Below are 83,770 nucleotides of genomic sequence, written 5' to 3'. Positions count from 1 at the left end.
CCGGCGCGGGGGTTGTGCGTACCCCGGGGCCGCCTGGCCCTGCTTGGCCGGCTCCCGCGCCGCCCGCCGGGCGGGGGGGGGGGGGCGCCGCCCCCCCCCCCCCCCCACCCCTGCGCTCAGCCCCCGTCGGTGTTCTTCGGCGGGTTGGCCTTGACCCAGTCCGCCATGGTGTCGGCCGACATGGCCTGGTACATCGCCAGCGCCTTCTCCCGGTCCGACACCACCACCGACTCGCCGTTGATGGTGTCGCTGCCCGAGTTCGGGCTGGTCAGGAACGTGAGGTTCTGCCCGCGCAGGTTGCGGAACTGCACCGCCATGTCCGTCACCGAGAAGCCCTGGTCGACGGTCACCGCGGCGGTCACCGACTTGAGGAAGTCGTTGAGCTTCTTCGGGTTCGCCAGGGTGCCGGTGCTCGCCGCCTTGTCCATCAGCGCCCGCAGGAACTCCTGCTGGTGCCGCATCCGGGCGAAGTCGCCGTCCGGGAACTGCTTGCGCTGCCGGATCCAGTCCAGCGCCTCCGCGCCGTCCATGTGGTTGGTGCCCTTGGTGAAGGTCCGGTACGGCTTGTGGATCGAGGTGATCGTCCGCTCCACCTTCAGGTCCACCCCGCCGAGGGCGTCGGTGACCTCCTTGAACCCGCCGAAGTCGATAGCCATCACGTGGTCGATCCGGACGTCGGTGAAGCACTCCACGGTGCGGACCGCCAGCGGCAGGCCGCCGAACGCGAACGCCGCGTTGATCTTCGCGCGCTGGCCGGAGCCGCAGTCCGCTCCGGCGCTCTGCGGGATCGGCACGTACAGGTCACGCGGGATGGAGACCAGGTACGCCGACTGGTGGTCGGCCGGGATGTGCATGACGATGACCGTGTCGGCCCGCCACTGGCTCTTGGTGTCGACAGGCGCGTCCGGGTCCCGGGAGTCGCTGCCGACCAGCAGGATGTTCAACGCGCCGTCGACGGGCTTCGCCGGCCGACCTCCGGTGATCTCCGCGAACGGGTCGGTGCGGGCCAGATCGTTGTTGAGGTTGCGCGCGTACAGCCAGGCGCCCAGGCCGCCGAGCAGCGCCAACACCAGCACCGCGACCCCGGCCACCAGGCCGATCCGCCCCCAGCGCGGCCGGGGGCCACGCCGTCCCGGCCCGCCGGCGCCACCGGGCCGGCCAGGTCCCGTCGGCCCTCCCGGGCCGCCCGGGCCGGGCTGCTGCTCGTCGTGCGACGGATACCAGCGCGCCTCGGCGGGACGCGCGCGTCCGGAGGCGCCCCGGTCGGGGCCGGGCACCGAAGCGCGCCCGGTGCTGCGGTGCAGGTGCGGGTGAGGAACGCCGGCAGAGGTCGCTGACATGTAACTCAGGGTACGTAGCGGGAGCCACTACCGCCCTCAGGCGACACTCAGCGACCGGTGTTCCGCCGTGACCTGGTTACCCTAGCCGCGCCCGGAAGTACTCGATCGTGCGTCGCAGGCCGTCTTCGGGCGCCACGGTCGGCTCGTATCCGAGCAGTTCACGGGCGAGGGTCAGATCGGGGCGCCGCATCTCCGGGTCGTCCGAGCTGCGGGTGATGTACGTCACCTGCGAGCTGCTGTCGGAGAGCGACACGATCAACTCGGCGAGTTGCCGCATGGACAGCTCGTGCTCCGTGCCGCAGTTGACCGGGCCGGTCTCGGTCGAGTCGAGCAGCAGCAGGATGCCCCGCACCAGGTCCTCGACGAAGCAGATCGACCGGGTCTGGTTGCCGGTGCCGTGCACGGTGATCGGCTCGCCGCGCAGCGCCTGGGAGATGAAGGTGGGGATGGCCCGGCCGTCGTCCGGGCGCATCCGCGGGCCGTACGTGTTGAAGATCCGCACGATCGCCGCGTCCAGCCCGCGGTAGCGGTGGTACGCCATCGTCGCGGCCTCGGAGAAGCGCTTCGCCTCGTCGTAGACGCTGCGAACGCCGATCGGGTTGACGTTGCCCCAGTAGGTCTCGCGCTGCGGGTGCTCCTTCGGGTCCCCGTACGCCTCGGAGGTGGAGGCCATCAGGAACCGGGCGCCGTCGGCGACCGCGCGCTCCAGCAGGTGCAGGGTGCCCACCGAGCCGACCCGGAGGATCTCCACCGGCAGTTGCGCGAAGTCGGTGGGGCTGGCCGGCGAGGCCATGTGCAGGATCGCGTCGAACCGCTCGGCGAGGGCCGGGTGGTGCGTCGGCAGGCCGTCGGAGATGTCCGCCTCGACCAGGGTGAAGGTTGGCCGGTCGAGCAGGTGGGCGACGTTCTCCTTGGAACCGGTGACGAAGTTGTCCAGCGCCACCACCGTGCAGCCCCGGGCGATCAGGGAGTCGACCAGGTGCGACGGGACGAAACCGGCGCCGCCGGTGACGAGAACGCGGTGACCGGGACCGAAGCGCTCAGCAACCTTCATGCCGGTCAGCCTACCGACCCCCGTTTACCGCGAGAGGCCCCCTGTCGACGCGTAGCGTCGACAGGGGGCCCCGTGTCGAGGGTCAGTGGGCGCCCGAACCGGTGAGGGCGCGCACCTCCAGCTCCGCGTACTTCTCCTCGTCGTGCTCCTTGGAGATGAGGGTGCCGATCCACCCGCACAGGAAGCCGAACGGGATGGACAGGATGCCCGGGTTGGACAGCGGGAACCACTGCCAGTCGTGGTCCGGGAACATCGACGTCGCCGCGCCCGAGACCACAGGTGAGAAGAACACCAGCACCACTGCCGAGAGCAGACCGCCGTAGATCGCCCAGACCGCTCCGGAGGTGTTGAACCGCCGCCAGAACAGGCTGTAGAGGATCGCCGGCAGGTTGCCCGAGGCGGCGACCGCGAAGGCCAGCGCCACGAGGAACGCCACGTTGAGGTTCTGCGCGAAGATCGACAGGAGGATGGAGATCGCGCCGATCACCAGGGCGGAGATCCGGGCGACCCGTACCTCCTGGCGCTCCGACGTTTCGCCCTTCTTCAGGACGTTCGCGTAGAAGTCGTGCGCCAGGCTGGACGAGGAGGCCAGGGTCAACCCGGCGACCACGGCCAGGATGGTGGCGAAGGCAACCGCCGCGATGATCGCCAGCAGGGCCGCGCCGCCCAGGTCGCCGCCGAAGAACTCCAGGCCGAGCGCCTCGGCGAGCTGCGGTGCGGCAGTGTTGCCGGCCTTGTCCTGCGCAGTGATGGCCTCACTGCCCACCAGTGCCGCCGCACCGAAGCCGAGGGCCAGGGTGAGCAGGTAGAAGGTGCCGATGATGCCGATGGCCCAGAGCACGCTCTTGCGGGCCGCCTTGGCGGTCGGCACGGTGTAGAAGCGGATCAGGATGTGCGGCAGACCGGCCGTGCCGAGCACCAGGGCGATGCCGAGCGAGAGCAGGTCCATCTTGTTGTAGAAGGTCTGCGTCGCGTTGCCGGCGACCTCCACGCCGTAGCGCAGGCCCGGCCCCAGGAGCTTGTCGCCCTTGCCGGACGACGAGGCGGCGGCACCGAGCAGCTCGGACAGGTTGAAGTGGAACTTGGCCAGCACCAGCACGGTCATCAGCAGCGCGCCGGTCATCAGCAGGAACGCCTTGACGATCTGCACGTACGTGGTGCCCTTCATGCCACCCACGGTCACGTAGATGATCATCAGGGCGCCGACCATGATGATGGTCGCCACCTTGGCGGTGGCCGCGTCCATGCCGAGGAAGGTCGTTCCCGGCTTGATGCCGAGCAGCAGAGCCACCAGCGCGCCGGCGCCCACCATCTGGGCCAGCAGGTAGAAGATCGACACCGTGATGGTGGAGACCGCCGCCGCCGTCCGCACCGGGCGCTGCCGCATCCGGAAGGCCAGCACGTCGGCCATCGTGTACCGGCCGGAGTTGCGCAGCAGCTCCGCGACCAGCAGGAGGGCGACCAGCCAGGCGACCAGGAAGCCGATCGAGTAGAGGAAGCCGTCGTAGCCGTAGAGGGCGATGATGCCGGCGATGCCGAGGAACGAGGCGGCGGACATGTAGTCGCCGCCGATAGCCATGCCGTTCTGGAAGCCGGAGAAGGAACGACCGCCCGCGTAGAAGTCGGTGGCCGTCTTGGTCTGCCGGCTGGCCCAGATGGTGATGCCCAGGGTCACCGCCACGAAGACCAGGAACAGCGTGATCGTCAGGTTGCGGGCCGTGTGGTTGGGGGCCTCGGCCGCGAGGATCAGGTCAGCCGCGTGGACCGTTGTCATGGGTCACCTCCCCGATCTCGGCACGGATCCGGTCGGCGACCGGGTCGATCTTCCGGTCCGCGTACCGGGAGTAGAGCCAGGCGATCACGAACGTCGAGACGAACTGGAGCAGGCCGAAGACCAGCGCAACGTTGATGTTGCTGCCGAACAGCTTCGTGCCCATGAAGTCCCGGGCGTAGGCGCAGAGAATGACGTAGAGCGCGTACCACAGGAAGAACGCGACGGTCATCGGGAAGACGAAGCCGCGCAGCGCGCGCCGCAGCCCGGCGAACTCGTCCGACCGTTGCACGGCCAGGTACTTGTCCGGCTGGGAAGCGGTAGGCGCGGGTGTGTCCGTGGACATCTGTGGATCACCACCTTCACAGGCGTCGGGGGTAGTTTCCGCGCACCGTAGAGAGCACGCTCCCGAACGGGGAAGGCCGAGATCGACGCCGGTCGTCGAGTGCGCCGAGCGGTTGGCTGGCTGCGCCGAGTGACCCAGGTCACTCCGGTGACCGGTCGGTTCGCGGGCCGCCCAGGTCAGCCCGGCAGCTCGTGGTAGCGACCCCGGTAATGCAGCAGCGGTGCGGCCTCCTCGGCCAGGTCGACCGCCTCGATGGTGGCCTCCACCAGCAGGCCCCAGCCGTACTCCCGGGCGGTGTCCAGGCGACAGCCCACCCAGCCGCCGGCGTCGCTCGGCACCGGCCCGTACGGCGTCTCGGTCCACGTGCCGGTGGCGAACAGCCCTCCCGGGGCGGGGAAGAGGCCGGCGAACCGGTCGGCGAGCTGGCGGTGCGCCGGTCCGAGCGGCGCTACCGCGAAACGGCCCGCCTCCTCGACAGCGGCCCAGAGGTCGGACTCCGCGTCGATCAACCCGAGCAGCCGATCCGGCTCCCCCTCGGCGATCAGGGTGGACGAGACGGTCAGGCCCGCCGGACCGGGCGCCGTCCAGAGGGTCACCGGCGCCGCAAGCCGACCCCGCAGCCGGCGGACCGGCGACCGCTGCCCGGTCGGCACCGCGAACGGGTCGGTGTGGTGGATCTCGGCACCCGGCTCATGATTCACGTGAAACATTGTGCCGCCCCGGACCCGCGCCCAACCCAGGAAGCGCTCGTGCAGGTCGGCGGGTCGTCCGTTGAGCCGGGCGAGTTGATCGCCCGCCTCCACCATCAGGGTGCCCAGGTGGACCAGCAGCGCGGTGCGGTCGTGCCGGTAGTCCGCGAGCAGCGCCAGCCGCGCCGGCTGGCACGGCCAGAGCGCGCCGCAGCCCCGACACCGCCACAGCGGCCGCATCGGCACGTGCGGCCGGCTCACCGCGCACCGCCGGCGGTAGGCGTCGGGCGCCCCGGGCCGCGCGGTCGCTCGGCCGCCGGGGGGTAACGCTCGAATAAGCGTGATGCCTGTGAGTCATCAAAATGACTCAGAGGCATCACGCTCGTTGGCATGGCACGCTCCCCGGCCCGACTCGCCGCGCCGCCGCGTGCCGGCTGGATCGCGCCCGGCACGGCCGTCGACGCCATGATCCTCAGCGGATACGACCACCGCGCCCCGTTCCCAGCGAGGACTGACCCGAGCATGAGGAATCCCTCCCGGTCGACGAGGGCCGCCCCGATCGGGGGATGACCGGGGCGGCCCGACGCAGGACCGACCGCCGGGACGTCGCCTCCACCGGCCGGGCCGCGCGTTCTCCACCCTGGACTCCCGGCTGTGGGCAGGGGAGTATTCCAGGGCTTACTACGCAGCGCGGTCACGTACTTACCGGGAAGGTAAGGATGAACATCGAGATGTGGGTACGGGCGTTGAAGGCCGCCCGGGCTGGTGCCGAGGTCTCCCAGGAAGCGCTGGCGACCGTCATCAGGTGGAGTCCGTCCACGGTGGCCGCCATCGAGACCGGCCGCCGCCGGCCAACGATGGAGTTCGCGGTCGCCGCGGACGAGGCTCTCGCCACCGGGGGCCTCCTCGCCGAACTCCTCAGGGCCGCCGACCAGGATCGCGGTCCGTCCTGGTTCGCACAGTGGCGCGAATACGAGCAGCGAGCCCTGCGCTTGCGAGCCTTCGAGGCATGCCTGGTTCCCGGACTGCTCCAGACCGAGGCGTATGCCCGCGCCGTCATCTCGGCCGGTGGGCTACATGCGCCGAACATGGTCGACGAGCTTGTTGCGGTCCGGCTGGAACGTCAGAAGCTGCTGGTCCGGGAAGTGCCGCCGCACTGCGTCTTCCTGGTGGACGAAACGGGCCTTCGTCGCCCCGTCGGTGGTCCTGCGGTGCTCGACGCCCAGCTCGGTCGACTACAGGAAGTGGCAGACCTGCCATTCGTCCGGCTGCACGTCATTCCGCTGGCGGTGGGCGAGCATGTAGGCCTCGGTGGTGGCTTCGTGCTCGCCGATCTGCCGGACAGGGAAAGGGCGCTCTACCTGGAGAATGCCGTTCGGGGACACGTCATGGACGACCCCGAAATGATCGCCTTGATCGATCGCAAGTGGGATAGCCTGCTCGGCGAAGCACTCTCCACCGGCGCCTCGCTGGATCTGATCCGGAAGCTGAAGGTGACGCAATGACGATGAGCGAGCCAGCCTGGCGCACGTCGACCCGGTCGACCGACTCTGGCGGCAACTGCGTCGAGGTGGCGGACAATCTGCCCGGTGTCGTGCTGGTGCGGGACAGCAAGGATCGCTCCGGTCCGACGCTCACCTTCGCTCCGGCCGCGTGGCGTGACTTCGTCGCCCAGGCCGCTCTGACCGCCCAGGGCGCCGGCCGGAACGCCGGTTAACGACGTGGGGTGACAGTGGCCAGCAGTTCCGGCTGACGGCGGTCCAGCACGTCGCCGGCCAGGTACGCGCCGAGCAACGCCGCGCCCAGCCCGTACGCCGCGCCGACCGGCAGGGCCAGCCAGAGCCAGGCGCTGCCGAGCAGCGCGGCAGCCACCACCATCGGCACCCCGATGACCGTCGTGATGATCATGGACAGCAGGGTGAGCAGGCCCTTCGCCACGCCCGCGCCGCTGTTCATCGCGAACGGGTTGCTCGTCTCCGGCAGCGAATACGCCGCGAGCACCGAGACGAAACTGTTCACCGCCAGCCCCGCGCCGTAGGTGGCGGCCAGGCTGCCCAGCATCAGCCCGATCCATCCCGGTCGACCAAGGAGTGCCGACAGCACCACCGCGACGACAGCCAGCATCGGCAGGACGTACAACGAGAATGCGGTCATCCGCGCGCGCAGCTCGACCCGACCGGGCACGCCGGCCACGACGTTCGCCGCGTACGCGTTGCCGTCGAAGCCGAACTGGTTGGCCAGGGTGACCGAGGCGAGTACGCCGACGAAGAGCATCGAGACGGTGACCACGACGGGGGAGCTGTCGCCGACAGCCGCCGTGAACCCCGCGCCGTCCTCGGCCGCGAAGTCCCCGCCCGTGACGTTGATCAACACGGGTACGAAGATGCCGACCACCGCGATCGTGATCAGGTTGGCCCGGCGACGGGCGTCCCGCCACCAGTAACGGGCCTCCCGGGCGACCAGCGCGCCGAACCGGTCCCGCCGGACCCAGCCTGCGGCCCGGGGAAACAGCTGGGCGACCGCCCCACCTGTGACACCGCGCTGCGCGGGGGCCTTGCCGGTGCTCGCCGTGCCCACCATCGCCGACTCCAGCGAGCGGGACCACCAGGCCAGCAGGGCGACGATCGCCGCCACCGTGATCAGCAGCTTGAGCGGGGCGGCCCACACCCGCCCCTGCGCCACGTCGATGCCGACGGTCCACGGGGCTCCGAACGGCGTCCACCCGAGCACCGTCGCGGCACCGGTCAGCCGGGTCCAGTCCGTCTCGCGCAGCGCCGCCAGGCCGACGATCTGCAACGGCCCGAGCAGCGCGGCGGCCACCGCCAGCAGCACGGCCGCCAGGTCCCGCACCCGGCGGGACCGCAACATGCTGGCGAAAGCGCTGGTCACCGCCCGGCTGGCGGCCACACAGAGCAACAACCCGGCGAGTACGCCGACCACTGCCACCAGGCCGGCGGACCAGCCGCCCAACGCCCAGGCGGTCAGCACCAGCCCCAGCACGGCGACCGACATCGCCAGCACCGGCACGCTGACCAGCGCGGCGGCGAACAGGCCGGTGACCAACGTGCGGCGCGGCAGCGGCAGCAGCGCGAACCGGGCCGGGTCCAGCGTCTCGTCCACGCCGAAGAAGACCAGGGGCAGCAGCAGCCAACCGAGCACCAGCAGGCCACCGCCGGCGGCAGCGATCAGCACCGCGTACCTGCCGTTGTCGGCCAGGCCCGGCGCGGCGAAGAGGAAGAAACCGCTGGCCGCGAACCACAGCCCGACCAGCGCGCCACCGATGAACAGCGCGACCCGCCAGCCCTGACCCCGGAAGTTGTTGCCCATCACCCGCAGCTTGAGGCGCACGAAGTGGCGGGCGGAGACCGTCCGCGCCGGACCGGCGGGCGCGGCGGCGACGTTCACCGGGAGAGCCATGACAGCTCGTCACCGGTCGCGGTGCGCCCGCCGACCACCTCGACGAAGACCTGCTCCAGCGAGCGGCCGCCGCGGACGTCCGCGATCGTGCCGACCCGCTTGATGGTGCCCTGGGCGAGGATCGCCACGTGCGAGCACAGCCGCTCGACGACCTCCATGACGTGACTGGAGAAGATGACCGTGCCCCCGCCGGCCGCGTAGCGGGTGAGGATGTCGCGGATCAGCGCCGCCGACACCGGGTCGACCGCCTCGAACGGCTCGTCCAGCACCAGCACCCGGGGGCCGTGCAGCAGCGCGCAGGCCAGGCCGATCTTCTTCTTCATGCCCGCCGAGTAGTCGACCACCAGCGTCCGGCCGGCGTCGCCGAGCGCCAACACGTCGAGCAGCTCCGCGGCCCGCTGGTCGACCACCGCCGGATCCATCCCCCGCAACAGCCCGTGGTACGCCAGCAGCTCCGCACCGGTCAGCCGGTCGAACAGGCGTACCCCGTCGGGCATCACGCCGAGCAGCCGCTTGGCCGCGACCGGATCGCGCCACACGTCCTGGCCGAGCACCCACGCCGAACCGGCGTCCGGCCGCAACAGCCCGACCGCCATCGACAGCGTGGTGGTCTTGCCGGCGCCGTTCGGGCCGAGCAGTCCGTAGAAGGAGCCGGCCGGTACGTCCAGGTCGACGCCCGCCACCGCGATCGTGCCGTCGAACCGCTTCGCCAGGCCACGCAGCGCGAGCGCGGGGTGCTCACCAGTCATGGGCCCGACGTTATCCGCCGACCGCCAGTTCCGCCGTCCGGCCGCGGATGGACCCGGGGTCATCCCCGAGGCGGAGTTCGTAGTCTTCCCTCGACTTCTGAAGTAGTGTTGAAGTCGTGTCCATGCCCGTGGAGTCCGTGCCGTTCTCGGAGCTGCTGCGGCAGCCAGCCGAGACAGCCGAGCGGCTGTCCCGCGCCCGCGCGGTGCGGCTGCGCCGCCGCGATGCCGCTGACCTCGTGTTGATGTCCGCCGATCGGGCGGCGGCTGAGGGTGAGGTGGTGGACCTGACCGCCCGGCTGCTGGCCAGCGTCGTGCGCCGGGACCCCACCCTGGTGCGTGAGGCACTGCCGACCGTGTTGCCGTGGGTGCGGTTGCTGCCCCCCGATGACCGTGAGCAGATGGCCAACGAATTCGTCGAGACGGCGGAGGCCGCCGCGGCGGTGGGAAACACCGCCGCCGTGTCCCAGTTGCTCGCCGAGTGGCGGCACACAGCCGAGATCCACGCGGACCCCGACCTGCACCGGGTCCTGGCCGCCCCCAGTTCCGGCGACTTCGGGGCGGTGCCCCGCCCGGACGCAGAGTGAGCGCCAAGCGAGGCGATCGGGCAGCGCCGCCACCCCGCCCCGGTGGCTACGTCCTGCGATTCGCCACGAACGACGCGGCCAAGGGCTGGGAGGAACTGTGTCGCCAGGCCGCGGCCAACACCCGCGCCGCCTTCGACGCCATCGAATCCGACCCCTGCCCCTCCCCGCCGACCAGCAGGCAGCACCCGCTGAAGGGCTCTCTCTCCACTGCGGCGCACAACGGGAAGACACTGCCGCAGTGGCAGTACGAGGTCACCGCTGGCGGCCGCATCTGGTATCTCCCCGACCACGACACCCGCACCTGCTGGGTCAAACACGCTGGCACGGGTCACCCCAGGGCAACCGACTGAGCCTGGGCTGCGCTCACAGGCGCAACGCTTCGGGGGTGTGCAGGCGCAGCATGGTGGCGGCGACGTCGGCCGGTGCGCGTCGGCGGGTCGCCATGGACACCGCGACCATCACGGTGAACGCCAGCGGCACCGTCCAGGCGGCCGGCTGCTCGGTGAGCGTGGCGGGCCAACCCGACAGCGGCGGGCCGAGCACCGTGACCAGCACCGCCCCGATCGCCGCCCCGCCGCCGGCCAGCACACCGGCGGCGGCGCCCAGGTCGGTCAGCCCTCGCCACCAGATGCCGAGCACCAGCAGCGGGCAGAAGCTCGACGCGGCGACCGCGAAGGCCAACCCGACCACCTGGGACACGTCCAACCCGGAGACGTGCAGGGCCAGCGCCGTTGGCACACCCCCGGCGATGATGGTCGCCAGGCGGAAGCCGCGCACCGAGCCCCGGCCGAGCACGTCCGTCGAGATCACCCCGGCGACGCTGGTCAGCAGCCCCGACGAGGTGGAGAGGAAAGCCGCGAACGCTCCCGCCGCGACCAGCGCGGCGAGCAGCCGCCCGACCAGCCCGTTCCCGAGGGCGGCGCCGGGCAGCAATACCACCACCGCGTCGGTCTGCCCACTGATGAGCAGCTGTGGTGTGTAGATCCGGCCCAACACCCCGTACAGGGTGGGCAGCAGATAGAAGGCACCAACCAGCGCCAGGACCACAAGCGTCGTCCGCCGCGCCGCCGCGCCGTCGGGATTGGTGTAGAAGCGGACCAGCACGTGCGGCAGGCCCATGGTGCCGAGGAACGTGGCCAGGATCAGGGAGTACGTCGCGAACAGGCCCCGGTCGTCGTCGCCGGCCGCGCTGGGCAGCAACCAGTCCCCCGCGTCGGTGGCCACCCCGGACACCTCCGGCACCGGGTCACCGGCGGCGAAGGACAGCTCGTCGCCGGGGCGTACCTCTCGGATGTCGCCGTCGGCCAGTGTGAGGGTCGCGCGGTGCTCGACCACGACCGTGGTCGCGGCCCGGAACGTCGGCCCGTCGGGCGGGGTCACCGCCGGGCGGCCGTCGGCCTGCCACTGCAACGCCAGGAAGATCACCGGTACGGCGAGAGCTGTCAACTTGAGCCAGTACTGGAACGCCTGCACGAAGGTGATCGCCCGCATGCCGCCGAGCGCCACGTTCGCGGTGACCACGGCGGCCACCAGAAGGGCACCGACGGGGTACGGGGAGCCGGCCACCGTGGCCAGGGTGAGCCCGGCGCCCTGCAACTGCGGCACCAGGTAGAGCCAACCGATGAAGATCACGAAAGCCGTGGCGAGGATGCGCAGGCGACGGGACCCCAGCCGCAGCTCGCAGAAGTCGGGCAGCGTGAACGCGCCGGAGCGGCGCAGCGGTGCGGCCACGAACATCAGCAGGGCCAGGTAGCCGGCGGCGAACCCGACCGGATACCAGAGGACGTCCACGCCGTACTTGAGGACCAGGCCGGCGACGCCGAGGAAACTCGCTGCCGACAGGTACTCCCCGCCGATGGCTGCGGCGTTCCAGGTCGGACTGATCGCCCGGGACGCGACCAGGAAGTCGGAAGTGGTCCGCGCCAGCCGCAGCCCGTAGAAACCGATCCCGACGGTGACCAGGGTGACCGCGACGATGGCCGGAACCACGTAGTCGTTGCCCACGTCAGCGCTCCGGCCGCTGCACCAGGTCGGTGAAGTCCTGCTCGTTGCGCTCGGCCAGCCGCACGTACGCCCAACCCACCGCGATCAGGAACGGGAACGAGACCAACCCGAGCAGCAGCCAGGGCAGGTTGACGCCGACCACTGTGGTCCGGCCGAGCGACGGTGCGATGGCGAACAGCCAGGGCAGCCCGCCCAGCCCGATGACGACCACCAGTGACAGCCGCAACGCCAGCGCGAGCTGGGCGCGGACCAGGCCGCGAACCAGCGCCTCGCCGACCTGGGTCTGCTGGGCCAACTCGGCGCGGGTCCGCTCGGAGCGGGTGTCCCGCCGGGTGATGTCGGCCAACACGATCCGGGCCCGCCGGGGCGGCGGTACCGCACCGCCCGACCCGACGTCAGACAGTTGCTCGGCCACCCCGGCAGTCTTGCCCGCCCAGCGCGATTGTCAAGCGTTCGCGCTCACCAGCGCACCTCGGCGACACAGTTCGTCGTGCTGCTGGTCACCTGTGTCGCGTCCAGGACCGACCGGGCCCGTTCCCGGCCGAGGTTCGTCGCCCAGAAGCCGTCGTCGGGCAGCTCGAAGGCGATCTCCCGAAGCGCGCACGTCCGCATCGGCTCGGGCAGCCGGGCCAGGGCCGGTACGGCGTCGGCCGACAGCCCGGAGAGGTAGGTGAGATCGACGCGGCCGGTTTCGAGGTACCTGTCGACGTTCCGGTCCGCGATCAGCCGATCCGGGTTGACCAGCGCCAACCCCAGCAGCGCCAGCACCGCGGTACCGATCACCAAGCGAGGCAGCCAGTCGGCCCGTAGCCGCGCCACGGCCACGCCGACCAGAACGAAGAGCACCCCGAGCGACAGCTCCACGGTCGCCACGAAGAGCCGCAGCCGGGTGGCGCCGTACGCGTCGGCGTAGACCTGCATGCGGTAGAGCGACGAGGCGACGACGACCAGGCTGAGTGCCGTGAGCACACCGAGCAGAGTCCGGACGAGCAGCCGGTCGGCACGGGTCGCCTTCGGTGCCCGGCGGGCCGCGACGGCGATCACCAGCAGGGTGAGCGCGGTGACGGCGAGCAGTTGCCAGAACCCGCTCCGGGCGTACTCGGCGTAGGTGAGGCCGGCCGTGCGCAGCACGTGCCCCGCGCCGCCGAAGAACACTGTCAACTGCACCAGTACGAAGGCGGCGAACAGGGCGTCGAGCAGCACCAACGGCAGGGCCCATTCCAGCCGGTGCACCGGCCGGCCCGGCTTCGCCCGCAGGCTGTTCAGGTCGGGCGGCCGGCTGACCAGGTACGCGCCGCCGAGCAGGCCCAGGCCGATCAGCCCGAGGCGTACCAACCAGCCGACCACGCTGCCCGGCGAGATGTCCGGCAAGAGGCCCGCCAGCAGGTCGGCGAAGACCGCGTCGGCGGAGGAGAACAGCAGGCCGAACAGGGTCAGCAGACCTACCGAGATCGCCAGGCTGGCCACGATCCGCCCGATCCCGGGCCCGGACGAGCGGGTGCGGTGCAGCCCTCGTACCGCCCAGGGGAGCGCTCGGACCGTCGCGGCCGGCGGCAACGTCGCGGCCAGCAGCATCCCGAACGGGGTCCGGCCACCGGTCACCGCGAGCGTCGCGGTCACCGCGGCGGCGAGCAGGCAGAGCACGAAGAGCCAGCCGGCGGCCCGGACCGTGCCGACGGCGACCAGCGCGACAGTCGCGGCGGCCCAGGCGACCTGCGCCGCCCGCCCCGGTGCCCCCGTGGCACCGGGACGGACGGTGGTCGCGGCCCCCGGCGGAACCGGTGCCGGGGTCGAACCCGGCACAGCGGTTGGCGCCGCCGGAGCGGTCGGAGTCGGTGCAGCGGTTGGAGCCGGTGCTGCGGTTGGAGCGGGCGCTTCGGGTGAAGCCGGCGCTGCGGTTGGAGCCGGCGTAGCGGTTGGACCCGCCGGAGCGGTTGGCGCGGCGGCGACGGGAGTCGGCGCGGCCGCGGCCGGCGCGTCGGGCAACGGTGTCGGCGCTGGGGCCGATGCGCCGGGCGGCGGTCCCGGTCGGGCATCCGGTGCGGTGGACGCGGTGCGCCCGGTCGGGTCGGTTGCAGAGGACGACGTGCCGGACCGGACGACACCGGCGGTGGCGAGCGCGGCGGTGGCCGCCAACGCGGCGACCAGCCAGCCCAGTCCCGGCCGGACCACAGTCAGTGCCGAGGCGCCGACGACCGCCGCTGCCGTCAACACGCCCAGGAGCAGCGGATGGGCGGCACCGGTCGGACCCGGCCACCGCTGCGCGAGCAGCGACGGTGGCCGTGGGGCAACGGACTGGGACGGCCAGGGCTGCGGTGGCCACGGTTGGGGCCGGCCGGCCGTCGGCGGAGGCGTCGGGCCGGGGCCGAACCAGGGCTGGCCGGGCTGAGCGGCCTGGCCGGGGTGCGCGGGCTGAGCGGGCTGGGTGGCCTGGCCGGGCGGGGTGGGCTGCGGTCCGGTCGGTCTGTCGGCCGGTGCGGACGTGCTGCCGGGGCTGGTCATGCGGCCTCTTCTCGGTGTGGCCCGTTGCTCGGGATGGTGACCCGGATGCGACAACCGGGCTGGGAGTTCCTGGCGGCTCCGGCCGGATCGAGAACCCCGATCTGACCGCCGTGCAGTTCGACTACCCAGCGGGCGATGGCCAGGCCCAGGCCGGTCCCACCGCCGGCCGCCCGGTCGCCGCGGGTGAACCGCTCGAACACGCGGGAACGCTCGGCCGTCGGAATGCCCTGCCCCTCGTCGCTCACCTCGAAGTGGAGTTGGCCGGCGTGTTCCTCGGCGCTCACCCGCACGGTGCCGCCGGGTGGGCTGTGCCGTGCCGCGTTGTCCAGGAGGTTCGCGAACACCTGGTGCAGCCGCCACGGGTCCGCGCGCACGGTCAGTGGCACCGCCAGCTCGCGGAGCTGGAAGTTCACGTCGAGTCCCGCTCCGGCGGCGCTGGCGGTGGCGTGTTCCACCGCCTCGTCCAGGAAGTCCCCCACGTCGATGCGGACCCGGCGCAGCGGCACCACCCCGGCGTCGAGACGGGACAGGTCGAGCAGGTCGGCGACGAGGTGGCCGAGCCGTTCGGTCTGGGACAGCGCCGCGCGCAGGGCCGCGGGCTCCGGCTCGGCGACCCCGTCCACCATGTTCTCCAGTACGCCCTGCAACGCGGTGATCGGCGTACGCAGCTCGTGGGAGACGTTGGCGATCAGCTCGCGCCGGCGCTGGTCCGCCGCGTGCAGGTCCTCGGCCATCTTGTTGAACGCCTGGGCCAGCTCACCCACCTCGTCGCGGGAGGTGGCGCGCACCCGACGGGTGTAGTCGCCGCGGGCCATCGCCCCGGCGGCCGCCGTCATCTCGCGCAGCGGCGAGGTCATCCCGTGGGCGAGCACCTGCGAGGTGACCAGCGCGATGCAGATGACGGTGATCGAGGTGCCTGGCGGGAGCCAACCGATGCCGTACCAGAAGTAGCCGATGGCCACCGCCCAGGAGGCGACCAGCAGGACGCCGAGCTTCATCTTGATCGAGCGGACCGGGTCCAGCGGGCGAGGCAGCGCACGGTCCAGCCAGTCCACCACTCGGTGGTTGGTCACGCGGGCACCTCCAGGGCGTACCCGACGCCGTGCACGGTCCGGATGAGATCGGCGCCGAGCTTGCGCCGCAGGGCCTTGACGTGGCTGTCCACGGTGCGGGTGCCGGTGCCTTCGGCCCAGCCCCACACGTCGGCGAGCAGCCGTTCCCGGGGCAGCACCGTGCGGGGCCGTCCGGCGAGGTGGATCAGGAGGTCGAACTCGGTAGGTGTGAGGTGCACGTCCGCGCCGGAGCGCCGAACCCGCCGCTCGGCCTCGTTGATTTCGATGTCGCCGAGCCGGATGGCGGGTGGCGCGGGCGTCGCGGCACGTTCCATCCGGCGCAGCAGCACGTGTACGCGGGCGGCCAGCTCGCGCATCGAGAACGGCTTGGTGAGGTAGTCGTCCGCGCCGACAGCGAGCCCGACCAGGAGATCGGTCTCGTCGTCGCGGGCCGTGAGCATCAGCACCGGCACCGGCCGGACGGCCTGGATCCGGCGGCACACCTCCAGGCCGTCGAAGCCGGGCAGCATCACGTCGAGGACGACGAGGTCGGGCTGCCCGGCCCGGAACCGCTCGACCGCGCTGGGGCCGTCCGTGGCGATCTCCACGGCGAAACCTTCGGCGCGGAGTCGGGCGGCGACCGACTCGGCGATGGTGCGTTCGTCCTCGACGACCAGGACGCGGCGTTCCTTCATGGGGTCTGACTGTAGGGAGCCACCGTGGAGATCAGTGGGTGGCATTGTGAATAACCTGTGGAGAACGGTTCACCCCTGTGGATAACCCGGGGGTCACGAGGGCTGGCCTCGACGAACCCCCGAGCCTCCGTGTGGACGAACCGAGCGAGCCGTGGCGGCGGCCCGTGCGCGGTTACTCCAGACCGACGCGTACCGGGCGGGCCGAGGCGGAGCCGAGCCAGGTGTGCGGGTTGCCGTACCAGCACCAGCCCAGCTTCGGCGCACCCTGGCTGATCCACAGCGCCGGCACCCGCTTGTCGCCGCACCGCGAGCCGACCAGCGAGAAGCACCTGTTGCTGGCCAGCGCCTCCGGGTGGAGCGTGATGAAGGCGAGCCCCTCGTCGATGGTGAGCGGCAGCCGGTCCTGTGCGGTCATGCCCTCCATCGCCGCGGCCGGCGCGAGGTTGCGGAACTCCTCGCCCCGGTCGACGTCGAAGAGCAGGTACGCCGGCCCGACGGGCACCTCCAGTTCCTTGATCGGGTCGAAGCGCGGCAGGTCGTCCTCGGCATAGTGCCGGTCGAGGAAGCCGGGCTTGCGCTTGCCGGCCAGGGTGGTGAGTGCGAGCCGGGGCTCCACCCCGATCAGGTCCCGCGTAATGACCAGCAGGAACGGCACCCGGGCGTCGGTGGGCGCGCTCAGGCCGGCGGCGCCGTCGACCGCGCGGGCGCGCAGCGGCGCGACCAGGTCGCGGAAGGCGCTCTCGGGCATCCCGGCCAGGGCCGGATAGCCCAGTCGCACCAGCTGGTCGAGTTGGGTGTCGAACTCGGTCTCGGCGTCGAACGGAGTTTCGTGCACGGCGGCCTCCCGGGTTGTCGTATCGGCTATCGTACAACGTACGGGAGGGTCGGGAGCATTCCCGCCTCAGCGACTCCAGTCCTGCTTCGCGGCCCTGACCAGCTTGTCCTTCAACTCCCGGGTGTGCCGCCGGCTCACCGGCAGCTCGGTGGAGTCGACCACCACCACGTACCCGGAGTTCACCAGGCGCAGCTCCGCGATCAACTTCAACTGCACCAGGTACGACCGGTGCACCCGGACGAAACCGGCATCGGCCCACCGCTCGGCGAGCGTGGCCAGCGAGACCCGCACCAGGTGCGACCCCTCGGCGGTGTGCAGCCGGGCGTAGTCGCCCTGCGCCTCCACCCAGCGCACCGCCGAGCGGGGCAGCATCCGGGTGGTGCCGGCCAACTCGATCGGGATGGTCGGGTCCTCCTCGGCGCGGGCCAGCGCCGCCGGATGCGACGGCACCACCCGTGAGCCGATCACCCGGCGCAGGGACTCGGCCAGCCGTTCGGCGCGTACCGGTTTGCGCACGTAGTCCGTCGCGCCCAGGTCGAACGCGTCCACCGCCCCGTCGTCGTACGCGGTGACGAACACGATCGCCGGCGGCCGGGCGAACCGGCGCAGCACCCGGGCCAACTCCATGCCGTCCAGGCCGGGCATCCGGATGTCCAGGAAGACCACGTCCACGTCACCGTCGCGCAGCAGCCGCAGCGCCTCGGTGGCGTCCCCGGCGGTGTGCAGGCGGGCCACCCGGGGGTCGGCCCGCAGGTGGTACGCCAACTCGTCGAGCGCGGGCGGCTCGTCGTCCACCGCCAGCACCCGCAGGAAGCCGGTGGTCACGAGCCGGCCCGTACGCCCGGGTGGAACTTCGGCACCCGCATGCTCACCCGGGTGCCCGAACCCAGCCCGGTCTCGACGACCAGACCGAACCGGTCCCCGAAGACCGACCGCAGTCGCTCGTCGACGTTGGAGAGGCCGACGTGCTGGCCCGGGTCGTCTCCCGGATCGCCGGTGCTGCGGGCCAGCTCGGCGATGCCGGCGGTCAGCGTGGTCGGGTCCATTCCCACCCCGTCGTCCTCCACCGTGATGTGGCATTCGGCGCCCGCGTCCCGGGCCTCGATGCTCACCATGCCCGTGCCCGGCTTGCGGGACAACCCGTGCCGGACGGCGTTCTCCACCAGCGGCTGAAGGCAGAGGAACGGGAGCGTCACCGGCAGCACCTCCGGGGCGATCTGCAACCGCACCTGCAGCCGGTCGCCGAACCGGGCCCGCTCGATCGTCAGGTACCTGTCGATCGAGCGCAGCTCCTCGGCGAGGGTGGTGAACTCCCCGTGCGCCCGGAACGAGTACCTGGTGAACTCCGCGAACTCCAGGATCAACTCCCGGGCCCGCTCCGGATCGGTGCGGACGAACGAGCCGATCGCGGTCAACGCGTTGTAGATGAAGTGCGGGCTGATCTGCGCCCGCAACGCCCGGACCTCCGCCCTCGCCAGCCGCTCCCGTGACGAGTCCAGCTCGGCCAGGGCGAGCTGGTTGCCCGCCCAGTGCGCCGTCTCCAGGGTGGCCTGGACCAGTCCCGGCGCCGGCGCGCTGTCGGCGATCGCCACCAGCGCGCCGACCACCCGCGCGTCCGCGCCGTGCAGGGGCGCGACCACCGCACCGCGGATCGGGCAGTCGACCCGGTCGCACCGCAGGTCGGACTCCCCGAGCACCGTCGAGCGCCCGGTGGCCACCGACCGCTGGGCCGCCGCGAGCAGTTGCTCACCGTGGTGCGTGCCGCGCCCGTCGAGGGCGAGCACCTCGTCGGCGTCCGTGAGCGCCAGTCCGACCGCGCCCACCAGGGCCCGCAGATGGCGTACGGCTTTCGTCGCGCCGGCCGCGCTCAGTCCCGCCCGCAGCGGCTCGGCGGCCAGGCCGGCGGTGTGCAGCACCTCGTAGGTGGCCCGTTGTGTGGCGGTGGCGATGCCGCGCCGGGCGCGCAACCGCAGCACCGCCAGCAGAGCCGCGGTCAACGCGGTGACCAGCGAGACGACGCCGACGACGGCGGAGAGGTTGCCACCCACGCAGCGATCCTGACGGCTCGCCGCCCTTAGCGCTAGTACGCGCCCTTGCGGGCGAGCACCACGCCGACGGTGCGCCAGAGGATGCTCAGGTCGTACGCCAGCGACCAGTTGTCGACGTAGTAGAGGTCCAGCCGGACGGCCTCGTCCCAGGAGAGGTCGGAGCGGCCGGAGACCTGCCAGAGACCGGTCATGCCGGGGCGGACCAGCAGGCGGCGGCGCACGTCGCCCAGGAAGTCACCGTCGTCGGCCGGCAGTGGGCGGGGCCCGACCAGCGACATCTCACCCCAGAGCACGTTGATCAACTGCGGCAGCTCGTCCAGCGACGAGGCCCGCAGGAAGCGACCCACCGGGAAGACCCGGGGATCCTGCTTCATCTTGAACAGCATGCCGTCGGTCTCGTTCTGGTCGGTCAGGCTGGCCAGTCGGTCCTCGGCGTCGACGTACATGGTCCGGAACTTCCACACCCGGAAGGTGCGCCCCTCGTGCCCCACCCGGGGCTGGCGGAAGAACACCGGCCCGGGGTCGGAGATGCGGATCGCGACGGCGACGGCGACGAAGAGGGGGATCAGCAGCAGCAGGCCCAGGCCGGCGGCGACCCGGTCCATCAGGTTCTTGGCCAGCAGCGCCGGCCCGGAGAGGGTCGGCTCCTCGACGTGCAGCAGCGGCAGACCCTCGATCGGCCGGATGTGCACCCGAGGGCCGGCGATGTCGGTCAACTGCGGTGCGACCACCAGGTCGACGCCGGAGCCCTCCAACTGCCAGGCCAGCCGGCGCAGCTCGCCCGGCTCGGCGCTGGCCGACCCGCAGACGGCGATGGTGTCCCCACCGACCTCGCGGACCAGGGCCAGCACGTCGCGCCCGGCGTGCACCGGCACCGGCGTCGGCATCCCCCGCGCCGCCGCGTACCCGTCGGTGATGTGGATGGCGACCGGGACCAGCCCGGCGTTCGGGCTGCGGGTGACCGCCGCGTACACCTCCAGGCACTCCGGCAGGGTGCCGACCAGCACCATCCGGTGCGCGGCCTGACCGGCCCGCCGGCGGATGTAGTGCAGCGCCCAGCGGGCCACGAAGCGGCCCCACAGGATCAGCAGGAGCGCCCCGAGCAGTGCCGTGCCTACCGTCCACCGGGACAGCGCGGTCTTGGTGGCGAACGCGAGGAAGGAGACGCTGGCCGCGACCGTGACGGCGGCCCGGATGACCCGCTTGAACTCGTCCGGCCCGAGCCCCAGGTAGCGCCGGTCGTACGCCCGGTTGCTCCAGAGGATGACCACCCAGCCCAGCGGCAGCAGCAGGTAGGAGACGGTGTGGAACCAGGTCGGGTCCTGGTTGGTGCCGGAGAAACCGGAGGCGGCCTGGTCGAAGAGCTGGATCGCGATCCAGCTGGCGAACGCCGCTGCGCCGAAGTCGAGCAGCAGCAGGATGGCGGTGTAGGGACGGTGCCAGCGGGAGACACGGCGTCGCGCCCTGGCCCAAGCCGACCGGGGGACGCCGTTGTGGGACGGCGGCGTCGGCGGCTGGATCTCGAAGCTGTCGACGTGCCGCACGAGTCTGCTCCGGCCTTCGTTGGATACCGGGCGCTGGAGGCTTGCCGTCACCTCACCCATGTCCTCCCGCATGACACGGGCCGCTCACTCGGCGTGAGGGCCCGGGTCGCCCACCGTCCCAGTCTCCCACGCGGGCTCCGACCGGTCGTCGCCCCGAAGGAGATTGGCGACCGATGGTGCCGGCGGGATCTGGCCGGCTCCGCACCATTTCAGAAGCCGGGGACCGGGCCACTATACCGATGGATGTGCGTGTGGCGAGAACGGTGGACGGGAGCTTCGGCGCACTCTGGCCGATTCCGCTCCGTAGTCGCCGAGTGGAATTACTCACCGTACAAGGCGGGACAACCGTCGGTCAGCCAGCGGCTTGCCGCCCGTCTGGCACGTCGCGCAGTACTGGAGGCTCGAGTCGGCGAACGACACCTCCCGCACGGTGTCCCCGCAGACCGGGCAGGGCAGCCCGGTGCGGGCGTGCACCTTCAACCCGGACCGCTTCTCACCCTTCAGCTCGGCGGCACGCTGGCCGAGGGACCGCTCGACCGCGTCACCGAGCACCTGGCGGGTCGCCGCGTGCAGGGTGGCGAGCTGGGCGTCGGTGAGCCGGTCGGTGATCGCGAACGGCGACAGCTTCGCGGCGTGCAGGATCTCGTCCGAGTACGCGTTGCCCACCCCGGACAGCACCGACTGGTCGGTCAGCACCCCCTTGACCTGCCCACGCCGACTGCGCAGCCGCTCGGCGAAGGTGGGCAGGTCGGCGGCGAGCGCGTCCGGGCCCAGCTTGGCCACCCCGGGCACCGTCGCCGGGTCGGTGACCAGGTACGCGGCCAGCTTCTTCTGGGTGCCGGCCTCGGTGAGGTCGAAGCCGGAGCCGTCGTCGAGGCGGACGCGTACCGCGATCGGGCCCTTGCCGGGTCGCAGCGGCGTCGTCGATCCAAACGCCTCCCGGTAGTGCAGCCAACCCGCCCGGGCCAGGTGGACCACGAGGTGCAGATCACCCTCGACGACCACGTCGAGGAACTTGCCGTGCCGTCGGGCGTCGACCACCGCCCGACCGGCGACCGCGGCGGGTGCCGGGTCGTACGTCTTCAGGGCGCTGATCGCGGCGATCTCCAGCCGGTCGACACGCCGCCCCACCGCGCGCTGCCGCAGGTAACCTGCGAGCGCCTCAACCTCCGGTAGTTCGGGCACCAACCAACGGTAGCCTTCTTTCCCGTGAGAATCGTGGTGGCGCACAACCGGTACCGGGAAGCTCAGCCCTCCGGCGAGAACACGATGGTCGACTCGGAGATCGCTCAGCTCACCGCTGCCGGCGTCGAGGTGCTGCCCTTCATCCGCAGCTCGGACGAGATCCCGTCGATGTCGAAGGCCGCCAAGGCGCTGCTGCCGATCTCGCCGATCTGGGCGCCGCGTGCCCAGCAGGACCTCAGCCGGCTGCTCACGGAGCACCGCCCGGACGTGCTGCACCTGCACAATCCGTACCCCCTGATCTCGCCGTGGGTGGTGCGGACCGCGCACCGGCACGGTGTGCCGGTGGTGCAGACGGTGCACAACTACCGGCAGGTCTGCTCGTCGGGGATCTACTTCCGCGACGGGGTGATCTGCCAGGACTGCAAGGGTCGGGCGCTGGGCGTGCCGGCGATCAGGCACCGGTGCTACCGCGACTCGACGGCGCAGAGCGCACTGATGGCGACCACACTGGCCGTGCACCGGGGCACCTGGCGCTCGGTGGACCGGTTCATCGCGCTCACCACGGCCATCGCCGACCACCTCCGCGATTACGGCATTCCGGACGATCGGATCGTCGTGAAGCCGAATGCCGTACCCGATCCGGGCCGGCCGACCCCACTGGGTGACGGCTTCCTCTACATGGCCCGGCTCTCGCCCGAGAAGGGTGTCGACCTGCTGCTGGACGCCTGGCGTCGGCATCCGGTGGGCACCCTGGGCACGCTGCGCGTGGCAGGTGACGGCGAGCTGCGCCCGCTGGTGGAGGCCGCGGTCGCCGAGCGACCCGACGTGGTCTACCTCGGTCAGCTCGACCGCGCAGGGGTACGCGCCGCGGTCGAGGCGAGCGCCGTGGTGATCGCGGCCTCGATGTGGCACGACGTGCTGCCGACCGTGATCATCGAGGCGCTGGCGAGTGGCCGGCCGGTGCTCGGCACCGCGTTGGGCGGCATCCCGTACCTCGTCGGAGCGGACGCCCCGCACGAGCCCGCCGGCACCGGCCCGGCCGAGACCGCCTCGGCGGTCGCCGGCGGAGGCGGTGGGCCGGTCATGCCGGCCGGGATCGGCCTCGGCGAGGCCGGCTGGGTGGTGGCTCCGGAGCCGGCCGCGCTGGCGGCGGCCCTGCCGGTGGCCCGTGCCGGCGCGTCCGGGTTGGCGCTGGCCGCCCGCGCCCGCTACGAGCGGACCTTCCACCCCGACGTGGTCACCAAGCAGCTCATCGACATCTACGCGGGGATGGCCCACGCCGTAACGCCGTAACGCCGTAACGCCGTAACTCCGGAGCGCGGGAGCGCGGGAGCGCGGGAGCGCCGAAATCCGGGAGGAGAGCACCTACTGTTCGCTCCCTTTGCTCTGCTTCAGCGGAGGAAACACCCGGTGTCCGGATATCGGACGCCACGTGTTTCCTGGGCTGAAGCAGAGCAAAGGACGATTCGAACAGCCTTGGCGCCGGTCTGGGAGCGGCGCGGGCGGGGCATCAGCGCAGCGAGGCGCGGGCGGAGAAGGCGATGCTGGCCAGCAGGAAGCCGCCGTTGACGATCGTGAACGCCACCAGCACCCAGAGGACCAGCGCGGGGGCCACGGCCAGCACCACTGCGGCCACGAAGACCACCGCGCCATAGTCGCGGACCAGCTTGGCCAGGCGTACCGGCAGCGAGGTCGAGGTGACCATGCTGGCCGCGTTCGGGCCGGACTGCATCACCGACGTGACCAGGTTGACCATCCAGGTGCCGGCGAAGGTCGCCACGAGCCAGGTAGGCGTCGACGTCTCCTGCGCCACGGCGGTGGCGGCCAGCGCGGCCACCAGGGCGATCTGCGCCGCCACGTCGCAGAGGATGTCGATCCGTGCGCCGGCCGGGCTGCCCTGGCCGGTCACCCGGGCGAGCTGCCCGTCGGCGCAGTCCAGGGAGTACGCGACCTGCCAGCCGATCAGGGCGAGCAGGCCGACTACCCAGGCCGGTACGTCCCCGTCGGCGACCGGCCCGGCGAGCGCCACAACGGTGACCGAGGTGGCCAGCCCGAGCACCAGGTTGGTGAGGGTGAGCGCGGTCGGGCGCAGCCCGAGGCGTTGCGCGACCAACGCGAAGACGGCCCCGAGCCACTGGCTGATCGACTCGCTGAACAGGCCGCCACCCCGGTTCACCCGGTGGAAGTCGGCGACGGTGGGACGGGGGTCAGCCAAGCTGGTCGCGGATTGCACCGGCGTAGTCTGCCAGCCGCTCCCGCGTCTCGGTAGGCGACAGGGCCAGGTGCTCGAGGATCGTGTACCGGTCCGGTCGGGTACGCGGCGCGAACTGCACCGCCTCGATGAACTGGTCGTCGGTGAGCCCCACCTCGGCGGGCAGTCGGGGCAGACCGTGCCGGGCGAGGCAGGCCGACATCTCCCCGAAGCGGCGCAGGTCTCCGCGCAGCCAGGTGCAGAACAGCGCGCCCAGCCCGGCCAGCTCACCGTGCGAGGCGGTGCCGGGGAAGAGCGAGTCGACGGCGTGCATGATCTCGTGGCAGCCGCCGCTGGACGGACGGCTGGTGCCGCAGACCGCCATGGCCAGACCGCTGGAGATCAACGCCTCGGCCAGCACGGTGACGAAGGCGTCGTCGGTCATGTCGCCGGGGTGGTTGAGCACCGCTTCGGCGCCCGCCCGGGCCAGCGAGGCGGCCAGGCCGTCGACCGGTTCGCCGCGTACCCGCCGGGACAGCTCCCAGTCGGCCAGTGCGCTGATGTTGCTGATCACGTCGCCGATGCCGGCCCGGTTGTGCCGGTCCGGGCCGCTCTCCACGAAGTCCAGGTCGACGATCACCGCGATGGGGATGTGTACCCCGTAGGAGCCCTTGATCCCGTCGGTGATCAGGCTGGCCACCGGGGAGCCGATCCCGTCGTTGGCGAGGCTGGTCGCCACCGACACCATCGGCAGCCCGCGCCGGGTGGCCGCGTACTTGGCCACGTCGATGGTCTTGCCGCCGCCGATGCCGACCACCGCGTCGTACGACCGGGCGCGGAGTTTGCCGCCCAGGTCGTCGGCGGCGTCGAGGGTCGCCCCGGCGACGGTGAACACGTCGGCCGAGCGCAGCGACGGTCGGATCAGCTCCGCGATCTGGGCGCCCTGACCCGGGCCGACCACCACCGCGACGTCGCCGCCGGCGGAGATCCGCCCGTCGGCGAGGATCGCGGCCAGGTCGGCGACCGCCCCGCGCCGCACGTCGATGTGCAGCGGGGTGAGGACGCTCCGAGCTAGTAGCGGCACGCGATCTCCCGCGCGCGGGCCAGGTCGGCGTGGTTGTCGACCTCGACCCAGGGGACGTCGCCGATGGGCGCCGCCCGCACCTCGCCGCCACGGTCGGCGAACTCCTGGTAGCCGTCCTCGTAGTAGAGGTTCGGGTCCCGCCGCCAGGTCGCCTCCAGGGCGTCGGCCAGGGCGTCGGCGACCTGCGGCTCGATAAGCGTCGCGCCGATGTACTCCCCGTACGCCTCGCCCGGGTCCATGATCTTGGTGATCCGGGTGAGCTGGCCGGCGGCGTCGAAGGTGGTCTTCATCTCCTCCTCGGCCAGCGGCTTGAGGGTGTCCACCGCGAGCAGGATGCCCGGGCCGCGCTCGGCCAGCAGCGTCTTCTCGATGCTCACCGGGTGCACGGTGTCCCCGTTGACCAGCAGCACCCCGCGCGCGAAGTACTCCCGGGCCAGCCAGAGGGAGTAGGCGTTGTTCCACTCCTCGGCCTTGTCGTTGTGCACCAGGGTGAGCGTGACCCCGTACTTCTTCTCCAGGTCGGCCTGCCGCTCGCGGACCGCGTCCGCCGCGTAGCCGACCACGATCACGATGTCGGTGAGCCCGACCTCGGCCAGGTTGCCCAGCGCGATGTCCAGGATCGTCGTCTCGCCGTCCACCGGCACCAACGCCTTGGGCAGGGTGTCGGTGTACGGGCGCAGCCGTCGTCCCGCGCCGGCCGCGAGCACCATTCCGATCATCGCGACATCCTCCCTCGTCCTGCTCCCCGTCACCGGTGGAGGATAGCGCCGGGCGGCCGTGCCGCTCCGGCCAACCGGGTCAGCCGGTTCAGCCGGGCAGCGCGGCCAGGTCGGCGAGCATGGTCAGCCGCTCCTCGGCGTCGAGCGCGTCGTACGGGCCGGCCGCCCGGCGGTCGGTCTCCAGCTCGATGGCCAGCCGCTCGGGGCCGGGAGGCAGGGCGGCGACGCTTGACGCGGTGTGCCCGGCGGCCGTCCAGGCGGCGGCGTGCGCGTCGGCCCGGTGGTAACGCAGCGTGCCGAGCCGGTTGAGCAGCAGGACGCCGGGCGGGGTGCCGTCCGGCTCGTGCGGGGGCGCCAGCGCCGCGAACGCTGACCCGTTCCGGTCGCCGTCGGCGTCGGCCAGCACCAGGGCGTACGTCAGCAGCCGGCCGAGCGCCGCCACCAGCCGCGTGACCCGTTCGTCGTGCCCGGCCCACAGTTCCTCGGTGACCTCGGCGTGCACCTGGTACAGCTCGGTGAGGAACGCGGCCCCCCGCTCGGTGGCGGAGAGGGATCCGTCCGGACGGCGGTGGAGCATGCCGTACGCCACCTGCTTGTCGACCGCCCGGCGGACCGCGACCGGGTCGGCGTAGCGGGTGATCGCCGCGAAACCCGGCCCGTCAACGGTGCCGCCCGGCGCGGCGAGCCGGGTGCGCAGGTCCACCAGGAAGCCGTTCGCCGTCGGCCCGCCGTACCGCTGGCTCAACTCGGCGCCGCCACCGTCGCGGCCGGCCAGCATGCCGGCGCGGAACGCCCGGTCCACGGCCGGGGCGAGCAGCCCGGCGATCCGGTACGGCGCCAGCTCGACGGTGTTCACCGATCGATCGACCGCAGGGTGGCGAAGCCCTCCTCCGCGATCTCCTCGCCCGGTTCCAGGTGGCCGCCGACGACGTCCCAGCAGTTGGGAAACAGGCGCCGGTGGGGTGAGCGGCGCTGGAAGAAGATTCGGCCGTCGTGGTCGACGATCAGCGCGCCGGCGCAGCGCAGGGGCTCGGTGGACACGCTTCGACAGTAGCGAGCGGCCCGGCATCGCGACGATGCCCGGTCTTGTCCCGGAAACATCCACCGACGACCATGTGCGTACCGAATGCCACCGTCCCAAAGGGGTGATGTGTGATGCAGGTACGGGAAGCGATGTCCAGCCAGGTCCTCGTCGTCGGTCCGGAGCACACGCTGCGTCAGGCGGCCCGGATGATGTCGGCCCGCGGTGTCGGGTCGGCGGTCGTGATCGACCCCGAGTCCGAGGGAATCGGGATCATGACCGAACGCGATGTGTTGAAGGCCATCGGCGCGGGCCTCGACTGCGACACCGAACGCACCGGCGCCCACCTGACCTGGGACGTGGTCTACGCGGGGCCGGAGTGGACGGTCGCCGAGGCCGCCGCCGCGATGGCCCGCGGCGGCTTCCGGCACCTGGTGGTGCTCGACGGCCGGGAGGTGGCCGGGGTGATCTCGGTCCGGGACATCATGCGGGTCTGGGCCGAGAGCCAGGTGGCCGCCACGACCTGACCCCGCGAGGTGTGCCAGGCCGGATCGACGGGTAAGGATCCCTCGCGGGCGCGGAGATTCCGTGTCCCGTGGGGGAGGGCCCGATGCGTGACGCGGAGCGCCTGGTCGAGCAGCAGTACGCGATGCTTCTGCGGCGGGACGTGGCCCGACTGCCGGACCTGTACGCCCCGGAGGCGTTCTACGCCATGCCGGGTGTCACGGTCCGCCCGATCGAGCTGCCCGCGCTGCTGCGCACCTGGACGGGTGCCTTCGGAGATCTGCGGGTCGATCCGCTGGGCTCGGTGCGCACGTCCGGCGGCGCGGCAGTGGAGCTGCGCCTCAGCGGCACCCACACCGGCACGCTGCACACGCCGTACGGCACCGTCGCTCCGACCGGCCGGTCGGTGAGCTGGGAGGTTGCCGACATCGTCCGGGCACGCCGGGGCCGGATCGTCGCGTGGCGCTCCTACTTCGACTGGAGCCAGCTCCTCGACGCGCTCGGCGTGCAGTTGGAGGGCCTTTCCCGCGCGCCGCAGCACGACTCGCTCGCACTTCCGGTCTGATCTGACGGCGACCGGCCGACCCGGGTCACCCGTCCCGGTGGCTCAGGATGCGGACATCGCCGTGCCGTCCGCGCGTCGCCCGCCGCCGCCCGTACGCTCAATATCCATGACCGCCGAGCAGCTGATCTCCTTTGCCCGTGGGGCACCCTCGCTGGACATCGTCGATGTCGAGGGGCTCAAGGCCGCCGCCGTACGCGCCTTCGACGCCGACCCCGCGGGGGTCACGGCGTACGGCACCTCCGTCGGTTACCTTCCGCTGCGAAAGTGGATCGCCGAGAAGCACGGGGTCGAAGCCAACCAGGTGCTGGTCACCAACGGCTCGCTCCAGGCCGACGCCTTCCTCTTCGACCACCTGGTCCGTCCCGGCGACGCGGTGGTGGTGGAGCGTCCGACGTACGACCGCACGCTGCTCAACCTCCAGCGGATGGGCAGCGAGCTGCACGGCATCTCGGTCCAGCCCGACGGTCTGGACACCGCCGAGCTGCGCAAGCTGCTGGAGTCCGGGGTCCGCCCCCGGCTGGCCCACGTCATCCCGAACTACCAGAACCCGGCCGGCATGACCCTGTCGCTGGAGAAGCGCCGCGAACTGCTCGACCTGGCGGCCGAGTACGAGTTCACGATCTTCGAGGACGACCCGTACGCGGACATCCGCTTCCGCGGCGAGGCGCTGCCGTCGATGCTCTCGCTGGACACCCGCAACGTGGTCGTGCACGCGTCGAGCTTCACCAAGACCGTCTGCCCGGGCGTGCGGGTCGGCTATCTGGTCGGTCCGGCGGATCTGATCGCCGACATCGCCAAGAACGCGACGAGCCTCTACATCTCGCCCGGCATGGTGTCGCAGGCGATCGTGCACCAGTTCTGCGTCTCCGGCGACATCGACCGCTCGATCGAGACCGTCCGGTCGGCGCTGGGCGAACGCGCCCGGGTGCTGGCCGAGTCGCTGCGCCAGCACCTGCCGCAGGCCCGGTTCGTGGAGCCCGACGGCGGCTACTTCCTGTGGGTGGAGTTCCCCGAGGACGTGTTTGTCGATCAGCTCGCCCCGGCTGCGGCCGAGCGCGGTGTCGCAGTGGTCAAGGGCAGCGACTTCGTTCTCGACGGTGGGCGGCACGCCCTGCGGCTGGCCTTCTCGGCCGTGACGGCCGACAAGATCGACGAGGGTGTCCGCCGGCTGGCGTCGGCTGTCGAAGCCATTCGGAGCTGATTTTCTGTCGGGTTCCCGACAGAACGACGATGCCGGCCGTCCCGGGACTCCCCAGCGGGCGGCCGGCGGCTCACAATGCTGCGAGCGTCACCCGTCAGGTGCAGCGAGGGTCACCCCGCCGCCACCTCGGGCCACGCGTGCAGCACAACCCCCGCCCCCACGGGCGCCGGGTGGGCCGTGTCGTCCTTCACCCCCCGATGCGGCCCGGCCCGCCCGGCGCCGCACCCGCGACCGCCGTCACACCTGCCGGTGGCGACCATCGGCGTAGCCTGCAAGCCGCAGGCGAGCGCGGGGAGGTGTCGCGATGACGGATCGGGCAGAGCAGGGCCGGACGGCCCCGCTGAACACGTCCCGGGTGCTGCGACCCCGGGCCTGGCCGTCCCCGGTCCGGGCGGTGACCAGGATGCTCAACGCCGACGGATCGCCGCCCACTCCGGCCCCCACCGGCACCGGCCGCAGCGGGGTGGTCGACTGCGCGCTCTACATCGACGGCAAGCGGCAGCCCGGCGACTGGACCTACTCGGAGGCGCTGGAGGCGGCACGCCGCGAGGAGCACGGCTTCGTCTGGATCGGGCTGCACCAGCCGGAGCTGGCCGAGATGACCGCCATCGCCGAGACGTACGGCCTGCACGAGCTGGCCGTCGAGGACGCGGTGAAGGCCGAGCAGCGACCCAAGCTGGAGCGGTTCAACGACGTCAGCTTCCTGGTCCTGCGCACCGCCCGCTACTGCGAGCACACCGAGCTGACCGAGACCTCCGAGGTCGTCGAGACCGGCCAGGTGATGCTCTTCATCGGCCCGAACTTCCTGATCAGTGTCCGGCACGGGGACGCCTGCCGGCTCTCCCCGGTCCGCGCCGACCTGGAGACCAAGCAGGAGTTGCTGCTCCAGGGCCCATGGGCGGTGGCGTACGGCGTGACCGACCGGGTGGTCGACCTCTATCTGGAGGTGGCCGAGCAGCTCGAGGACGACCTGGATCAGTTGGAGGCCGAGGTCTTCGACCGCAACAGCCACGGCCGGATCCAGCGGATCTACCAGATGAAGCGGGAGCTGGTGGAGTTCAAGCGTGCCGTGGTCCCGTTGCAGCGGCCGCTGATGAACCTGACCTCCCAGGTCAACCGCGACGTGCCCAAGGAGATCCGCAAGTACTTCCGGGACGTGCAGGACCACCTGAGCCGCACCGTCGAGCAGGTGAACTCGTACGACGACCTGCTGAACTCGATCCTTCAGGCGCGGCTGGCCCAGGTCACCGTCGACCAGAACAACGACATGCGCAAGATCGCCGCGTGGGCGGCCATCGCCGCGGTCTGGACCTCCATCGCCGGCGTCGAGGGCATGAACTTCGACAACATGCCTGAGCTGAAGATGACGTACGGCTATCCGGTGGCCCTGGCCCTGATGCTCGGTGTCTCCCTGGCCCTCTACCGCTGGTTCCGCCGCAACGGCTGGCTCTGACCCGCGACAGCGCGGGCCGGCGTCGAACGGCTCTGACCCGCCAAAACGCCGGCAAGAACCGCCGAAGCGCCGGCGAGCGGGGTGAACCCGCGTCGCCGGCGCTCGCTGCGTTGCTGTGCCGGGGGTCAGCGGCGGCCGTTGGTGCGGGCGGTGTCCTTGCCCAGGGCCTTGGTGAGGTCGTCGGTCGGGCGCCCGGAGACGTCAGTGGCTCCCTCGGCGACCGACGGGACCTTGTTGGTCGGGCGGACACTGCTCGGCTTGGCCGTGCCGGTGGTGCTGGCGCTGTCGCCGCCGGCCACCGCCGAGCTGCCGGCGCCGGTCATCCCGGCCATGGCGGAACCGTCGGTCCCCTTGGTCGCGGTCGGCGCGGCCGGCGTACGCACCTCGATCGAGTCGACCTCGTCGCGCATCGGCTCCAGGGTGCGGGTCGGGTCGTACTCGGCCCACTCCTGCTGCTCCCGGCGGCGACGCAGGGCGACAGCACCGGCCAGGCCCGCGATGGCGCCCGCGGCCAGCAGGCCGGTCATCATCGAGCCGCGACGGCGCGACTGCTTCTTCTTACCGGTGATCCGCATGGTCTTCGACTTGGCCTTCCTGGTCAGCGGCCCTGCCTGCGTGGCGCCGTCCCGGGCCGCCGCCGCCAGCGGTGCCAGCGTGGTGAGTGTGGTTCCCCAGCCGGTCGACGCGCGGTCGCGCACCTTCACCGCGGCCGGCCCGACATAGCCCCGGGCCACCTGGACCCGCGGACCGACAGTCGCGCCCGCGCCCTTGGCGGCGTGGTTGGCTGCCTGCATCAGGTGGCTGATGCTCTGGTTCAGCTCTGCCTTGGCGAGCTGGCCCTGGGACTGACGCCGCCCGATTCCAAACACGGTCCTACCTCCTGGGAGTTGTTCCTTCGTCATCCTCCACCTTCGGATGCCTCCGCGATGCCAGATCGGGCACATGGGAGGATCCGCATGGAACTGACCAACGAGTGAGGAGTACCCGTGGCCGAGGCTGTCTACGCCACCCTGCACACCAACGCTGGCCCGATCCGGCTGGAGCTCTTCGAAAACCACGCTCCGAAGACGGTCCGCAACTTCATCGACCTGGCCGAGGGCAACCGGGAATACACCGACCCGCGCACCGGTCAGCCGGGCAGTGGGCCGTACTACGACGGCACCATCTCGCACCGCGTGATCAGCGGTTTCATGGTTCAGATGGGCGACCCGACCGGCACCGGTCGGGGCGGGCCGGGCTACAAGTTCGCCGACGAGTTCCACCCGGAGCTGCGCTTCGACCGGCCGTACCTGCTGGCGATGGCGAACGCCGGACCGGGCACCAACGGTTCGCAGTTCTTCATCACGGTGTCCCCGACCCCGCACCTCAACAACCGGCACACCATCTTCGGTCAGGTCGCCGACGAGGAGTCGGTGAAGGTCGTCGACTCGATCGCCAACACCCCGACCGGCCCGAGCGACCGTCCGCTGCAGGACGTCGTCATCGAGCGGGTCGAGATCGAGCGGTCTGCCGCCTGACGAACCCGCGAGGTACCTTTGCTCGCATGATTGAGCGCTCCGGAGCACCGCGCCGGCCAGCGTCGGTGAGCCGCGCGGTGGCGGACGGAGGACCGGCCCGGTGAGCGAGTCCCCGCCGACCACCCCGGTCTGCTACCGGCACCCTGGCCGGGAGACCTACGTCCGGTGCACCCGCTGCGACCGGCCGATCTGTCCGGACTGCATGCGGGAGGCGTCCGTCGGGCACCAGTGCCCGGAGTGCGTCAACGAGGGCCGTCGCACCGTCCGGCCGGCACGTACCGCCTTCGGTGGTGGTACGGCCGGCCGGCACGGCTACGTCACCAAGGGCATCATCGCCCTGAACGTGCTGGTCATGCTGCTGTCCATCGCCTCCGACCGGGGTGGGGACGCCGCGCTCGGCGGCTCCGGCTTCGGCGGGCTGATGGGCGGCGGGACCCCGCTCACCAACTGGGGTTCGGTGCTCGGGTTGGCGGTCCTCCCCGACGGCACGCTCGGCGGCATCGCCGAGGGTCAGTGGTATCGGCTGATCACCGCGATGTTCCTGCACTACGGCGTCATCCACCTGCTCCTCAACATGTGGGCGCTGTGGGTGCTCGGCCGGTCGCTGGAGGCCAACCTCGGGCCGCTGCGCTTCGGCGCGCTCTATCTGGTCGCGGGCCTCGGCGGCAACGTGGCCGCCTATCTGTTCAGCGCCCAGAACTCGGCGACGGCCGGCGCGTCCACTGCCGTCTTCGGCCTCTTCGCCGCGCTGATCATCATCGAGCGCAAGCTCGGCCGGGACATCTCCCAGGTGATCCCCATCCTGGTGATCAACCTGGTGTTCACGTTGACCGTGCCGGGCATCTCCATCCCCGGGCACCTCGGCGGCCTGGTGGTCGGCGGCGCGATGGCGGCGGTGCTCGCGTACGCGCCGCGTGGTCGGCGCACGCTGGTGCAGGCCGTGGGCGGCGCGATCATCCTGCTGATCCTGCTCGGCCTGGTCCTGTTCCGCACCGCGCAACTGCTGAGCTGACGCTCAGGGGTGTCGGCGGGCGGCGCGCAGTTCGGCGGCCACCTCCTCGGGGGTGGCGCCGAGGTCGTACCTGCCGAACAGGTGCAGCGACTCGCCCGCGTCGATCTCCAGGACCTCGCCGGTCAGCCCCCACCGCTGCCGGCGGTCCACGGTGATCGCCTCGACCGTCGGCCACGGCAGCAGCCGCCGGCCGGCGAAGCCGTGGATGACGGTGAGCCCCGCCGGATCGACGGTCAGGCGGACCGGCGCGACCAGGTCCCGTACCGCCCAGGCGGCCAGTGCGGCGGCGGCCACACCGGCCACGACCAGCCGGATCGGGTCGCCGTCGGCGAAGAGCAGACCGAGGGCGACCAGCAGGACCGCGCCGGCCAGCTTGGCCACCGGCAGGTTCGTCGGCACCCGCCACTGCCGCACCGGGGAGATCTCGTCCACCCGCCCAGCATGCCAGCGGTCGGCGGATGCCGGGAGTAGCGGCACCTCGGCCCGTGGGCGGACGAGGGTTCCACGGACGACGTAGGATCGGGGCAGCCCAAGTTACCGGGGAGTAAACATGAGTGACGCGGTCATCGTCGGCGCGGTACGCACCCCGGTCGGGCGGCGCAAGGGCAGCCTCGCCGGTGTCCACCCGGTCGACCTGTCGGCGCACGTGCTGCGCGCCCTCGCCGAGCGCACCGGCCTGGACCCGGCGCAGGTCGATGACGTCTTCTGGGGCTGCGTGTCCCAGGTCGGCGAGCAGTCCTGGAACATCGCCCGCAACGCGGTGCTCGCCGCCGGCTGGCCCGAGACGGTGCCCGGCACCACGCTGGACCGGCAGTGCGGCTCCAGCCAGCAGGCCCTGCACTTCGCCGCCGCGACAGTCCTCTCCGGCCAGGCCGACCTGGTGGTCGCCGGCGGTGTGGAGTCGATGACCCGGGTGCCGATGGGCTCCAGTGTGGCCGGCGGCATGCCGTTCAGCGACCAGCTCCGCGCCCGCTACCGGGGTGTCGAGGGCTTCGCCGACGACGCGCCGCTGCCGTTCAACCAGGGCGTCGGGGCCGAGCTGATCGCCCGCCGGTGGCGCCTCTCGCGTACGCAGCTCGACGAGTTCGCGCTCGCCAGCCACGAGAAGGCCGCCGCCGCGCAGGACGCCGGGGCGTTCGACCCCGAGCTGACACCGGTGCCGCTCGCCGATGGTGGCAAGTTCACCGCCGACGAGGGCATCCGTCGGGACACCTCGCTGGACAAGCTCGGTGAACTGGCCACCCCGTTCCGCGCCGACGGCGTGGTCACCGCCGGGTCCGCGTCCCAGATCTCCGACGGCGCCGCCGCGCTCGCGGTGACCACGTCCGACTGGGCGAGCCGGCACGGTCTGCGCCCGCTGGCCCGCATCCACACCGCGGTGGTCGCGGCCGACGACCCGGTCACCATGCTCACCGCGCCCATCCCGGCCACCGCGAAGGCGCTGCGCCGCGCGGGGCTGGGCATCGAGGAGATCGGGGTGTACGAGGTGAACGAGGCGTTCGCCCCGGTGCCGCTGGCCTGGCTGGCGGAGACCGAGGCGGACCCGGAGCGGCTCAACCCGCGCGGTGGCGCGATCGCCCTCGGGCACCCGCTCGGTGGCTCCGGCGCCCGGATCATGACCACGATGCTCCAGCACATGCGGGACAACGGGCTCCGCTACGGCCTGCAGACCATGTGCGAGGGCGGCGGCATGGCCAACGCCACGATCGTCGAGCTGGTCTGACCCGCCGCCGGCCGGAACCGTCGCGCCGGTCTGACCCGGCGGTTCGGCCGCCAGCCCGAGGAGCACCGCGGAAATGGTCTCGCCCCGGTCAGGCACGCCGCCTAGGGTGCCCATCGTGACGACGATCGCCGACGAGCGCGCCCCCGACTGGTCCAGCGTGCAGTGGCAGCAGGAGGCCCGAACCTGGGTCGACGAGCAACTCGGCAACGCCGGTCGCCGGGCCACCGGGCCTGTCGAGCCCCGAGTCCGGCCGTGGTCGCTGGTCTGGCGGGTACCGACCGACGGTGGGCCGGTCTGGTTCAAGGCCAACAACCGGGGCACGGTCCACGAGGCGGTCCTCATCGCGATGCTGGCCGGGCTGACGCCCGAGCGGGTGCTGACCCCGATCGCCGTGGACCGGGAGCGGGGCTGGTCGCTGCTTCCGGACGGCGGCGAGTCACTGCGTGACGTGCTGGGCCGCGACCCCGACCTGGCGCACTGGGAACGGGCGTTGCCCGGGTACGCGGCCCTTCAACTCGCCACCACACCGCACGCCGACGAGCTGGTCGCCCTCGGCGTACCGGACCACCGCCCGGAGGTGCTGCCCGGACTGCTCGCCGAACTGCTCGACGATCGCGATTCGCTGCGCGTCGGCGCGGAGGGCGGGCTCGCCGTCGAAACGTACGAGCGGCTGCGGGCGGAGGTTCCGGCGTACGCGCAGCGGTGTCGCCGGCTCGCGGACATCGGCATCCCGGCGACCGTGCAGCACGACGACCTGCACGACGGGAACGTCTTCGCCGGGCCGGCCGGGTACCGCTACTTCGACTGGGGCGACGCCTCGGTGGCGCACCCGTTCGGCACGCTGCTGGTGACCCTGCGCTCCATCCGGTACGCCAGCGCGTTGTCGGCGGACGACGCCAGCCTCGCCCGGCTGCGCGACGTCTACCTGGAGTCGTGGACCGACCGCTACGACCGCCGTACCCTCGTCGAGGCCGCCGACCTGGCCATGAACCTGGGCGCGGTGAGCCGGTCGCTCTCCTGGCGGCGGGCCCTGGACACGGCCGACCCGGCCCGGGCGGAGTACGCCGAGGCGGTGCCCGGATGGCTCGCCGAACTTTTCGCCGCCTCCCCTCTCGCGCCCGAAGGCTGACCGACATCCGTCCCGGTCGGAAGTCGGACAGGCGGTGCGACGCGCCGCGTGGAACTTCCAAAAGTCCGACGTGACCCACGTCACCGGTGCGGGGACGTCGTTGGGCAGGTCATGGACGTCTTCTCTCGAACGTTCCTCCCGGCCGCCACCGAGGCCGGCCTGGCCGTACAGACGGTGAGCCGGCACATGCCGGTCTTCCGCCGCTGCGTGGGCTCGGGTGACGCCACCATCCTGGTCACCCGGTGCAGCCGCCCCGACCGTCCGGTCACCGGCGACTACCTGTTGCTGCTCACCCACCGCCGACTGGTGGTGACCCAGCAGACGAGGCTCCTGCACCGGCTGCGCCTGCACCTCAACACCGAGCTGCGCGAGCTGAGCAACGTCACCTGGAGCCCGGACCCCCGGCTGGGGTCGGTCGAGCTGGCCGCCACCGCGATCGACGGGATCCGCGAGCGGTTCCTCATCCGCACCAGCCACCCGAAGCAGGTGTGGCAGCTCGACGCGCTGCTCAACCACGCGTTCCGGACCCGCCTGCGGGCACCCCGCGAGCGGATCGTCGCCACCATCGGTGACGCGCCGGCCGCCGTCCGACCCAGCGCGTTCCGCCCCGCCGTGGCGCGCTGACGCCCGGCGGGCCGGTCGCCGTTCACGTCTCCTTTACCGAACTCGAACACGCACCGATCGCGCCGAACCGACCGGGTCGGCAATCATGGGCCGGTGACAGTCGAACCGCCGCACCGCGGGCTCGTCCTCGTGGTCGAGGACGAGCCGGCCATCGCCGACCTGGTCCGGCTCTACCTCACCCGCGACGGGTTCGGCGTCCACCTCGAACGCGACGGCGAGGCCGGCCTGAGCGCCGCCCGCCGGCTGCGGCCGGTCGCCTGCGTCCTGGACATCGCCCTGCCCGGTCTCCCCGGCACCGAGATCTGCCGCCGGTTGCGCGAGGCCGGTGACTGGACGCCCGTCATCTTCCTCACCGCCCGCGACGACGAGGTGGACCGGATCGTCGGCCTGGAGCTGGGCGCCGACGACTACGTGACGAAGCCGTTCAGTCCGCGCGAGCTGGTCGCCCGGGTCCGCGCGGTGCTGCGCCGCACCGCCGGTGGCCCCGAGGGCGCGGAACGACAGCGCATCGTCGGCCCGGTGACCCTCGACCCGGCCCGGCGGACGGTCACCGCCGGCGGCGTACCGGTGCAGCTCACCTCCACCGAGTTCGACCTGCTGGCGCATCTCATGGCCCGGCCGGGCCGGGTCTTCACCCGGGAGGAGCTGCTGGCCGGCGTCTGGGGTTACGCCGCGCACGCCGGGACCCGCACGGTGGACGTGCACGTCGCGCAGGTGCGGGCGAAGCTCGGCCCGGCCAGCGTCATCCGTACCCACCGGGGCGTGGGGTACGCGGTCGATGCCTGAGCAGCCGGTGCGCGCCGAGTCGCCGACCATGGCACTGCCGGTGGTCGGCGCCCGCCCGCCGGCCGCACCCCGGCGCAGCCGTCTCGGCCGCACGCTTACCGCCCGCGCGGTGCTGGTCACCTGCGCGGTGGCACTGGTGTCGGTGCTCGTCACGGCAATCGTCGCGGTGCCACTGGCGATCCGCGGCGCGGAGCGACGCGACCAGCAGGCGCTCGCCGCGCAGGCCCGACTCGCCGCCGAGGTGCTGCGCACCCGGCTGGACCGGGGTCGCACCGTCGACGAGGAGCGGCTCATCCAGCAACTGCGCGACCAGGGCATCGACGCGTACCTGATCCGGCGCGGGACCGTCGACCGGTCGGGCCTGCCGCCGCGCGTGGTGCAGCGGATCGGGCAGGGCCGCAACGTGTCGGCCCGCCGCCCGGTCAATGGCCACCGCGCCCTGGTGGAGGGCCGGGCGCTGCCGGGCGGCAACGGGGTGGTGCTGTCCCGCGCCTCGTCGAACGGGTTGTGGGCGCAGGTGCTGCTCAGCCTCTGGTTGCCGCTGCTGGCCGGGTTGGCCGCCGGCGTGGTGGCCGGTCTCCTGCTGGCCCGCCGACTGGCCCGACCGATCCGCGTCGCGGCCACCGCCGCCGCCCGACTGCGGGCCGGAGACCGCGCCGTCCGGGTGCCTGTCGAACCGCCGGACGAGGTCGCCGACCTGGCCGAGGCGCTGAACGGGTTGGCGGCGGCCCTGACCACCAGCGAGGGCCGGCAGCGTGAGTTCCTGCTCTCCGTCTCGCACGAGCTGCGGACCCCGCTGACCGCGATCCGGGGGTACGCCGAGGCGCTGGCCGACGGCGTCATCGACGCGGACGGCACCGCCGACACCGGCCGGACCATGCTGGTCGAGGCCCAGCACCTGGACCGCCTGATCGGCGACCTGCTGGCGTTGGCCCGGCTGGAGGCCGCCGACTTTCCGCTGGAGCCGGTGCCTGTCGACCTGACCCGGCTGGCCGCCGACGCCGAGCCGACCTGGTCGGGTCGGTGCGCCGCGGTGGGTGTGTCGTTCCGCGTGGAGGCGCCCGCTCAGCCGGTGTCCGCGTACACCGATCCGGGTCGCATCCGACAGGTGCTGGACGGGTTGCTGGAGAACGCGCTGCGGGTCGTACCCCCGGGGGCGCCCGTGGTGCTCGCGGTCCGGCCGGTCGGTGCGGACCCGGCGGCCGGCGGTGTGCTGGAGGTCCGCGACGGCGGGCCCGGCTTCACCGACGACGACCTGGCGGTGGCGTTCGAGCGGGGGGCGTTGCACGAGCGCTACCGGGGGGTGCGCAAGGTGGGCAGCGGGCTGGGCCTGGCACTCGCCGCCGGGCTGGTCCGGCGGCTGGGCGGCGAGATCGTCGCGGGCCACGCGCCCGAGGGCGGCGCCGCCTTCACGGTCCGGCTGCCCGGTGATCCTTACCTGACCCGAACATCGGCCTGACGGTCCGCTCGTCCGCGCGGGGAAGGCTGAGGGCTCCACGGACGAGAGGGAGAGTCATGCCACGTTGGGGATTCGTCACCGGCACCACGGCACTGCTCGCGGCGGTCGCGCTCGGGGTCAGCGGCTGCGGCGCGGCCGAGGTGGCCAGCCAGCCCGCGCGGGACGCCGCGGTCGAGGTCGCCGCCGCGATGGGTGTGGAGGGCCAGGCGCTTACCGCGATGGGCTTCGACGCCACCGACCTGGACGTGCAGACCGTCGCCGCCCCGGCCACTCCGACGCCGGGCGCCTCCCCGACGGCTCGCGACAAGGACCGGCAGAAGCGCGGCGAGGAGTGGCGCAAGCGCCACCAGGCCCGCGTGCAGCTGCGCAAGAACACCCTGCACGGCGAGGCGGTGGTGCAGACCAAGGACAACGGTACGCAGACCGTGGCCGTGCAGCGCGGCGAGGTGACCGCCATCGACGGCGACTCGATGACCGTCAAGTCCACCGACGGGTTCACGATGACCTGGACCTTCGGCGACGACCTGCGGGTCGTCGAGCGACGCGCGACGGTGCAGCCGAGCGAGGTCAAGGTCGGCGCGAAGCTCGGCGTCGCCGGTGCCAAGGACGGCGACAAGGGCGTCGCCCGGCTCATCCTCATCCCGCGCGACAAGTGAGCGACGGGCCCCCGGGTGTACGCCCGGGGGCCCGTCCCTGCGCGGCTGCGCCCGAGCGGCAGGCGATCAGCGGCCGGGCGGCAGGGCGTAGCCCACGTACCCGCGGAACTCCAACCGCCAGCCGGCCGGGACCAGCTTGGCGCAGGCCGGCTGACTGCCGGTGCAGACGATCGCGTCCATCGAGGCCGGGTCGGCCGGCGGCCGCTCGGGCAGGACCGACTGCAACGACACCAGGTCCGGCGAGCCACCGTCCGGCTGGCGCAGCAGCAGCCACCACGGGTACTCCCAGTTGTCGTTCTGCTCCACCAGCCCGATCCGCCGCGCGCCGCTGTCGCGGACCGCTGTCGCGGCCCATTGGAACTCGTCGGCCCACTGTGGCCGGCGCAGGAACCGGGTGTCCCAGTCCGAGGTGGTGAAGACCGAGCCGGAGCCGACGAGCCGGCGCGGGAAGCCGTACGACAGCGCCAGCACCCCGGCCAGCGCCGAGGTGGCCAACACGGCGACGGTCGCCACGGTGGCCACGGACCGCCGCCGTGCCGGCACTGAGGGCTCCGGGTTCGTGTGGCGGCGCAGGAGCGCGTCCAGCCACAGGCCGGCGAGCGGCACGGCGAGGACCAGGGCGTAGAGCAGCAGCCGGTTGCCCCACGGCTGCCACTTGAGCATCGACGTGTGCAGCAGCACGGTGGTCAGCACCACCACGGCGTACGAGCGCAGCGGCCCCACCGGCCCGAGGTCGAGCCGACGCGGGCGGACGAGCGCGACGAGCGTGCCGAGCACCGCGAGTGCCCCGGCGATCGGGAACGCCACCCGGTCCTCGTCCGGGTACCAGGCGGGCACCGGAAAGACCTCCCGACCGAAGGTGATCGCCCGGTCCTGGGGGTCGACACCCAGCACGTCCGCGCCCTCGATGATCGCGTCCGCGCTGGCGCTGCGCAGCGGCGCCAGCGGCGTGTCGAACGCCGTGTGCCCGATCCGCAGGGCGTTGACCAGGATCGACGCCGGATCGTGCCGTTCCATCGGGATCGACTCCCGCAGCCGTGGGGGGCCCAGCGGATTCCCGAACTCGGCGGTCACCCGGGTCAGGAACGGGCCGACCACCAGCGCCGCCACCACCAGGATCAGCGCCGAGCCACCGACGACGCGAACCACCGAACCGATCGACCGAACGCGACCGGCGGCCGGCGCGCGACCGGCGGCCGGCGCGCGACCGGCGGCCGGTGCCCGGTCGGCGGCCGGTGCGCGGTCAGCCAGGGCCAGCCGGAGCTGGGCCAGGCCCCACAGCAGCAGCAGCGGGCCCACCGCGAGCAGGCCACTGGTCTTGGTCACCGCCGTCAACCCGGTGGCCGCGCCCAGGCCGAGCAGCGTGCCCCAACCGGTCCGCCGACGCAGCCCGTCCAGGGCGAGGGTCGCCGCGCACGCCACCCACGCCGCGCAGACCAGGTCGGTCTGCGTACTGGTCGCCTGTAGTACCACCATCGGCGTGGTGGCCAGCACGAATGCGGTGATCAACTGAGCCCGCCGGCCGCCGCCGAGCTGCGCGGTGATCCGCGCGACCACCAGCAGGCAGAGCACCCCGGCGGCCCACTGCACCAGGTTGTGCAGCGCGTCGGAGCCGGTGAGCAGGCGCAGGTGCAGGAGCAGGTACTCCGCGCCGGGTGGGATGGTCACCTGCCGGTGGATGGCGGTGGGCCAGAAGTCCAGGTCACCCTGGGCCACCCAGTGTTCGACCTTGGGCAGGTGGTAGGTCTGCGAGTCGAAGTTGTTCGGCTCGGCCAGCAGCGCGACAAGCAACTCCAGCAGCACCAGCCCGCCGATGCCACCGCCGAGCAGTCGCTCGCCCCGACTCGCCGTACGCCAGATCTCGGCTGCTCTGCGCAGGCCGGCGCGTACCTCACCGGTCCGGACCGGCGTGGCGTCGCGCCCGCCGGACGGGCCACGGTCGGCGAGCGGGACGGACGTCTCCGGGCCCGCGCCGGCGGTCACCGCCGCGCCGACCGGCACCCGCCGGGCCGTCGCGGCCGGCATCTCGGCGGGCACCTCGGCGGGCGGAGTGTCCCGGTGCCAGCGCAGGCCCACCGCCGTCGCGGTGGCGAGCAGGAAGAGCAGCCAGGCGGCGACGAACGCCGGCCGGGTCAGCGCGTGCAGCGCGCCGAGCACCTCGACGACGAGCACCGCGTACGCCCCGGCGACCACTGCCGCGCGCACCACGGCGAGCCGTGACGGCCCCACCGCGTCGGCCCCGCGGGGCTTCGTCGCGACCGTGAGCAGGAGCAACGAGGCGGCGGGGAGCACCGCGAGCAGGGAGCCGGCAGCCGACATGGCCGGAAGTAAACACCATCTGGCTGAATCGTCGCGCCGGTTGTCCGACGGTGGCGGCAACCGTCGGCCTGACCAGTCGGGCTAGGCTATGCCCGACGTGTCGTCGCCCCCGTGGAGATTCCCGTGAAGCTCTCGATCCTCATGCCTGTCTACAACGAGGAAGAACGCATCGCAGACGCCCTCAAGCAGGCGTTGGCGGTTGACTACCCCTGCGAGATCGAGTTGGTCGTTGTCGACGACGGCAGCCGGGACGGCACCGGCGAGGTCCTCGGTCGCGTTGACGACGCCCGCCTGCGGGTCATCACCCACCCGCGCAACGCGGGCAAGGGCGCGGCCATCAAGACGGCGGTGGACAGCGCGGAGGGCGACTTCATGGTCATCCTCGACGCCGACCTCGAGTACGACCCGCAGGACATCCCGAAGCTGCTCGACCCGGTGCTCGACGGGCGGGCCACGGTGGTCTACGGCAATCGCACCTTCGGCAGCCACAGCGCCTACAGCTTCTGGTACGTGATGGGCAACAAGGGCGTCACAATGGCGGCGAACGTGCTGTTCAACTCGTACATCGGCGACCTGGAGACCTGCTTCAAGCTGATGCCGGTGGAGCTCTACCGGTCGCTGGAGGTGCGCTCGCGGGGCTTCGGCATGGAGGCCGAGGTGACCGGCAAGCTGCTGCGCCGCAAGATCCGCCCGTACGAGGTGCCGATCAGCTACCGGGCGCGGGGCCGCGAAGAGGGCAAGAAGATCACCTGGAAGGACGGCGTCGAGGCGATCTGGATCCTCGGTCGCGAGCGCGCTCGCCGCCGTCCCGCCGTGTCATCCGCGCGCTGATCCCAGGAACGCGCCGATCATCCGCCGCAGACCTGCGGCGTCCAGGCCGTGCCAGCGGGCGTGGTCGGCGGCATCGCCGTAGCGCCGCAGATCGGTCCGGCCCACCCCGAGCGTGAGCAGCCGGTGCGGCACGTCCGCCAGGGCGTGCCCGGCGACCGCGCTCGACGTCCCCGCCAGGTACGGCTCGACCAGCACCACGTCCGTCCCGGCCAGCGCCCGCAGCCCGGCCGTGTCGAAGGGCCGGGGGGTGTGGGTGTACGCGACCGTCACGTCCATTCCCTCGGTCGCGTCGAGCGTGGTGTCGAGCATCGGCCCGACGGCAACCACGAGAGGTGCGTCCGGCCCGCCCCGCCGCAGCACCCGTAGTCGGTCGGCGTCCGGATACGCCTCGGCGTTGCGCTGCTCGGTGAGCCGCAGGTAGACCGGATCGTCGCCCGCCGCGGCGTCCCGGAGCAGCGGCGCGACCTCGTCCGGGTGACCGGGCACCCGCACGGTCCAGCTGTCGCCGAGCGAGTCGAACAGCGCCACGTCACCTGGTGACTGGTGCGTGCGGCCCTCCTCTGCGGCGTCGTACGAGGCGCCGATGCTGACCAGCACCGCGCTCACGCCCTGGTGGTCCAGATCCAACTTGATCTGCTCGTACGCCCGGTCGACGAGGAACGTCGCGTACGAGTGCACGATCGGGCGCAGCCCGGTCAGAGCGAGGCCGCCGGCCACGCCGATCATCAGTTGCTCCCGGATGCCGACGTTGAGCACCCGGTCCGGGTGCCGCCGGCCCGCCGGGGCGAACTGGCTGACCGAGATGTCGGCCAGCACGAGGGCGGTGCGAGGGTCCTCGTCGAGCAGGGCAGTGGTGGTGTCGATGAAGGCGGTACGCATGACTGTCATCCCTTGCTCTCGACGCGGGCGACCACCAGGTGCGGCTGTCCCGGCCGGTGCCCGGTCAGCGCCGCGTACAGGGCGGTGTGGTCCCGGCCGTCGACCGTGTCGGCGGTCCACCCGTTGACGGTGAACCGACCGGCGATGCCACCCGCCCAGCCGTGGGTCGCCGACGAGTTGTCCACCACGATCGCGGTGAGGCTGTCCAGACCGGTCGCGCCCGCGTACGCGATGGCCTCGTGGTTGGACCCCTCGTCCAACTCGGCGTCGCCGAGCAGCACGTACACCCGGGGGGCGAGCAGGCCCTGCGCGCGCAGGCCGAGGGCGGTGCCGACGCCCAACCCCAGCCCGTGGCCGAGCGAGCCGGAGCTGATTTCCACGCCTGGCACCAGCACCCGGTCCGGGTGGTGGCCGAGCCGGCTGTCCGGCCCGCCCAGGTCGTCGAGCCAGGCTTCCGGGATGAACCCGTGTGCGGCGAGCACCGCGTAGTACGCGGCCGGCCCGTGCCCCTTGGAGAGCAGGAACCGGTCCCGGTCCGGGTCGTCGACGGTGTCGGGGGTGACCCGCAGCACCCGGTCGTAGAGGACCTGGATCACGTCGATTGTCGAGTGGGCGCTCGGCGCGTGTTTCTCGTCGCCGGTCAACCGCCGGATCAGGCCGGGGAGCCTGGCACTGCTGTCGGTGGTGAGTGTGGTTGCCATGCCACTAGCGTGTGAGTTGAAGTGCACTTCATTTCAAGGACCGTGATGCAGGACTCATTGACCATCGGCGAACTATCCGTCCGCTCCGGCGTGGCGCCGTCGGCGCTGCGCTACTACGAGCGGCTCGGTCTGATCCGCGCCAACCGCACCGGCGGAAACCAGCGCCGCTACGCCCGCACCGAACTGCGGCGGGTCGCCTTCATCCGGATCTCCCAGCAGGTCGGCGTCTCGCTGGACGAGATCCGCGAGGCGTTGGAGTCGCTGCCCGACCGCCGTACGCCCAGCCCGCAGGACTGGGAGCGGCTCTCCGCGAGCTGGCGCGGCCGCCTGGACGAGAGGATCCGGCTGCTCACCAAACTCCGCGACGACCTGGACGGCTGCATCGGCTGCGGCTGCCTGTCCCTGCAACGCTGCACCCTCTACAACCCGGGGGACGCGCTGGCCGGCGAGGGCCCCGGCGCACGCCTCATGCTGCCCCGCGCCTCACCCGACGGTGAGTAGCACCTTGCCGACGTGGTCGCTCGACTCGACCAGCCGGTGCGCCTCGGCAGCCTCGGCCATCGGCAGCCGCCGGTCCACCACCGGGCGGACCGCGCCGGCCTCGACCAACGGCCACACCTCATCGCGTACGCCCCGGACGATCTCCGCCTTCTCGGCCAGCGGTCGGGAGCGCAGCGCGGTCGCCGCGACGCTCGCCCGCTTGGCCAGCAGCGCCCCGAGATCCAGCTCGGCCTTGCGACCACCCTGCATCCCGATCACCACGAGCCGGCCGCCGGTCGCCAGCGCGGCGACGTTCCGGCCCAGGTAGGACGCGCCCACGATGTCGAGGATGACGTCCGCGCCGTGGCCGTCGGTGACCTTGCGGACCTCCTCGACGAAGTCCTGCTCCCGGTAGTCGATCGTGTGCGCTGCGCCCAGCTCGCGCAGGCGGGGGTGCTTGGCCGCGCGGGCGGTCGCCAGGACCGTGGCGCCCAGGGCCGCCGCAAACTGGATCGCGAACGTGCCGATCCCGCTGCCCCCGCCGTGCACCAGCAGCGTGTCACCCGAGCCGAGTCGGCCCACCCTCACCACGTTCGACCAGACCGTGCAGGCCACCTCCGGCAGCGCCGCGGCGTCGACCAGGTCGACGCCGGCCGGCACCGGCAGCAGCTGCCCGGCGGGCACTGCGACACGCTCGGCGTACCCGCCGCCGGCCAGCAGCGCACAGACCTCCTGGCCGACGGCCCAACCGGTCACCTCCGGCCCGATCGCGTCGATCACCCCGGAGCACTCCAACCCGAGGTACGCGGGCGCACCCGGCGGCGGCGGATAGTGCCCCTGCCGTTGCAGCAGGTCGGCGCGGTTCACTCCGCTGGCCCGCACCGCGACGATCACCTCGCCCGGGCCGGGCTCCGGGTCGGGGACCTCGGCCCACACCAGCGCGTCGGGTCCACCGGGCTGCGGAACGGTGATGGCTCGCATGGCCTCAGTCTTACCCGATACGCCCGTGGGCCGCAGACGCACCCCGCGGCGCGCTCCGGTCGTCGTTGCTCGCCCGGGTTCCAGGAAAGCGGGGCATCCATGACGATCTGATGCCCCGCTTTCCTGAAACGCGAGTTGATCACGACGCTGCACGCTGGCGACGCTCGCCCGATGCCCATGAGTGACGCCGGTCCGCGCCACAGTGGACGCAGCGGCGCCCGCCTGACCGGCGCTTCCGGGAGGGACGCCGAGCCGTCCGACGGGTGGCGTGGCAGACTGTTCACGGCCGCGCACCCATGGGTGGCGGTCCAGGAGGGTTCGCCTAGTGGCCGATGGCGCTGGTCTTGAAAACCGGTAAGGCAGCGATGTCTTCGTGGGTTCGAATCCCACACCCTCCGCACAATGCCGTGGGCGTCACGTCACTGGCAGGTAGGTGGCGATCCAGTCCCTCAGTCGCTTCAACACCAGGGGATGAACGTCGACCATCTCGATCCGTTCCGCGACCACTGCTGAGTCGACGAGCCCGGCCCGGATCAGCGCGTCGGCGAAGGCGTGGTCCTTCTCCCGGCCAGCTACCAGCTTCGACACCACGCAGTCGTGCGGTTCGAGAGTGTAGCCGCGCCCCGGGTGGGTGCTCTGGGACTCCACCAGAATCAGCCGGTCCCGCCACCCATCGGGCAGCCTCGCGGTCGATACGCTGACGCCTTGGGCGTAGTAGCCGTTCGTCTCGTGGAACAGCGAGAGTTCGCCGATGGCGCCGTCGACCTGGTCAGCCTTCCGGGCGTCAGGGTCGTCGAAGAACGCCACGTCGACCTCCATCGAGGCGGTGGCTTCCAGCGGAAGTCTGCTCTCCGGGATCGCCCCCAGCACCGACTGGCTGCCGATGACGAGGACGTCAGGATCTCCGACGATCTGGCACGCGGATCGCAGGACATGCTCGAGTTGCTCGCGTCTCACGCCGCTCGCTCCCAGCCACTGCGGCTGAAGGATTCAAGCACCTTCCTGCGCTGTGGCTGTGACAGGACCCCAGCGAATGGCGAGTTCTGTCGTAGCTCCACAGCTTCCGGATCATCCGAGGTCAGCGCCTTGAGGACCGCGTTCACACCCTCGTCGATCTTGTCTTGCCAACGCTTCAGCCACACCTCGGTCATGGTTCCTCGGTGCTGCCGAAGGAGTCGGTCCAGATTTTCTCTGGCCTTGCCCAGTACCGCGTCCGGGTCGGTGACCAAACTGCCCGCTATCGCCTGGTGCAGCCACAGCGACTTGAGCTGATCACGGTTCAGTTCCGGCTTCGGCCGCAGCAGCGCCTCAACCTGGTCCCGCTTGATCCTCCGATGCGCGCCGACCTTCACGAACGGCAGTTCTCCACGCTCGCACAGGTTGACCACCTGCTGGCGCGAAGAGCCAAGCAGCTTGGCAACCTGACCGGTGGTCAGAAGGTCCTCACCCGTCGTCACCATGATTGGAGAATGCGCTACAAACGCTAAAAACACAACTCGCTTCGCGGCTACGTATCCTCGGGCTCGTCCCGTCGGTTCTGGCGGATCGTCTCGTCGGCCAGCCGCTCGACCGCGCGTCGGCGCTCCTCGGCGAGCGCCTGCTCGTCCGGCTTGCGCAGCGCGGTGACGACGGCGACCAGGAAGTCGCGCCAGATCCCTAGCAAGTATTCCCCCCGTGGAAAGTTGCGGGCTGCCAACCATAGCCTCCGGCCGGTGCCGCCGGACAACCGACGCATCTGGTCGTTGGTCGGGCCGGAACGGGGTATGAAGGGCAGGTATCTGCCCAGACCGGAAGGACGCCGTCCCGATGACCCTCGAACGACCGATCGCCCCGGACCCGTACGAGCTGCTGCCGACCGTGCCCTCGTTCACGCTGACGAGCGACGACGTGCAGAACGGCGAGCCGATGGACGCCCGGCACGCCCACGGCAGCACCGGTGGTGAGAACGTCTCCCCGCAGCTGACCTGGTCGGACTTCCCCGCCGAGACCAAGAGCTTCACCGTGACCTGCTACGACCCCGACGCCCCGACCGGCAGCGGCTTCTGGCACTGGGTGCTGGTGAACGTGCCGGTCAACGTCACGCAGCTGCCCAGCGGCGCGGGCGGCGCGGCGGGCACCGACCTCGGCGGGGCCTTCTCGGTCCGCAACGATTACGGCGAGCAGGGGTACGGCGGGGCGGCCCCGCCGCCCGGTGACCGCCCGCACCGGTACGTCTTCGCGGTGCACGCCCTGGACGTCGACCGCCTGGACCTCACCCCGGACGCGAGCCCGGCCTACGTCGGCTTCAACCTGACGTTCCACACCCTGGCGAGGGCGGTCATCCGCCCGACGTACCAGATCAAGGAGTGAGCCGTACCCCGCGATCTTGCACTGTCCGTGCACGGTCGAGTGCAAGATCGCGGGGCGGGGTGGGTCAGGCGGGGACGCGGGCCACCGCGAAGACGGACTGGCCGAACGGGGGTCGGACGACCTGCTCGGCGGCCTTCGTGGCGGGGAGGACGAGGGTGTCGTACACCTTGACCATCGGCCCCTCCTTCGGCATCAGCCGGAAGACCTTGGTGGCCATGAAGTAGCCGATCAACCCGAGTGCGTTGGCGTAGTGGATCTTCTCCACCGTCAGGCCGGCCTCGGTCATGGCCGTGCCGAGCGTCTTCTTGGTGTACCGGCGGACGTGGCCGGTGGCGATGTCCGCCGGGCTCATGGCGAACTGGAACGCCGGCACGATGATGATCACCGCGCCGCCGGGGCGGACCAGGTCGCGCATGCTGCGCAGCGCGCCCACGTGGTCCTCGATGTGCTCCAGGACGTTGTACGAGACCGCGGCGCTGTAGTCCCCCCGGTCGCTGTGCGGGAGCAGCATCTGCCGGACGTCGATGCCGGGCTGTTCGGCGAGGCGCTCCTTGAGCTGCACCAGCCGGTCGGGATCGGCCTCGGTGGCGGTGAACCGGGGCAGCCGCTGCGACCATTCCAGCGCGTAGTCACCGAGGCCGCTGCCGATCTCGATCGGGTCGTCACCGAGGTACGGCACCGCCAGCTCGACGAACCAGCGGCGGTGGTTGACGGCCGTTGCCAGGCCCTCCAGCACCTCGGACTGGACGCGCTGATCCCCAGTGATTTCTGCCATGCGTCGATTCCTCACGATATGAACTCGACCCGTGCCTGGACCGACAGAGTGAATCATCCGCTTGGATGGCAGAAGAATCGGGGGAGCGGTTGGCCGAATTGCGGTCGGGGGGTGGGCACGTGATCGGCGGTCGGCGAACCCGGCACATAGTACGGCAGTACCCCGAAACATGTCACGGTGCCGCCATACGCTGACTACCCTATGAATTGTCATGACTACTCCCGAACCGGACGCGCCCGGCGACGGCCCGGCCACCGCGTCGCCGGTGGAGGAGGCCGGCGGCGGCGATCGCTTGCGCCGCAACGGGAAGTGGACCGATCTGGCCGCCGTGCTGAGCTTCGTGGTGCTCGCCTTCTGGGTCACCGGCCGTCTCTGGTGGGATCCGGGAAGTGGCGTGCGGGACAACCGCTCCGACCAGCAACAGTTCGAATGGATGATGGCGCACGGTGCGCGAGTGGTCACGCATTTCGCGTACCCGTTCCATTCCGATCAGATGAACGTGCCGGACGGCGTCAACCTCATGGCAAATACGTCCGTATTATCCATTTCATTGCCAATGACACCGATCACCCTGCTGTTCGGGCCACGTGCGGCATTCCTGCTCTTTCTCACCCTCGGGATGGTCGCCACCGCCACCGCCTGGTACTTCCTGCTCTCCCGCGTCCTGATCGGTGCCCGGGGGCCGGCCTGGCTGGGCGCGGGCTTCTGCGCGTTCGCGCCGGCCATGGTGTCGCACGCCAACGGGCACCCGAACATCGTGTCGCAGTTCGTCGTCCCACTGATCATCTGGCGTACGCTGCGGCTCGCCGACCCCGGCCGCTGGCTGCGCAACGGGCTGCTGCTCGCGCTGGTGATCGTCTGGCAGGCGTTTCTCAACCTGGAGATCCTGCTGATGACCGCGATCGGGCTCGGCGTGATCGTCGGCGCGCTTGCCATCGGCCGCCCCGCACTGCGGTCACGGGCCCGGTCCTTCCTCGCGGGCCTGGCCGTCGCCGCAGTGGTCGCGGGTCTGCTGCTGGCGTACCCGCTGTATGTGCAGTTCTTCGGACCCGGCGCCTACTCCGGGCTGTCCAGCCTGATCCGCGGCTACTCCAGCGACCTGGCCTCGTTCGTCGCGTACTCCCGGGAATCGCTGGCCGGCAGCCCGCGCACCGCCGCCGGGCTGGCCAAGAACCCGACCGAGGAGAACAGCTTCTTCGGCTGGTCGCTGCTCGTGCTGGTGGTCGCCCTCATCTGGTGGCTGCGGCGCTCGGTGGTCGTGCTCGCGCTGGCCGGGCTCGGGCTGCTCTTCACGGTGCTCTCACTCGGGCGGGAGATCCGTTTCGCCGGTCACGGCACCGGCGTGCCGGGGCCCTGGGCCGCGCTGGAGAACCTGCCGATCCTGCACTCGGTGGTGCCGACCCGGTGGGCGCTGGCGATCACCCCGATCGTCGGGGTGCTGCTCGCCTACGGCGCCGAACGCGCCCGCGAACTGGCCCGTACGCGCCCGGCCGCCCGCCCGCAGATCCGCTTCGCCACCGCGACCGTGCTGACGATGGCCCTGCTGCCGATCCTGCCCACCCCGCTGCCCGTGGTCCAGCTGGACCCGGTCCCCACCTTCGTGACCAGCGGGGCTTGGCGGCCGTACGTGGCTGGTGGGCGCAGTGTGGTGACCCTGCCGCTGCCGGACACCAACTACGCCGAGCCGCTGCGCTGGTCCGCCGCGACCCGACTGGACATGCCGCTGGCCCGGGGCTACTTCCTCGGACCGGACACCCGCCCGAGCGCGGAGCCGCCGAAGGTCGCGCTGTTCACCGCGCCACCCCGGCCCACCAGCAGTTTCTTCGCCACCATCCGACGGACCGGCGCGGTGCCGCCGATCACCCCGCAGAGTCGGGTCAACGCGGTCGACGACCTGCGCTACTGGCGGGCCGGCGTGGTGATCCTCGGGCCGCACGAGCACGAGCTGGAACTGCGGCGTGGAATGACCGAGCTGACCGGGATCCAACCGGTCTTCACCGGCGGCGTCTGGGTGTGGGACGTCCGGCCGCTGACCGACTGAGCGGGGGTCGGACGCGCCGGGATCAGCCTTGTCGGACGCGCGGGATCAGCCCTGGCGGACGCAGCAGCCCTGGCAGACCTTCGGGCTGGGCAGCGTGAAGGCCAGGCAGCAGGTGCGTCGCTGCACGCTCGGCTCACCGGTCGGGCCGGGCACCAGCTCGACCAGGTCCGCCAGGTCGAGCGCGCCGAGCAGGGTGTCGATGCTCTGCACCGTCGAGCCCGGCAGGGCGTCCGCGGCCCGGAGGATGCCGTGCGCGATGCCGGAGGCGACCGAGCCGAGCAGCGTCCGGGTGCCCACCCGCACCTCCGCCTGGATCGCCGCGATCAGCGGCGCCAGGTGGGCGTCGAGCAGGGAGGCGCGCAGCTCGGCGAGCAATTCGGCCTCGCCGGCGACGACGCGTACCTCCGGCAGGCCGGAGAGCGCCAGCGGGTCGTTCGGCAGCACGGCCACTGTGGTGCCGTGGCGCAGGCCCAGTGTGAGCAGGGGCCTGTGGTCCTCGAAGTGGATCAGCACGTCGGACGGGTCGAGCAGTGGCACCCGGCGGGCCGAGGCCCAGCCGAGCACGACCGGCAGGGACGTCCAGTAGCTGTACGACTTCCAGGCCAGCGCGGCGCAGGCGTGTGGGGTACCGCCCCAGCGGACGCTTGCCGCGTGCAGCAGCTCCGGCAGGCGGGTGCCGTCGATCAGGGTGGTGGCGGGCGCCCAACCGAACTCGTCGTCGACAAGCAGGCCGCGGGCGAGACCGGGAAGGTCGTCGGTGCCGAACATGGCCCGCAGCGCCGCGGTGACGGGGGCGAGCGGCGTGGCGGTCACGTCCCGCCTCGGCATCACCGCTGTCACCGTGTCATCCCCCGTCCGCGTGACCGGGGAGCATGCCCCGGCGGACGACCAGCGCCGTCCTGAGCTAAGGCTAGCCTAACCACGCCTGGCGGCCTAAGGGAAGCCTTGCCTCGGTCGGATCGGGAGGCCCGGGTCACTCCGGCTCCCGGCGGGAGCAGCACTCCGCGCCCCGGCGTACTACCCGCACCCGGCCTCCGAAAACGCCGCCGCAGGATCGATCACCGTCGGTGGATTGTCAAGCGTTGTGTCGACAAGGTGGCAGATGCGTGTGCGCTTCGCCACGGAACGTGAAACTGATACTCCCGGCCACGAGGAAGCCGATGACGACGTCACCCCTCGAACGGGCTGCCGACTCCTTCGCGGCCGAGCTCGCCCGCCAGCGCGCCGGGCGGGGCCTGTCCAAGAAGCAGCTGGCCATCCTGATGGGGTTCGACCCGTCCTACGTCAGCCACGTCGAGGGCCGCCGACACCGCCCGACCGAGGACTTCGCCCGCCGCGCCGAGGCCGTCCTGGAGGCCAGCGGCGCGATCTGGCAGCGCTTCCGGGAGTACGACGACCTCCGGCACGCCCGCTCCGGCCAACCGCACCGCGAGCCCCCGCTGCCCGGTCAGTGGCTGCCTCCCGGCACCGGCCTCGTCGTCGAACGGGAACTGGCCACCCTCACCCACACCGACGACGCCTACCGGTGCGTCATCCGCCGCGAGCTCTACAACGCCGGCACCGAACCGGTCACCCGCTACCTCGTCCGCGTCGCGGTGGACCGCTACCCGAACGACCCCGGTCGCTCCAACCGGCACCACCGGGAACACCCGCTCACCTTCGCCGAGCTGCAACTACAGGCCCGGCGGGACGACGACGCCGGCGACCCGGAGCCGATGCACTGGCGGGCGAAACACGACCGGGACGCGTTCAAGGAGATCTGGCTGCTCTTCGAGAACGGCGAGCGGCGCTTCCCCCTCTACCCCGGTGACCGGGCCATCATCGAGTACGCGTACAGCGTCGGGCACGAGAAGTGGGGCCCCTGGTTCCAGCGGGCCGTCCGGCTGCCGACCCGGCACCTCGCCGTACGCCTGGACCTGCCGGCGGCCCTCGACCCGCAGGTCTGGGGCGTGGAGACCTCGCTCTCCGCGGAGGAGGGCCCGCTGCGGACGGCGCCGCAGCGTCGCGACGAGGGCGACCGGGCGATCTACGACTGGCAGACCGACGCCCCGCCGCTCAACGCCCGCTACCGGATGCAGTGGCGCTTCCGGGCCCGGCCGGACAGCGACCCGGACGTCGGCCCCGGCGGCACCCGGGTCCGCCCCAGCGAGCGGATGCGCGGGATCGGCATCGTCCAGCGCGGGGCCGACCTCCTCCGACAGCAGGTCCGGCAATTCGACCTGCCCGGCGACGAACAGGTGGCCAGGGACGTCGTGGACCGACTCACCATGGCCCTGTCCCGGCTCGACGAGCTGCACCCGTTCAGCAAGGGAGTGGGCATCGCCGCACCGCAACTCGGCATCGGCCGTGCCGCCGCAGTGGTCCGACCCCCCGACCGGTCGGCGGAACCGGTGGTCCTGCTCAACCCCCGGGTGGTGGACGCCGACCCGGAGACCGACGAGCAGTACGAGGGGTGCCTCTCCTTCTTCGACCATCGCGGTCTGGTGCCCCGACCGCTGCGACTCGACGTGGAACACGCCCAGTGGGACGGCAGCCGGATCATCACGTCGTTCGAGTTCGGCATGGCCCGGCTCGTCGCGCACGAGATCGACCACCTGGAAGGGCGGCTCTACGTCGACCGAATGGCGCCCGGCGTGCCGCTGGTGCCGGTGGAGGAATACCGGGAGACCGGCCAACCCTGGCGCTACTGACCAGGGCGGGGGCCGGGGCGCGTGCCCCAGGGGGCAGGGGCACGCGCCCCGGTGTGGGGGGAGGAACGTCTAGAGATCGCCGAACGTGTCGTAGCGGATGTTCGGCGGCGGCACCTCGTCGGCGGCCAGCACCCGCAGTGTCGACCGAACCATCTGCGCCGACCCGGAGACGTAGCAGTCGTGCGTCGTCCACGGGCCGTACCGGGCCACCACGTCCGGGATGTCGCCCAACTCGCCGTCGAAGTCGGGATCGTCGCTGCACGCCGCCGTGACCGACAACCACGGGTGCGCGGCCACCAACTCCTGCAGGCCGGCCAGCGCGTACAGGTCCGTCGCGTGCCGGGCGCCGTAGAAGACGTGCACCCAGCGCGTCCGGTTGTAGCTGGCCAACTCCTCGACCAGCGCCTTGACCGGCGCCAGCCCGACGCCACCGGCAACGCAGAGGATGTCCCGCTCGGAGGAGCGGTCCAGGGTCATCGACCCCATCGGCGCCGCCAGGCGCAGCAGGTGCCCCGGCTGTACGCGGCGCACCAGCGCCCCGGACACCCAACCCGCGCCGGGACTCCGCACGTGGAACTCCAGCACGTTGTCGTCGTTCGGGGCGTTCGCCACCGAGTAGTTCCGCCACACCCTCGGGTGGAAGCGGGGCAGCTCCAGGCTGACGTACTGGCCCGCCCGCCAGGACAGCGGATGTTGCAGGGCCCGGCAGGTCAGCACGGCGATGTCCGGGCCGTGCCGCTCGTGGGTCAGCACCTCGGCGTGCCAGAACGGCGGGTTGTCGTCGTCGGCCGCCCCGGCCGTCATCTTCGCCGCGATCGCCGCGTACGCGTCCCGCCACGCCTGGTCGTACTCCAGATTCCAGCCGTCGCCAGCGGTGCTGCGCAGCGCGTCCAGCAGCGCGACGCCCATCGTCGCGTAGTGCGTGTCGTCGACGTGGTACTTGCGGTGGTCCCGGCCCAGCGCACGCAGGAACTCGTCGAAGCTCTCCGGGTCGTCCACGGTGTGGATCGCCGTGATGATCGCTTCCAGCAGGCGGTCACCCTGGCCGTTCATCTGCACCGGGAAGAGCTGCCGCAGGGTGGGGTCGAGCAGGAACAGCCGGGCGTAGAAGTGCGCGCTCAGCCGCTCCCGGTCCTCCTCGACGAGGGTCCAGCTCTCCTTCAGCAACCGTGCGACGTTGTCCACCGGTGTTCCTTCTCCAGACGGCAGCGGATCGGGCGCTCATAGAATCTCCACGGAGCGTGCTCACCGGTCGCACAGAATGTGCGATCGGTTCACGCCGGCCGATCGGCCGTGCCCCCGGTGCCGTCCGTCGGGCAGAGTGGTGCGGTGACCGTTGAGCTGACCCGCCCGGTGTCCCGCCGAGTACTGGGGACCGAGACGCTGCTGGTCCTCGGCCTCTCCCTCGGCCAGTCCGCGGTCTACGCGGTGGTCTCGATCATCGCGAAGCTGACCGCCGAGGGGCCGCTCTCCAAGCAGACCGCCGCACTGAACACCTCGGCGTCGGCCCGACCCTGGCTCGACCTGACGTACCAGCTCCTCGGCATCGTCTTCGCGCTGCTGCCCGTGCTGCTCGCCGTACACCTGCTCAGCCGCGACCCCGGCGACCCGGCGCGGACCCTCGGCCTGGACGCGCGGCGGCCCGGCCAGGACCTGGCCCGGGGTGCCGGCCTGGCCGCGCTTATCGGCCTGCCCGGCCTGGCGCTGTTCTGGGCGGCGGCACAGCTCGGCATCAACGCCACGCTGGTGCCGGCGGCCCTGCCGCACGTCTGGTGGGCGGTTCCGGTGCTGATCCTCTCCGCAGTGCAGAACGCCGTGCTGGAGGAGGTGATCGTGGTCGGCTATCTGGTCACCCGGCTGCGCCAACTCCAGTGGCGGCTCGCCGCGATCGTCGCCGCCAGCGCGCTGCTGCGCGGCAGCTACCACCTCTACCAGGGCTTCGGCGCGTTCGTCGGCAACGCGATCATGGGCGTGATCTTCAGCCTGTTCTACCTGCGTACCCGCCGGGTGCTACCGCTGATCATCGCGCACACAGTGCTCGACGTGGTCGCCTTCGTCGGCTACGCGCTGCTGCCCCGCGACTGGTTCAGCTGGCTCTGACGCGGCCGGTAGGCAGCGATCGCGCGGGCAGCGAGCCGATCGGTCGCCGCCGCGTCGCCCAATGTGGCGGCGACCACCGCCGCGCCCGGCAACAGCCGGGACGCCAACCGCAGCGCAACCCACCCTCCGGCCTGCGCGGTGAGCGGTGCGGCGAGTCGCCACGCCGCCTCCGCCGCCCTCGGCCACGTCCCCTCCACCGGCTCGTGCGCCGCCCGCGCACCGGCCAACGCCGCCTCGGCGCTCGCCGCGTCCGGATGCACCTGGGTCAACACCAGCAGCTCGGCCGCCCGGTCGGGATGCGCCGGGTCCCGGCCGTACGCCGCCGCCAGGTGCAGCACCAGGTTCGACTGGGTCCAGAGCACCGAGCCCAACTCCGCCAGCGGCGCGAAGAGCCCCGCCAGCGCGGACGCCGCCCCACCCGCGCCCGCCGCCCAGACGTACCGCCGGGTCGCCAGCCGGGCCACGCCGTCCGCCGGAGCGTCCGGATAGCGGGCCCGCAGCCGCTCGGCCCACTCGGCGGCGCCCGGACCAAGCGCCCGCACCGCCTCCAGAGCCAGCAGCTCCGGTGCGAAGCCCGGGTGGTCGCGCAGGCGGGCGATCACCGCCCGCAGGTCCGATTCCGGGGTACGCCCCGACGCCGGCACCGCCATCGACGGCCCCGTCGCCGGGGCGGTGGTGATCATCGGCGGCGACTGCTCGGCCGGGGGTGCTGCCTTCTTCGAGACGGCGGTCTTGCGAGGGGCGGCCGCGCGCTTGGCCTGTGCGGCGGCGCTCTTGGCCGGTGTGGGGGTGCTCTTGGCCGGTGCGGCGGCGCTCTTGGCCGGTGTGGCGGTGCTCTTGGCCGGTGTGGCGGTGCTCTTGGCCGGTGTGGCGGTGCTCTTGGCCGGTGTGGCGGTGCGTCTGGTCGGGGTGGTCGTCGGGGCGGGGGTGGCCGGGGGCGGTGTCGTGGCAGTCACATCGCCGGCCGGCGCCTTCCTGCGGGTGCTCGCCGGACGCGCGGAGGTGGCGCGCGGCGTCCGCTTCGACGGGTTCGCCGGCTGCTGCGGGCCGGCCCCAGGCGCCGGCCCGTCCTCCTGCGCCGCGCCGGACGCCTCGTCCGGCCGGCGCGTCTCGTCCGGCCGGCGCGTCGCGGCCGGCTTGGTGGGCTCGGCCGGTTCGCCCGGTGCGGGCGGTGTCACCGGCTGCGGTGGACGTGTCGGCCCGGTCGGTGTTGTCACCTCGGCCGGCGGAACCGGCTCGCTGCTGCCCGGCTGTCGAGGCAGGACCCGCTCCGGCTCCGGTGGCTGGAAAAGCACCGCCGGGGCGGGTCGGGGCCGTCGAGGACGCTGCCCAGGTGGCGCGGGAGCCGCCGCCGGCCCGGACGTCGGCTCGGTCTTCTCCGCCGTCTGCTCGGCGGCTGCGGGCGGCGTAAAAGTGGCCCGCGGAGAGCGCCTGCGCACTCGGTCAGCAGGCTCTTGGCGGGTCGGCTCGCTGGGCGGCTGCTGCTCCTGCATATCGATGGAGCGTAGTCCCGATCACACCGTCGCACAGGGAGGCGGCACAGGCGGCGGGGAGCGCTGGCGGTCGTACACCGGAAGTCGTTTTGCTCCCGGTGGGTGGCGACCTGTATCCTCGGGCGCGGTGGTCTGCGGATCACCAGGGAGACTTCGCCTAGTCTGGTCTATGGCGCCGCACTGCTAATGCGGTTGGGGTCTTAAAGCCCCTCCCGGGTTCGAATCCCGGAGTCTCCGCGCGAAAGCCGGGTGTGTACACTGGCTGAGCACGAGCGCCCGTAGCTCAATGGATAGAGCATCTGACTACGGATCAGAAGGTTAGGGGTTCGAGTCCCTTCGGGCGCACAAGATCAAACAGCGTCTGACCTGCGGAAACGCGGTCAGGCGTTTTTTGTTGATCGTCCCGGTTGGACAGTGGGTGTCGCGTGGGTGTCATGTGGGCGCCGTCACTTTCCGTAGTCATGCTTGGGTTGCATGTGTGTTGACCTGCTCTTCCGTGGTGGGGTCACTCGTGCTTGACGGGTAGTGCGCTTGTTTTTCGGGCGGGGTGTGGGGCGGCTGCTCTGGCCCGTCTTCCTGATCTTTTCGCGGGTGCGGCGGGCTGCGGCGAGAACGAGTCGGGCAGTGGCTTCGGCGCTCCTACGCTGGGCATATGGCAGGACGCTGGTGTAGGTGTCGGCGGTGGTGACGATGCTTGCGTGGCCGAGCTGATCTTGCACGGTTTTGAGGTCGGCACCGGCTTCGTGGGCGAGGGACGCGGCGCCGTGGCGGAGGTCGTGCAGACGGATCGGTGGGATGTCGGCTCGTTTGACGAGTCGGCTGAAGTGCCGGGTGGCGTACTGGGGGTGCAGGGGCCTGCCGTCGGGGCGGATGAACACGTAGCCGCTGTCGTAACAGGCTCTGCCTGCCACCTCGCGGGCGGCCTGTTGCTGACGCTGGCGGCGCTGGTGCTCGCGGAGCACGGCCACGGTGTGTTTGTCGAGAGCGACGGCGCGCGTGCTGGCGGCTGTTTTGGGTTCCCCTTCGATGACGTGGTAGCCGACGGTGGTGCGGCTGCGGAAGATGAACAGCACGCCGTGGTCGAGGTCGATGTCGGACCAGCGCAGGCCGCATGCTTCACCGCGACGTAGGCCGCGCAGGGCGATGAGCCACCACATGGCGAAGAACCGGTCGGTGGTGACCGCGTCGAGGAACGCGGCGAGATGAGGCGCGGTCCAGACGGCGACCGCTGGCCGTTGGCCGGTTGCCTGCCATTCCGCGACACGTGCGGGTGTCCACACCTGGGCGTGTGGCTTGCGGTAGGACGGGAGTTCGAGGTGCCGGATCGGGTTGGCGTCGAGGAGGCCCTCCCGGACAGCGAGGTTGAGTGCCGCGCGAAGAGTGGTCCGCAGATGCTGCAGGCATGAGGGCGACTGTGGCTGGCCGCGTCCGTTGGTGGTCTGTGCGATGTCGTTGAAGCCGCTGCGGATTCGGCGGATGTTGAGGTCGGCCAGGGTGATCCTGCCCATGTGCGGGATGAGGAACTGGTCGACGTCTCGTGTGTACTGGGCCCTGGTGGTGTCCTTAATCTTGGTGCGGGTGGACAGCCAATATCGCAGCCACGTTCCAGGGTCCATCCCTGCGCGGTGCGTGCCTCGCCGGTCTGGCTCAGCCATTCGTTGCGCGCCTGGGTGGCGGTGGCCTTGGATCGGAAGCCGCCCCGGCGGGCCCGTGTCGGCCTGCCGAACGCGTCGGTCGCGGAGCAGGCGAAGTACCACGTGCCGTGTCCGCGTTCTGGCAGGCGTGCGCAGTTGCTTTCCAGGCGCTTCTTCGTTGCATTGTGCCGGCAGCCGCACCGTTTGTAGATGGTTCCCGACCCAGTCATGGATGCTCCCTATTCCGTGCGTAAGGGAAGTTTGTGAGGACTGGTCACATTCTCTGCTGGGTCGCCGGGGGGTCGACGGACTGCGAGTCCGTTGCGTCGGTTGGTCTCGATTCAGCGCTGGAGAGTCCGCCAGGCTTCTCGTCGGCGTGGTGGGTCAGGGCTGTCGACGTTGTGGTGAGGCTGTCGCGTCGGGCGAGGCGATGGTGCCCTGCGGGTGACGCCGGGGTCGCGCGGTTGTCGGCCGCGCTGCCGATGTCCGGCGCTGGGGTGGTGGCGCGGGTGAGCATGCCGGTGGCGGCGAGGGCGCAGCATGCGGCGAGGGCGGCGAGTCGCGGTGTCCAGCCGGTGGTGGTGTGCAGGAGGGGTGCCGCGGCTTTGGCGATGGTGACGGGGGCGGTGGGTCGGCCGGCGATGGTGGCGTAGGCGGTGGTGCCGTACCGGTCGCTGAGCAGGGCGGGGGTGGCGAGGCTGGTGATGCCGAAGCCGAGTCCGAACCCGACGACGGTGATGGCCGCGCCGGCGCGGGTGCCGGCGAGCAGCGGCATGGCGAGCGCGCGGCGGCCTGGATGGCGAAGACCAAGGCGACGATGGTGGTGACGCGCAGGTATCGGCGGGCGGCGGTGAGCACGAGTCGGCCGGTGATGGACAGGACGCCGAGCAGTCCGGTCAGGGTGGCGGGGTGGCCGCGGCTGGTGAGGTAGCCGATGAGATGCACCGTCATGGTGCTGGTGGCCGCGCCGTGGCCGATCAGGGTGGCGGCGAGGATCCAGAAGCGGGTGTCGCGCATCGCGGTCTGGGCGACGGCGCGTCGTTGGGCGTGCCCGGACCGCTCGGTGCCGGCCAGTGCCGTGGTCGTCACCGTTCGGGGCCGGCGGATGGTGAGGGCGTGCAGCGGCACGGTGACCGCGCCGTGAATGGCGGCGAGGACGAGCAGCGCGCCGCGCCAGCCGAGGTGGGCGGCCAGCCGGCATTCAAGACCGCGTACGCGCTGCGGTCTCAGTTCCTGCGCGCGGGCAAGCGGGCAATTTCGTTCGCCGGTGACGTGTTCTCCACCGTCGTGGCTGCGGACCGCCCCACCGGCGAGAAGCCACGTCTGAGCGCTGCCCAACTCCGCGCCGTCCTGCGAACTTTGATCCTGCAGGAGTTGACCGACCGCGGCAACGCGGATCCCCGAGGCCTGGACGAGATTAAGTTCGTCACCGGCTCGGCGCCGACGTCCTGAGCTGACAGCCTCGCGTGCCTGGTGGTCGGTTGGAGACTGCCCGCGGACTGTGCCAGGCGGATACCACTTGGAAGCCGCCACTGCGTGCGCCAAGGCGCCTGGCGGCGGACGGGTTCGACAGTGTCGGAGGCTAGGCGGATCATCGGGATGGCGGCCAACGGGCCGCGGTGGGAAGGGCGCAATGGTCGGCGACAACAGGTGGGATGACGAGCCGTGGCGGTGCTGGGTCGACGAGATGATCGACTCGGATCCGAGCATCCTCGACGAGATCCAACAGTGGTGGGATACGACCTCGCCGGTGCCGATGGTCGGCAGCCGGCACCACACCGTCCCGCGCCGCTATCTCGAACGCTTCTCCGCCTCCGGCCAAATCCGTGTCCGCGATCGGGTCACGGGACGGGCGAGCCTGCGCAACATCAAGGACGTTGGCGCGATCCGCGACTTCTACACCTTCATCAACCTCGACGGTGAGCGCGACGGTCGGCTTGAACGGATCCTTGGCGTGATCGAGGACGGGGCGACCGCGGTCATCGACCGCATTCTCGACCCCTTCCGGGCACCGCGACCGCTCACGCCGGAGGAGTCACTGCATCTGAGCATCTTCATCGGCTTTCAGCTGCTGCGCACGCCCCGACACCGTCGTGAGGTCGAGTTGATGGGCGACTACCTCATTCGCTCGTCGCGGCCGGATATCCGCGGGATCACCGAGGTGCGGGTGGTTCCGGACCCGAACCTGCACCTCGAATACCTGGCCAAGAACGCTCCCAAGGTCGCCGAGGTGTTCTTCGGCCGCCCGGCGACGCTCGTGACGATCGACCAACCGCTGTTCATCACCTGCGATGAGCCGGTGATCCTGCGTACCCGCGGCGACGTCAGCCACGTCCAGCACCTGCCGAGCTGCGCTAAGGCACAGCGGCGTCGGAAGAAGGACGCGCGCAAGCCCAGCAGAAGCCGCGCTCGCAACGCCGACATCGTCCACGTGTACCCCAGCCGGCCGGGTGTGGCCCAGGCCCACGAGGTAGCCCTGCCGCTCACACCACGAGCGTTGCTCGTCATCGGCCCGCCCGGCGTCGCCGACGTCGCACCACACCGCTCGTTAGGCGGTGAAGCGGCTGTCGCCCTCGCGAACGACGTGAACTCCCGGCTCCTCACCCACGCCTACCAATGGGTCGCTGCTCACCCCGCCCACCCCACGTTCACCGACATGGAACTTTCCGAACCCGGGCCCATCGTCCACTCCTGCGACGGCGGCACGACCTTCGCCCGGGAGCTGCAACAGCCACCCGCACCTCGACAACCCGAGCTGTTGGGCCGCCGCGGTCGTTAAGGGTAGCCACGACTTCCAAGCTACGGATCACCGTCGAAGACGAAGACCACGTGGGCTGACCGGCCTGAATCCGGCGCACCATGGACCACGGCAGGGCATTGACCGCATGTACATATCTAGCGCTCGAACCCCGCGGCCGGCACTAATTAGCACAGCCTCGACCTGAAAACGGCCCGCCCACCGCAGGCGCCACGCGCTGGGTCACGACACGCGGCGGACCTCTTCCGGCCCGAACCGGGCAACGAAGAGCCGGCCGAGGTCCTGCCAGTCCTGGACAGAAGCCCGTTCATCAGCGTGAAGCTCAAGACACTTGTCAACGGTCCAGGCCTCGTAGGTGACATACGGCTCCCACCACCGCCCGCTACGCCACGCCGCACGGGTGCCCTGGCGCCCTTCGGACTTGTTCAGGCCGATCCAGAACAGATTCCCCGGATCGATCCGGGAGCCAGCGATACTCGGGAAGCGTGTCGCCGGTGCCCACCCGCGCCAGGCGTGGTTGAACGCGAGCTCCAGATTCAGTTTGGCGCTGGACAGCGCTTCCACGCCCTGCGCGAGCACACCCAGCGCCATCCCCTCGACCACGTGCTTGACCTGCTGGTCCTTCGTCGGCATGCGCCGATGCTACGACGAGCCGTCAAAGCCACCCTTCCCGAAGGTCCGCAGCTCACCACGCCCTGCTCGTCGAGCACGATGATGATCGATAACGACGCGCCGTTCAATCGGTCGTTAGCGGGACGAGCGGCGACGGTGTGAACTCCCGAATGACCCTGCCGCCGACGCACGTCTGGCTGGCCACACCGATCCGACCGCTCACTGCGCAGACGAACAGAGCGCCACCGTGAAGAAGGTGCCACGAGGCAACCTCTACGTGCCAGCCGCGACGTCGACCGCGAGGGCGACGAGGGCCGTGAACGCCTGCAGGACGCTGAAGGCCAACGCCCACAACGCGATCCGGGCTTCGACCGTCATGCGCCTGCCAGGCGTCTCGACCGCCGCCGGCGACGTGACCTGGTGAACAACGGGCGCCGGGGACGTCGGCAGGGACGCGAAGGACGGCGGCACGATGTGCAGCCGGTAGAACCACGGATCCAGCCAGCTCGCCGCACCCATGTGACGAATCCACGCCACCGTCTTCTGCCGCTTGTGTTGCCGGCAGCCAACGAGGACCTTGCCGTCCCTCGCGCACGGCTTCCTGGTGCTCTTGGTCAGGACAAGGCACTTGGCGTTGATCCTGAAGCCGAAGTAGTAGCAGACGTACAGCAAGCCGACTGACGAGAAGAACAGGAAGCAGACGACGTTCTCCCAGAACGTGGGCTGCGCGGCGGGCCCCGGATTCGCTGCCACGAGAAGCACGACAGTGCAATCTACAGCAGGCGACCAACCAGCCTCGGATTGTGACCGCGCTGACCGGCGGTCGGAGACATCTGCCAGCCGACGTTCAGCGCGATCGCCGTACGTTATGCCGCGACGACCGTCGACGGATCCCGGGCGGCAGGCGACGGCCGTGCCCGCCTGTCGCCATGCCGCCCGGAATTGCACCGATACACGAGTCAGCGGGACTTCTGCGGCCGTCCGGGCCGCCGCCTGCCTGCCGAGGACAAAAGCTTGGTGCCTCCTGTGGCCGAGGACGGCTTCCACCGAGGTCGACGGGCAGGTGCCGCCACCGAACGCGCCTCGGCGGGGTGTTCCTGCGGTGGCTTCGGGTGGTGGCTGAGCTGACGCCGGATCTCCTCGCCAGGTTTGGCAGCGTCAAGGACCAGACGCGCGGTGGCTTCCGCGGCCTCGCGCTGAGACTCGGGCAGGATGCTGGTGTAGATGTCGGCGGTCAGTTGGATGGTGGCGTGCCCGAGCTGGTCCTGCACCGCTTTGAGGTCGGCCCCGGCTTCCCGCGCCAGGGTCGCCGCGCCGTGGCGCAGGTCGTGCAACCGGATCGGCGGCAGCCCAGCCCGGTCAACCAGCAGCCGCAGCCGCTGGGTGAAGTAGCCCGGGTGGATCGGCATCCCGTCGGGGCCGGTGAACACGTAACCGCTGTCATGCCACCTTTTCCCGGCCGTGGCCCGCAGGTCACGCTGTTGGATTTGCCGCTCGCGGTGCTGACGCAACACCCGCACCGTGTGCTGGTCCAAGGCCACGCTGCGGCGGCTGGTCGCGGACTTAGGCGGCCCCTCGTGAACGTCGTAGCCGGCGGTGGTGCGCTGCCGCACCACCGACAACTGACCCGAGTGCAGGTCGACCTCGCTCCACCGCAGGCCGGCGGCCTCACCGCGGCGCAGACCCCGCAAGGCGATCAGCCACCACAGGGCGAACAAGCCGTCGTCGCGGACGTAATCCAAGAAGGCGGCCAGCTGTGTGGGTGTCCACACCGCGACGGTGGGCCGCTCACCGGTGGCCCTCCACTCGGCGACGCGAGCCTCGGTCCACACATGGGCCTGGGGACGGGGACGCGCAGGTAGCTCCAGGTGCCGAGCCGGATTGCTGACGAGCAGGCCCTCGCGCACGGCGCCGGTCAGCGCCGCCCGCAGCGTCGTGTGGATGTGCTGCAAGGTGCACGGGGTCTGCAGTTGCCCGGACCGATTGCGGGTGGCCGCGATTTGCCCGAACGCTGCGGCGACCTGCCGTGAACTCAGGTCACCGAGGATCAGCTGGCCGATGTGCGGGATCAGGAACCGCTCGACGTCGTGGGTGTAGTGCGTTCGCGTTGTCGGCCGGATCCGGGTCCTGTCGACAGCCAGTACCGCAACCAGCGGGTGACCGTCCAGGACCGGCCGGCCTGCTCCTCCCGGGACAATGCCAGCAACTCGTCGCGCGCCGTGCGCGCCGCCGCCTCCGACGCATAGCCACCCCGGCGGATCCGCTCGGTCTGCCCGAGTAGGTTGCGGATTGAGCAGTGGAAGTACCAGCTGCCGTGAGCGCGCTGCGTCAGCTGCGGACAGGACGCGCCGCGCCGCCGGCCCGTCTCCGGGTCGACACACCGGCACCGCTTCACGACGACGCCCTGGCTGTTCATGATCTCTCCCTTGCTCTGGTCAGGGCTCATCGTCGCGAAACCGCAGGGAGCGACTGAGGGCTTCAACCCGAAATATTCGGCATCCGTCGAGTAAGAATGGAATGAGGTGAAACGTGGCTAACGCCGATGACGGTCGGGGGCCACGCCATTTGGTTGATGTCGAGAGAGCCAAGTTGAGGCAGCCGGCGCGATGGCGTAAGCCGATCATCGATCACCGCGAACCAATCTTAGAACGGTTGTACGACTTGGCTCGACGCCGGAAGGTTTTCGACGGATCGTTCTGGCAAAGTCCGGGTCGCGGCCGTAGCGCGTGGCCGCTCGTTGCCGATACTCGATGAGAGCCAATCGCGGCCGATGCACAACTGATGGCCTGCCTGAACAGCACGCCGGACTCCCAGCGTCAGTGCTCTAAGCCCGCTGTTGTCTGCGGTGGCGACCCGGCCGGGGTGGGCCGCGGATGCCCGCTGCTGGCGTTTGATCGACCGCGTCGGACGCTATTTCTGTCAGTAGGGTGCGGCACACTCGGCAGTGCGGGCATGCATTGCGACGTGATTGGCGGCTATGAAGATCACAGGCGAACGGATCAGGGCGGCACTGGACTTGAACCCGACCCTGACGTTGCTCAAGGCGTACTCCAGAGATTGGGTGCTGCCCCTGTTCGCCGAGCATCTCGAACAGGTTGACGGGTCGGTTTCCGCTGAGTGGTTCCACGAACGAGTATCCGAGGCGCGCGAGAAGATCCCCGAGTGGCAGGGCACTGTCACGCCGGCCGATCACTGCCGAGACTGGATCGAGAAGCGCTGGCTGGAGACGGAGACGCTCAACGGACGTCTGAGGTACCGCCTGTCGCCCTACTCCCTGCGAGCGCTGCGGTTTGTCCGCGAGCTCGTTGAAGGTGAGACGACCGTCAGCGGCGCCCGCCTTGGCTCCATCTCAAACGCGGTACGGCTCCTAGCCGACATGACCAACCCGGACCGGGGCGTTCAAGTGCGGCGCATTGACCAGCAGATCGCCGAGCTGCGTAAGAGACGCGAGGACATCGCCTCCGGTCGGGTGCGGCTGGCGACGGTGGAGGAGATGAAGCAGCAACTGCTCGAGATTCTTGCCATGACGCGGTCTCTGCCAGCCGACTTTCGGCAGTTGCGCACCATGGTGGAAGACCGTCACCAAGAGGTGGCGCGACGGGCAATGGTCCAGGGACCGCGCAAGGCGGACCTCGTGGAGGACTACCTTCGCGAGAACGATCTGTTGTCGAAGACGAGTCAGGGCACGGCATACCTCGGGTTTTCCCGGCTGCTGTCGTCCCGGCAAACCGAGCAGCTCCGCGCCGACATCGACCAGATCCTCGCGCAGGGATTCGCGCGCGAACATGTAACTGCCGCGCAGCGTGAAGAACTCGACGGCATGCTCTCGACTCTGCTCGCTGCGGAACTCGACGTGCAGAACAGCTACGTGCGCTGGTCTGCGTCGCTGCGCCGCTTCCTCACGCGTGTCGCTCACGGTCGCCACCAGCGGCTGCTCAGCCTCGCTGATCGCGCCTTGCACGCCGGCGCCGCTTGGGTGCACGCCGAACGGGGGCAGCGGTATGTACCGCAGGACGTGCTCGGCGTGGGTCCACACGCCGTCATCGACATCTCACAGACCCAGCTTTGGCGCGACCACGGCCCGCAGGAGGTCGTCGTCGAGGTCACCGAACAGCGTAGGACTCTTCCCACGGAGGACCGGGCTGCCCTTCGATTGGCGGCAGGAACCAGCCCGCGTGCCGTGGGACGAACCATCAACACGTTGCTCGTCGGCCGGCCAGTGGTGACCGGCGCCGAGGTCTTCGACGCCACCGCGGAAGAGTTCCAGCGCTTGGGCACCCTGGTGAGCCTGCTGGATCTTGCAGTCATGCACGGACAGGTCGATACGAACCTCGTCGAGACGGTACGGCTGTCCGGAGACCGGGCCACCACCCTGATGGCCGTGCTGCCTCACCTCGTCTTCGATGCCCCCGTGCCCACGAAGGAGATGCCGTGAGCGATCGCGTCAACGTCCTCGATGACGACTCAACATCCAGCGACGACCTGGACAACTACGGCTTCGACGGCGACGATCCGGCCAGCCCAGACGGGTCACGCCTGCCAGCCCCAGCGCGACGGGCCCTGGCGACCCTGCTAACCAACAGATTCATCACCCGCTCGCGCAACCGGGCCGCGTGGGAGGCGCTGCTGGCGTACGAGAACGAGCTCCGTGAGCGTCTCGCCGACATGTACCTGCTCCTCATCGTCGACAAGGACTATGAGGTGGCATTCAAGCGGCAGGACCCGGCCGAGGACGCTCCGAAGATGCTGCGCCGCGACAAACCGCTGCACCGTGACGCGTCTCTGCTGCTCATACATCTGCGCAAGGAACACGCATACACCGACGCAACCGACGACCCGGTCGTGATCACCACGGCTCAGGTAGCCGAATTCCTGCGCCCGTTCCGCGAAGACGGCGACGGTGACGAGGCCAAGTTCGAGCGCCGCGTGGATGCCGCCATCCGCGCGGTGGCTGAGTTGAAGCTGCTGACGTCAGACCCGGACGCGGACTACCTGTTCACCGTCTCGCCGGCGATCGTGCCGTTGATCGGCGCGGACGAGATGATGCGCATGGAACGGTATTTCCTCCAAGCGGCAAGGGCAGCGGGTGGGACTCACGAGTCCGAGAACAACGAGACAGGCGAGGACCTCGCATGACGACGCTCCACGCAGCGGCGGAACCGATTGAGGAAGACGTCGCCTCAGTGGTTGTCACCGACGGGCAAGACGCGGGGCAGTTTCGCATCAGCAAGGTGCAGATTCTCAACTGGGGCGCATATTCCGGGCTGCAGACCATGACCGTGGCACGCTCGGGCACCGCGATCGTCGGCCCGTCCGGGCGCGGCAAATCCACCCTGCTGGACGCCGTAGCCTCGGTGATCCTGCCGAATCCCCAGGAGTTCAACCAGGCCGCTCGCGACGACCGCGGCAAGAAGCGGGAACGGACCGTCTATTCCTACGCGCGCGGTCACACCGACCAGAGGCGGGACGACAACCGGCGCTCCGCGACGACCAACTATCTGCGACCGCCCGGCGGGCCAGGATTCCCCTGCGGTGCGGCGATCACCTGGGAGACCCGCGACGGGCGACGGGTTACATCGTTTCGCCTGGCGTGGGTCGGCTCGGACGCCGACGGACCAGAAGCGATCAACGGCGCCACCGTCTACGGCTTCATCAACGACCACTTCGACCTGACACAGCTCCGCGGCATCACCGCCATCCGCCAGGGCGCCTCCCCGCTGTCGAAAACCTCCCTGGAACGTCTCATCGACCAGAGCCGAGGCGACGTCGTGGACTCCTCGCAAGCGCGTGTGCACGCGAAAATGCGCACAGTCATGGGGATGGGAGCCACCGACGACTCGCAACGCCTGGCCATGCAGCTACTGCGACGAGCCCAAGCATCCAAGGGCATCTTCTCCATCAACGCCCTGTTCAAAGAGTTCGTCCTCACCGAGCCGCTCGCGCTGACCCGCTGGGACGTCGCCCTACAGGCTTACCGAGAGGCATCTCGACTGTACGAGGAGTTCGAAACAGCACGGCGCCGCACCGACGCACTGTCCCCGCTTCCGGTGATCGCCGAGAAGTACCTCGCCGCCGGCGCTGACTACGTAGCGAAGGCCAGGCTGCTCAGGGGTGACGGCGATGCCCCCACACGGCTTCACGTCTGGCATGCGGAGAAGATCACCGGATGGGCCGAGAACACCATCGACGACAACCGCCTCGCCAAGGCGGAGATAGACGAGAAGCACGCCGGCGCCGTCAAGGCTGCCGACGCCGCCGACCAGCGCGAGAAGGACACGATCGCTCAGCTCGTCGCGGCCGGCGGTGACCGGTCGGAACTGGTCAAACTGCAGCTCGAACATATTAGGGAAACCCTGGAGCGGGTGGAGGCAGAGCGGCTTCGGTTCGGCAACCGCCTGTCCGTGTTCAAGATGTCCCTGCCCTCCTCCGCGGGCGATGTGACTCTCACGCACGCTAGCCTCGACGACCTCGCCGCGCAGGAGGAGAAGGCGGGGCAACGCGCCGTCGAGAAAGCCAGCAAGGCTGCTGGCCGGCTATGGCAGCTCCGCCAGGACGCCGCAACCCAAGAGCGGGAGATCACCGGGCTGAAGGCACGACGCAGCCTCATCCCTGAAGAAGCCGACACGCGCCGCAACCGGATCGCCTCCGACCTCGGCATCGACACCAACCGGCTTCGCTACGCCGGCGAGCTGCTACAGCTCAAACCCGAACACCGTCGGTGGGAGAAGGCAGTCGTCGGCCTCGTGCTGCCGTTGTCGAGCACCCTCCTCGTCGACAGCGTTGATTTCGCGCGCGTACGCCGGTATGTGCACGACCACGACATGCGCGGGTCGGTCACCCTCGCCCCTGCCCTTTCCGGGACACCAAGCCCCGCCCCGATGGACGGCAGCGTTCCCGCGCTGCTCGACATCGCCGAGCACCCGTTCCATGGCTGGCTTGCGACTGAACTGAACGAGACCGTGAACTACCACTGCGTGGAGACCGACGCGGAGCTGGACAACCGTCACCCCGGATGGGCGCGCGGATCGATCACCCCGGCCGGTATGCGTACCGGCTCCCGGCAGCGGTTCACCAAGGACGACCGCCGCCTGCGCTACCCCTGGCTCGGTTGGGACACCCGCCGGCTGCTGCAGGAACTGAGCGACGAGCTCGAGTCGACCCGGCGAGAACTACGGGCCGCCGCCGTGGCGGCGGACGAGGCCGACACACAGCGCAATACGACTCGCGCGCGATTGGAAGAACTGCAGGCGATCCGCGCCGAGCTGACCTGGGACCGGATCGACTCGTCAGGCGCCCAACAGCGGATACAAGAACTCGAAGCCCAGCTCGCGCAGGCCAACTCACCCGAGGTCACGCACCTGACGAAGCTATTGCAGAAGCAGCGCGAGGCGGCGGTCACCGCCAGCCGCGAGGTGCAAAGGCTTCACGAGGAGCAAGAGGCGCTGAACATGCAATGGGGCGACCTGGTCTCGGCCGTGGACGACGCCAAGGACCTCGTCGATGCCGAGCGACCACTGAGCGCTGATGAGCGTGCCGCGCTCGCCGCCACTCCCTTCGCCGCGCCGACCGATGCCACAGGAGTCACCGCGAGCCTGGCTGCAGCGATGGACGATCTCCGCAAGCAGATCGACCGACACAAGGACGACCGGGAAAAACTCGAAACCGCCGTGGTGGGCCATATCGCCGCCTACCGGAATCTGGATGATCGCACCGAGCGCGAAGTTGATGGCACCATCGAGGCTCTGCCGTCAGTGTTGGCGATCTACGAGCAACTTGTCACCGACGACCTGCCGCGGGCCAAGCACGCGTGGCTGGCAAAGGTCGACGACGACATGAACCGGCAGCTACGCGGCCTGCTCGTGCAGATCGACGACGACGCGCGGACCATCAAGCGCGGGCTGAACCCCATCAACGACGTGCTGCGCCACGTGCGGTTCCGCGCGAACGCCACGTTGAGCATAGAGCCGATCGAGCGACCAAGCAGCGACCTGAAGGACTTCCGCCAGATCATCACCCGCTACACCAGCAACACGGTCGGAATGGACGCACAACGCGAGGCCGACCAGGTAGAGAAGTCCTTCACCCGCCTACGCAAACACCTGGCCAAACTCGATGACCCATCAAGAGCCGGAGAAGCCTGGCGGCGGCGAGTCTTCGACGCCCGCGAGCACGTCGAGTTCCAAGCCATTGAAACCCGCCCCGACGGAGTCAAGGTCGTCCACGACGGCGTCTCCGGCATGAGCGGCGGCGAAGGACAGGAGCTGATCGCGTTCATCCTCGGCGCCGCCCTTCGGTTCCGCCTCGGCGAAGGCCACGACGGCCCACCCACCTACGCCTCGGTCATCCTCGACGAAGGGTTCGTCAAAGCCGACAGCGACTACACCGGCCGAGCCCTATCCGCGCTGCAAGCCCTCGGCTTCCAACTGATCGTCGGCGCGCCCCGCGAGAAGGCGACCGCCTTCGAGGACTACGTGGAATCCGTCGCCTACATCAACATCGACGTTGATGACCCCACACGAGTGCGCATCTACCCCATGACCATGCAGGAGGCACTGCGCATCGAGCAGGAGCAGACGTGATGCGAAACCCGGATCTGATACTCGACCAAGTCCGCGTCCGGTACCGCGAGAACTGGCGCGACTGGCTGCTGCACGACGACGACGCAAATTTCTCGTTCCCCCTCGCCGCACCGTCAGCGGATGCGATCGCCCGTGATTACGACGCAGTCGGCCAATGGCTACGCGCATGGCGGACCTGGTCGGAGGCACAGCCCGTCGCCCGGCTACGCACCGTCACCCGCCACACCGTCGTAGGCACCCAGGAAGTATTCACCCACCTGGACCTCCCCACGATCGACGACCTTGTGGCCCTCGATCATGGCCTCGTCGACCACTGGTTGCGGGCGAAGACCCGGTGGAAGCGTCTCAACGCCCTGCCCGGCGGCGTGGCCACCGAGCGGCTACGTCTCCACCTGCAGCAAATCGTCGACCTGGACGACGCCGACTTCGAGATTCTGCTCAGGTCCGCCGTATGGTTCACCGACCACCCAAGGTCCGGACTGACCATCCGGCAGGTCCCCGTCCTGGGTATGCACAGCAAGTGGCTGGCCCGCAACCGCCGGCTCGTCCTGGCCTGCCTCAACATCACCCCTCCACCAGACGGCGCTGATCAACCGCACGAGGAACTGGAGCAACACGACCTGGATCCGCTCGGCCTCAAGGCCCTGCCCGTGCATGTCGATGTAATCCTGGCCGACCCCGCCGACCGCGCGCTGGTGGGCGGCTTACGGCACCTCCGCGCCCCACTGCCGGAGGTCAACGCGCTACCCCTCCGCCCTGAGAAAGTCATGATCGTCGAGAACAAGGAGTCCGCCTACCTCGTCCCCGATCAACCACGGACCGTGGTCATCCACTCGCTCGGCAACCATCTCAGCGTCCTCAACGAGATCGACTGGCTGCAAGGTGCCCGTCATCTCTACTGGGGAGACCTCGACCGAGCTGGGATGACCCTATTGTCACGGGCGCGTGCCCAGCTGCCACACCTGATGTCCATCCTCATGGACCCGGCCACGCTCGGAGAACACCAAGCCCTCGCCATCGAAGACGAGACTAGAGCCGACCCGCCGGAATCCAACCTCACCGACATCGAAACCGCAGCCCTGACGGGACTCACTACGGAGCACGGCACCTACCTGCGCCTCGAGCAGGAACGGCTTCCATCGCCCTTCGTTCTCCACCAGCTAACTCGCACCCTCGAAGTACACGGCTTTGACCGAGGACGGTAATGGCCGGACCTCGGCTTCGAGCCCGTGCCGCCTGGTCGTGCCCGCATCGGGGAGTACTAGCCGTTGCGAGCGGTCTCCAGGTTCCGGCGGACGATCCCGCTTGTGGGATGCTCTGGGCCCAACACCCGCTCGCAGTTGGCGAGAGCCGCCTCGCACAGCGGGATCGCCCGACCCAGATCACCCACTGACTCGCAGGCAGCGGCCAAGTTGTTCTGCCCTTCCGGGCAGTGACTTATGGGCCTGCTCATGCCAGGGTGGCAGTGTCGAACTCTCCGTGGAGTGCATATGGCAGGCCACCTGAGCCTGCGGCCGGCCGCGGGCGATCACGACAACGGGCTTCTCCAGGCCGCCGTCGCTTCCACCCGAGGCAATGGATTTTGATCGGGCTCGTCTGACGCACCTTGGGTGTGGCGCGCTCGGAGCGGCAGTCGGAGGGGTGGCCGCGGCCGGTTGGACGGTCGGCGGTTCTACCGGGCCCAACGGTTGGCCCTTTAAGTTGATCTTTGCTTATCCCTTGGTCGTGGGAGTCCTAGTCGTCGCCTTCGCACACCAGCGGGGTGTCCTTCGAGGACTCGTCGATGCCCTGGGCCGCATCCTTTGGTCCCTGGGTGCGGCGGCCGTATGGATAACGACCCTGGCGATCCTCTTCGCGCCGTTTGCGCTCATCCTCATCCACCCGGTTGCCGAGCGCTTTCAGGAACGCTGGCCAAACCTCTCCCAAGAACTGGTCTCGGGCTTGTTCGTCGCCCTTGGAGTCACTGCCATCGGGGCTCTGGTCAAGACCGAGGTGGGAGCGATCGTCATCGGGTTCGCCTTCGATGGGCTCGCCAAGACCGCATTCCTCATGCCGCCGCTGCTGCTGTTGATGGTCTTCCTGTTGTGGCCTCTCGGCCTGGTGTTCCCGCTGGTCGCGTGGCTCTCGGGCGGAGATGGGCTGAACGGCTGGGTTGGAGCGGTCTGCGGACTGGCCGCCGGCGTTGTGGGCGGTGCCGCCCACGGGTATTACTCGGCGCGCTTGGCGGCAGACGAAGTGGACATACGCACGTTTTAGCGGACTTTTAGTGGCGGTGAGGGGCGAATTGGCAGGCGTGTGGCCGATGGCATCAGCTTGGGTACGCTGCGGGCCCGGCTCGCGGCCGCGGGCCTGGTTGGCCCGATCGCCAGCGCTACGCATTTCACCGCGTCGATCGGCTCGTGCCGCTGTTGAGCCACATCCGGCAAGACGCGCATGCGAGGAGCCGGTCACAGCACGAGACCAGCCGAGTATCCCCCGCGCACTGCAGCCCAACCGCTGTTATTCGCAGCCAATCTGCGTTGACACAACCCTCATGCGGTGGGTATGTAGATACGTCGTGCGGGTCCTACTCGACACCAACATCTGGTCATCTCTCGGAGATGAGGGCACCTCCCGCCCGTTCCGGGACTTCATGCAGTCGCGCGGACTGGAGGTTCTCGTCACCCCGAGCACACTCGTCGAGGTGATGGACCTTCCGGTGCCCGCGCCCAGGCAGCGCATCATCGAAGCGCTCATTACAGGTTCCCGGCGGCGCCTGCCGACCGAAGCCATGTCTGAGTCGGCCGAGGTTGTGGCCGAAATTCGGAGAGCGCGGCCAGCATGGCTGCGTGCGATGCCGGACACCGCCACCGTCGCCTCGCTCAACACGTTTTGGACCAGAACCATCTGGCGGCAGGCGCGAGAAACGTCAGAGCGACTTCATCTCTGGCAGCAGGCTCAGCCGCCCATCGCCCCACACATCGTGCGGCAGCAGCGTCGCCAGCGCCACGATGTGCTAGAAACGCGGTTTAGTTTTCGTCCATTGACAGCTATCAAGGCCCGCCTTGCGCCCGAAACGCCGGATCACTACCGCGCTGGATGGATCGAGGGCGACGAGGTGGACGCGTGGCGGGCCGAGCTCAGGGACCTGTACTGGCATCAGCTCGTGGTGGTCCCCGGCCGCGCCGTCGTGACCCGGCAAGACACGACCTTCGCGGACTGGGTCGGTGCCTACGTCGACCTGCGCCGCCTCGGCAGTAGCCGCGCGGACTTCACCCGGTTCTGGCTCTACGACGCGTCTGCTGAGGCTGTACCAAGAAACTGGATCCGATGGGCTGTTCGCCACATCCAGACCACGCAGAAGATCTCAGGCGGTAACCCGGCCGATGAACAACACAGCTCCTACCTGGTCGATGCGGACATCTTCCTGTCGGCCGACTCGCGCTACGTCAGCACTCTGAAGATCGTGCGCGACGACGCTCCATTCGCGATGGCCGAGCCGCGCCTCGTGTCCGGTGATCGCTGCGTTCCGATTTTGGACCGCCTTGCCGCTGTGCTGTGACGAGCGGTCAACCGCGGGAACACGAGGCGGCCTTTGGGCCTCCTGACAGGCGTGAACGGCCCTGATCGTGGCGACGCGGCGGCACTGGAACGTGTACGTAGCGGCACCGCCGCTCTCGCATGCCACCAGCTGGGCAGTGGCACTCGTGCGCCTGATCGACAGGCGCATCGTCAACGAAGATGGCGACCGTCTACAGCGACCTACTCACGGAACACCTCCTCAAGAACGTCGAGGCAGCCGAGCGCATCCGTGGCGGCCGGGCGACGTGCCCCGACAGCGCGCTGCGCTAACGGAACGTCCGGGTAGGTGGCCTTGTCCTTGGACGAAGCCAACTACTCCGCTAAGTCGGAACTCCTCGGCGGGTCGGACGGCTGACCGTGGCGGACGGTCTGGTGCGGCTTCGTCCGGTGGCACTCTCTTCGTACGTATGGGCGAGTGTCGCTCCTCTTCATGGGCTCACTGAGCGTTACAGTGTCGAGCCGGGTGCTCAGATCATCGGCGAACGATCACACGGAGCGAGTGCTTTGACGTCAGCAATGGCTTCAACAGGGAGTAGTCGGGCGGCATCGCCGGCGGGCACGCAGCGCGGACCCGCACGGTTCTGGGCCGTGGACCTTCACGTGCACACCCCTGCCTCGCGCGATGTCGATTCGCACACCTACGGCGCGAGCGAGCCCCGTCAGATCGTCGACGCGGCGATCGATGCCGGGTTGCACGCGATCGCCGTCACCGACCACAACACCGCCGGTTGGTGCGACAGGATGGCTGAGGCCGCCCGCGACACGACGCTCGTGGTGCTGCCCGGCCTGGAGCTCAGCACGGCCGAAGGGCATCTCCTCGCCATCTGGGAAGAGGGCACCCCGGCCCAGCACATCGAGGACGTGCTTGTTGAACTCGGGGTGCCCCGCACCGACCACGGCGACCTGCACAAAGCCCTGGACAAGGGCTTCACCGACACCGCGAAGGTCATCACCGCCCGGGGCGGCTTGGCAATCCCGGCGCACGCCGAGCGGGAAAAGGGCCTGCTCCGCCTCGCCGTAGCCGACCGCATCAACCAGACGCTGCTCGACGACGCCATCGGCGCGGTCGAGATCGTCGACCTCACCGAGGTCGAGCGGATCAAGACGCGGCTCGACGGCCGGCGAGAGCTCGCGGTCGTCCGCAGTTCCGACACCACCGCACCCGGTGCCAGCACCCACGTTCTGCGTGGCATCGGCCACCGCCGGACCTGGATCAAGGCCTCGCGGCCGGACTTGTGTGGCCTGCGGCATGCGCTGGCGGATCCGGCTCTGCGTGTCCGCCTCGAAGAACCCATGGCGTCGGAGCACACGGTGATCGAGTCTGTGACCGTGACCGGTGGGTTCCTCGACGGTCAGCAATTCGAGTTCTCGTGCGATCTCAACTGCCTGCTTGGCGGCACCGGAGCGGGCAAATCGCTGCTCATCGAGCTGGTCCGGTTCACTCTCGACCAGCAGACCGATGCCGACGACTTTCCCCAGGTCCGCAAGGAGGTCGAGTCCCGACTGAAGTACGCGCTCACCTCGGGCTCAACCGTTGAGGTCGTGCTCACCCGCGGCCACGCGCGGTGCCTCGTACGCCGTGCGTACTTCGAGGACGGCTCTACCCAGCCAGAGTTCATTGGCGACGCCGAGCATCTGACGGGCCTGTCCGGCCGGATCGCGATCACCGGCTTCTCGCAGGGCGAGGTGATCGAGTACGCCCGGACTCCAGTCGGCCGGATGGCGCTCATCGACGCCGCCCTCGACCTCAGCGAGTTCGAGATCCGCGAAACGGACGCGGTCAGCCAGCTCAACGACAACGGTCAACTCATCGGATCGCTCGAAACGAGGATCGCGCAGGCACGCGCCAGGCTGGAGACCCTTCCGGAGGTCGAGAAGCGCCTGGAAGAGCTATCCGGCTTGTTCGACGGCGAGACCATCAAGATGCAGGCGAAGTGGAGTGCGGAGAAGGCCCTCTTCGAGCCCGTGGTCGGCATCCCCGAACTGAAGGTCACCGCCCGAACAGACAGCGGAGAGAAGTTCCAGGTCGCGCCCGCCATCGCCGACAACCAGGACCTCTACCAGCGAGCGCAGACGGCATATACACAGGTGCGCGAGGCGATCGAGACGGCGAACGCGCAGCTGGCGCAGGTCCTGCTGGTGGTGAACAAGGAACTCGTCGACATCCGACAGGAGTGGCACGACCGGTACCGGCAGTTCGACCACGAACTCGCCGAAGCGGTCAACCGCATCGATGTCGATAACAAGGGTCTCGCAGCCCTGCGCACCCGCCTGGTGGAACTCCAAACGGAGAAGGCGAAACTCGACGCGCAGCAGACCCAGCTCGACGACGAACTCGTGCCGAACCTGGCCACGGCCACGTCCTACCGGGAAGAGTTGATCGCCGAGCTTATCGAGGCGCGCAAGGCGCGGCGCCGGCGGCGTGAGGACCGGATCAAGGCGCTCAACAAGCTCATGGGTGGCATCGTCCGGATCAAGATGCTGTCCGAGAATGACGACTCGGCCTACCTGACCGAGCTGACGGCCATCGCCAAAGGATCGCGGCTGCGGGCTCCGTTCCTCCAGTTGATCTGCGAAGAGTCGACCCCGGTCAAGCTGGTCCGCTCGTTCCTCGCTGATGACGTCGACGGCGTGTGTGACGCCACCGGTGCCGAGCGCAAGCACGTCGAGACCCTGTTCGAGCACGTGCGGGAGAAGGGCGCCATCGAGGATTTCCTGCGGATGCAGACCCTCGACCTGCACGACGGCCTCTCCGTCGAGTTCCGCAAACACGCCAACGACGGGTATGTGGCGATCGAGCGGCTCGCGCACGGCCAGAAGTGCACCGCCATCCTCATCATCGCCCTCGCCGACGGCAATGACCCCCTGATCATCGACCAGCCCGAGGACGCCCTTCACGCACCGTGGATCGAGGAATACCTCGTGGCGAAGCTTCGCGACCTGCGAGGCAGCCGGCAGTACATCTTCGCTACCCGCAGCCCTGGCCTCGTCGTCTCCGCCGACGCCGAAATGATCATCACCCTCACCTCCGACGCGAACAACGGTGTCGTCGAGGCAACCGGATCCCTCGAGCGTCACGACCTCAACACCCTGGCGCTGTATCACCTGGAAGGTGGCCCGGTCCCCTTCAAGCGCCGGACGGTCAAGCTGAGTTCGTCGATGTTGTAGGTCAGGCTGGCTGGCAGGCCAAAACGTACAGCCGCAATCGCATCGACCATCGACCATCGACCATCGAGCTGTCGTGTGCAGCGGTGCCGTCCCCCGAGGGACGGCGGGCGCAGGGGAGAATGGGTACATGAGGGTCTTCATCAGCAGTGTTCGTCGGGAGCTCGAAGAGGAGCGCGACGCACTTCCGGGCTTGATCTCGGCGCTCGGGCACACGCCGGTGCGCTTCGAGGACTTCACCGCCCAGACGTCACCCAGCCGTGAGGCGTGTCTGAAGGGTGTCGCCTCGGCCGAGGTGTACGTGCTGATCCTGGGGCCCCGCTATGGCGACCCGTTGCCCGACACCGGGCAGTCACCGACCCATGACGAGTGGATTGCAGCGAAGGCCGCCGGGATGCCTCGGTTGGTGTACCGGAAGCTAGGCGTGACGTTGGAGCCCGCCCAGGAGGAGTTCGTTCGCTTCATCGGTGACTACGGCACGGGCGTGTTCTACGAGTCGTTCGCCACGACTGCCGAACTGCAGACGAAGGTCGCGACGAAGCTGAGAGAGCTGGAGAGCGCTGGGGATCCGCTGGCCTTCATGCCGCTGCCGCACCCGATGACGGTGAGGTGGCGCTCAGACTTCGAGGCTCGGCGTGGCAACACGTCGAGCCTTCCGCCGGCCGTCGAGGTTCATGTTCTTCCGGCCACCGGGACGAACCGGCCAGCTCGGGTGATGGCCGAGCTGGAACAGCTCCTGCCGACGCGACTGCGCGCCAGCGGTCAGGTCGACGCGGCCGACCCACTAACCTCCACTCGCCAGGGCGGCGCCGTGGTCGTCACCGTTCCCGATAGGAACAGCCGATGGAACGAGGTCCGCGCGCCGCAGCTGCTCGGCATACGCACGGCCGCCGACGGGCAGACCTCGGCGTGGGCGTCACTCCCGGGCGACGGGATGGGTGCCATTCTCGACCCGGACGCCCTGCCTGATCAGATCGCCGGACTGCTGCGTCTCGTCGGCGGTCTAGGGGTTCTCGACGGCGACCAGGTGGCCATCGGTGTCGGCGTCAGTACCGAGGGGCTGATGTCGGTCGGCCGGGTCAGCGGGCAGCCCCGTCAGCAGGCCACCAGCCTGATGCTGCCGAACGACCCGATCCAGGTGCCACCTGACGAGCTCGTGACCCTAGCGGCGCTCGGTCCGGGGGCTGCCGAGGTGGGCCGCACCCTGAGTCGGACTCTTATCGACGCTGTCTCGGCCCGCCGGTAGCCGAGCAGATATTCGTCCCACCGTGAACTTGTCCGGTTGTCGGTCACGCCCGGGCGGGCGGCAGCGGGGGGCCTTCACGGCCACGGCGAAGAGGGCGATCGTCGGATGGCTGCTCTACGTTCTCGCCGTCTCGACGCTCCAGTAGATCAGCTGACCGTCCATCACATCGTCGCTCTGATCGACAACGGGGTGCATGACGACTTTGACCTGGACTTCAAGAGGGACACCTTCGGCAACAGCGAGAGCGCGACGGGACCTGCCCGCCGACGTCGCCGCCTCGGCTGACATGCACCTGCACCGCTTCCCGATGCTGCCCTCGCCGTTCCCGGCCCAAGGGGTGGGTGCCGGATTTGGTCATCGACGACAGCGGGCGGAACTCAATGGTCTCCTCAAACCCGCCGGCGCCGTGGGTAGTGACAACACCCAATACATCCGTTCTTCGTCTGCTCAAGCGACGCGGAACGATACCCTGTGTGTCGGCGCTGTTGCGTAGATGGGAGGCGACCCATAGTCTGGCCTCGAAGCCGTAGGGCCGGTGGCACGACGAGCGAGGCGCAATGGGAGCACGAATAGGCACAGTGGCAAGCCTGCTTGCGACTGCATCAACGACGCTATTCACCGCCGGATTTCTTCTCGGCGGCGGTCCTCAATATTGGAAATTCGCTCTCTTTTCTGTCTCGCTTGTTTCCTTAGCGTTAGCCGTTACAAACATTCTTCGTCCTGGCGCTTTGCGCATCCGCTTCCTGCGGCCGCGGATCACTGATCCAGGCCCCAGGATTGCAGCATCCCGTGTCACCTCGTACATCCTTGAAGCGCAACTCCGACTGCTAGCCGATCTTCCGATGGCCTCGCCTGGCTCCCGCAACGCCAAGACTCACGGATCGGTGTGATCTTTCGATGGCGGGTAGTAGCGGTTCGCGACGGCTCGCGCAGCAGCGGGAGTATCTGCGAATTGACGCGAGCAAGCTGAGCCGGATCGTCGATCGAGCAGAGTTTAACCGAGTTACCAAGGCGCTGGAAAGGAGATTGCAGGATTTTGAAATGGATGGCTTCTCGGAACCTGCTGCCGTGGCTTTGGCCGAGTGTCAGACGCTCTATTTCCGCCAATTGGGCGAAGAGTCGATCTCTCTTGCTAAAGGAGACCGTCTTGACTCAGTTTCCGCAGACCATGTGCGACGTGCGACAAGCAGGCTCCGCCACGCAGCCGCTCCTCCCTGGAAAGCGGTCCTCAATATTATCGGCGGCGCTCTCTTGGGAACCGCGATCCAAGAGATTGTAGGAATTGTCAACAGTGATGGGCCGCTAGAAAAGGGCAGAGTGCTTGTTACGATGGCGTTGGTTGCGGCTGGTGTGGCGGCAGTAATTATCGCAGTGGTCGCGCCTCGTCGGACCTAGCTTCCGATCCTCTGACCTGGATGACGCTGTTTGATCGATCAGGACGATTGGTGGCGCGCTGCTCCGTCTTGAGTCATCAGGCGCTGAAGCGCCCACCAGGGGTGCCGGTTGCGGGGCAGTGTTGACAGGGCGATGGCGTCCCAGGCCGCAATACCGGGGGTGTCATCAGCGAGGTGATGGTCGGCTTGGCCGATACTGCCGGTCCACGACTCTGTGTATCTGACGACCGGGATGAGTGCGAGCCCGTCGCGGGCGACGCCCCACTGTGCGCGTGTCTCGTCGGCCAGGGTGAGGGTTGGCTTCGCACCGGCGGCGAGGAGTTCGTTCAAGATGAACAGGTAGGTCTCGGGTAGGTTCGCCGCCGCCGCCAGGTCGAGCAGGACCGTCGCAGCATACGAGGTGCTGGGCGTGGCGATTTCGATGTGCTCGAGTTCCGGCCCGAGGAAGTGCGTCGCCTCCTCAGTCGGGCTGGCACCGACGGGGGCGAGGCCGAGGCCGGTGTCGTAGGCGTCGGCGACCCAGCCAGTTGCGGCACGCAGGTAGGTCTCGACAGTCGCCGGATCCTCGACGCGTAGGGAAAGCACGGCCGGGATCATGCTCGCCGCCCAGTTGTCGGATACGGCATGCGCCGCTCCGGGCTGGTGGGTCAGCAGCGTCCTCACTGTTTGTCGTGCCCGGGCGGCTGTCGCGGCGTCAACGTCCGGTGAGATGCCCAGGAGCCCCCAGATCTCGGCCAGGCGCAGGCAGATCACCGGATAGGTGAGGTGAATGAAGCCCGGTGCTATTTCCTTCAGGAGGTCCATAGGGTTGCTGGCGGCGTCTGCGTAGCGGTCGAGGAGGCGGGTGGCGTAGGCGGCGTGCAGCAGTTTGGCCGAGCCGGCCAGTTCTGCGGATTGAGGTGCCGTTGGCTGGCAGACGGCTGCACGTAGAGCTGCGAGAGCGACGGTTGCTGCGAGGTCGGTGCGCCGATTGTCCCGCAGCCGGTTGGCCACAACTGCGGACTCGATCGCCACCTGTTGTAGCGGCCTGGTTGTCCACCGTCGAGTATACCGCTCGACGGCCTGATAGTTGATCTTTTGTTGGTCGATCTGCCCGAGGAGCTCCAGCAGGTCGCCGGGGCTGCCCGCAGCCAACCCACACTCGGGCGTGGCGGCGAGCATCGGACGTAGGGTGTCGCGGTCCCAGAGCTCGAACCCGGGCTCGCCGAGCCCCTGCACGCGGGTGTTGTAGTCCTGTGCTTGCAGTGCCGCTCCGCCGACCAACCGCCCCGTGGTCACAAGGACCGCGGCCCGGGGCAGGTTACGGTCGAAGTGAGGATGCGCGAGACCGTCCGAGCGAATCTCATCGACCTGGTACCGGATGGTCCGCCACTCGGCAAGGTTGATGTCACCAGCCTTGCTCTGCAGTGCGTACTGCCGCAGTTCGCCGTCCTCGCGGCGTTTGGCGATGAAGTCTTTGCCAAACTCGAACGCCCCGTGTAGCTGATGGACGTCGGTGAAGCCGTTGGCTTGCAGCAGCGCGAGCAGGGGAGCGTCGAACTCGCGTTCAGTGACCGTCGCGAGGTACTGATCGATGACGCCGTCGAGCATCAAACTCCTCCCGCTTCCGTTGTAAAATGTCGTCTAGACGGGCTTCCTGCGCAGCTGTCGGAGGTCCTTGCTGGACGAGTCTGGCGTAGGTCTCCGGGTTCATGACGATCATCCCGCCGTGCTCCCCGCCATCACCAAACACTAGGTCGACTCGTTCGAGTGCGTCGATGATCAGGTCCCATGACATGGGGCCGCTGACTGTGTTACCGACCGCCTCCGCTACCTCGTTGACATGCGAGTAAAAGCCTCTCATGATGGTCGCGAGCTGCCTCTGCGCTAGAAAAGCCATCTCGGACAGCAGCAGTTGTCGTTCTCCCGCGATGGCCTCGCGGACGTCGAATGAGATCCAGGACGACGCGTCAATCGGTTCTACCTGTACGGTCCGGCCTTCACCGACATCCACTGACACGGACGAGACATCGTCCAACGGCACCCGCCGAATGCGCCTGTACACCGGGTCCATTGCCCGCATCAGCGCATCGGTCCCAGTCATGAGGAACTCGTATCCGGCGACGTCATATTCAGTCAACGTCACCTCGCGCTTCCGCCCCGACTCCGCCACAGCCACACTCTAAGACCGACCTCTGACATGGCCCCCGTCAGCAGCGCGACACGACCGCCCACGGACGTCCTGGTCATCCGGGCCGTCTAACTGAGCCGTGGATGGCGATCGAGCGCGGCACAACGGTGCTCGGGAGCCCAGTTTGTAAGGCTAACCATTCCCAGGGCCAGGGGCCGGATGCGCTGGCAGCCTGACCTACCCGGCACTTCCGGGCCTTCTAAGGTCGAGAGCGAAGCAGCTAGCGGCATCCCTCAGAGCGGCTTGCGAGCCCTGTCGAGGCGCCGCGTGCGTCTAACCCGACCCCTCGGAAAGCGTGGCGGGGTCGGTGACGGCTCCGTTCGCGGCGATCGTGGCTGCTCGGTGGCTGGTGTTGGCCTGACCCAGGCACGTCTTCGTGCGTCAGATGACCGCACGGTGGGTTCACGCTTCCGCGATTGATCAAGTAGATGGTGCTGATCAACTGGCCGGCCCTGGGCTGGCCTCGGCATCAACTTGACCTGTCCGGTCGGATCTTTGTCCGGGTGGTTGTTGACCAGTGAACGTGATGCGACAGCATGTAATGGTGCTTCAGGACCCGATTAGATGGCGCAGGCTTGTTGCCGAGTACAACGAGCTTTGCCAACTGGGCGCCGGGATGACCCCAAACGCTCGTGGCCAGCGGTTCAACGGGATGATCGCCGAGCTTCTGACGGCCTATGGCCTGCGAGCGAAGTCAGACCAGCGCAGCGTCGGCGAGCTGGACGTTGTCTTCAGCTACGCGGGTAGGCGCTTCATCCTGGAAGCCAAGTGGGAGCGAGGCAAGACGGGGACCGGGCCGATCGCGAAGCTCCAACGACGCGTCGAGCAACGCATGGCAGGGGTGACCGGAGTATTCCTGGCGATCAAAGGCTTCACCGACGATGCAATAGCTGAGGTCGACAAAGGGCGGCGTCTGGATGTGCTGTTGCTGGACCAGTCCCATTGGGAGGCGATGCTTAGCGGTTTCGTGCCGCCGCAGGAACTCTTCGATCTGGCTACTGACGCCGCTTCCTTCCACGGCCGCGCCTATACGCCGATCACTGAGCTCCTGAGGCATCGGACCGAGACGCCGACAGTGACGCCTGAGCCGGTAGCGAAAGGTATGGACAGGCTCCTCCGAGTGGCCACCGTCCGCGCCGTGGGCCATACCGACGGGCGGCGCACAGGGATCGGCACCGACCGGGATGGCTCCGCGTTGATCACCCTCGAACAGGGCATCCTCGCGGTGGACCTGGTAGCTCGGCGTTCCCAATGGGTCGCACCTGTCTTCGGCTGCAGCAACGGCTCAATTGCCACCGCGGATGGTGCACTTCTCATGACCCGAGGACACGGCATTGGTCGGTGGGCGGCGGGCCAGTTGACCGTGGTGTCCAGTGGAGCAGCAAGACTGGGTGACAGCCACCTGCTGGCGAACCCGGACGGATCAACCTGGTGTCTCGACCGGGGATCGGCGGATGTCACGCCGGCCCGCCTTATCAGGCTGGGCACCCAAGTCGGAGACGAGAAGTGGCGTGAGCTGCCCCTCGCGGTGACGGCGGCAGCCTGGCTGAACA

At 70.1% G+C, this 83,770-nt stretch carries 80 protein-coding genes and 3 tRNA genes (1 of these 83 cut by a window edge); 39 read left to right on the top strand and 44 right to left on the bottom strand.

The features are described from left to right. Positions 1 to 116: 116 nt before the first annotated feature. The 5 genes from AB0B39_RS28015 to AB0B39_RS27995 form a co-directional block, all read right to left on the bottom strand. The gene (locus tag AB0B39_RS28015) at positions 117 to 1,340 is read right to left on the bottom strand and encodes an LCP family protein (protein ID WP_357491823.1); all 1,224 of its coding nucleotides are present in this window, start codon (positions 1,338 to 1,340) and stop codon (positions 117 to 119) included. A gap of 76 nt (positions 1,341 to 1,416) precedes the next feature. Further along, positions 1,417 to 2,394 carry an NAD-dependent epimerase/dehydratase family protein gene (locus AB0B39_RS28010; protein WP_357575803.1) on the bottom strand — a complete coding sequence of 326 codons (978 nt, stop codon included), beginning with the start codon at positions 2,392 to 2,394 and terminating at the stop codon, positions 1,417 to 1,419. An 82-nt stretch (positions 2,395 to 2,476) separates the two neighbouring features. Further along, positions 2,477 to 4,168, bottom strand: a complete 1,692-nt coding sequence (locus tag AB0B39_RS28005; RefSeq protein ID WP_357575802.1) for a cation acetate symporter — start codon at positions 4,166 to 4,168, stop codon at positions 2,477 to 2,479. Continuing rightward, entirely contained in the window at positions 4,146 to 4,511 is a 366-nt protein-coding gene (locus AB0B39_RS28000) for a DUF485 domain-containing protein (protein ID WP_357491829.1), read from the bottom strand. Before AB0B39_RS28000 ends, AB0B39_RS28005 begins: the two co-directional genes overlap by 23 nt. Positions 4,512 to 4,687: 176 nt before the next feature. Next, positions 4,688 to 5,440 (bottom strand): flavin reductase family protein, encoded by a 753-nt coding sequence (locus tag AB0B39_RS27995; RefSeq protein WP_357575805.1) that lies wholly within the window; start codon positions 5,438 to 5,440, stop codon positions 4,688 to 4,690. 479 nt (positions 5,441 to 5,919) lie between these two features. Here AB0B39_RS27995 and AB0B39_RS27990 point away from each other — a divergent pair, with 479 nt between their 5' ends. Next, positions 5,920 to 6,705 carry a helix-turn-helix transcriptional regulator gene (locus AB0B39_RS27990; protein WP_357575801.1) on the top strand — a complete coding sequence of 262 codons (786 nt, stop codon included), beginning with the start codon at positions 5,920 to 5,922 and terminating at the stop codon, positions 6,703 to 6,705. Beyond that, on the top strand, positions 6,702 to 6,917 hold the full coding sequence (locus AB0B39_RS27985; protein WP_357575800.1) for a DUF397 domain-containing protein: 216 nt from the start codon (positions 6,702 to 6,704) through the stop codon (positions 6,915 to 6,917). The genes AB0B39_RS27990 and AB0B39_RS27985 overlap by 4 nt, the downstream gene beginning before the upstream one ends. On the opposite strand, the gene AB0B39_RS27980 is transcribed toward AB0B39_RS27985, so the two are convergent. Together AB0B39_RS27980 and AB0B39_RS27975 are read right to left on the bottom strand one after the other, a co-directional pair. After that, positions 6,914 to 8,617 carry an ABC transporter permease gene (locus AB0B39_RS27980; RefSeq protein WP_357491835.1) on the bottom strand — a complete coding sequence of 568 codons (1,704 nt, stop codon included), beginning with the start codon at positions 8,615 to 8,617 and terminating at the stop codon, positions 6,914 to 6,916. The genes AB0B39_RS27985 and AB0B39_RS27980 overlap by 4 nt on opposite strands. Continuing rightward, positions 8,602 to 9,366 (bottom strand): ABC transporter ATP-binding protein, encoded by a 765-nt coding sequence (locus AB0B39_RS27975; protein ID WP_234582626.1) that lies wholly within the window; start codon positions 9,364 to 9,366, stop codon positions 8,602 to 8,604. The genes AB0B39_RS27980 and AB0B39_RS27975 overlap by 16 nt, the downstream gene beginning before the upstream one ends. Before the next feature lie 122 nt (positions 9,367 to 9,488). Between AB0B39_RS27975 and AB0B39_RS27970 the strand changes: the two genes are divergently transcribed. After that, positions 9,489 to 9,950, top strand: a complete 462-nt coding sequence (locus AB0B39_RS27970) for a hypothetical protein (RefSeq protein WP_357575804.1) — start codon at positions 9,489 to 9,491, stop codon at positions 9,948 to 9,950. Next, positions 9,947 to 10,300 (top strand): hypothetical protein, encoded by a 354-nt coding sequence (locus AB0B39_RS27965; protein WP_234582625.1) that lies wholly within the window; start codon positions 9,947 to 9,949, stop codon positions 10,298 to 10,300. The genes AB0B39_RS27970 and AB0B39_RS27965 overlap by 4 nt, the downstream gene beginning before the upstream one ends. 13 nt (positions 10,301 to 10,313) lie before the next feature. Here AB0B39_RS27965 and AB0B39_RS27960 read toward each other — a convergent pair whose 3' ends face one another. From AB0B39_RS27960 to AB0B39_RS27950, 3 genes are read right to left on the bottom strand one after another with little or no spacing between them, the layout of a single operon-like run. Then, complete coding sequence (locus tag AB0B39_RS27960; RefSeq protein ID WP_357491839.1) at positions 10,314 to 11,954, bottom strand: cation acetate symporter; 1,641 nt, start codon at positions 11,952 to 11,954, stop codon at positions 10,314 to 10,316. 1 nt (position 11,955) lies between these two features. Next, complete coding sequence (locus AB0B39_RS27955; RefSeq protein ID WP_234582623.1) at positions 11,956 to 12,369, bottom strand: DUF485 domain-containing protein; 414 nt, start codon at positions 12,367 to 12,369, stop codon at positions 11,956 to 11,958. Between the two features lie 44 nt (positions 12,370 to 12,413). After that, a complete protein-coding gene (locus AB0B39_RS27950) occupies positions 12,414 to 13,757 on the bottom strand; it encodes a DUF4173 domain-containing protein (protein ID WP_357575799.1) in 1,344 nt (447 codons plus the stop codon). 241 nt (positions 13,758 to 13,998) lie between these two features. Here AB0B39_RS27950 and AB0B39_RS27945 point away from each other — a divergent pair, with 241 nt between their 5' ends. After that, positions 13,999 to 14,343, top strand: coding sequence for a hypothetical protein (locus AB0B39_RS27945; RefSeq protein WP_357491843.1), 345 nt, complete (start codon positions 13,999 to 14,001; stop codon positions 14,341 to 14,343). A gap of 109 nt (positions 14,344 to 14,452) precedes the next feature. Here AB0B39_RS27945 and AB0B39_RS27940 read toward each other — a convergent pair whose 3' ends face one another. The 7 genes from AB0B39_RS27940 to AB0B39_RS27910 all read right to left on the bottom strand — a co-directional run bounded on the left by AB0B39_RS27940 (position 14,453) and on the right by AB0B39_RS27910 (position 21,815). Next, entirely contained in the window at positions 14,453 to 15,529 is a 1,077-nt protein-coding gene (locus tag AB0B39_RS27940) for a HAMP domain-containing sensor histidine kinase (protein ID WP_357491845.1), read from the bottom strand. Then, the gene (locus AB0B39_RS27935) at positions 15,526 to 16,203 is read right to left on the bottom strand and encodes a response regulator transcription factor (RefSeq protein WP_234582619.1); all 678 of its coding nucleotides are present in this window, start codon (positions 16,201 to 16,203) and stop codon (positions 15,526 to 15,528) included. Before AB0B39_RS27935 ends, AB0B39_RS27940 begins: the two co-directional genes overlap by 4 nt. A gap of 172 nt (positions 16,204 to 16,375) precedes the next feature. Next, on the bottom strand, positions 16,376 to 17,038 hold the full coding sequence (locus AB0B39_RS27930) for a DUF5701 family protein (protein WP_357575798.1): 663 nt from the start codon (positions 17,036 to 17,038) through the stop codon (positions 16,376 to 16,378). Positions 17,039 to 17,104: 66 nt separating this feature from the next. Further along, on the bottom strand, positions 17,105 to 17,863 hold the full coding sequence (locus AB0B39_RS27925) for a LytTR family DNA-binding domain-containing protein (RefSeq protein WP_053651534.1): 759 nt from the start codon (positions 17,861 to 17,863) through the stop codon (positions 17,105 to 17,107). Beyond that, complete coding sequence (locus AB0B39_RS27920) at positions 17,860 to 19,086, bottom strand: histidine kinase (protein WP_234582617.1); 1,227 nt, start codon at positions 19,084 to 19,086, stop codon at positions 17,860 to 17,862. The genes AB0B39_RS27925 and AB0B39_RS27920 overlap by 4 nt, the downstream gene beginning before the upstream one ends. A gap of 32 nt (positions 19,087 to 19,118) precedes the next feature. Beyond that, entirely contained in the window at positions 19,119 to 20,690 is a 1,572-nt protein-coding gene (locus AB0B39_RS27915) for a sugar transferase (RefSeq protein WP_234582693.1), read from the bottom strand. A 264-nt stretch (positions 20,691 to 20,954) separates the two neighbouring features. After that, entirely contained in the window at positions 20,955 to 21,815 is an 861-nt protein-coding gene (locus AB0B39_RS27910; protein ID WP_357491849.1) for a DNA-formamidopyrimidine glycosylase family protein, read from the bottom strand. A gap of 24 nt (positions 21,816 to 21,839) precedes the next feature. Between AB0B39_RS27910 and AB0B39_RS27905 the strand changes: the two genes are divergently transcribed. Next, positions 21,840 to 23,108, top strand: coding sequence for a glycosyltransferase (locus tag AB0B39_RS27905; RefSeq protein ID WP_357575797.1), 1,269 nt, complete (start codon positions 21,840 to 21,842; stop codon positions 23,106 to 23,108). A gap of 217 nt (positions 23,109 to 23,325) precedes the next feature. Here AB0B39_RS27905 and AB0B39_RS27900 read toward each other — a convergent pair whose 3' ends face one another. The 5 genes from AB0B39_RS27900 to AB0B39_RS27880 all read right to left on the bottom strand — a co-directional run bounded on the left by AB0B39_RS27900 (position 23,326) and on the right by AB0B39_RS27880 (position 26,850). After that, positions 23,326 to 24,048, bottom strand: coding sequence for a CDP-alcohol phosphatidyltransferase family protein (locus tag AB0B39_RS27900; protein ID WP_357575796.1), 723 nt, complete (start codon positions 24,046 to 24,048; stop codon positions 23,326 to 23,328). Beyond that, positions 24,023 to 25,090 carry an iron-containing alcohol dehydrogenase family protein gene (locus tag AB0B39_RS27895; RefSeq protein ID WP_234582613.1) on the bottom strand — a complete coding sequence of 356 codons (1,068 nt, stop codon included), beginning with the start codon at positions 25,088 to 25,090 and terminating at the stop codon, positions 24,023 to 24,025. Before AB0B39_RS27895 ends, AB0B39_RS27900 begins: the two co-directional genes overlap by 26 nt. After that, a complete protein-coding gene (locus AB0B39_RS27890; RefSeq protein ID WP_007453659.1) occupies positions 25,078 to 25,809 on the bottom strand; it encodes a phosphocholine cytidylyltransferase family protein in 732 nt (243 codons plus the stop codon). The genes AB0B39_RS27895 and AB0B39_RS27890 overlap by 13 nt, the downstream gene beginning before the upstream one ends. Positions 25,810 to 25,897: 88 nt before the next feature. Next, the gene (locus AB0B39_RS27885) at positions 25,898 to 26,665 is read right to left on the bottom strand and encodes a hypothetical protein (protein ID WP_357491857.1); all 768 of its coding nucleotides are present in this window, start codon (positions 26,663 to 26,665) and stop codon (positions 25,898 to 25,900) included. Next, positions 26,662 to 26,850: an NUDIX domain-containing protein gene (locus AB0B39_RS27880; RefSeq protein ID WP_357491859.1), complete on the bottom strand. Its 189-nt coding sequence runs from the start codon at positions 26,848 to 26,850 to the stop codon at positions 26,662 to 26,664. The genes AB0B39_RS27885 and AB0B39_RS27880 overlap by 4 nt, the downstream gene beginning before the upstream one ends. A gap of 114 nt (positions 26,851 to 26,964) precedes the next feature. Between AB0B39_RS27880 and AB0B39_RS27875 the strand changes: the two genes are divergently transcribed. The 4 genes from AB0B39_RS27875 (at position 26,965) to corA (ending at position 30,553) form a co-directional block, all read left to right on the top strand. After that, a complete protein-coding gene (locus tag AB0B39_RS27875; RefSeq protein ID WP_234582610.1) occupies positions 26,965 to 27,357 on the top strand; it encodes a CBS domain-containing protein in 393 nt (130 codons plus the stop codon). Positions 27,358 to 27,440: 83 nt separating this feature from the next. Then, a complete protein-coding gene (locus tag AB0B39_RS27870; protein WP_357575795.1) occupies positions 27,441 to 27,899 on the top strand; it encodes an ester cyclase in 459 nt (152 codons plus the stop codon). A gap of 106 nt (positions 27,900 to 28,005) precedes the next feature. Further along, entirely contained in the window at positions 28,006 to 29,100 is a 1,095-nt protein-coding gene (locus AB0B39_RS27865) for a PLP-dependent aminotransferase family protein (RefSeq protein ID WP_234582608.1), read from the top strand. A 304-nt stretch (positions 29,101 to 29,404) separates the two neighbouring features. Beyond that, positions 29,405 to 30,553: a magnesium/cobalt transporter CorA gene (corA, locus tag AB0B39_RS27860; RefSeq protein ID WP_357491864.1), complete on the top strand. Its 1,149-nt coding sequence runs from the start codon at positions 29,405 to 29,407 to the stop codon at positions 30,551 to 30,553. 125 nt (positions 30,554 to 30,678) lie between these two features. Here corA and AB0B39_RS27855 read toward each other — a convergent pair whose 3' ends face one another. Then, on the bottom strand, positions 30,679 to 31,455 hold the full coding sequence (locus AB0B39_RS27855) for a hypothetical protein (protein ID WP_357575794.1): 777 nt from the start codon (positions 31,453 to 31,455) through the stop codon (positions 30,679 to 30,681). An 84-nt stretch (positions 31,456 to 31,539) separates the two neighbouring features. Here AB0B39_RS27855 and AB0B39_RS27850 point away from each other — a divergent pair, with 84 nt between their 5' ends. Both AB0B39_RS27850 and AB0B39_RS27845 read left to right on the top strand, forming a co-directional pair. Further along, positions 31,540 to 32,070 carry a peptidylprolyl isomerase gene (locus AB0B39_RS27850; protein WP_234582605.1) on the top strand — a complete coding sequence of 177 codons (531 nt, stop codon included), beginning with the start codon at positions 31,540 to 31,542 and terminating at the stop codon, positions 32,068 to 32,070. A gap of 100 nt (positions 32,071 to 32,170) precedes the next feature. After that, positions 32,171 to 33,082, top strand: a complete 912-nt coding sequence (locus tag AB0B39_RS27845) for a rhomboid family intramembrane serine protease (RefSeq protein WP_357575793.1) — start codon at positions 32,171 to 32,173, stop codon at positions 33,080 to 33,082. A gap of 3 nt (positions 33,083 to 33,085) precedes the next feature. Here the strand turns inward: AB0B39_RS27845 and AB0B39_RS27840 are convergent, their stop codons facing one another. Beyond that, entirely contained in the window at positions 33,086 to 33,514 is a 429-nt protein-coding gene (locus AB0B39_RS27840) for a PH domain-containing protein (protein ID WP_234582603.1), read from the bottom strand. A 118-nt stretch (positions 33,515 to 33,632) separates the two neighbouring features. Between AB0B39_RS27840 and AB0B39_RS27835 the strand changes: the two genes are divergently transcribed. The 6 genes from AB0B39_RS27835 to AB0B39_RS27810 all read left to right on the top strand — a co-directional run bounded on the left by AB0B39_RS27835 (position 33,633) and on the right by AB0B39_RS27810 (position 39,459). Then, entirely contained in the window at positions 33,633 to 34,805 is a 1,173-nt protein-coding gene (locus tag AB0B39_RS27835; protein WP_357575792.1) for an acetyl-CoA C-acyltransferase, read from the top strand. Between the two features lie 115 nt (positions 34,806 to 34,920). Beyond that, positions 34,921 to 35,934, top strand: a complete 1,014-nt coding sequence (locus AB0B39_RS27830) for an aminoglycoside phosphotransferase family protein (RefSeq protein WP_357575791.1) — start codon at positions 34,921 to 34,923, stop codon at positions 35,932 to 35,934. A gap of 111 nt (positions 35,935 to 36,045) precedes the next feature. Continuing rightward, positions 36,046 to 36,558, top strand: coding sequence for a hypothetical protein (locus tag AB0B39_RS27825; protein WP_234582600.1), 513 nt, complete (start codon positions 36,046 to 36,048; stop codon positions 36,556 to 36,558). A 93-nt stretch (positions 36,559 to 36,651) separates the two neighbouring features. After that, the gene (locus AB0B39_RS27820; protein WP_357575790.1) at positions 36,652 to 37,344 is read left to right on the top strand and encodes a response regulator transcription factor; all 693 of its coding nucleotides are present in this window, start codon (positions 36,652 to 36,654) and stop codon (positions 37,342 to 37,344) included. Continuing rightward, positions 37,337 to 38,803 carry a HAMP domain-containing sensor histidine kinase gene (locus AB0B39_RS27815; protein ID WP_357575789.1) on the top strand — a complete coding sequence of 489 codons (1,467 nt, stop codon included), beginning with the start codon at positions 37,337 to 37,339 and terminating at the stop codon, positions 38,801 to 38,803. The genes AB0B39_RS27820 and AB0B39_RS27815 overlap by 8 nt, the downstream gene beginning before the upstream one ends. Positions 38,804 to 38,859: 56 nt before the next feature. Further along, on the top strand, positions 38,860 to 39,459 hold the full coding sequence (locus AB0B39_RS27810) for a hypothetical protein (RefSeq protein ID WP_354857291.1): 600 nt from the start codon (positions 38,860 to 38,862) through the stop codon (positions 39,457 to 39,459). A gap of 66 nt (positions 39,460 to 39,525) precedes the next feature. Here AB0B39_RS27810 and AB0B39_RS27805 read toward each other — a convergent pair whose 3' ends face one another. Further along, positions 39,526 to 41,778, bottom strand: coding sequence for a glycosyltransferase family 39 protein (locus AB0B39_RS27805; RefSeq protein ID WP_357575788.1), 2,253 nt, complete (start codon positions 41,776 to 41,778; stop codon positions 39,526 to 39,528). Between the two features lie 123 nt (positions 41,779 to 41,901). Between AB0B39_RS27805 and AB0B39_RS27800 the strand changes: the two genes are divergently transcribed. Then, the gene (locus AB0B39_RS27800; protein ID WP_234582594.1) at positions 41,902 to 42,609 is read left to right on the top strand and encodes a glycosyltransferase family 2 protein; all 708 of its coding nucleotides are present in this window, start codon (positions 41,902 to 41,904) and stop codon (positions 42,607 to 42,609) included. Here the strand turns inward: AB0B39_RS27800 and AB0B39_RS27795 are convergent. Together AB0B39_RS27795 and AB0B39_RS27790 are read right to left on the bottom strand one after the other, a co-directional pair. After that, the gene (locus AB0B39_RS27795) at positions 42,595 to 43,488 is read right to left on the bottom strand and encodes a transketolase (RefSeq protein WP_357575787.1); all 894 of its coding nucleotides are present in this window, start codon (positions 43,486 to 43,488) and stop codon (positions 42,595 to 42,597) included. The two genes, AB0B39_RS27800 and AB0B39_RS27795, sit on opposite strands and share 15 nt — an antisense overlap. 5 nt (positions 43,489 to 43,493) lie before the next feature. Beyond that, complete coding sequence (locus AB0B39_RS27790; protein ID WP_357575786.1) at positions 43,494 to 44,189, bottom strand: transketolase; 696 nt, start codon at positions 44,187 to 44,189, stop codon at positions 43,494 to 43,496. Between the two features lie 45 nt (positions 44,190 to 44,234). Between AB0B39_RS27790 and soxR the strand changes: the two genes are divergently transcribed. Then, a complete protein-coding gene (gene soxR / locus AB0B39_RS27785) occupies positions 44,235 to 44,690 on the top strand; it encodes a redox-sensitive transcriptional activator SoxR (protein WP_357575785.1) in 456 nt (151 codons plus the stop codon). On the opposite strand, the gene AB0B39_RS27780 is transcribed toward soxR, so the two are convergent. Beyond that, positions 44,673 to 45,650, bottom strand: coding sequence for an NAD(P)H-quinone oxidoreductase (locus AB0B39_RS27780; RefSeq protein WP_357575784.1), 978 nt, complete (start codon positions 45,648 to 45,650; stop codon positions 44,673 to 44,675). The two genes, soxR and AB0B39_RS27780, sit on opposite strands and share 18 nt — an antisense overlap. Before the next feature lie 311 nt (positions 45,651 to 45,961). On the opposite strand from AB0B39_RS27780, the gene AB0B39_RS27775 reads away from it, so the two are divergent. Continuing rightward, positions 45,962 to 46,048, top strand: a tRNA-Ser gene (locus AB0B39_RS27775). A 16-nt stretch (positions 46,049 to 46,064) separates the two neighbouring features. Here the strand turns inward: AB0B39_RS27775 and AB0B39_RS27770 are convergent. Genes AB0B39_RS27770 through AB0B39_RS27760 form a run of 3 tightly spaced genes read right to left on the bottom strand, consistent with a single transcriptional unit; the run spans position 46,065 to position 47,313 of the window. After that, positions 46,065 to 46,607 carry a DUF6036 family nucleotidyltransferase gene (locus AB0B39_RS27770; protein ID WP_357575783.1) on the bottom strand — a complete coding sequence of 181 codons (543 nt, stop codon included), beginning with the start codon at positions 46,605 to 46,607 and terminating at the stop codon, positions 46,065 to 46,067. Then, positions 46,604 to 47,110 (bottom strand): helix-turn-helix domain-containing protein, encoded by a 507-nt coding sequence (locus AB0B39_RS27765; protein WP_357575782.1) that lies wholly within the window; start codon positions 47,108 to 47,110, stop codon positions 46,604 to 46,606. Before AB0B39_RS27765 ends, AB0B39_RS27770 begins: the two co-directional genes overlap by 4 nt. 47 nt (positions 47,111 to 47,157) lie before the next feature. Next, positions 47,158 to 47,313 carry a hypothetical protein gene (locus tag AB0B39_RS27760; protein WP_357575781.1) on the bottom strand — a complete coding sequence of 52 codons (156 nt, stop codon included), beginning with the start codon at positions 47,311 to 47,313 and terminating at the stop codon, positions 47,158 to 47,160. Between the two features lie 143 nt (positions 47,314 to 47,456). Between AB0B39_RS27760 and AB0B39_RS27755 the strand changes: the two genes are divergently transcribed. Then, the gene (locus tag AB0B39_RS27755) at positions 47,457 to 47,999 is read left to right on the top strand and encodes a YbhB/YbcL family Raf kinase inhibitor-like protein (RefSeq protein ID WP_234582588.1); all 543 of its coding nucleotides are present in this window, start codon (positions 47,457 to 47,459) and stop codon (positions 47,997 to 47,999) included. A gap of 64 nt (positions 48,000 to 48,063) precedes the next feature. Here AB0B39_RS27755 and AB0B39_RS27750 read toward each other — a convergent pair whose 3' ends face one another. After that, positions 48,064 to 48,774: a class I SAM-dependent methyltransferase gene (locus AB0B39_RS27750; protein ID WP_357491892.1), complete on the bottom strand. Its 711-nt coding sequence runs from the start codon at positions 48,772 to 48,774 to the stop codon at positions 48,064 to 48,066. A gap of 211 nt (positions 48,775 to 48,985) precedes the next feature. Here AB0B39_RS27750 and AB0B39_RS27745 point away from each other — a divergent pair, with 211 nt between their 5' ends. Further along, positions 48,986 to 50,815 carry a hypothetical protein gene (locus tag AB0B39_RS27745; RefSeq protein ID WP_357575780.1) on the top strand — a complete coding sequence of 610 codons (1,830 nt, stop codon included), beginning with the start codon at positions 48,986 to 48,988 and terminating at the stop codon, positions 50,813 to 50,815. 45 nt (positions 50,816 to 50,860) lie between these two features. Here AB0B39_RS27745 and AB0B39_RS27740 read toward each other — a convergent pair whose 3' ends face one another. Continuing rightward, positions 50,861 to 51,643 (bottom strand): IucA/IucC family C-terminal-domain containing protein, encoded by a 783-nt coding sequence (locus tag AB0B39_RS27740; RefSeq protein ID WP_357575779.1) that lies wholly within the window; start codon positions 51,641 to 51,643, stop codon positions 50,861 to 50,863. Between the two features lie 332 nt (positions 51,644 to 51,975). Here AB0B39_RS27740 and AB0B39_RS27735 point away from each other — a divergent pair, with 332 nt between their 5' ends. Beyond that, on the top strand, positions 51,976 to 53,505 hold the full coding sequence (locus AB0B39_RS27735) for a peptide deformylase (RefSeq protein WP_357575778.1): 1,530 nt from the start codon (positions 51,976 to 51,978) through the stop codon (positions 53,503 to 53,505). 69 nt (positions 53,506 to 53,574) lie between these two features. Here the strand turns inward: AB0B39_RS27735 and AB0B39_RS27730 are convergent, their stop codons facing one another. After that, a complete protein-coding gene (locus tag AB0B39_RS27730; RefSeq protein ID WP_357575777.1) occupies positions 53,575 to 54,690 on the bottom strand; it encodes a globin domain-containing protein in 1,116 nt (371 codons plus the stop codon). Between the two features lie 144 nt (positions 54,691 to 54,834). On the opposite strand from AB0B39_RS27730, the gene AB0B39_RS27725 reads away from it, so the two are divergent. Next, a complete protein-coding gene (locus AB0B39_RS27725; protein WP_234582583.1) occupies positions 54,835 to 55,605 on the top strand; it encodes a CPBP family intramembrane glutamic endopeptidase in 771 nt (256 codons plus the stop codon). Here the strand turns inward: AB0B39_RS27725 and AB0B39_RS27720 are convergent. Then, positions 55,566 to 56,783 (bottom strand): hypothetical protein, encoded by a 1,218-nt coding sequence (locus tag AB0B39_RS27720; RefSeq protein ID WP_357491900.1) that lies wholly within the window; start codon positions 56,781 to 56,783, stop codon positions 55,566 to 55,568. The two genes, AB0B39_RS27725 and AB0B39_RS27720, sit on opposite strands and share 40 nt — an antisense overlap. A 461-nt stretch (positions 56,784 to 57,244) precedes the next feature. On the opposite strand from AB0B39_RS27720, the gene AB0B39_RS27715 reads away from it, so the two are divergent. Both AB0B39_RS27715 and AB0B39_RS27710 read left to right on the top strand, forming a co-directional pair. Beyond that, positions 57,245 to 57,335, top strand: a tRNA-Ser gene (locus tag AB0B39_RS27715). Between the two features lie 35 nt (positions 57,336 to 57,370). Next, positions 57,371 to 57,443 (top strand) — tRNA-Arg (locus AB0B39_RS27710). A gap of 101 nt (positions 57,444 to 57,544) precedes the next feature. Here AB0B39_RS27710 and AB0B39_RS27705 read toward each other — a convergent pair. Both AB0B39_RS27705 and AB0B39_RS27700 read right to left on the bottom strand, forming a co-directional pair. Further along, on the bottom strand, positions 57,545 to 58,714 hold the full coding sequence (locus AB0B39_RS27705; RefSeq protein ID WP_357491902.1) for a tyrosine-type recombinase/integrase: 1,170 nt from the start codon (positions 58,712 to 58,714) through the stop codon (positions 57,545 to 57,547). A 292-nt stretch (positions 58,715 to 59,006) separates the two neighbouring features. Continuing rightward, positions 59,007 to 59,507, bottom strand: a complete 501-nt coding sequence (locus AB0B39_RS27700) for a hypothetical protein (protein ID WP_357491904.1) — start codon at positions 59,505 to 59,507, stop codon at positions 59,007 to 59,009. 134 nt (positions 59,508 to 59,641) lie between these two features. Between AB0B39_RS27700 and AB0B39_RS27695 the strand changes: the two genes are divergently transcribed. Next, positions 59,642 to 60,184 carry a hypothetical protein gene (locus tag AB0B39_RS27695; protein ID WP_357491906.1) on the top strand — a complete coding sequence of 181 codons (543 nt, stop codon included), beginning with the start codon at positions 59,642 to 59,644 and terminating at the stop codon, positions 60,182 to 60,184. 304 nt (positions 60,185 to 60,488) lie between these two features. After that, entirely contained in the window at positions 60,489 to 61,511 is a 1,023-nt protein-coding gene (locus tag AB0B39_RS27690) for a DUF4238 domain-containing protein (RefSeq protein ID WP_357492103.1), read from the top strand. A 201-nt stretch (positions 61,512 to 61,712) separates the two neighbouring features. Here the strand turns inward: AB0B39_RS27690 and AB0B39_RS27685 are convergent, their stop codons facing one another. The 4 genes from AB0B39_RS27685 to AB0B39_RS27670 form a co-directional block, all read right to left on the bottom strand. Beyond that, complete coding sequence (locus AB0B39_RS27685) at positions 61,713 to 62,123, bottom strand: hypothetical protein (RefSeq protein WP_357491908.1); 411 nt, start codon at positions 62,121 to 62,123, stop codon at positions 61,713 to 61,715. Positions 62,124 to 62,375: 252 nt separating this feature from the next. Then, complete coding sequence (locus AB0B39_RS27680) at positions 62,376 to 62,864, bottom strand: hypothetical protein (protein WP_357491910.1); 489 nt, start codon at positions 62,862 to 62,864, stop codon at positions 62,376 to 62,378. A 197-nt stretch (positions 62,865 to 63,061) separates the two neighbouring features. Next, positions 63,062 to 64,009, bottom strand: coding sequence for a site-specific integrase (locus AB0B39_RS27675; RefSeq protein ID WP_357491912.1), 948 nt, complete (start codon positions 64,007 to 64,009; stop codon positions 63,062 to 63,064). A 161-nt stretch (positions 64,010 to 64,170) separates the two neighbouring features. After that, a complete protein-coding gene (locus tag AB0B39_RS27670; RefSeq protein WP_357491914.1) occupies positions 64,171 to 64,518 on the bottom strand; it encodes a hypothetical protein in 348 nt (115 codons plus the stop codon). A 561-nt stretch (positions 64,519 to 65,079) separates the two neighbouring features. Between AB0B39_RS27670 and AB0B39_RS27665 the strand changes: the two genes are divergently transcribed. The 4 genes from AB0B39_RS27665 to AB0B39_RS27650 are packed head-to-tail and all read left to right on the top strand — an operon-like array spanning position 65,080 to position 71,886. Further along, positions 65,080 to 66,537 (top strand): DUF3375 family protein, encoded by a 1,458-nt coding sequence (locus tag AB0B39_RS27665; RefSeq protein WP_357491916.1) that lies wholly within the window; start codon positions 65,080 to 65,082, stop codon positions 66,535 to 66,537. Beyond that, positions 66,534 to 67,238, top strand: a complete 705-nt coding sequence (locus AB0B39_RS27660; protein WP_357491918.1) for a DUF4194 domain-containing protein — start codon at positions 66,534 to 66,536, stop codon at positions 67,236 to 67,238. The genes AB0B39_RS27665 and AB0B39_RS27660 overlap by 4 nt, the downstream gene beginning before the upstream one ends. After that, complete coding sequence (locus AB0B39_RS27655; RefSeq protein WP_357491920.1) at positions 67,235 to 70,681, top strand: SbcC/MukB-like Walker B domain-containing protein; 3,447 nt, start codon at positions 67,235 to 67,237, stop codon at positions 70,679 to 70,681. The genes AB0B39_RS27660 and AB0B39_RS27655 overlap by 4 nt, the downstream gene beginning before the upstream one ends. Further along, positions 70,681 to 71,886 (top strand): Wadjet anti-phage system protein JetD domain-containing protein, encoded by a 1,206-nt coding sequence (locus AB0B39_RS27650; protein WP_357492105.1) that lies wholly within the window; start codon positions 70,681 to 70,683, stop codon positions 71,884 to 71,886. Before AB0B39_RS27655 ends, AB0B39_RS27650 begins: the two co-directional genes overlap by 1 nt. Positions 71,887 to 71,942: 56 nt before the next feature. On the opposite strand, the gene AB0B39_RS27645 is transcribed toward AB0B39_RS27650, so the two are convergent. After that, positions 71,943 to 72,134 carry a tetratricopeptide repeat protein gene (locus AB0B39_RS27645; protein WP_203174894.1) on the bottom strand — a complete coding sequence of 64 codons (192 nt, stop codon included), beginning with the start codon at positions 72,132 to 72,134 and terminating at the stop codon, positions 71,943 to 71,945. Positions 72,135 to 72,406: 272 nt separating this feature from the next. Between AB0B39_RS27645 and AB0B39_RS27640 the strand changes: the two genes are divergently transcribed. The 5 genes from AB0B39_RS27640 (at position 72,407) to AB0B39_RS27620 (ending at position 80,048) form a co-directional block, all read left to right on the top strand. Then, on the top strand, positions 72,407 to 72,937 hold the full coding sequence (locus tag AB0B39_RS27640; protein ID WP_357491922.1) for a hypothetical protein: 531 nt from the start codon (positions 72,407 to 72,409) through the stop codon (positions 72,935 to 72,937). Positions 72,938 to 73,238: 301 nt separating this feature from the next. After that, positions 73,239 to 74,222, top strand: a complete 984-nt coding sequence (locus AB0B39_RS27635; protein ID WP_203174892.1) for a hypothetical protein — start codon at positions 73,239 to 73,241, stop codon at positions 74,220 to 74,222. A 608-nt stretch (positions 74,223 to 74,830) separates the two neighbouring features. After that, positions 74,831 to 77,410, top strand: coding sequence for a PHP domain-containing protein (locus AB0B39_RS27630; RefSeq protein WP_357491924.1), 2,580 nt, complete (start codon positions 74,831 to 74,833; stop codon positions 77,408 to 77,410). Positions 77,411 to 77,537: 127 nt separating this feature from the next. After that, positions 77,538 to 78,653, top strand: coding sequence for a DUF4062 domain-containing protein (locus tag AB0B39_RS27625; protein ID WP_357491926.1), 1,116 nt, complete (start codon positions 77,538 to 77,540; stop codon positions 78,651 to 78,653). A gap of 897 nt (positions 78,654 to 79,550) precedes the next feature. Beyond that, entirely contained in the window at positions 79,551 to 80,048 is a 498-nt protein-coding gene (locus tag AB0B39_RS27620) for a hypothetical protein (protein WP_357491928.1), read from the top strand. Positions 80,049 to 80,086: 38 nt separating this feature from the next. Here AB0B39_RS27620 and AB0B39_RS27615 read toward each other — a convergent pair whose 3' ends face one another. Both AB0B39_RS27615 and AB0B39_RS27610 read right to left on the bottom strand, forming a co-directional pair. Beyond that, the gene (locus AB0B39_RS27615) at positions 80,087 to 81,637 is read right to left on the bottom strand and encodes a hypothetical protein (RefSeq protein WP_357491930.1); all 1,551 of its coding nucleotides are present in this window, start codon (positions 81,635 to 81,637) and stop codon (positions 80,087 to 80,089) included. Then, positions 81,594 to 82,199: a hypothetical protein gene (locus tag AB0B39_RS27610; RefSeq protein ID WP_357491932.1), complete on the bottom strand. Its 606-nt coding sequence runs from the start codon at positions 82,197 to 82,199 to the stop codon at positions 81,594 to 81,596. Before AB0B39_RS27610 ends, AB0B39_RS27615 begins: the two co-directional genes overlap by 44 nt. Positions 82,200 to 82,761: 562 nt before the next feature. Here AB0B39_RS27610 and AB0B39_RS27605 point away from each other — a divergent pair. Next, positions 82,762 to 83,770, top strand: the beginning of a protein-coding gene (locus AB0B39_RS27605; protein ID WP_357491934.1) for a restriction endonuclease. Its footprint extends 1,871 nt past the window's final position; only the first 1,009 of its 2,880 coding nucleotides appear in the window; the start codon lies at positions 82,762 to 82,764; its stop codon lies off the right edge, out of view.

It is taken from the genome of Micromonospora sp. NPDC049114 (assembly GCF_040648635.1).
Taxonomy (GTDB): Bacteria; Actinomycetota; Actinomycetes; order Mycobacteriales; family Micromonosporaceae; genus Micromonospora.
The sequence above is the reverse complement of the archived record's forward strand: the minus strand, read 5'-3'. Positions and strand labels throughout refer to the sequence as shown.

Excerpts from the sequence above, each read along its gene's own strand:
- AB0B39_RS28015 (WP_357491823.1), bottom strand. The coding sequence starts at position 1,340 with ATGTCAGCGACCTCTGCCGGCGTTCCTCACCCGCACCTGCACCGCAGC.
- AB0B39_RS28010 (WP_357575803.1), bottom strand. The coding sequence starts at position 2,394 with ATGAAGGTTGCTGAGCGCTTCGGTCCCGGTCACCGCGTTCTCGTCACC.
- AB0B39_RS28005 (WP_357575802.1), bottom strand. The coding sequence starts at position 4,168 with ATGACAACGGTCCACGCGGCTGACCTGATCCTCGCGGCCGAGGCCCCC.
- AB0B39_RS28000 (WP_357491829.1), bottom strand. The coding sequence starts at position 4,511 with ATGTCCACGGACACACCCGCGCCTACCGCTTCCCAGCCGGACAAGTAC.
- AB0B39_RS27995 (WP_357575805.1), bottom strand. The coding sequence starts at position 5,440 with ATGCGGCCGCTGTGGCGGTGTCGGGGCTGCGGCGCGCTCTGGCCGTGC.
- AB0B39_RS27990 (WP_357575801.1), top strand. The coding sequence starts at position 5,920 with ATGAACATCGAGATGTGGGTACGGGCGTTGAAGGCCGCCCGGGCTGGT.
- AB0B39_RS27985 (WP_357575800.1), top strand. The coding sequence starts at position 6,702 with ATGACGATGAGCGAGCCAGCCTGGCGCACGTCGACCCGGTCGACCGAC.
- AB0B39_RS27980 (WP_357491835.1), bottom strand. The coding sequence starts at position 8,617 with ATGGCTCTCCCGGTGAACGTCGCCGCCGCGCCCGCCGGTCCGGCGCGG.
- AB0B39_RS27975 (WP_234582626.1), bottom strand. The coding sequence starts at position 9,366 with ATGACTGGTGAGCACCCCGCGCTCGCGCTGCGTGGCCTGGCGAAGCGG.
- AB0B39_RS27970 (WP_357575804.1), top strand. The coding sequence starts at position 9,489 with ATGCCCGTGGAGTCCGTGCCGTTCTCGGAGCTGCTGCGGCAGCCAGCC.
- AB0B39_RS27935 (WP_234582619.1), bottom strand. The coding sequence starts at position 16,203 with ATGAAGGAACGCCGCGTCCTGGTCGTCGAGGACGAACGCACCATCGCC.
- AB0B39_RS27915 (WP_234582693.1), bottom strand. The coding sequence starts at position 20,690 with ATGGGTGAGGTGACGGCAAGCCTCCAGCGCCCGGTATCCAACGAAGGC.
- AB0B39_RS27890 (WP_007453659.1), bottom strand. The coding sequence starts at position 25,809 with ATGATCGGAATGGTGCTCGCGGCCGGCGCGGGACGACGGCTGCGCCCG.
- AB0B39_RS27875 (WP_234582610.1), top strand. The coding sequence starts at position 26,965 with ATGCAGGTACGGGAAGCGATGTCCAGCCAGGTCCTCGTCGTCGGTCCG.
- AB0B39_RS27870 (WP_357575795.1), top strand. The coding sequence starts at position 27,441 with ATGCGTGACGCGGAGCGCCTGGTCGAGCAGCAGTACGCGATGCTTCTG.
- AB0B39_RS27865 (WP_234582608.1), top strand. The coding sequence starts at position 28,006 with ATGACCGCCGAGCAGCTGATCTCCTTTGCCCGTGGGGCACCCTCGCTG.
- corA (WP_357491864.1), top strand. The coding sequence starts at position 29,405 with ATGACGGATCGGGCAGAGCAGGGCCGGACGGCCCCGCTGAACACGTCC.
- AB0B39_RS27855 (WP_357575794.1), bottom strand. The coding sequence starts at position 31,455 with ATGACGAAGGAACAACTCCCAGGAGGTAGGACCGTGTTTGGAATCGGG.
- AB0B39_RS27835 (WP_357575792.1), top strand. The coding sequence starts at position 33,633 with ATGAGTGACGCGGTCATCGTCGGCGCGGTACGCACCCCGGTCGGGCGG.
- AB0B39_RS27825 (WP_234582600.1), top strand. The coding sequence starts at position 36,046 with ATGGACGTCTTCTCTCGAACGTTCCTCCCGGCCGCCACCGAGGCCGGC.
- AB0B39_RS27815 (WP_357575789.1), top strand. The coding sequence starts at position 37,337 with ATGCCTGAGCAGCCGGTGCGCGCCGAGTCGCCGACCATGGCACTGCCG.
- AB0B39_RS27810 (WP_354857291.1), top strand. The coding sequence starts at position 38,860 with ATGCCACGTTGGGGATTCGTCACCGGCACCACGGCACTGCTCGCGGCG.
- AB0B39_RS27805 (WP_357575788.1), bottom strand. The coding sequence starts at position 41,778 with ATGTCGGCTGCCGGCTCCCTGCTCGCGGTGCTCCCCGCCGCCTCGTTG.
- AB0B39_RS27795 (WP_357575787.1), bottom strand. The coding sequence starts at position 43,488 with ATGCGTACCGCCTTCATCGACACCACCACTGCCCTGCTCGACGAGGAC.
- AB0B39_RS27790 (WP_357575786.1), bottom strand. The coding sequence starts at position 44,189 with ATGGCAACCACACTCACCACCGACAGCAGTGCCAGGCTCCCCGGCCTG.
- soxR (WP_357575785.1), top strand. The coding sequence starts at position 44,235 with ATGCAGGACTCATTGACCATCGGCGAACTATCCGTCCGCTCCGGCGTG.
- AB0B39_RS27780 (WP_357575784.1), bottom strand. The coding sequence starts at position 45,650 with ATGCGAGCCATCACCGTTCCGCAGCCCGGTGGACCCGACGCGCTGGTG.
- AB0B39_RS27765 (WP_357575782.1), bottom strand. The coding sequence starts at position 47,110 with ATGGTGACGACGGGTGAGGACCTTCTGACCACCGGTCAGGTTGCCAAG.
- AB0B39_RS27755 (WP_234582588.1), top strand. The coding sequence starts at position 47,457 with ATGACCCTCGAACGACCGATCGCCCCGGACCCGTACGAGCTGCTGCCG.
- AB0B39_RS27750 (WP_357491892.1), bottom strand. The coding sequence starts at position 48,774 with ATGGCAGAAATCACTGGGGATCAGCGCGTCCAGTCCGAGGTGCTGGAG.
- AB0B39_RS27745 (WP_357575780.1), top strand. The coding sequence starts at position 48,986 with ATGACTACTCCCGAACCGGACGCGCCCGGCGACGGCCCGGCCACCGCG.
- AB0B39_RS27740 (WP_357575779.1), bottom strand. The coding sequence starts at position 51,643 with ATGCCGAGGCGGGACGTGACCGCCACGCCGCTCGCCCCCGTCACCGCG.
- AB0B39_RS27735 (WP_357575778.1), top strand. The coding sequence starts at position 51,976 with ATGACGACGTCACCCCTCGAACGGGCTGCCGACTCCTTCGCGGCCGAG.
- AB0B39_RS27705 (WP_357491902.1), bottom strand. The coding sequence starts at position 58,714 with ATGGACCCTGGAACGTGGCTGCGATATTGGCTGTCCACCCGCACCAAG.
- AB0B39_RS27700 (WP_357491904.1), bottom strand. The coding sequence starts at position 59,507 with ATGCCGCTGCTCGCCGGCACCCGCGCCGGCGCGGCCATCACCGTCGTC.
- AB0B39_RS27690 (WP_357492103.1), top strand. The coding sequence starts at position 60,489 with ATGGTCGGCAGCCGGCACCACACCGTCCCGCGCCGCTATCTCGAACGC.
- AB0B39_RS27685 (WP_357491908.1), bottom strand. The coding sequence starts at position 62,123 with ATGCCGACGAAGGACCAGCAGGTCAAGCACGTGGTCGAGGGGATGGCG.
- AB0B39_RS27670 (WP_357491914.1), bottom strand. The coding sequence starts at position 64,518 with ATGAACAGCCAGGGCGTCGTCGTGAAGCGGTGCCGGTGTGTCGACCCG.
- AB0B39_RS27665 (WP_357491916.1), top strand. The coding sequence starts at position 65,080 with ATGAAGATCACAGGCGAACGGATCAGGGCGGCACTGGACTTGAACCCG.
- AB0B39_RS27655 (WP_357491920.1), top strand. The coding sequence starts at position 67,235 with ATGACGACGCTCCACGCAGCGGCGGAACCGATTGAGGAAGACGTCGCC.
- AB0B39_RS27650 (WP_357492105.1), top strand. The coding sequence starts at position 70,681 with ATGCGAAACCCGGATCTGATACTCGACCAAGTCCGCGTCCGGTACCGC.
- AB0B39_RS27645 (WP_203174894.1), bottom strand. The coding sequence starts at position 72,134 with ATGAGCAGGCCCATAAGTCACTGCCCGGAAGGGCAGAACAACTTGGCC.
- AB0B39_RS27625 (WP_357491926.1), top strand. The coding sequence starts at position 77,538 with ATGAGGGTCTTCATCAGCAGTGTTCGTCGGGAGCTCGAAGAGGAGCGC.
- AB0B39_RS27620 (WP_357491928.1), top strand. The coding sequence starts at position 79,551 with ATGGCGGGTAGTAGCGGTTCGCGACGGCTCGCGCAGCAGCGGGAGTAT.
- AB0B39_RS27615 (WP_357491930.1), bottom strand. The coding sequence starts at position 81,637 with ATGCTCGACGGCGTCATCGATCAGTACCTCGCGACGGTCACTGAACGC.